The 115,343-nt window shown below is 64.4% G+C and carries 90 protein-coding genes, 3 tRNA genes and 1 riboswitch (2 of these 94 cut by a window edge); of the genes, 44 read left to right on the forward strand and 49 right to left on the reverse strand.

The features are described 5' to 3' along the window. From FB389_RS06290 to FB389_RS06305, 4 genes are all read right to left on the reverse strand, one after another. Positions 1–589 carry the start of a discoidin domain-containing protein gene (locus tag FB389_RS06290; protein ID WP_142112010.1) on the reverse strand. It extends 1,529 nt beyond the left edge of the window, so only the first 589 of its 2,118 coding nucleotides appear in the window; the start codon lies at positions 587–589; its stop codon lies off the left edge, out of view. Between the two features lie 346 nt (positions 590–935). Next, positions 936–2,030 (reverse strand): discoidin domain-containing protein, encoded by a 1,095-nt coding sequence (locus FB389_RS06295; RefSeq protein ID WP_211344964.1) that lies wholly within the window; start codon positions 2,028–2,030, stop codon positions 936–938. Between the two features lie 332 nt (positions 2,031–2,362). After that, positions 2,363–4,675, reverse strand: a complete 2,313-nt coding sequence (gene metE, locus FB389_RS06300; RefSeq protein WP_142112014.1) for a 5-methyltetrahydropteroyltriglutamate--homocysteine S-methyltransferase — start codon at positions 4,673–4,675, stop codon at positions 2,363–2,365. Continuing rightward, positions 4,672–5,664, reverse strand: coding sequence for a methylenetetrahydrofolate reductase (locus tag FB389_RS06305; protein WP_142112016.1), 993 nt, complete (start codon positions 5,662–5,664; stop codon positions 4,672–4,674). Before FB389_RS06305 ends, metE begins: the two co-directional genes overlap by 4 nt. Positions 5,665–5,681: 17 nt before the next feature. Beyond that, positions 5,682–5,782: riboswitch (SAM riboswitch) on the reverse strand. Between the two features lie 523 nt (positions 5,783–6,305). Between FB389_RS06305 and FB389_RS06310 the strand changes: the two genes are divergently transcribed. The 7 genes from FB389_RS06310 (at position 6,306) to FB389_RS06340 (ending at position 13,215) form a co-directional block, all read left to right on the forward strand. Next, positions 6,306–7,334 (forward strand): sulfate ABC transporter substrate-binding protein, encoded by a 1,029-nt coding sequence (locus tag FB389_RS06310; protein ID WP_142112018.1) that lies wholly within the window; start codon positions 6,306–6,308, stop codon positions 7,332–7,334. A gap of 200 nt (positions 7,335–7,534) precedes the next feature. After that, positions 7,535–8,284, forward strand: a complete 750-nt coding sequence (gene cysT, locus FB389_RS06315) for a sulfate ABC transporter permease subunit CysT (protein ID WP_246043556.1) — start codon at positions 7,535–7,537, stop codon at positions 8,282–8,284. Further along, the gene (locus FB389_RS06320; RefSeq protein ID WP_142112023.1) at positions 8,277–9,140 is read left to right on the forward strand and encodes a sulfate ABC transporter permease; all 864 of its coding nucleotides are present in this window, start codon (positions 8,277–8,279) and stop codon (positions 9,138–9,140) included. The genes cysT and FB389_RS06320 overlap by 8 nt, the downstream gene beginning before the upstream one ends. After that, the gene (locus FB389_RS06325) at positions 9,137–10,120 is read left to right on the forward strand and encodes a sulfate/molybdate ABC transporter ATP-binding protein (RefSeq protein ID WP_142112025.1); all 984 of its coding nucleotides are present in this window, start codon (positions 9,137–9,139) and stop codon (positions 10,118–10,120) included. Before FB389_RS06320 ends, FB389_RS06325 begins: the two co-directional genes overlap by 4 nt. Before the next feature lie 31 nt (positions 10,121–10,151). Further along, positions 10,152–10,925 (forward strand): ABC transporter ATP-binding protein, encoded by a 774-nt coding sequence (locus FB389_RS06330; protein ID WP_142112027.1) that lies wholly within the window; start codon positions 10,152–10,154, stop codon positions 10,923–10,925. Next, positions 10,922–11,635, forward strand: a complete 714-nt coding sequence (locus FB389_RS06335; protein ID WP_142112029.1) for an ABC transporter permease — start codon at positions 10,922–10,924, stop codon at positions 11,633–11,635. Before FB389_RS06330 ends, FB389_RS06335 begins: the two co-directional genes overlap by 4 nt. 188 nt (positions 11,636–11,823) lie before the next feature. After that, on the forward strand, positions 11,824–13,215 hold the full coding sequence (locus tag FB389_RS06340; RefSeq protein WP_142112031.1) for an NAD-dependent succinate-semialdehyde dehydrogenase: 1,392 nt from the start codon (positions 11,824–11,826) through the stop codon (positions 13,213–13,215). Between the two features lie 81 nt (positions 13,216–13,296). Here FB389_RS06340 and hrpA read toward each other — a convergent pair whose 3' ends face one another. The 4 genes from hrpA to FB389_RS06360 form a co-directional block, all read right to left on the reverse strand. After that, a complete protein-coding gene (gene hrpA / locus FB389_RS06345; protein ID WP_170207903.1) occupies positions 13,297–17,568 on the reverse strand; it encodes an ATP-dependent RNA helicase HrpA in 4,272 nt (1,423 codons plus the stop codon). 82 nt (positions 17,569–17,650) lie between these two features. Continuing rightward, positions 17,651–19,555 (reverse strand): variant leucine-rich repeat-containing protein, encoded by a 1,905-nt coding sequence (locus tag FB389_RS06350; RefSeq protein WP_142112033.1) that lies wholly within the window; start codon positions 19,553–19,555, stop codon positions 17,651–17,653. Positions 19,556–19,619: 64 nt separating this feature from the next. Beyond that, positions 19,620–20,069: a hypothetical protein gene (locus FB389_RS06355; protein WP_142112035.1), complete on the reverse strand. Its 450-nt coding sequence runs from the start codon at positions 20,067–20,069 to the stop codon at positions 19,620–19,622. 149 nt (positions 20,070–20,218) lie between these two features. Further along, positions 20,219–20,941 (reverse strand): HNH endonuclease family protein, encoded by a 723-nt coding sequence (locus tag FB389_RS06360; RefSeq protein WP_142112037.1) that lies wholly within the window; start codon positions 20,939–20,941, stop codon positions 20,219–20,221. A 115-nt stretch (positions 20,942–21,056) separates the two neighbouring features. On the opposite strand from FB389_RS06360, the gene FB389_RS06365 reads away from it, so the two are divergent. After that, on the forward strand, positions 21,057–22,190 hold the full coding sequence (locus FB389_RS06365; protein ID WP_142112039.1) for a metallophosphoesterase family protein: 1,134 nt from the start codon (positions 21,057–21,059) through the stop codon (positions 22,188–22,190). After that, positions 22,187–24,874, forward strand: a complete 2,688-nt coding sequence (locus FB389_RS06370; RefSeq protein ID WP_142112041.1) for an AAA family ATPase — start codon at positions 22,187–22,189, stop codon at positions 24,872–24,874. Before FB389_RS06365 ends, FB389_RS06370 begins: the two co-directional genes overlap by 4 nt. A gap of 177 nt (positions 24,875–25,051) precedes the next feature. Here the strand turns inward: FB389_RS06370 and FB389_RS06375 are convergent, their stop codons facing one another. After that, positions 25,052–28,381: a S8 family peptidase gene (locus FB389_RS06375; RefSeq protein WP_170207904.1), complete on the reverse strand. Its 3,330-nt coding sequence runs from the start codon at positions 28,379–28,381 to the stop codon at positions 25,052–25,054. 199 nt (positions 28,382–28,580) lie between these two features. On the opposite strand from FB389_RS06375, the gene trxA reads away from it, so the two are divergent. The 4 genes from trxA to FB389_RS10485 all read left to right on the forward strand — a co-directional run bounded on the left by trxA (position 28,581) and on the right by FB389_RS10485 (position 31,248). After that, on the forward strand, positions 28,581–28,964 hold the full coding sequence (gene trxA, locus FB389_RS06380; protein WP_142112045.1) for a thioredoxin: 384 nt from the start codon (positions 28,581–28,583) through the stop codon (positions 28,962–28,964). After that, entirely contained in the window at positions 28,961–30,631 is a 1,671-nt protein-coding gene (locus FB389_RS06385) for an FAD-dependent oxidoreductase (protein WP_142112047.1), read from the forward strand. The genes trxA and FB389_RS06385 overlap by 4 nt, the downstream gene beginning before the upstream one ends. A gap of 4 nt (positions 30,632–30,635) precedes the next feature. Further along, the gene (locus FB389_RS06390) at positions 30,636–30,929 is read left to right on the forward strand and encodes a metal-sensitive transcriptional regulator (RefSeq protein WP_142112049.1); all 294 of its coding nucleotides are present in this window, start codon (positions 30,636–30,638) and stop codon (positions 30,927–30,929) included. A gap of 154 nt (positions 30,930–31,083) precedes the next feature. Then, positions 31,084–31,248 (forward strand): hypothetical protein, encoded by a 165-nt coding sequence (locus tag FB389_RS10485; protein ID WP_170207905.1) that lies wholly within the window; start codon positions 31,084–31,086, stop codon positions 31,246–31,248. Positions 31,249–31,368: 120 nt separating this feature from the next. Here FB389_RS10485 and FB389_RS06395 read toward each other — a convergent pair whose 3' ends face one another. Next, positions 31,369–31,746, reverse strand: a complete 378-nt coding sequence (locus tag FB389_RS06395) for a rhodanese-like domain-containing protein (RefSeq protein WP_246043557.1) — start codon at positions 31,744–31,746, stop codon at positions 31,369–31,371. A 93-nt stretch (positions 31,747–31,839) separates the two neighbouring features. Between FB389_RS06395 and FB389_RS06400 the strand changes: the two genes are divergently transcribed. After that, complete coding sequence (locus tag FB389_RS06400; protein WP_142112052.1) at positions 31,840–33,219, forward strand: MFS transporter; 1,380 nt, start codon at positions 31,840–31,842, stop codon at positions 33,217–33,219. A 128-nt stretch (positions 33,220–33,347) separates the two neighbouring features. Here the strand turns inward: FB389_RS06400 and FB389_RS06405 are convergent, their stop codons facing one another. Next, positions 33,348–36,572 (reverse strand): S8 family serine peptidase, encoded by a 3,225-nt coding sequence (locus FB389_RS06405; protein ID WP_170207906.1) that lies wholly within the window; start codon positions 36,570–36,572, stop codon positions 33,348–33,350. Between the two features lie 190 nt (positions 36,573–36,762). Between FB389_RS06405 and FB389_RS06410 the strand changes: the two genes are divergently transcribed. Next, on the forward strand, positions 36,763–37,137 hold the full coding sequence (locus FB389_RS06410; RefSeq protein WP_142112056.1) for a helix-turn-helix domain-containing protein: 375 nt from the start codon (positions 36,763–36,765) through the stop codon (positions 37,135–37,137). Positions 37,138–37,146: 9 nt separating this feature from the next. Here the strand turns inward: FB389_RS06410 and FB389_RS06415 are convergent, their stop codons facing one another. From FB389_RS06415 to FB389_RS10490, 3 genes are all read right to left on the reverse strand, one after another. Continuing rightward, positions 37,147–37,767, reverse strand: coding sequence for a hypothetical protein (locus FB389_RS06415; RefSeq protein ID WP_142112057.1), 621 nt, complete (start codon positions 37,765–37,767; stop codon positions 37,147–37,149). Between the two features lie 145 nt (positions 37,768–37,912). Next, on the reverse strand, positions 37,913–39,157 hold the full coding sequence (locus FB389_RS06420) for a pyridoxal phosphate-dependent aminotransferase (protein WP_142112059.1): 1,245 nt from the start codon (positions 39,155–39,157) through the stop codon (positions 37,913–37,915). Beyond that, on the reverse strand, positions 39,154–40,113 hold the full coding sequence (locus FB389_RS10490) for a hypothetical protein (RefSeq protein ID WP_170207907.1): 960 nt from the start codon (positions 40,111–40,113) through the stop codon (positions 39,154–39,156). The genes FB389_RS06420 and FB389_RS10490 overlap by 4 nt, the downstream gene beginning before the upstream one ends. A gap of 154 nt (positions 40,114–40,267) precedes the next feature. Here FB389_RS10490 and FB389_RS06430 point away from each other — a divergent pair, with 154 nt between their 5' ends. Both FB389_RS06430 and FB389_RS06435 read left to right on the forward strand, forming a co-directional pair. Then, complete coding sequence (locus FB389_RS06430) at positions 40,268–40,807, forward strand: peptidylprolyl isomerase (RefSeq protein ID WP_142112061.1); 540 nt, start codon at positions 40,268–40,270, stop codon at positions 40,805–40,807. Then, complete coding sequence (locus tag FB389_RS06435) at positions 40,804–41,649, forward strand: rhomboid family intramembrane serine protease (RefSeq protein WP_142112063.1); 846 nt, start codon at positions 40,804–40,806, stop codon at positions 41,647–41,649. The genes FB389_RS06430 and FB389_RS06435 overlap by 4 nt, the downstream gene beginning before the upstream one ends. Before the next feature lie 617 nt (positions 41,650–42,266). Here the strand turns inward: FB389_RS06435 and FB389_RS06440 are convergent. After that, entirely contained in the window at positions 42,267–42,680 is a 414-nt protein-coding gene (locus tag FB389_RS06440) for a cell division protein CrgA (protein ID WP_170207908.1), read from the reverse strand. An 86-nt stretch (positions 42,681–42,766) separates the two neighbouring features. Here FB389_RS06440 and FB389_RS06445 point away from each other — a divergent pair, with 86 nt between their 5' ends. Both FB389_RS06445 and FB389_RS06450 read left to right on the forward strand, forming a co-directional pair. Then, the gene (locus FB389_RS06445) at positions 42,767–43,540 is read left to right on the forward strand and encodes a DUF881 domain-containing protein (protein ID WP_170207909.1); all 774 of its coding nucleotides are present in this window, start codon (positions 42,767–42,769) and stop codon (positions 43,538–43,540) included. A gap of 2 nt (positions 43,541–43,542) precedes the next feature. Next, a complete protein-coding gene (locus tag FB389_RS06450; RefSeq protein ID WP_142112069.1) occupies positions 43,543–44,163 on the forward strand; it encodes an anthranilate synthase component II in 621 nt (206 codons plus the stop codon). Between the two features lie 2 nt (positions 44,164–44,165). Here the strand turns inward: FB389_RS06450 and pknB are convergent, their stop codons facing one another. Genes pknB through FB389_RS06485 form a run of 7 tightly spaced genes read right to left on the reverse strand, consistent with a single transcriptional unit; the run spans position 44,166 to position 53,250 of the window. Further along, on the reverse strand, positions 44,166–46,226 hold the full coding sequence (pknB, locus tag FB389_RS06455) for a Stk1 family PASTA domain-containing Ser/Thr kinase (RefSeq protein ID WP_142112071.1): 2,061 nt from the start codon (positions 46,224–46,226) through the stop codon (positions 44,166–44,168). Beyond that, complete coding sequence (locus tag FB389_RS10700; RefSeq protein ID WP_246043558.1) at positions 46,226–47,839, reverse strand: serine/threonine-protein kinase; 1,614 nt, start codon at positions 47,837–47,839, stop codon at positions 46,226–46,228. The genes pknB and FB389_RS10700 overlap by 1 nt, the downstream gene beginning before the upstream one ends. After that, complete coding sequence (locus tag FB389_RS06465) at positions 47,836–49,284, reverse strand: peptidoglycan D,D-transpeptidase FtsI family protein (RefSeq protein WP_142112073.1); 1,449 nt, start codon at positions 49,282–49,284, stop codon at positions 47,836–47,838. The genes FB389_RS10700 and FB389_RS06465 overlap by 4 nt, the downstream gene beginning before the upstream one ends. Continuing rightward, positions 49,281–50,651, reverse strand: coding sequence for an FtsW/RodA/SpoVE family cell cycle protein (locus FB389_RS06470; protein ID WP_142112075.1), 1,371 nt, complete (start codon positions 50,649–50,651; stop codon positions 49,281–49,283). The genes FB389_RS06465 and FB389_RS06470 overlap by 4 nt, the downstream gene beginning before the upstream one ends. Further along, on the reverse strand, positions 50,651–52,075 hold the full coding sequence (locus tag FB389_RS06475) for a PP2C family protein-serine/threonine phosphatase (RefSeq protein WP_142112077.1): 1,425 nt from the start codon (positions 52,073–52,075) through the stop codon (positions 50,651–50,653). Before FB389_RS06475 ends, FB389_RS06470 begins: the two co-directional genes overlap by 1 nt. A gap of 8 nt (positions 52,076–52,083) precedes the next feature. Then, positions 52,084–52,554, reverse strand: a complete 471-nt coding sequence (locus FB389_RS06480) for an FHA domain-containing protein FhaB/FipA (protein WP_142112079.1) — start codon at positions 52,552–52,554, stop codon at positions 52,084–52,086. 3 nt (positions 52,555–52,557) lie between these two features. Further along, positions 52,558–53,250, reverse strand: coding sequence for an FHA domain-containing protein (locus tag FB389_RS06485; protein ID WP_142112081.1), 693 nt, complete (start codon positions 53,248–53,250; stop codon positions 52,558–52,560). 172 nt (positions 53,251–53,422) lie between these two features. Here FB389_RS06485 and FB389_RS06490 point away from each other — a divergent pair, with 172 nt between their 5' ends. The 8 genes from FB389_RS06490 (at position 53,423) to FB389_RS06530 (ending at position 61,832) form a co-directional block, all read left to right on the forward strand. Beyond that, entirely contained in the window at positions 53,423–54,109 is a 687-nt protein-coding gene (locus FB389_RS06490) for a uracil-DNA glycosylase (RefSeq protein ID WP_246043559.1), read from the forward strand. 676 nt (positions 54,110–54,785) lie between these two features. After that, complete coding sequence (locus FB389_RS10580; protein WP_211344965.1) at positions 54,786–57,782, forward strand: adenosylhomocysteinase; 2,997 nt, start codon at positions 54,786–54,788, stop codon at positions 57,780–57,782. Positions 57,783–57,789: 7 nt separating this feature from the next. Then, complete coding sequence (locus FB389_RS06505) at positions 57,790–58,272, forward strand: cupin domain-containing protein (protein ID WP_246043560.1); 483 nt, start codon at positions 57,790–57,792, stop codon at positions 58,270–58,272. A 230-nt stretch (positions 58,273–58,502) separates the two neighbouring features. Beyond that, the gene (locus FB389_RS06510) at positions 58,503–59,396 is read left to right on the forward strand and encodes an ABC transporter substrate-binding protein (RefSeq protein WP_211344966.1); all 894 of its coding nucleotides are present in this window, start codon (positions 58,503–58,505) and stop codon (positions 59,394–59,396) included. 10 nt (positions 59,397–59,406) lie between these two features. After that, the gene (locus FB389_RS06515) at positions 59,407–60,312 is read left to right on the forward strand and encodes an amino acid ABC transporter permease (RefSeq protein ID WP_142112085.1); all 906 of its coding nucleotides are present in this window, start codon (positions 59,407–59,409) and stop codon (positions 60,310–60,312) included. Then, entirely contained in the window at positions 60,312–61,055 is a 744-nt protein-coding gene (locus tag FB389_RS06520) for an amino acid ABC transporter ATP-binding protein (protein ID WP_142112087.1), read from the forward strand. Before FB389_RS06515 ends, FB389_RS06520 begins: the two co-directional genes overlap by 1 nt. Positions 61,056–61,164: 109 nt before the next feature. Then, positions 61,165–61,247, forward strand: a tRNA-Leu gene (locus tag FB389_RS06525). A 270-nt stretch (positions 61,248–61,517) separates the two neighbouring features. Further along, positions 61,518–61,832, forward strand: a complete 315-nt coding sequence (locus FB389_RS06530) for a Fic family protein (protein WP_246043561.1) — start codon at positions 61,518–61,520, stop codon at positions 61,830–61,832. Here FB389_RS06530 and FB389_RS06535 read toward each other — a convergent pair. From FB389_RS06535 to FB389_RS06550, 4 genes are all read right to left on the reverse strand, one after another. Continuing rightward, complete coding sequence (locus FB389_RS06535) at positions 61,777–62,553, reverse strand: amino acid ABC transporter ATP-binding protein (RefSeq protein WP_281282028.1); 777 nt, start codon at positions 62,551–62,553, stop codon at positions 61,777–61,779. The two genes, FB389_RS06530 and FB389_RS06535, sit on opposite strands and share 56 nt — an antisense overlap. A gap of 9 nt (positions 62,554–62,562) precedes the next feature. Then, positions 62,563–63,558: an amino acid ABC transporter permease gene (locus tag FB389_RS06540; protein ID WP_142112089.1), complete on the reverse strand. Its 996-nt coding sequence runs from the start codon at positions 63,556–63,558 to the stop codon at positions 62,563–62,565. A 6-nt stretch (positions 63,559–63,564) separates the two neighbouring features. Then, entirely contained in the window at positions 63,565–64,446 is an 882-nt protein-coding gene (locus tag FB389_RS06545) for an ABC transporter substrate-binding protein (protein ID WP_142112091.1), read from the reverse strand. Positions 64,447–64,542: 96 nt separating this feature from the next. Continuing rightward, a complete protein-coding gene (locus tag FB389_RS06550; RefSeq protein ID WP_142112093.1) occupies positions 64,543–65,439 on the reverse strand; it encodes an ABC transporter substrate-binding protein in 897 nt (298 codons plus the stop codon). 185 nt (positions 65,440–65,624) lie between these two features. On the opposite strand from FB389_RS06550, the gene FB389_RS06555 reads away from it, so the two are divergent. The 4 genes from FB389_RS06555 (at position 65,625) to FB389_RS06570 (ending at position 71,048) form a co-directional block, all read left to right on the forward strand. Then, the gene (locus FB389_RS06555) at positions 65,625–66,950 is read left to right on the forward strand and encodes an SLC13 family permease (RefSeq protein ID WP_211344967.1); all 1,326 of its coding nucleotides are present in this window, start codon (positions 65,625–65,627) and stop codon (positions 66,948–66,950) included. After that, entirely contained in the window at positions 66,947–67,426 is a 480-nt protein-coding gene (locus FB389_RS06560) for an adenine nucleotide alpha hydrolase family protein (RefSeq protein WP_142112097.1), read from the forward strand. Before FB389_RS06555 ends, FB389_RS06560 begins: the two co-directional genes overlap by 4 nt. Before the next feature lie 386 nt (positions 67,427–67,812). After that, positions 67,813–69,525 carry a DEAD/DEAH box helicase gene (locus tag FB389_RS06565; RefSeq protein WP_142112099.1) on the forward strand — a complete coding sequence of 571 codons (1,713 nt, stop codon included), beginning with the start codon at positions 67,813–67,815 and terminating at the stop codon, positions 69,523–69,525. A 170-nt stretch (positions 69,526–69,695) separates the two neighbouring features. Further along, on the forward strand, positions 69,696–71,048 hold the full coding sequence (locus FB389_RS06570; protein WP_246043562.1) for a polysaccharide deacetylase family protein: 1,353 nt from the start codon (positions 69,696–69,698) through the stop codon (positions 71,046–71,048). A 55-nt stretch (positions 71,049–71,103) separates the two neighbouring features. Here FB389_RS06570 and FB389_RS06575 read toward each other — a convergent pair whose 3' ends face one another. Together FB389_RS06575 and FB389_RS06580 are read right to left on the reverse strand one after the other, a co-directional pair. After that, positions 71,104–72,732 carry an MFS transporter gene (locus FB389_RS06575; protein ID WP_142112101.1) on the reverse strand — a complete coding sequence of 543 codons (1,629 nt, stop codon included), beginning with the start codon at positions 72,730–72,732 and terminating at the stop codon, positions 71,104–71,106. 598 nt (positions 72,733–73,330) lie between these two features. Next, positions 73,331–74,869: an NUDIX hydrolase gene (locus tag FB389_RS06580; protein WP_142112103.1), complete on the reverse strand. Its 1,539-nt coding sequence runs from the start codon at positions 74,867–74,869 to the stop codon at positions 73,331–73,333. A gap of 901 nt (positions 74,870–75,770) precedes the next feature. Here FB389_RS06580 and FB389_RS10705 point away from each other — a divergent pair. Together FB389_RS10705 and FB389_RS06590 are read left to right on the forward strand one after the other, a co-directional pair. Beyond that, a complete protein-coding gene (locus FB389_RS10705) occupies positions 75,771–77,282 on the forward strand; it encodes a ParB/Srx family N-terminal domain-containing protein (protein ID WP_246043563.1) in 1,512 nt (503 codons plus the stop codon). Then, entirely contained in the window at positions 77,279–78,157 is an 879-nt protein-coding gene (locus FB389_RS06590) for a DNA adenine methylase (RefSeq protein WP_246043564.1), read from the forward strand. Before FB389_RS10705 ends, FB389_RS06590 begins: the two co-directional genes overlap by 4 nt. 256 nt (positions 78,158–78,413) lie before the next feature. Here FB389_RS06590 and FB389_RS06595 read toward each other — a convergent pair whose 3' ends face one another. The 3 genes from FB389_RS06595 to FB389_RS06605 all read right to left on the reverse strand — a co-directional run bounded on the left by FB389_RS06595 (position 78,414) and on the right by FB389_RS06605 (position 81,738). Beyond that, the gene (locus tag FB389_RS06595) at positions 78,414–79,163 is read right to left on the reverse strand and encodes a PaeR7I family type II restriction endonuclease (RefSeq protein WP_142112109.1); all 750 of its coding nucleotides are present in this window, start codon (positions 79,161–79,163) and stop codon (positions 78,414–78,416) included. A 9-nt stretch (positions 79,164–79,172) separates the two neighbouring features. Then, positions 79,173–80,801, reverse strand: a complete 1,629-nt coding sequence (locus FB389_RS06600; protein WP_211344968.1) for an Eco57I restriction-modification methylase domain-containing protein — start codon at positions 80,799–80,801, stop codon at positions 79,173–79,175. A gap of 82 nt (positions 80,802–80,883) precedes the next feature. After that, positions 80,884–81,738 carry a hypothetical protein gene (locus tag FB389_RS06605; RefSeq protein WP_142112113.1) on the reverse strand — a complete coding sequence of 285 codons (855 nt, stop codon included), beginning with the start codon at positions 81,736–81,738 and terminating at the stop codon, positions 80,884–80,886. A 553-nt stretch (positions 81,739–82,291) separates the two neighbouring features. Here FB389_RS06605 and FB389_RS06610 point away from each other — a divergent pair. Further along, positions 82,292–83,764 (forward strand): recombinase family protein, encoded by a 1,473-nt coding sequence (locus tag FB389_RS06610; RefSeq protein WP_170207910.1) that lies wholly within the window; start codon positions 82,292–82,294, stop codon positions 83,762–83,764. On the opposite strand, the gene FB389_RS06615 is transcribed toward FB389_RS06610, so the two are convergent. From FB389_RS06615 to dnaA, 10 genes are all read right to left on the reverse strand, one after another. Continuing rightward, positions 83,738–83,810: transfer RNA gene (locus FB389_RS06615), tRNA-Ala, on the reverse strand. The two genes, FB389_RS06610 and FB389_RS06615, sit on opposite strands and share 27 nt — an antisense overlap. A 63-nt stretch (positions 83,811–83,873) precedes the next feature. Continuing rightward, positions 83,874–83,990, reverse strand: a complete 117-nt coding sequence (locus FB389_RS10585) for a DLW-39 family protein (RefSeq protein ID WP_211344969.1) — start codon at positions 83,988–83,990, stop codon at positions 83,874–83,876. 27 nt (positions 83,991–84,017) lie between these two features. Further along, a tRNA-Ile gene (locus tag FB389_RS06620) sits at positions 84,018–84,091 on the reverse strand. 86 nt (positions 84,092–84,177) lie between these two features. Next, positions 84,178–84,879, reverse strand: coding sequence for a DUF3566 domain-containing protein (locus FB389_RS10710; RefSeq protein WP_246043565.1), 702 nt, complete (start codon positions 84,877–84,879; stop codon positions 84,178–84,180). Between the two features lie 117 nt (positions 84,880–84,996). Next, on the reverse strand, positions 84,997–87,642 hold the full coding sequence (gene gyrA, locus FB389_RS06630; RefSeq protein ID WP_142112116.1) for a DNA gyrase subunit A: 2,646 nt from the start codon (positions 87,640–87,642) through the stop codon (positions 84,997–84,999). A gap of 138 nt (positions 87,643–87,780) precedes the next feature. After that, positions 87,781–89,775, reverse strand: coding sequence for a DNA topoisomerase (ATP-hydrolyzing) subunit B (gyrB, locus tag FB389_RS06635; protein WP_211345014.1), 1,995 nt, complete (start codon positions 89,773–89,775; stop codon positions 87,781–87,783). 343 nt (positions 89,776–90,118) lie between these two features. Next, the gene (locus FB389_RS06640; RefSeq protein WP_142112120.1) at positions 90,119–90,631 is read right to left on the reverse strand and encodes a DciA family protein; all 513 of its coding nucleotides are present in this window, start codon (positions 90,629–90,631) and stop codon (positions 90,119–90,121) included. Next, positions 90,621–91,820 carry a DNA replication/repair protein RecF gene (gene recF / locus FB389_RS06645; protein WP_142112122.1) on the reverse strand — a complete coding sequence of 400 codons (1,200 nt, stop codon included), beginning with the start codon at positions 91,818–91,820 and terminating at the stop codon, positions 90,621–90,623. The genes FB389_RS06640 and recF overlap by 11 nt, the downstream gene beginning before the upstream one ends. An 18-nt stretch (positions 91,821–91,838) precedes the next feature. Beyond that, positions 91,839–92,969, reverse strand: a complete 1,131-nt coding sequence (dnaN, locus tag FB389_RS06650) for a DNA polymerase III subunit beta (RefSeq protein ID WP_142113626.1) — start codon at positions 92,967–92,969, stop codon at positions 91,839–91,841. A gap of 395 nt (positions 92,970–93,364) precedes the next feature. After that, positions 93,365–94,825 (reverse strand): chromosomal replication initiator protein DnaA, encoded by a 1,461-nt coding sequence (gene dnaA, locus FB389_RS06655; RefSeq protein WP_142112124.1) that lies wholly within the window; start codon positions 94,823–94,825, stop codon positions 93,365–93,367. Positions 94,826–95,215: 390 nt separating this feature from the next. Here dnaA and rpmH point away from each other — a divergent pair, with 390 nt between their 5' ends. The 8 genes from rpmH (at position 95,216) to FB389_RS06695 (ending at position 101,241) form a co-directional block, all read left to right on the forward strand. Then, a complete protein-coding gene (gene rpmH, locus FB389_RS06660; RefSeq protein WP_142112125.1) occupies positions 95,216–95,353 on the forward strand; it encodes a 50S ribosomal protein L34 in 138 nt (45 codons plus the stop codon). Between the two features lie 6 nt (positions 95,354–95,359). Beyond that, the gene (gene rnpA, locus FB389_RS06665; protein WP_281282029.1) at positions 95,360–95,719 is read left to right on the forward strand and encodes a ribonuclease P protein component; all 360 of its coding nucleotides are present in this window, start codon (positions 95,360–95,362) and stop codon (positions 95,717–95,719) included. Between the two features lie 68 nt (positions 95,720–95,787). Then, complete coding sequence (yidD, locus tag FB389_RS10915; RefSeq protein WP_211344970.1) at positions 95,788–96,075, forward strand: membrane protein insertion efficiency factor YidD; 288 nt, start codon at positions 95,788–95,790, stop codon at positions 96,073–96,075. 11 nt (positions 96,076–96,086) lie between these two features. Further along, the gene (gene yidC / locus FB389_RS06675; RefSeq protein ID WP_246043567.1) at positions 96,087–97,049 is read left to right on the forward strand and encodes a membrane protein insertase YidC; all 963 of its coding nucleotides are present in this window, start codon (positions 96,087–96,089) and stop codon (positions 97,047–97,049) included. Positions 97,050–97,118: 69 nt separating this feature from the next. Beyond that, positions 97,119–97,628, forward strand: coding sequence for a Jag family protein (locus FB389_RS06680; protein WP_246043568.1), 510 nt, complete (start codon positions 97,119–97,121; stop codon positions 97,626–97,628). 599 nt (positions 97,629–98,227) lie between these two features. Further along, the gene (gene rsmG / locus FB389_RS06685) at positions 98,228–98,908 is read left to right on the forward strand and encodes a 16S rRNA (guanine(527)-N(7))-methyltransferase RsmG (protein WP_142112133.1); all 681 of its coding nucleotides are present in this window, start codon (positions 98,228–98,230) and stop codon (positions 98,906–98,908) included. Positions 98,909–99,121: 213 nt separating this feature from the next. Beyond that, positions 99,122–100,042 (forward strand): ParA family protein, encoded by a 921-nt coding sequence (locus tag FB389_RS06690; protein ID WP_281282030.1) that lies wholly within the window; start codon positions 99,122–99,124, stop codon positions 100,040–100,042. Next, entirely contained in the window at positions 100,039–101,241 is a 1,203-nt protein-coding gene (locus FB389_RS06695; RefSeq protein WP_142112135.1) for a ParB/RepB/Spo0J family partition protein, read from the forward strand. The genes FB389_RS06690 and FB389_RS06695 overlap by 4 nt, the downstream gene beginning before the upstream one ends. A gap of 223 nt (positions 101,242–101,464) precedes the next feature. On the opposite strand, the gene trxB is transcribed toward FB389_RS06695, so the two are convergent. From trxB to FB389_RS06720, 5 genes are all read right to left on the reverse strand, one after another. Continuing rightward, positions 101,465–102,436: a thioredoxin-disulfide reductase gene (trxB, locus tag FB389_RS06700; protein ID WP_142112137.1), complete on the reverse strand. Its 972-nt coding sequence runs from the start codon at positions 102,434–102,436 to the stop codon at positions 101,465–101,467. Positions 102,437–102,507: 71 nt separating this feature from the next. Further along, positions 102,508–104,199, reverse strand: coding sequence for a protein kinase family protein (locus FB389_RS06705; RefSeq protein ID WP_142112139.1), 1,692 nt, complete (start codon positions 104,197–104,199; stop codon positions 102,508–102,510). A gap of 107 nt (positions 104,200–104,306) precedes the next feature. Then, the gene (murJ, locus tag FB389_RS06710; protein ID WP_246043569.1) at positions 104,307–105,995 is read right to left on the reverse strand and encodes a murein biosynthesis integral membrane protein MurJ; all 1,689 of its coding nucleotides are present in this window, start codon (positions 105,993–105,995) and stop codon (positions 104,307–104,309) included. Further along, the gene (locus FB389_RS06715; RefSeq protein WP_142112141.1) at positions 105,992–108,046 is read right to left on the reverse strand and encodes a DUF6049 family protein; all 2,055 of its coding nucleotides are present in this window, start codon (positions 108,044–108,046) and stop codon (positions 105,992–105,994) included. The genes murJ and FB389_RS06715 overlap by 4 nt, the downstream gene beginning before the upstream one ends. Positions 108,047–108,048: 2 nt before the next feature. Then, a complete protein-coding gene (locus FB389_RS06720; RefSeq protein WP_142112143.1) occupies positions 108,049–108,654 on the reverse strand; it encodes an NUDIX hydrolase in 606 nt (201 codons plus the stop codon). Positions 108,655–108,705: 51 nt separating this feature from the next. Between FB389_RS06720 and FB389_RS06725 the strand changes: the two genes are divergently transcribed. Then, positions 108,706–110,199, forward strand: coding sequence for a CCA tRNA nucleotidyltransferase (locus FB389_RS06725; protein ID WP_142112144.1), 1,494 nt, complete (start codon positions 108,706–108,708; stop codon positions 110,197–110,199). Between the two features lie 117 nt (positions 110,200–110,316). Here FB389_RS06725 and FB389_RS06730 read toward each other — a convergent pair whose 3' ends face one another. From FB389_RS06730 to FB389_RS06740, 3 genes are all read right to left on the reverse strand, one after another. Then, the gene (locus tag FB389_RS06730) at positions 110,317–111,573 is read right to left on the reverse strand and encodes an MFS transporter (RefSeq protein WP_142112146.1); all 1,257 of its coding nucleotides are present in this window, start codon (positions 111,571–111,573) and stop codon (positions 110,317–110,319) included. A gap of 177 nt (positions 111,574–111,750) precedes the next feature. Beyond that, a complete protein-coding gene (locus FB389_RS06735) occupies positions 111,751–112,842 on the reverse strand; it encodes an inositol-3-phosphate synthase (protein ID WP_142112148.1) in 1,092 nt (363 codons plus the stop codon). Further along, positions 112,839–113,453, reverse strand: coding sequence for a PadR family transcriptional regulator (locus FB389_RS06740; protein WP_142112150.1), 615 nt, complete (start codon positions 113,451–113,453; stop codon positions 112,839–112,841). Before FB389_RS06740 ends, FB389_RS06735 begins: the two co-directional genes overlap by 4 nt. 323 nt (positions 113,454–113,776) lie before the next feature. Between FB389_RS06740 and FB389_RS06745 the strand changes: the two genes are divergently transcribed. Beyond that, a protein-coding gene (locus FB389_RS06745; RefSeq protein ID WP_211344971.1) for a penicillin-binding protein crosses the window boundary here: on the forward strand, positions 113,777–115,343 show its 5' portion. Its footprint extends 1,139 nt past the window's final position; only the first 1,567 of its 2,706 coding nucleotides appear in the window; it begins with the start codon at positions 113,777–113,779; its stop codon lies beyond the right edge, outside the window.

Consider the following 115,343-nt stretch of genomic DNA (forward strand, 5'->3'; position numbering starts at 1 on the left):
GCCCCGAGGCCTCCCCCGCTAGGTCCCCGACCGTTCGATTCGGTCCGACGGCCTGGGCCCCGCCGCCAAGTTCGCCGTCCTCCGCCTCGTAGGTGACGTACGACATATCCGCTCCACGGGCGTCGTTCGAAGTTTCGGGGGCCAGGTCACCAAAGACGCGTAGTTCAGCGACCTGACCGCCCGTAGCATTGACCGACGAGTTCCCCGTAAACACCAAGCGAACCTCATCACCAACAAAACTGGCAACGGGAATAGTCACATAGTTACCCGTCAAAGCCGAAAAACTATAACTCTTCTCAGCGGCAACACTCACCCAATCCCCACCAGACAACCGCGCCTGAACACCAAACGACTGCGTCCGATCCTCCCACGCAGCATCCGGACTCAACGCCACCGTCACCGAATCAATCACCGTCGCACCAGTCAACGGCACCGACAACTGACTCCACTGCTCAGCGGCACCCCAAAAAGTCCCAACATCACCATCAGTAGCATTCGACACCACCGTCCACGAAGCCGTCGAACTAGCCTCACCACCACCAACAACAACCCGATTCACACGACCCTCATTCGGATCAACCGGCACCACAACCCCCGGATCCGTACCCGGATCCGTACCAGGGTCCGTGCCGGGATCAGTCCCAGGGTCCGTACCAGGATCCGTACCCGTGTCAGTACCAGGATCCGTGCCAGGATCCGTACCAGGATCCGTACCGGGATCCGTACCGGGATCCGTACCAGGATCCGTACCGGGATCCGTACCCGTGTCAGTACCAGGGTCCGTACCCGGATCAGTACCCGGATCAGTCCCCGGATCAGTACCCGGATCAGTCCCCGGATCAGTACCCGGATCAGTCCCCGGATCAGTACCAGGATCAGTCCCCGGATCAGTCCCCGGATCAGTCCCCGGATCAGTACCCGGATCAGTCCCCGGATCAGTACCGGGATCCGTACCAGGGTCCGTTCCTGTGGCGGTCCCTCCACCAGCGGAGTCGGGGCGCTCGTCCTTTATCCTTGCCTGCTCCAGAATTGGCTTCCGCCGAGGTGCTTGAGCTGCCCTGCTGAGCCATCTTCGGCACCTCCGGCTGCGCCCCGCGCGCCCACACCTGTAGCTCTGCAACCCGTGCCGGATACTTCCGTGAGATCTTCGGAAACACCAACCGCACGCCCGTGATGCCAGCGTTGATCTTGATGGCGGCCTGATTGCCGCGAGTAAGCCGGAACTCGTAGGTTCTAACCTTGGTCACGCGACGCCAGGTTCCCTTGGGCGAACGGACCTCGACTGCGAATCGCATCTTCGTCTTCTTGGCTCCGGAGCGGGGGTCGAGCTTCACGATTATCCCCCGCACCGATTGACGCGCCTTGAAGGCGGCGGTGAGGGTTGCGCGCTTGGCACCGCTCTTAGCCACCCACGACGTTCCAAGATCGCCGTCCAGGGCAAGTTTCGCCGAGCGGGCGGCAGAGCTCGCACGAGCTTTCACCACCCCGCCCGTGCCCACATTTATCGTCTTCTTGAACTTAATCGCACCGTCCGCGCCCTTGCGCCGAAACACCTTGACGGAAGACAGCTGAGCGACCGACGCGCGCGAATTTGCGGTGACGAGCACCCGCACATATCGCACCTTCAGATCCTTCACATCGATGGCGACCGCGTTCTTCCTTTTTGGCGTGAACGTGTATCGCTTCTTCGCGGCCAGAACGCTGAACTTCTTGCCGTCGCGCGAGCCAAGGATCGTAAGCGTCTGCTTGCGGGCGGGCCACGCCGTCGGCAAGCGGAGTTCGATGTCGCTGATTTTTCGTGCTTTTCCGAGGTCTACCTGCACCCACTGCGGAAGGCGCTGCTTTGAAGACCACGCCAGGGACTGGTCGACATCGGTCACGTTGTCGGCCGCGTTCCCACTACTCGCGGTCGCGGCGGCTCCTCGCGCAAGATCGACGCGGACTGCTTCGGCCGGAGTGATGCTCACCGTGCCGACCAACGCGCACATCGCCACAGCCGCTACCGCGGACCTAGCCCATCGCAATGCCATCGAAGCTTCCCACCATTCACGTGCGATCCCCGTCGACCAACGCCTGCCATCGGTGGCTGCGCGACCAAGCCTTATGACTGTCTCGACCATATATAGGAATGATTAAGACCAACATCCCCTATATAGGTCTCTCTGCTGGAGCGCGAGGAAATGTTGTTGAAGGCAGGCAGGTGATTCGGCGATCGAGTGCGCCGCAGGCGTGTATCGAGATCAAAACCCGCGTGGTCTCGATACACGGGCTCCGCCCGCTACTCGACCAGCGGCGGGGCGGGCCACTCGACCAGCGGCGGGGGCGCTCGCGCGCCCCCGCCGCCTGCGAACCCCTTCGCGAACTACTTGGCGATCTTTTCCCGCACCGCGCGCGTCGCGGCGACAAGGTGCTCGAGCGACGGCACTGTCTCGGCGTAACCGCGAGTCTTCAACCCGCAGTCCGGGTTGATCCACAAGAGGTTCCCCGGAACGCCATCGGCCGCCAGCTCAACGAGCTCGGTGACTTCTTCAACCGACGGGACACGCGGCGAGTGGATGTCATACACGCCCGGCCCGACGCCGCGCGCATAGCCGGCCTCGGAGAGCTCGGGCACAATTTCCATCTTTGACCGCGCCGCCTCGATCGACGTAACGTCCGCGTCCAGTCCGTCGATCGCGCCAATCACCTCACCGAATTCCGAGTAGCACAGGTGCGTGTGGATTTGCGTCTCGGGGCGCACGCCCGCGGTCGACAGGCGGAACGAACCAACCGACCAGTCAAGGTACGCCTGCTGGTCCTCGCGGCGCAGCGGCAACAGCTCGCGCAGCGCGGGCTCATCGACCTGAATGATCCCGATGCCGGCTGCTTCCAGGTCGTTGACCTCATCGCGCAGCGCCAGTCCCAACTGATTTGCGGTGTCACCCAAGGGAATGTCATCGCGCACAAACGACCACGCCATGATCGTCACGGGGCCAGTTAGCATCCCCTTGACGGGCTTTTCGGTCAGCGACTGCGCGTAAGTCGCCCACCGCACCGTCATCGGCTCGGGGCGCGACACATCCCCCCACAAGATTGAAGGACGAGTGCACCGCGACCCATACGACTGCACCCAGCCGTTGGTGGTCACCGCGAAACCGTCCAGCAGCTCCGCGAAGTACTGAACCATATCGTTACGCTCGGCCTCACCGTGGACCAACACGTCAAGGCCGATCGATTCCTGCAGTTCGATAACGCGTTTGATTTCGTCGCGCATCGCCGATTCGTAGTCGGCAGTCGACAGTTCGCCGCGGGCGTGCGCCGCCCGCGCGCGGCGAATATCGATGGTCTGCGGGAACGAACCGATTGTCGTCGTCGGCAAAGGGGGAAGGTTGAGCTTTTCTTCCTGCGCGGCGGCGCGGTCGGCATATGTGCCGCGGTGGAAATCCGACTCGGAGAGGGCGGCCGTGCGCTCGCGAACGCTCGCGACCTGCACCCCGTTGGCCGCGGCACGCGAGGCAAGAGCTTCCTGGGAGGCGGAGATCTCGTCCGCAATTGCCTCCCGACCCTGGACTAGCCCGCGCGCGAGCGTAACGACCTCGACCACCTTCTGGTCCGCGAACGCCAACCAGGCGTGCAGGTTCGCATCAAGTTCCGCATCCTGCCACTTTTCATCAGCGGTGTCGTGCGGAACGTGCTGCAAGGACGTCGCCGTCGCCGCGGTCACCTGCGCCGCTCCAAGCGCGCGCAACGCTTCGAGCTGGTCGAACTTGGCACCCAGGTCTGCGCGCCAGATGTTGTGGCCATCGATGACGCCGCCGACCAAGGTCTTCGTCGCCAAGCCGTCCGCCGCCGCGGGCTGCGCGCCGTGCACCAGATCCACGTGAATCGCTTCGACATTGCTGGCAGCCAGCGCGGCGAAGTTATCGCGCAGCGCCCCGAATGCTGAGGTGACCAGGATTGCCGGTCGCTTGCCGGACGTGAGCACGTCGTAGGCGCGCTTGACGGCGTCGGTTACAGCTGCCGCCGGGATATCGATGTTGTCGGTGACCAGTCCCGGCTCATCGAGCTGGACCCAGGGGGCGCCCGCATCGGCAAGTTCCGCCAGGATCTGCGCGTACACCGCGACGACGTCGTCGAGGCGGTCGACCGGGTTGAAGTCCGCGGGGGCGCCCTCTGCGGCCTTGGACAAGAGCAGGTAGGTGACCGGACCGACAAGGGTCGGCCGGGTGACGAATCCGGCCGCCTTCGCCTCAAGGAACTGGTCGATCACCCGGCGCGACGATAGCGCGAACGCGGTGTCGGGGCCGATTTCTGGCACCAGGTAGTGGTAGTTGGTGTCAAACCACTTCGTCATTTCCAGCGGCGCAATGTCACCAACGCCGCGCGCGAGAGTGAAGTACAGGTCAAGCCCTTCGAAACCGGCGAAGCGCGGCGGTACCGCACCGATCGCGGCGGTGACGTCCAGGACCTGGTCGTAGAAGGAGAAAGTCTCCGGGATCGATGCGTCGGTGCGACCCAGGCCCAACTCGACCAGGCGTTCACGCGTGAAGTTGCGCAGTTCGTGCGCGGTCAGTTCAAGTTCGCTAAGCGAGGTCTTCCCCGCCCAGTATGCCTCGATGGCCTTCTTCAGTTCGCGGCGGCGACCGATACGGGGGTAGCCAACGATGGTGGCGACGGGAAATGCGGGGGTGGTCATGCTGGGGTGCCTTTCACGACCGCCGATGCGGTCAGGGGGTTGGGTTGGTTTGGTTCTACATTGAGGAGTTCCAGGTGCGCCAGGACATCGAGTGCAGGGCGCGCTTTGTTGAAGGTATAAATGTGCAAACCGGGAGCCCCTGCGTCGAGCACGGACTGCGCCAGCGCCGCGGTCGCCTGCGTGCCGATCGCGTGGCGCTCGTCGTCGCTCGACGCCGCGCTGAGGCGGTCCAGTAGTTCCGCGGGGGGCCTAACTCCCGACAACTCGGCCACCCGCAGCAAGCGCGTGGGGTCGGTTGCCGGCAAGATTCCCGCCAGGATGGGGATGTGAACGCCGGCGGCGCGCGCTCGTTCCACAAATTCTGCATAGGTGCGCGCGCGGTAGAACAACTGCGTGATTGCGAAGCTCGCCCCCGCTGCCTGCTTGACCAGCAAACGTTCGATTTCTTGATCGCGGGTCGTGCCCGCCGCCGGGTTTCCATCAGGAAATGTTGCGACCGCGATGGTGAGCGGGTGCGCGGCCCCGCGCAGGGCGTTGCCCGGGTGGGCGGCGCACCGGGTGCGTTCGCGGTCCTTGAGCAGGGCGATCAATTCGACGGACGAGTTCACCCCTCCCGGAGTCGGTTTCCAGTCAGGCTGACCGGCCGGCGGATCCCCGCGCAATGCCAGGAACGAGCGAACCCCCGCGGACAAGAACTCGTCCACAACGTCAACCACATCTGCCCGCGAGTGCCCCACGCAGGTCAGATGCGCGATCGGAAGAACCGGAGCCTGCTGAACCAGCCGCGAAACCACCTGCCTGGCGGTGTCTCGATCGTTTCCGGCCGCACCGTATGTCACCGAGAGGAAGTCCGGGCGCGCGCCGATCAGCGCATCGACCGTTCCCCAGAACTTTGGCGCCAGCCCCGGACGGCGGGGCGGCATGACTTCAAATGAGATGGTGGGACGCAACGGCGGAACAGCCCAACAATCGGTGTCCTGGTCGGTCATGGTTGCCCTCCTGCGGCGCTCCATCGTTCCTGGCGGTAGCACCCTGTCCATGCATTTCTGCACCGGGGGGTTGCTGCGGCGTCGTTGAGCCAGGTCTCTCAGCCGCTCTGGATGGTCGCCTCATACTCTAATGGATAGTTCTCATCATGGACTACGTCGCGTCCACGATTCGGACATGGTGGTGGCGGCTGATCGAGCGCGCCCCTCCCAGCTGATCGCGTGCGCGGTCTCGATACGCGCGCTTCGCGCGCACTCGACCAGCGGGCCGGGGGACTTCGCTGATCGAGTGCGCCGCAGGCGCATATCGAGATCAACCAAAGAGCGGGCGCGGTCTCGATACGCGCGCTTCGCGCGCACTCGACCAGCGGGGACAGCACGCCACTCGACCAGCGGGCCGGGGGACTTCGCTGATCGAGTGCGCCGCAGGCGCTTATCGAGATCAACCAGAGAGCGGGCGCGGTCTCGATACGCGCGCTTCGCGCGCACTCGACCAGCACCCGCCGCCTATCTCGGAATTCAAGACGGACGCCGAACCACATTGCCATACCGATGCGCCCCGCTAGGGTTTAGCGCTATAGTCGTCATTGGTGCGACTATCTATTCACTGATCCGATCAATCGGACCGACAAATTCGAGGAACCATGACGCCCAAACCACTTCGCCGACTCACCGCCTCCATCGCGGCATTAGCCGCCATCGTGAGCCTGGCCGCCTGCGGCGCAGGCAGTGGCGGTGACGCCACGACGCTCTCGCTGGTCGGCTTCGCCGTCCCCAAGGCCGGAAACAACGCGGTCCAGGCCGCATGGGCCAAGACAGACGCCGGCAAGGGCGTGACTTGGTCCGAATCGTACGGCGCCTCTGGTGACCAATCCCGAGCCGTCGAAAAGGGACTGAAGGCAGACGTCGTTCACTTCTCGGTCACCCCCGACGTCACACGCCTGGTCGATGCGGGGCTGGTCGCCGACACCTGGGATGACGGGGCCAACAAGGGCATCCTCACCGATTCCGTGGTTGTTCTTGTCGTCCGCGAAGGCAATCCCAAGGGCATCACCGGCTGGGATGACCTTGCAAAGGACGGCGTACAGATTGTCACGCCGAACCCGGGATCGTCGGGCGCTGCCCGCTGGAACATTCTCGGTGCTTGGCAGCACATCATCGCTGCAGGCGGTTCGGAAGACGACGCCAAGACGTTCCTTGGCAAGGTCCTGGCAAACGTCGCGGCTTTCCCAGGCTCCGGGCGCGACGCCACCCAGGCCTTCGAGTCGGGCACCGGCGACGTCTTGATCTCATATGAGAACGAGGCCGTCCTCGCCCGCCAGGAAGGTCAGAAATTCGACTACATCGTCCCGGACGACACGCTACTCATCGAAAACCCGGCGGCCGTGACCAAGGACGCTAACCCGAAGGCGCAGCAGTACCTGGACTTCGCGCTATCAGCCGAAGGCCAGAAAATCTACGCATCCAAGGGGTTCCGCCCGCTGCCATCCGCTGGCACCGTCGATGTTGGCACCGTCGAAGGCGCAAATGACCCAAGCAACCCGTTCCCCGAGGTCAAGACGCTCTTCACGATCGACGGAGATTTTGGCGGCTGGAGTGAAGTCAAGACGAAGTTCTTCGATGAAAACACCGGCATTATCACCAAGCTTCAGCAAGAAGCGGGGCTGAGCTAGCCATGACCTCCACCGGCGCTGCTATCGCAGCCGATCTCAACACGGAGCACCTAGACGCTGACGCACCAGGCGCCTTACCCCGCGAGCAGTCGCCGGTGGAGCGGTCCTCCGCCCCCACAAGCACCGGGCGCCGCCCGCCAAGGCGGCGCCCGGGCGGGGCGCGTCACAATCTGACGCGCCCCGCGGGGGTCGGACTCGGCGTGAGCATCCTCTGGTTCTCGCTCCTGGTTCTCATTCCGCTGGCGCTCATCATCATTCAGGCGGTCGACGGGGGGTGGACCAATTTCGCCGAGACGATGCGCAACCCGCAGACCGCCGCCGCGATCTGGCTCACGGTCAAGCAGGCCCTCCTGGTGACTGTCGTGAACACGGTCGCCGGGACCCTGATCGCCTGGGTCTTGGTGCGCGATTCGTTCCCCGGCAAACGTGCGCTGGAAGTGATAATCGACATTCCGTTCGCGCTACCAACAATCGTTGCCGGCCTGGTACTGCTCGCAACATACGGCCCGCAAAGCCCCATCGGGATCGACGTGGCCAACACCGAAAAGTCGGTTTTCCTGGCACTCCTGTTCGTCACGTTGCCATTTGTCGTGCGAACCGTGCAGCCCGTCTTGCTAGAACTCGAGCCCGAAGTCGAAGAGGCTGCGCAATCATTGGGCGCGAATCGCTTCCAGACGTGGACCAAGGTGGTGCTGCCCGCCCTAGTGCCGGCAATAAGCGCCGGCGCCACGCTCTCCTTCGCCCGCGGGATTAGCGAGTACGGATCCTTGGTGCTGCTCTCCGGCAACCTGCCGTTCAAGTCCGAGGTCGCCGCGGTTCGCATCTTCAGCTACATCGAAAACGACAACGTCGCAGCGGCCGCCTCAATCGCGCTCGTTCTGCTCCTAGTGGCAGTCGCGGCGATCGTGACCCTCGACATCATTTCCCGGAAGGTGGCCCGCCGTGGCTGAGACACTCGCAGCGGGGGCGGCGGCCTCGTCCTCGCGTAATAAATCTCGGTGGCAAGCAAAGTCCGCGGGCACCTACGTGCGCCGCACCATCGTCATCGCCTATCTGGGCGCGCTGGTCATCTGGCCCGTTTCGCTTGTGGCGGTGCGCACGTTCTCGGACGGCAATTCGCTGACCGATGCGCTCCATGACCCCGCCGTGACCGCGGCGCTATGGCTAACCGTGGTGGTCGCCGCCTGGGCCGTCGCCATCAACACGATATTTGGCGTTGTGGTTTCGATCCTGATCGTGCGCTACCGGTTCCCCGGGCGGCGCCTGTATTCAACACTGCTCGATCTGCCGCTTTCGGTGTCGCCCGTCGTTGTCGGACTTGCCCTCTTGCTCGCCTACGGCCCCACCACCGGCCTGTTCGGCCCCTGGCTGGAGAAGGTCGGCTTCAGCGTCATCTTTTCGACGCCAGGCATGGTGCTGGCCACCGCGTTCGTGTCGCTGCCACTCGTGATCCGCGAAATCGTCCCCGTCCTCCAGGAAATTGGGATGGATCAGGAACTCGCTGCCCGGTCGCTCGGCGCGGGACCGTGGGCAACATTTCGGCGCATCACCCTGCCATCGATCAAATGGGCACTGCTTTACGGAGTTGTGCTGTCGCTTGCCCGCTCCCTCGGGGAGTTCGGCGCCGTCAAGATCGTGTCGGGGAATATCTCGCTGCGCACCCAAACAGCCACCCTCGTGGTGGAGGACAAGTACCTGGAATTTCAACAAGGGACGGCCTATGCGACCGCGTTCCTTCTCACCCTGATCGCCGTCGCGGCCCTGGTGGTCGTCACCTTCCTGCGCCCCAAAGAGGAGCAAAAATGAGCATCGTCGTGCGCAACGTCAACAAGAATTTCGGGGACTTCGCCGCCCTCACGGACGTGTCCGTCGCGATCCCGACCGGCGGGCTGACCGCGCTGTTGGGTCCGTCCGGCGGCGGCAAATCAACGCTGCTGCGCATTATCGCCGGGCTTGAACATCCCGACTCCGGGAGCATCGAGATCGGCGGGACGGATGCAACCAACGTGCCCGCGCAACGGCGTGGCGTCGGCTTCGTGTTTCAGCATTACGCGGCGTTCAAACACATGAGCGTGGCAAAGAACGTGGCCTTTGGGCTCGAGATCCGCAAGAGACCCAAGGACGAGATCGCCGCGCGCGTGCGCGACATGCTCGATCTGGTGCACCTGAGCCAATTCGCGGACCGACTGCCGTCGCAGTTGTCCGGCGGGCAGCGCCAACGCATGGCCTTAGCTCGCGCGCTGGCAATCGAACCCAAGGTGCTACTGCTGGATGAGCCCTTCGGGGCACTGGACGCGAAGGTGCGCAAGGAACTGCGCGACTGGCTGCGCCGGCTCCACGACGAGGTGCACGTGACCACCGTCTTCGTGACGCACGACCAGGAGGAGGCCCTGGAGGTCGCCGACACCATCGTGGTGATCAACAACGGCCGCGTGGAGCAGATCGGCAGCCCCGACGACCTATACGATCGCCCGGCGAACGCCTTCGTGCTCGAATTCTTGGGCCCCATCACGCACCTGAACGGTGTCGCCGTCAGGCCACACGACATCGACGTGGTCTCGGCGCAAAGCGCCGCCGACTTCCCGGCCGAGGTAGTAGCGGGCCGGATAACGCGCCTGCTGCGCATCGGCTTCGAGGTCCGCATCACGGTCGCGCCAGACGCCCCGGCCGGCGCCGAGGTCGACCCGGTGAGCGTGACTCTCACCCGCTCCGAAGCCCGCGAGTTGGCGCTGGAGGTCGGGCAGGTGGTTGGGTTGCGAGCCCGCACAGGAGCGCTGGTCCGCTAGGCGGGCACACCAGTGCTGGTAGGTTCATCGCATGACGAAAAACGCCGTGGCGATCCGCGCGGAAAGACTCACGGTCACCCGCGGATCCCACCGCGTGCTGCACGACATCGACCTGACGGTCACCCGCGGCGCGATCACCGGGCTGCTCGGCCCCTCGGGATCGGGCAAGACGACGCTGATGCGCTCGCTCCTCGGCGTGCAGATCATCGAGTCCGGCACGGTCACCGTGCTCGGCAAGCCGGCGGGCGATCCCGCGTTGCGCCGCCGCGTCGGATACGTCACGCAGGCCCCCTCCATTTACCCCGACCTGACCGTGCGCGAAAACATCGCCTACTTCGCGCGAATCCTGCTCGGGCGCGGCGCCCGGGGTGCCATCGACGAGGCCATCGCCACGGTCGGGCTTGAGGCGCAGGCCGGTCAGCTGGCCGCGACGCTGTCGGGCGGGCAAGCGTCGCGCGTGTCGCTGGCAACCGCGCTGCTCGGAGCGCCCGATGTGCTGGTCCTCGATGAACCGACCGTCGGGCTCGACCCGGTGCTGCGCGCCAGCCTCTGGGACCTCTTCACCCAGATCGCCGCCCGCGGCTGCACCCTCATCGTCTCCAGCCACGTCATGGACGAGGCCGCCCACTGCGACGACCTGGTGCTGTTGCGGCAGGGCAAGATCGTCTTCCGCGACAATCCATCCGCGCTGCTCGCCGCGACCGGGCTCACCAGTTACGACGACGCCTTCTTGGCGCTGGTGACGCGCGAGCCGGGGAGCGGGACTCGTCCCACAAGCTCGCACGACAAGGACACGGACCGATGATCGCCACGGCAGCGCGCGTGCTGCGCCAGCTCCGCCACGACCCGCGCACCATCGCGATGATCTTCGCGCTGCCGTGCCTGCTGCTCGCCCTGCTGTGGTGGGTGTACGACGGCGGGGCGATCTTCGACCGCATCGGCCCCGCGCTACTGGCCCTGTTTCCGCTGGTCGTGATGTTCCTGGTGACATCCATTACCGTGCTGCGCGAACGCCGCGGGGGCACGCTCGAACGCCTGCTCACCCTTCCCCTGTCCAAGGGGGCGTTCATCGGGGGATACGCGCTCGCATTCGGCGCGCTGGCCGTGGTGCAGGCGCTGGCGGCGTCGGCACTGCTGCTCGGGCCGCTCGGCGTCAGCCCCGCCGGGCCCGCGTGGATGCTCGTGCTCATCGCCGTCGCCGACGCGCTGCTGGGAACCGCGCTGGGCCTGTTCGTCAGCGCGTTCGCGCGCACCGAGTTCCAGGCCATCCAGTTCTTCCCGGCGATCGTGCTGCCGCAGTTCCTGCTGTGCGGCCTGCTCGTTGCGCGCGACGACCTGCCCGGGGTGCTCCATGCGCTGTCGAGCCTGCTGCCGCTCAGCTACGCGGTCGACGCGATGAACGAGGTCTCCGCCGCCAGCGACCCGGCCATCTGGGCGCCGCTGGGGGTCGTGGCGGGGTTCACCGTCGGGATGCTGGCGCTGGGGGCGGCAACCCTGCGGCGGCGCACGCCGTAGGGCGACCCAAGTGCGCGGTGGCGGGCCTCGTCCCCCGCATTCCTTTCACCCCGGCGAAATGTGACCTTCGAGGCATTTGTCACGCGACTCCCAGACTTTAGTCCTACGCTGAAAGGCGAGCGGAAGTTATGAAACGGCCGCCGCCTAAGTGACGACGGTGCGCTTCCGCAGGAATCGGAGGGCTCGTCATGACCTACCAGACCATCAATCCATACACGGCCGAAACTGTCGCCACTTTCCCCTTCGCCACGGACGCGGAGGTTGATGCTGCCGTAGACAAGGCGCACACCGCCTTCCTCTCCTGGCGGGCGGTACCCGTCGCCGAGCGCGCGACACTACTGGGCACGGCCGCCGCGCTGCTGCGCGAGCAGAAGGAACAATACGCTCGGCTCCTCACTTTGGAGATGGGCAAAACCATCAACGAGGCCCGCGCCGAAGTGGACCTGTCCGCCGATATTTTGCAGTGGTACGCCGATCGCGGCCCTGAACTCCTACAACCACGCACCCTCGACCACACCAATGAATCCGGCAAGGAAGCGTACCTGGTGCGTGAGCCGCTCGGCGTCCTGTACACGGTGGAGCCCTGGAACTTCCCGTTCTATCAGGTCGTGCGGGTGGGCGCACCGCAGATCGTGGCCGGAAACACGATCATCCTGAAGCACGCCTCGAACGTCCCGCAGTCGGCCGCGGCGATGCAGAAGCTGTTCCTGGACGCCGGAGCCCCCCAGGGCATCCTCACGAACCTCTATGTGAACCGCGACCAATCGGCGCGCATCATCGCTGATGAGCGCGTGCGCGGGGTCGCGCTGACCGGCTCCGAAGACGCCGGCCGCATCGTGTCGACCCAGGCTTCGCAGGCCCTGAAGAAGTCGACCCTGGAGCTTGGCGGGGCGGACGCATACATCGTGTTGCCGGACGCGGACATCGACAAGGCCGCCCGCTGGGGCGCGTTCGGGCGGCACTGGAATGCGGGGCAGGTGTGCTGCTCATCAAAGCGCATGATCGTTGTCGATGACGTATACGACAAGTACATGAGCGCGTACACCGAAGAGATCGGCAACCTGGTCCCCGGCGATCCATTCGACGAGACCACCACGCTCGCGCCGCTGTCGTCCCAAAAGGCCGCCGACGACGTGAAGGCCCTCATCAAGGAGGCCGTTGAACACGGCGCCACCGCAACCGAATACGGTTCGCCCGTTCCCTCGCAGGGCGCCTTTGTGCAACCAACCGTGCTGACGGACGTTGCCGCAGACAACCCGGTGTTCCACAAGGAGATTTTTGGTCCGGTGTCGATGGTGTTCCGCGCCAAGGACGAGGACGACGCCATCCGCATCGCTAACGACTCGCCGTTCGGGCTGGGTGGTTCCGTGTTCACCGAGAACGAGGCGCACGGGAAGGCGGTCGCCGCGCAGATGGAGACCGGCATGGTCTACATCAACCACCCGACGGGCGTGAAGGCGGACCTACCATTCGGTGGCGTCAAGCACTCGGGCTACGGGCGCGAGCTGCTGGATCTGGGCCTGTTCGAGTTCGTCAACGACAAGCTCGTCGTCGTCTCCGACATCGACGGGGTCTTCTAAGGGCTAACCCGCAGCAACCGAACAGTTCGCGAGTGGGGGTCCGGCATCGCGCCGGGCCCCCACTGCCATGCCCGGGATCCCTCACCAGCCCTTCGTGCCCAAGAACTTGTGGATTCGTTTCTCGCTGATCGGTCCGTCCGTGCCGAGCTGCTGCGCGAAGAGCGATACCCGCAGCTCCTCTAGCATCCAGCGCACCTGCGCCAGGTCGTCGGACAGGGGAACGGAGTCGGCCAGCTCATTTTCCGTCCGCCACTGCACGATCCGGTGCTTCCAAGCCGACTCGACGTCGCGCACGCGCGCGGCAAGGTGCTGGTCGCGGATGGGATCGGATTCTGCCTTTTCCAGGCGGTGCAGGTCAGCCCGCAGGTAGCGCGCCAGGTGGCGTAGCTTTGCGGGCGGGGTCGACGCGATGAATCCGGGCCCCAGCAGTTCGCCGTAGTGCGCCCGAATATCGGTGACGGTGCCGAGTTGCGCCAGCCCCGTGGCGCGCCGCAAAGCAACGTCCAGTTCCCGACCCGCAGCCAGTATCGCCACCACGTCCCCAACCGTGCGGTAGACCTCGTCTTCGAACGCGGGCCGGACCCGGGAAATTGCCTGCGCATACGAGCTTTGGTCCGTTAGGTCGGCGTCCTCTCCGATCAACCGCATCGCCGTCGCCCGCTGCAGATCGCGGACCAAAGCGTCCTTTCCGTCGTAGGGTGCAGCACCAAGCGCTAACGCCTGCTTGCTTGACCAACGACTCGTGATTCTGCCGGTTGAAAGACCAATGTCGGCGATAAGTCGATCCACATCGGCCCAAGGATCGACCTGCGCGGGGCGAATCGGCGCCGCTTGCTCCCGCGCGGCGCCGGGTGCGCCCGGGCCCGTTCCCGATTTGCTGGCTGGGTGCGCTGGCGCGCCCGGTTTAAGAAAAGGTTTTCCCGATCTAGCGGCCGGCGCGGGTCGGCCCGCTTCGCGCATGGCCGCGGCCAGTGCTCCCCGCACGGTTCCACGCAAAGCGTGTTCGGCCTGCGCGGCGAACTTGCGCTGCAAAGCGACCAGATCCTTCGATTCGTCGACGACCACGCGGGAGGCGGAGCGCTCGTCGGTAATTCTGAATGTCATTCGCAGGTGGGCCGGCAGTCGGTCGCGATCGATGCTGCCAGCCGGGATGCGCACGTCCTTTACGGCGCGCACCGCCTCCGTGAATGAGTGTTCGAAGGAATCCGCCATGTCGCCCGCGCGCGCCATATCCGCCCACGCGGGGGTGTTTGCTCGCAGCCAGGCGGCAACGCTGGCGCCGACGTCGGGCGCCGGCACCAACTGCACGCGGAGCGCCTTGGGTAGCGCCTTGATCGAAGCCACAACCAGTTCGTCGAGCATCCCCGGGACCATCCAGTCGAATCCGTTCGGAACTACCGCCTCCAAAGCCGCCAACGGAATATGTACAGTAACACCATCCGCATCTGTACCAGGCTGGAACTGGTAGGTCAGCGGGTACGCGCTTTCGCCCTGCGGCCACGCGTCCGGGTAGCGGTTCGGGTCCAGTGCTTCCAGTTCCGGGACCAGGTCACGCACCGAAAGATTCAGCAGCTCCGGGCGGTCACGGCGCGCGCCGCGCCACCACTTGTCGAAGTCCGCGGCCGACACGATGTGGGCCGGGATCCGCGCGTCGTAGAACTTGTACAACTCTTCGTCGTCGAACCACGTCGCCCGCTGCCGCGACCGGGCCTCAACCTCCTCGATCTCGGCGCGCACCTGCTCGTTATGCGCGATGAACTTGTGATGCGCGACCCAATCACCATCGATCAGGGCATGCCGAATGAACATCTCGCGGGCGGCGGCCCCGTCGACCCGCGAATACAGGACACGCCGGTCTACGACGATGGGGACTCCGTACAGCGTCACCTTTTCGCGCACCACCGCCGCGCCGCGCTTGCGCGACCACGCGGGGTCCGAATAGCTCGACTTGGCGAGCGGTCCCGCCAGGTGTTCGGCCCACTCCGGTTCAATGCGCGCGACATCACGGGCCCACAGCCGTGAGGTTTCCACCAATTCGCCAGCCATGATGAACTCGGGCGGCTTCTTTGACAGTGGCGATCCGGGGAAGATCGCGAACCGGGCGCCGCGAGCGCCCATGTATTCGTTCCGAGCCTGGCGCTTGGCGCGCTTGAGGGCCCGCTCCCGGGCGGCTCCGCGCAGGTGGGCGACCGCGGACGCCTTGATCTCGCCCGATTCCTGCATTCCGATCTGCGAAAGCAGCCCCGCCAGCAAGGACCGGTGGATGGCGTCTGCGTTGCCGCCCGTGGGGTATCGCGGAACTTCCGGAACCGGGTCATGGTTCGATTGCGCGGTGTGCGCAGTACCGCGTCCAGCCGTCGCGCGATTCGCCGCTAGGGGCGATTCGCCAGCGGATTGGTGCCCGGCGGTCGGGCCGGCCGTTTGACCGGCGGCCTTCAGAGCTCGCTGCGGCGAGGTCGGCAAGACCCTGCGGGGGTTCACGCGCAGCCCCAGGCCGCGGGCCAACTCGCGCAGCTGCGCCACAACGTCCTGCCACTCGCGCACGCGCAGGTAGTTGATGTATTCGCGCCTGCACATGCGCCGAAACGCGCTACCCGATAACTCGCGCTGCATCGAACGCAGGTATTCCCACAAATTGAGGTACGACAGGAAGTCGGAGGTCGGATCCGCGAAGCGCGCGTGCATCTGATCGGCCTGCGCGCGTTCCTCATTCGGCCGCTCCCGGGGATCCTGCACCGACATCGCCGCGGTGATGATCATCACTTCGTAGACGACCCCGTGACTGGCGGATTCCAGAATCATCCGGCCCAGGCGCGGATCCATGGGCAGGGCCGCCAGGCGACGCCCGGTATCGGTCAGCCCCCTGCCGCCGACCGTCAAGGCGCCCAATTCCGTCAACAGCACGACGCCGTCGCGCACCGCCCGCGTGTCCGGTGGCTGCACAAACGGGAAGTGCACCATGTCGTCGGCGGATCCCACGACGCCGACCGCCATCATCTGCAGCAGGACCGACGCTAACGAGGTACGCAGGATCTCGGGTTCGGTGAACTCGTCCCTGGCATTGAAATCGTCCTCGGAATACAGCCGGATCGCGATGCCGTTGGCAACGCGCCCGCACCGGCCCGCGCGCTGGTTCGCGCTAGCCTGCGAAATGGGCTCGATCGGCAATCGCTGCACCTTAGTAGCCCGCGAATACCTGGAGATTCGCGCGGTGCCCGGATCGACCACATACCTGATACCGGGGACGGTCAGGGACGTTTCGGCGACGTTGGTCGCTAGCACGATGCGCCGGCCAGCATGCGGCTGGAAGACGCGGTGCTGTTCGGCGGCCGACAGGCGCGCGTACAGCGGCACGATTTCAATGTAGTCGGGTCGCTTGTCGTCGTTAGTCCGCGCCCCGAAATGACCGGCGAGGGCGTCCGCGGCGTCGAGGATTTCCCGCTCGCCGGAAAAGAACACCAGTATGTCGCCGGGTCCCGCCTTGCACAGTTCATCCACCGCGTCGAGCACACCCGTGATCGGGTCGCGATCGCCCTTCCCGGACTTGCCCGGGCCTGCTTCCAAGTCCGTCAGCGGCCGGTAGCGGATTTCGACCGGGTACGTGCGCCCGGACACTTCCACGACGGGTGCGGGCGTGTCGCCCGTGCCGAAGTGCTCCGCGAACCGCCCAGAATCAATGGTCGCGGACGTGATTATCAGCTTCAGATCGGGACGGCGCGGCAGCAGTCTCGCCAAATACCCAAGCAAGAAGTCGATGTTGAGACTGCGTTCGTGGGCCTCGTCGATAATGATCGTGTCGTAGGCGAGCAGTTCGGGATCACGCTGGATCTGCGCCAGCAAAATGCCATCCGTCATGACCTTGACTAGCGTGTCGTCGCTGGCCTGATCCGTGAAGCGCACCTGGTATCCCACCGCCGCCCCGAGCGGGACCCCTAATTCCTGCGCGATCCGCTCGGCGACGGTCCGGGCCGCGATTCGGCGCGGCTGCGTATGCCCGATCTGTCCGGCGCGCCCGCGCCCCATCTCCAGGAGCATTTTGGGCAGCTGCGTGGTTTTCCCGGAGCCCGTTTCGCCCGCGACGACCACTACCTGATGTTCGGCGATGGCCTCCATGATGGCGGCCCGGTTGGCGCTGACCGGAAGCTGCTCGGGGTAAGTGATGGGCGGCAGCGAAACCGCGGCTCGCTTGCCAGCAGCGCGCGCAAGTTCCTGTTTGAACTGCGGATTTGGGGGGACGAGGGCTCCGCTGCGACCCTTCTTCGCGCGCGGGCTCCTGGCAGCCCGCGCCGCGCCGCCGCCCCGATGGCCGCTACTGCCCACCTGGCCGCGGGGCGATCGGTCGTTACTGCTCACAACAAACCATTGTCCCAGGTGGCGCCGACCACGTCACGACAATTTGCGTTTTTGCAGGTCGCGCCCCGTCGCCGCGGCGCGATCAACGCAACCCGGAGCAGTTGTTCTCCCAGTCGCAATCGATCAGCCACGAACCGGCTAAGTTGAGGGTTCGCTGGGCCGTGTAGGTCCACACGGTTTCGCCCGACTTCGCATTGACGGCGGAAACGGTCCGCGTGAACTCGTCCGCGATGAATACGCGCTTGCTGTCAACAGCCAAGGGCCGTCCCGTGGCCTGCCAGGCGGTTGCCCCGCTGTCCGCTTCCAGCGCAATGACGTTCGAGGTGGGGTCGGACTGGGACCCGGTGGCCGGTACTGTCGACGCAACGATGACCTTGTCGCCCATGATCAAGGGCTCATTCGCGCCGCCCGCACCGACCGGCATCGGAACCGTCCACACGGGCTTGTCCCAGCCGTTCGTGGCGAATGCCGCCACCTCGTTGCCCCCGCCGATCACCGCGGTCGTACCGGTCGCGGCCAAGTATGGCGTCCCTTCCACGGTGAGCCACGCGATTTCGGAACCGTGCGCATCCGCCACTACCAGCGCGGACTGGACCTGCTGCAAGCCGTTTTCCTCGTAGCCGCTCACATCATCGCCCGCCTCGTCGCGCAGCACCGTGTCCGGGTCCAGGTATGCCATCGGCGGCATACTTCCCTGATACACGACTTCGCCGTTGTCGGGCTTGATTGCAAAGTAGTATCCGCCCGATTCCGCGGGGCACGACGCGGCTACTTCACCCGAACTCGTTAGGACTTGCGACTCGTCCAGGGCGGCGCACGATCCCAATGGGCGCACACTCAACACCACGATCCCCATGCCAAGATCGGGTGCGGATAGCGATACGGCCGGTATCCATTGCGGAAGCGACGAACGGTCCGCGGCCGCGGCCGACTGGTACGCGGCGGGAACGGCCACTATGGACTGCCAGGCGGGAATCAGTCCGCGGCGAGCGGCGATCGTTAGCGCTGCGCCGTCGGCCGTCGCGACCAGGTCGTACACCGTGTCGCCCAGCACCGTGGCCTGCGGGCCCAGGGCCGTGGTGGCTCCGGTGGAGATTTGGTAGAGCGTTGACGTCAACGTGGTCCGTTCGTTGCAATACGCGAGGTCATCGCCTGCGGGCAGGCACGACATTACCGGGCCTTCGACGTCGGGAAAGATCTTTGCGGGGTCGAGCGCCCCCATCACCGTGCCGGACTCCAGGTTGACTGCGACGTCGAACGTTACCGACGGAGTGATTACATCCACGTCGATCCCGTACACAATCGGGTTCTCGTCGGTCTCGGTTGCGCCTGCGGTGTCGTTCGCATCCATGAGGGTCACGCTCGCGATGCCGAGATCCCCCGATGAGCTCCACCCGACCGACCCATCATCGGTGGCTGCGCCCGGGTCAACCGCGGTGATCGCGGCAGCCAGGTCGGAATAGGGGATCGTCCAGGCCGCGCTCGGCTCGTTCGGATAGTCGTTGATCCGCAGGGCCTGGTCCGCAACGTCGGGCTGGCCCGCCCTGTTCCCCATCGAGACCGCTACCCAGGCGCCGCCGCCTCCAACCACGATCGCCGCGGCCACCACCGATGCCACGAATGCCTTGCTTCGCCGTTTCGGGCTCGCCGCCGACCCCGGCTCCTTGGCATCGGTGGCTTCGCCACCAAATTCCGCGGCAAAGAAGTCCGCCGGCGGGGCTGTTTCCGGATCGCGCGGGGGAGTCGTTGCTGCGCCGATATTCAAAGACCTGCCCCAGCCCGCCGCCGGCGGCTTGCGCCACGCGAGGTGCCGGTCAATTTCTGGGCGGTTGAGCGCCGCAAGCCGGAGCAGGACGGTGTCATCCGCACCAGGGTTTTGGGCGATCAATGGGGCGAGCGCCGGACTGTCGTCGAGCAATTGCAACAAGCGGCGAGACGAGGTGCGCGGATCGGCGGCAAGCTCGGTGGGCGATGAGTCGGACGACATTGTCTCTCCATGAATTCGGTGCTGCCGAGCCGCGATCCGCGCCGTGCAGTCAGATTCCGGAAGTCTACGCCGTTTGGGACACCGATTCCAGACGTTGGGTCATGTCCGTCAGCTGTGCGGAGATCTCCGTAAGACGGCTCTGGCTGGCCGCGTTCACTTCACCGAGCGCGAATGTCACGTGCGCCTGCGCGGCGAGCAGGCCCAGGCTCGCCTCCTGCGCCACCGTCTCGGCGTGCCAGGCAGCGGTATCTACGTCGCCCATCATTGCCAGCGCCAGGTCGGCCCGCGCGATGGCGGCGGCCGCATCGTCGATCGCTGCCCGCCTTATCGTGTCCGACTTCGCGTCAGCATCGGCCGCCGGATCCGATTCGATCAGCGCTCCGCCCGTAACCCCAGCCGACGCAATACCGAGTGAGTCGGCACGGGACACCACGGCAGCCTGTGCGGTCGGTGCGAGTGGCAGGGTCAGTGCGAGGACTCCAGCAGCCGCCAACTTCTTTGTTCGCGCGTTCATGCCTCTATGATGGCACGCGTTCCTGAGCGGCCACTGTGCTGCGCTTAGGGGATTCGCCAGTGCGGCTGCCCCGCGCGCCCGCAGCAGGACCGAACGCGCTATCCGAACCGGAAGCGCGAAAGCGGCTGCCCCGCGCGCCCGCAGCAGGGTCACGGGGGCTTAGCGGTGCGACACGATCCGATTGCGCGGCTCAGAGCCCGCCGCTCGGCATCGCTAACGCCCAGTGCGTACTGCGTCTTGACCTGCACCTGTTTGATCGCATAGACGCACCGAAATCCCGCGTTGGGAGGCGTCCACTGATCGGCGGTCGCGGCGCCCTTGTCCTGATTGGCGGTGCCCGCGACGGCCAGCAAATTGTCCGGATCGTTGGCGAAGGCAATCCGCACGGTCCGATCCCACGCCCATGCGCCCGAGTTCCACGCATCCGCGAGCGCCACAACGTGGTCAATCTGCACGCGCGCACTGGTGCTGCCGCGCGCGAATTGAATATCCGAACCCGTGTAGGGGTCGTGCAACACGCCTGCCTGCACCACGCAGGCGCCCGCACCGGGAGCAAGCGTGACCGCCTCCAGGTCCCGCCGCAGGATGTCGTTGCGGGTATCGCAACCGTTGGAATCGATATCCGCCCACGCCTGGCCAAATTCCGCCCGCTCGTATGCGGGAACCCGCGTCGGCCGCGTGCTTCCTAGCCGTTGCACCTGAACGCGCGCGGCGGCCAGGACCTCAACGGTCACCGGATAGCGGGCGAGTGCCTTGTAGTCCTGTGCCCGCGGAAGCATCACCCCGAGCGCTAGCCCCAGCAACGTTACTGCCGCGGCCCACACGAACACGATCACGTCCCAATCCCCTCTCCTCTCTCGCGTACCGTCCATGCCTGTTTTCTACAGTCGCGACGCGCGCCACGACCCACCGGGGCCCCGCCTGTGGATAACTCTTCGGCGTCACCGGGTCGGTTTAGGGTGGTGTCAACGAAGACAAGGAGGCGTCATGAGGTTTATCGCGACCGCGGATTGGCAGTTGGGCATGACGGCGCGCTATCTTTCCGACGAGGCCCGCCCGCGCTATCACCAGGCGCGCTTGGACGCGGTGCGTCGCATCGGGGAACTGGCGCGCGACCGCGACGCCGCGTTCGTGGTGGTTGGCGGCGACGTGTTCGAACACAACCAACTCGACCGAGCGATCGTCTCGCGCGCCTTCGAGGCCCTGCGCGGCTTCACCGTCCCCGTGGTGCTGGTCCCGGGCAATCACGACCCACTCGACGCAGGGTCGATCTACCGATCCCCCGCATTTACGTCCGCCTGCCCCGCAAACGTTATCGTCGCGACCGGGCCTCGTCCCTTCTCGGTGGTTCCCGGAGCGAGCATTGTCGCCGCTCCGTGGTCCTCCAAGCGGCCGACCTCGGACCTGGTCGCCGACGCACTCGCCCCGCTCGAACCGCGCCCTGACGGCCAGGTGCGGGTGCTGGTGGGGCACGGTGCGGTGGCATCCCTGAACCCGGACGCGTCCTCGCTCGCGGCAATAGACGACACCGCCCTTGCGGCTGCCGCCGACTCGGGGGTGATCGACTTTGCGGTACTCGGGGACCGGCACAGCACCACGCAGGTGGCACCCCGCATTTGGTATCCGGGGACGCCCGAGGTGACGGCGCGACGGGAGGTGGAACCCGGCAATGTGCTGGTGGTGGACGTGGATCCGGCCTCTCGCAGCGCGGATGTCGAGGTGGTACGGGTCGGGACGTGGCGATTCGTGACGCTGCAGCGCACTCTTGCAGAAGTGGGCGACGTGGACCAGCTGGGACGCGACCTCGATGCGATGCCCGCGAAGGAACGCACGGGCGTGTGGCTGGCATTGACAGGAGCACTCACCGCGGCGGCCGCCGCGCAGCTCGAATCCGTCATCGATCGTGCGCGGGACGTTTTCGCGCGGCTCGACGTGTGGGATAGCCATAGCGATCTGGCCGTGATACCCGATGACCATGATTTCACCGACATGGGATTGAGTGGCTTCGCTGACGATGCGGTTCGCGAATTGGCGGCGTTGGCGCTTTCGGATAGTGAATTGGCCCGTACCGCGCAGGACGCCCTTTCCGTTTTGTACCGAATCGAGCAGGCACAATCATGAAATTGCGAACCATCGAGCTGCGCAATTTCCGCGGCGTCGGCCATTGCCTCGTCAACTTCGAGGCCGGCGCGACGATTATCGAAGGCGAAAACGAGGTGGGTAAGTCCTCGATCGCCGAAGCGTTGCGGGTACTTCGCGAGGTCAAGGCGTCGTCGAACCGGGCTGATATCAAGGCACTACAACCCGCCGGGCGCGATGTCGGACCCGAAGTTCGCCTCACCATGACCACGGGACCCTACGAACTGACATACTTCAAGCGGTGGTTACGCAGTCCCGCCACCGAGCTGACCGTGACTGCCCCGGCGCCGGAACAGCACACCTCCGATCCGGCGCACGAACGCTTCCTCGCGATACTGCGTGAAACCATCGATGTCGACCTGCTCACCGAGCTGGACGTGGTGCAGGGATCGTCGCTATCGCAACCGGTGCTGGCACGCATCGGGGCACTCCGGGAAGCCCTGGATCGCACGGGGCAGGCGGCGGGGAGCAGTGACGAACTCCTCGGCGCGATTAATGACGAGTACGCAAAGTACTTTACGGCGAGCGGTCGGGAGAATCGGGCGTTCCTCGCGAGCGCAGAGGCCGTGCGCACCGCCGCGGCCGCCGTCGCGGAAATCGAGGGGCAGTTGAGCGACGTCGATGCCTTGGTCGCCGAGCACTCCGAGGTCTCGCGACGGCTCGAGGCCCTGCAACCGCAATTGGCGGCGGCCGCGAGGGGCTGCGATGATCTGCGCAGGCGCGACCTTGAGCTCGGGGAGCTACGAGATCGGGTCGCCCAGGCCAAGAGCTCGCTGAAGTTGGCCCTGGCGCAGCAGGAGACCGCGCGACGCGCCGCCGACGAACGACGGGCGGCGCATGCCAACGTGAAACACCGCGCTGCGGCGGTAGAGGCGGCAGAGCTGGCCGCCAAAGCAACCAGCGAGGTGCTGGCCGAACACGAAGAGCGCCTCGTTTCGTTGCGCGACGCCGAGAAGCGGGCTCGGGCCGCGCGCGATAGCGCCGCGCGGGTCGCGAAGGATGCTGCCGATGCCGCCTCGCTTGTGCGGGCCAAGGGCGAGGCTCAGGCTCTGGATGCGCGCCTCGCCGCCATCGACGCCGAATCCAAGAAACTGCAAGCTGCCGAACTCGCGGTGCGTGACAACCCGGCAAGTGACCGGGCGCTGCAAGAAGTGGTCGATCTCGAAACCACCTGGAGAGTTGCTGAGGCCGCGCTCGCTGCGGCAGCAGCTCGCGTCAGCGTTACGCCGCTGTGCGCGAAGCCAGTTGCCATTGGCGAAGCGACCGTGACCGAACCAGCAAGCTTCGAACTCCTCGATGACACCACAATCGAGGTGCCCGGGGTCGTTCGCGTCGAGCTGACGCCGGGAGCGCAACCAGTGGACCTGCGGCGTGCGCAAGAGGCGGCGCACAAGGACCTTGCCGAAGCACTGCGGGAATTCGGCGTTGAGAGCCTCCAGGCCCTCCGCGCGCGGGTAAGCGCACGGCGGGAGGCAGAACGCGAACGCGACAAGGCGCAGTCGGCCTACGAGGCGCTACTCGCCGGTCAGCACCTTCCGGCGCTGACTGCGCAGGCGGCAGACTTGAAAAGGCGAATCGAAACCCTGGCCAAGCGAGTCGCTGCACAGCACGGGGCCGAAGGCGCAACCGGGGCGGATTCACCGTCGACCCACACGCCGGAAGTCGCGGGTCCGCCAACTCCCGCTTCGCTGAGCGAGGCAGAAGATTGTGCGCACGCGGCCGCGATCAATGCGGAACGCGCCGAACAGGAACTCGCGGAATGCGCGAAACGCGTCAGCGACCTGGTCGCCGAAACAGATAGAGCCCGCGACGCCGACATACGGGCCAACAGCGAGTTGGAGGCGGCAAACCACGAGCTGGAGACGGTAACTGCCAGCCTTACGACGGCCCGAATGGCAAGTTCCGATGCGGATCTCAATGCGGACCTCGCTTCCGCGACCGCGCTAGCCGAGGCCTGCAGCGGGGAGGTGGACGCGGCCAACGCCCGTCTCGCCATGGAGAATCCGGATGCACTGGCGCAGGACCTCGAAAACGCGCTCGCCCTGGTCAAGCGGCGCGAGACCGAGATCGAGCAGGCCCGCAATCGACTCATCGAGATCGACGCGCTGCTGGGAGATCGCGGATCGCGGGGGCTAGCAGACGCCTTGGCCGACGCGCAGCAAAGAGAAGACTCCGCCCGGGCGAGCCACCAACGGTTACACCGCCAAGCAATGGCCGCGAGGCTTCTGAAGGAAACCATGGATCGACACCGACGGCTCGCTCAGGAGCGGTACGTCGCTCCGTTCCGCGAGCGCATCGAGGCCCTGGGAAGGCCGCTCTTCGGGTCGGATTTCCAGGTAGAGATCTCCCCCGAACTCGAAGTCGTCTCGCGAACGGTCAACGCGCAAACGGTTCCCTTCACCTCCCTGTCCGCTGGTGCTCGCGAACAACTCGCGCTGCTGGGCCGAATCGCTTGCGCCGAACTAGTCGATCCCGCACGCGGCGCCCCCCTGATCCTCGACGACACCTTCGGGTTTGCGGACCCGGCCCGGCTCGCAAGGCTCAACGTGATCCTCAACGCTGCCTCTAAGAAGACGCAAATAGTCGTGCTCACGTGCCAGCCCGACCGTTTCGACAAGCTGGGAAGCGCCAGCGTTGTGCGGTTGCCCCGCACGGCGCAGGCGTAGGAACCTGGGCGAAGACACTCCAACGCGACCTCGCCACAGGACCTTCGAACCTGAGTGAAGACACTACAACGCGACCTCGCGAGGACCTCCGAACCTGGGCGCCAGCGTAGGAGCCGGACATAGGGATGCTCCCGGGGTGGTCCCTGACCACCCCGGGAGCATCGGTCGCCGCCCGGCCTACCGCCGCACGACCACCTTGGCCTTCGATACGCGAGCCGGTTTGGAAACGGAGGTTACCGTAAATCGAACCGCGCCCTTGGTCTTCTTCTTGCCCTTCTTCGCCTTTATCACCACGGTCAATCGCACCGACTTGCCCGCTGCAACCCGACCGGTCTTGAACTTGCGGGAACGCACCGCACGGGTCACGTCCTTCCCCTTGGCATTGCGAACCTTCACGGTGAAGCCCTTGGGCGCCTTCGACGCTTTGAACCGCAACGCGTCGGTCGCGTTACCCAGGTTCGCCAGCACAACGGTTACCTTCTTGGCCTTACGCTTCTTGACCTTCACCGCGGCCTTGGCTCCGAGCCGGGCGCCGACCATGATCTTGGGACTGTAGGTCGTCACGGGCAGGTACTTGGTGTGGTTGACCACCTTGACGACCGTGTGCGTCTCGATGATCGTCCCGCCACCGGTGCTGCCCCCCGTGACGGTGTAGGTCGGTTTGTCGTTCAGCGAGACCGTGAGTGCAACGGAACCCTCATCGCCCGCTGGCTCCTCGGAATAGCGGGAGACAACGATGAAGTAGGTCGCCCCCGCCGATACCTTGACATCAGATACGGCGCCCGCGATCGATCCGAACGCGTCATCGGAACAGGCCACCGAGTCGAACGAAGATCCGCTCTGCGTAAACACGGACACCACGGTGTCGTTGAAGGCACCCGTGCTTCCCCCCGTGCCAACGTTGAGGTAACCCGACACAGATGGTGTGATGGTCCACCACAGGCTGCCGCCGCCCTGGCGTGGCCCACCCGTCGCGCAGGCGTGGAACGGGTTCTCGTCGAAGGTTCCCGCGGAGGCCGCATCGGTCACGATTTGCTTGAACGGGGTGGCAGTGATCGGCAGCGCGTTGGCGTACGAATCGTTGAAGGAAAAGTCCGAACTGATGGAAACCTGAAGTATTGAGTCGGAGGCCCTATCCAGTTCCCCGTCGCTTCCCACCATGACGTAGTAGGTCTCGCCGCCGGTGACATCGACGGTGGTGAGGTCGCTTCCGTAAGTGCTCAAGCAGCTCAGCTGATTGTCCTCATTCGGCTCCCCCGCAAAGACGGCCGTAACCACGCCCATGTCCTCGTCGTATTCGTAATCCAGGTCGTAAATCTTGCTGCCGGCCGTGTCGATCCGAATACGGCCCGTTTGCGCCGGTTCAACCTTGTACCACACGGTGTTGGAAACGTTGTCGTACGTGCAATCCGTGAGGGGATCCGTGTCGGAGCGCGTCGCCCACCGGATGCTATCGACGCTGTCGACGTACGACTCCTGTGGACCATCGAAAGACACCTCCGTGGCGTCGGCGATCAGGTCGTTAGCGGGCGCGCACATGCTTCGATAGACAACGCCGCTGGGCGCCGATCGATCGCCGTTACCCGCAACCGCCGTGACGCGGTAGTAGACCAACCCGCACACGTCGGGGACGTCTGAGTATGAGGTCTTGGTGGCGGGCAAATCGGCGCCGAGGCGCGCCCACGAACCCCCGGCCACCCGCGATTCGACCGAGATTGCCGTGATCTGAACGTCCTCGGGGCCGACGACAGGCAGCGCCCAACTGATCTCATTGGTAACGTCGTCCGACGCCTCGAGGCTTACGTCCGTCACGGACTGCGGGCATTGACGCAGGGTGTGCCGCACCTCGTCCGAGGGAACCGACGCAACGCCCGCGGCGGTCACAACGGCGACGGAGATGCTCAGTTCCCCGCACGATTCGTTCGAGAGCGAATACTGCGTAATGTCGCGCACTTCGTGCTGGGTTCGCTCCCCGGACACCGCAGAGACGACGGTCACCACATAGTGGTCTGCATTCGCAGATGGATCCCAACTCGCGACATCGGTTTGCGGGTCGACCGCCAGCCCGGTCGGCGGATCCAGCGTCAGCGCAGCCAAGATCGCGGGCGGGGAAACCCTGGGGAAAGTGACCTTCTTGATGCGCGGATCCTTCACCTGCACGCCTGTGCGCTCCAGGAATTCTTGCAGGCCGGCTGCCGTAAACGCCTTGCGCCCCTTATCGGCGGCAATTTCTTTGGTTAGGGCCGCCACGCCAACCGCGTATGGAGTGGCCATCGAGGTTCCACACATGGGCACGTCGTCGGTGCCTGCCAACCCTAGCGACGTAATCTCGCACCCGGGTGCAACGATGTCGACCAGCTGCCCCGGCCCCTGCACCGCAGTCGCGTTGGAATAGCAGGAAACCTGATCGGCCAGCGTGCCGCTCCCGTAGCAGTAATCGGCGCTTGCGTTATCGGTGACATCGACGGATCCGACACCGATCGCACCGTCCACGCAGGCGGGCGCGCTCACCGAGGAGGTGGACTCGTCATTTCCGGTCGCCACAAAATTGGACACTCCCTGCGCGTTGAGGTTTGCGAAAGCAACCTTGTACGCGGCGTTGTCACTGTTGCAGCTATCGGCGTCGGTGTAGTCGCCGCCGCCCAGGCTCAGGTTGACGAAGTCGACGGTTCCGGCAGCATCATCGTTGAGTTCGGTGACGTAATCGAGTGCCGCAAGGATGCCCGCATCGTCCCCGTAACCATAAGAATCGAGGACCTTGATTGCGTAGAAATCGGCGCCTGGGGCAACGCCGTTTGGCCCGGTGATAATGCCCGCGACGTGCGTGCCGTGGCTCTCGTCGTCGGCAGGAGTATCGGTTGCGTCGTCCTCGTCGCACCCGTCATCGGCAAAGCACGCCTGGCCCACCAGATTGTCCGCCAAACCCGGATGCACCACGCCGTCTGTGATGTCGACGCCGGTATCCAAGATCGCGACTGTCGCCCCGTCGCCGGTGTATCCCGCCAGTTGCACTTCATCGGCGCCGGTGAGCGTGTTCGCCTCGTCCAGCGTCGATTTCTTGACCGTCTTGTTGGTCTGGATCGCCGTCACCGCGGGGTTGGCGCTGAGCGCGGCCAGGCCCTGGCCGTCGACCTCGACGGCTATCGCCGAGACGGTCGTGTATGTTCGCTTGACCGTCGCGTGGCCGGCGGGAAGCGCCTTCACGATCGCTTTGCGGGTCGCTGCGATCTTTGACCGCGCGCTGGCGGTCCGCCTCTTGGACGCACCCGCCTTCACCCCGGCGTCAAAGACCGCGATCACCGATGCCGTCGCGTCCGGGTCCTTCGCCAACTTTTCCGCCTGCTTCTTGGCCTCGGCGGACAGGACGTCGGCGCCTACGTCAGCGGCGGCGGGTGGGGTCGTGTCGCTGGGCAATGGAGCGGCAACGGCCCCGCCAGCGGCGCTCAGGGTTGCGCCCACGAGCGCTGTTGCACACAACGCGGCGGCGATGCGATGGCGATATTTCAAAATCCCCCCTGGGGTATCACGCCGAAGCCAATTGGGACCCGGCGTATTGTTAGTGACTAGGCCACCCTACTTTTCACGGCCGCCCCTGTCGACCCGGCCGCTGCCGATCCGGCGACGGTCCGCCCCCGCGGGCTCGCAAGGACACTACGAAACGGCCCGGCCCTTGCGATTCATATACCCCCGGGGGTATGCTGTGGATATGACAACTCACGAAGTGACCCTTGACAACGTCAAGGACATTATCAACGGCAACGAAATCGTCCTCCTGGACTTTTGGGCATCGTGGTGCGGACCGTGCCGGGCCTTCGCTCCGGTCTTCGACAAGGCATCCGAAACTCACCCCGATGTGACGTTCGGCAAGGTGGACACGGAGGCTAACCGGCAGCTCGCCGCAGAATTCGGCATCTCGGGCATACCGACGCTGATCGCCTTCCGCGACGGCATCGGAGTCTACAACGAGGCGGGCGCGCTGCCCGCTCCGGCCCTTGAGTCGCTGATCACGGCGATCAAGGACTTGGACATGGACGAGGTTCGCGAAAAGCTCCAAGCCGCCAAGGCCGAGCAGGGAGGCACCACCAAATGAAGCTCGTCATAGTGGGCGGGGTCGCCGGCGGCATGAGCGCCGCAGCACGCGCCCGGCGCCTCGACGAATCCGCGCAGATCATCGTGCTAGACAAGGGCAAGCACGTATCCTTCGCGAATTGCGGGCTACCGTATTTTATAGGGGACGAGATCACCGATCCCGGCGCCCTGTTGGTCCAAACGCCGCAGTCGCTCAAGGCGGCGCTGAACCTCGACGTTCGCCCCGAACACGAAGTAGTCGGGCTCGACGCCGCGGCTCACACGGTAACCGTGAAGTCCGCGCAGGGCACGCACCGCGAATCGTACGACGCCTTGATCCTCGCACCTGGAGCAAATGCGGTCATCCCGCCGCTTCCCGGAATAGGCTCAGCGCGCGTGCGCACCCTGCGCACGGTCGACGACGCGGTCGCCCTCAAAGACATGGCGGACGGTGCCAAGGATGCGGTGGTGCTCGGCGCGGGGTTCATCGGGCTGGAAGCCGCCGAGGCCCTGGAGAAGCGCGGCCTGAACGTGACCGTCGTCGAGCTGGCACCGCAGATCCTGCCGCCCCTGGACGCGCCCATGGCCAACCTAGTGCAGGCGGAACTCGAACGACTGGGCATATCCGTGCGCGTCGGCGTCGGCGCAACCGAAGTGATCCCCGGCGACGAGCGCGATGTCGTGGTCCTCGCCGATGGCACCCGCATCCCCGCCGACCTCATCGTGATATCTGTCGGAGTGCGCCCCGCCACTGCGGTCTTCGAAGCAGCCGGCATCGCCTGCGACCGGGGCGCAATCCTCACTGACGACCACGGGCGCACCAATCTGCCCGACGTGTGGGCCGTGGGTGACGCGACAGCGGCAAAGGATCCCGTAACCGGTGCGGTGCGCCCCGTCGCACTTGCCGGGCCCGCGAACCGGGCCGGGCGCCTGGTAGCGGACGATTTATTCGGGTTGGAGGGCGCTCGTCCCATCCCAACTCCACTCGGTACCGCGATCGTTCGCGCCGGGAATCTCACCGCGGCAATGGTGGGCGCCAACAGGCGCAGCCTGGAGCAGGCGGGAATCGACTTCGACACGATCGACCTGCACCCCAATCAGCACGCCGGGTACTTTCCGGGGGCGTCGCAGATTCACCTGACCGTCCACTTCCGGGCTAACGACGGCACAATCCTGGGTGCGCAGGCCGTTGGCGCCGACGGCGTCGACAAGCGCATCGATGTGCTCGCCACCGCGATTCGCGCCAAAATGGCGGTGGGCGACCTGATCGACCTGGATCTGTGCTACTCGCCGCCCTACGGCAACGCCAAGGACCCCGTCAACCTGGCCGGCATGTTCGGTCAAAACGTGCTGGATTCCACCACCGCGCTGTGGCATCCCGCGGACCTGGACCGGGTTACGCAGACCTCGCTCATCTTGGATACGCGAAGCGCGGGAGAATTCGCCGGCGGGCACGTCGCGGGCGCGCTGAACATTCCGCATACCCAATTGCGCGACCGCATCGATGAGGTCACCGCCGCCGCCGCCGGGCGGCCCGTGCGGGTGCTGTGCGCCTCGGGTATGCGTTCTTACATAGCGCACCGCGTCTTGCAGCAGGCCGGGTTCGACTCCGCAACGCTTTCCGGTGGCATGCTGGCCCTGCGCGCCCATCTGGGCGATCGCGGCGATTCCGTAATAGTAAAGGGGTAGGACCATGTCGACGAGCGACGAAGAGACTCAGAAGAAGATCCTGAACCGTCTCAAGCGGGCGCGCGGGCAACTCGACGCGGTGATACGCGCCGTCGAAACCGGCGGATCCTGCCGCGACGTCGTGACGCAGTTGGCGGCGGTGACCAGCGCCCTGGACAGGGCGGGGTTCACGATTGTTTCGTCCGCGATGAGGGACTGTGTTGCGCTGCAGGATCAGCCCGCGGGCACCGACGCGGCCGAGAACCGCGAAGTCCTGACCGTCGCCGAACTGGAAAAACTGTTCATGATGCTTGCCTAAGGCGCGGTCGGGGGTGCCCGGCCCGCCATTGCACGCCATTGCGAGCGGCTGCACGCCGCTGCGCATCCTCGCGGCTGCACGCCGCCAAAACCTCCGGGTGGGATCGTTTCGCACCTGGCACAACCATCGCAAAGAGTGAATCTAGGAGAAAACCATGTGCTACCCAGCCACCTGCCGCAAGTGCGGAAAGACGACCTGGTCCGGATGCGGACAACACGTTGACCAGGTCATGCGACACGTCCCCAAGGCCCAGCAGTGCCAGGGACACGCGGCGGAGCCGTCCACCGGCCTGCTCGGCCGGATTTTCGGCGGCCGCTGAGCCCCCTCGAATAGGTACTCTCCCGCCAATTCCGGGGGAAACGCCCCGTTCCGATTCATGCGAATCCGAACGGGGCGTATTCGTGTGCGCGCAACAGCGCTAGGCAGGCCAGGGGCCCGCCTAACCTTTTACGACGGGCAGTCCCGTGGCGCTTGCGGCTTGCGAGATCCCACCCAGATCCTCGACCTTCGTTAGCCCGGCCTGCTTCATCGCCGCCGCGGCCTGCGCGGATCGGTTCCCGCTGCGGCAATAGACCCGGTACGCCGCACCCGTGTCGAGCGACTCAATGCGCTGCGCGAAGTCGGACCCCTGCACGTCGATGTTGATGGCGCCCTGCAGGTGACCCTCCGCGTATTCGGAGGCGGTGCGCACGTCCACAATCGTGGCGGCCGCATTCTGCGCGGGCGCCTCGGTGCTCTGCGCGCCCGAGCACGCCGCGGTCAATCCGATCACGGCAGCTACCGCCGCGGCGGCAAACAATCGCGTCTTGCTTCGCATTTCGAACCTCCAGGTCAATAGTGAGTTGCAGCACCCCTTGCCGCCCATCCGATCATACCCCGGGGGGTATTGTCGGCGATACGATGGTCGCAAATGACACGCCCCCACGCCCCCTCTCGCGCAGCCAACATCGTGCTGGGCACCGCCATTTTCGCGTACATCGTGGCCGTCGCCCATCGCTCATCGTTCGGCGTCGCGAGCCTGGAAGCCATCGACCGATTCCAGGCGGACGCCACGACCGTCTCGCTTTTCGCCGTGGTGCAGATCGGCGTCTATGCGGCAGCGCAGCTGCCCGTTGGTATTGCCCTGGACAGGTTCGGGCCCCGCCGGGTGATCACAACCGGCGCCGTCCTGATGACTATCGGGCAGATCGGCATGGCCCTCGCATCGCACACCGAAATAGCGATCGCGATGCGCGTCCTGGTCGGCCTGGGCGACGCCACCACCTTCGTCGGGGCCGTGCGCCTCATCCCGGCGTGGTTCCCCGCCCGCCGCGTCCCAATCCTCACCCAGATCACCGGCATCGTCGGCCAGTTGGGCCAGGTCATCACGGCTTTCCCCTTCCTGGCGTTGCTGCATTCGCGCGGCTGGACCGTGGCATTCATGGCGCTGGCTGGGCTGGGCGTCGGCGCGGCGGTCGCGACTTGCGCCTGGGTAAGGGATTCACCGACGAGTTCCCCCCTCCCCGCCACCACCCAACCGCAGGGGCCGCAGGTCCCCTCGCCGGAGTCGCTGCGCGACGTCCTCACGCACCCCGGAACGTGGCTGGGGTTCTGGACGCACCTGGTAACCAGTTTTTCGCTCAGCGCCTTCACCCTCATGTGGGGTTACCCCTTCTTGGTCTCCGGTCAGGGGCTCGCGCCCAGCGCCGCCAGCTGGCTCTTGACGTGGAGCGTCATCGTTGCCATCGGTGCCGGCCCCCTCATCGGAGAGTTCACCGCCCGTCACCCGCTGCGCAGGTCGTGGGGCGTGCTCGCCATCGCGGGCGCGGTCGCAGCCGGGTGGCTCATGGTTTTGCTGCCTTCCGGCCCCCGCCCGATGTGGGTGCTCATCACCTTCATCACTCTGATTTCGTTGGGCGGACCGGGATCCGTCATCGGTTTCGATTTCGCGCGGTCTTTCACGCCGCCCAGCCGATTGGGAAGCGCGACCGGGATCGTGAACGTTGGCGGATTTGTGGGATCCATGGCCACCGTCTTGGCGGTTGGCGTTGTCCTTGACCGCGTCCGTACCGGCGCAACCTACACGCTCGACGATTTCCGTCAGGCCTTTGTCGTGGTTCTGATCGTGTGGGCAATCGGCATGGGTGGAGTGCTGCTTTCGCGGCGCGCCACCCGGTCGATGATGGCGACTCGCGGCGTGCAAATCCCGCCGCTGGCGGAGGTTTGGGCGCGCCGCGGCGCCCGCCGCGACGCCCAGAAGGCCGCGGACACCAACGCCGATCCACCGCAGCGCCGCCAGCCGCGCGGCTAGGTCAGCGCTCCATCTACCCGCGGCCAGGTCACCGCACCATCACCGCGCGGCTAGGCCACCGCACCATCACCGCGCGGCCAGGTCAGCGCCGCCCGTAGGGCCCGCGGCGAGGCGCGGGTTGGGGCTAGTCACCGACGCAACACGATCCGAACTCTATCCGCGGTTCCGCTACCGTTTTGCGGCACCGCAGCGAACGTCACGACGGACTTCTTCTTGACCTTCTTCGGTTTTACCCGTTTGAGTGTGACTAAAATTTTTGCGGATCCGCCCGGCTCCAGCACCTTTGTCGCGAAGGTACCCCTCGTGACCTTCGAAGTGATGTTTCGGCCACTGGCGGTGCGGTAGACGACCTTGTAACCCCTTGGCGTCTTTGTCCCTGTCAGCTTTATCCGGGAAGACGCCGCGCCGCGATTCCATACGGTCAGCGTGATCTTGGTCGTCTTCCCCGCGCGCTGGGTCTTTGTTTGCTTCGCTGCGGAACCGATGTAGTACCTGCCGACCTGCGCGCCCCTGCCCTTAATAGCCAGATCAGCGATGACACGCGTCCCCGCGGGGTTCACGACCGGGCTCGTCCCGCCGCGCGGAGTTGCAGACGAATCGCCGCCGGTGGAGCCCGACGCCCCGTTCCCGCCCGCGCCTTCGCCCCCGGTCGACGCGCCAGGATCAGTCCCGGGAGTCGGAATTGGATCGGTGCCGCCCGCGGATCCACCGTCAACCGGATCCGAACCGCCACCGTCCCCGGCGCCGGGCAGCGAACCACCACCATCACCGTCACCGGGCACCGAACCACCACCATCACCGTCCCCCTCACCGGGCAGCGAAACACCACCATCACCGTCCCCGTCACCGGGCAGCGAAACACCACCGCCACCGCCACCGTCCCCGTCACCGGGCTCCGATGTACCGGGATCGTCGGGGGCACTCACGGCAACGCGCACACCGGCGGTGCCCGCGTCATTCACCCCGGCACCGTCGATCCGATCGATGCGTATCAGATAGGTCGATCCGGATTCAAGCAGGACCGCATCGGTCGCCGCGGGCTTCGCCGCGGAACCGGCGGCGCAGCCGACATTCACCAATTCCGCCCCGGCAACCTTCCACACGGACAGAACGTGATCGCTCCACGACCCCGCCATTGTGTCCGCCGTGACGTCGACGGCCTGCGAAGCGATCGCGCCGAACGACCACCACAGGGAGGTCGTCACCCGCGATTGCTCCGTCGCGGCCAAACATCCGGCGGGGAACGCGATGGCACCGGACCGGGCGGCAAGCTCCGCATGCTCGCTCGTGGCCGAATATGGCAGGTTGCCGATAGCGGTTGCCGTCGCCCGCGTTTCGTTCCACGGCTGGCACATATTCCGCACCTGATCTGCGGAAATGGCGGCGTCGCCCGACGAATTCGTACTGACGATCCGATACGTGATGCTCGCGCATCCGGCCTGCTCGTCACCTAGATCATCGCGATAGCTGGTCGGCAATGCGCGGTCCGTCGCTGCGAAATGAACGATATCGGTGAAGGCGGCCTCGTCCCCCGTCTTTCTTTGAATCGTTAGGCCTGCCGCCGCCGGCAAATCCCAGGTCAAAAGCACGACTCGCTCCCCGCCGGACGCCGCCGAGAAGCCGCTGACCGCCGCCGGGCAGGCCCGAGCGGTGGCGCCGACCTGCTGCGTCCACTCCGAGACGACCCCACCCGCGGACACCGCCGCCACCCTATACGCCAACGCGCCGCACCCCGGGCCTTCATCGATGAACGAGGCCGCCTCGACCTCCCATCGCGTCGTCCCCGCCGCGCCCGTTCGCTCGAGGACGTAATGATCGGCGCCAGTGACCGCGCCCCACTGCAATGAAACGTTCGACGGCGTCGCCGCCGCCACCAGCCCCGTTGGCGCGCCAATCGCAAGACTGCGCACCGCCGCTAGAGCGTCGACTCGCGGGAACTGAATCGTGCCGGACAGGCGCGTATCGGTCACCGGTTTCCCCGATTGCTCGAGGACCTGCTCCAGCTCATCCGCGCTCAAGGTGACGCCCGCATCCGCGGCCGCCTCTAGAACAACCGCGCCGATCGCGGCCGCGTTGGGGGTGGCCATCGAGGTCCCGCACTTGACATCGGTAGTCGCCCCGCCCGCGCCATCGGACGCAATGGCGCATCCGGGCGCGAGCAGGTCGACTAACTCGCCGGTGCCGCGCGTGGCGGTTGTATTCGAAAAGCAGCCGACCATGTCTACGACCGCGTGCGCGTCGCGGCAGTTCGCGAACGAGACGTTCATGGCCGCGTCGTACGTGGCTCCCACGCCGATTGCCCCATCGACGCATCCCGGGGCCGACACGCCATTGGTGTTGGCGTCGTTGCCGGTGGCGGCAAAGATCGCAGCGCCCTGAGCCCGCAGGTCGGCGAAAGCGGTCTTGTAGGCCTGGTTGTCCGCGTTGCACGCGGCCCTATTCGCGTAGGTGTCACCACCCAGCGACATGTTGACGAGGTTCACCGAGCCCGGTGCGGAAGCGTTCTTGTTCACTATCCAATCGACGGCGGCCAGGATGTCGGAGTCGTATCCGCTGCCGTCGCTGAGCACCTTAATGGGGTAGATCTTCGCGTCGGGGGCGGCCCCGTTGCCTCCCGTGATTATGCCCGCGACGTGCGTGCCATGGAAATCCGCGTCATCGGCCGCGACGTTGGGGCCGGTGGGGCAGTCATTGTCCTCGCGGAAACACAGTTGCTCAACGACGTCGTCCGCCAGGTCCGGATGCACGGAACCCGTGTCGGAGGCGATTCCGGTATCGATTATTGCCACGGAGACGCCCTTGCCCGTGTACCCGTACGATCCTTGTACCTGGGTGATTCCGGTCACCGCATTGGATTCGAGCATCGTGGCGCGCACGACCCGATCCATTTGCACGGCCGTCACGTTCGGATCCTCGCGCAGATCGTCGAGCGCCGCCTCATTCACCCGCAAACTCACCGCGGGGATCCTGGCGTAAGTCCGCGCAACGCGGTAGTCCGCCGTGCTGAGCTTTGCGAGCACCGCGGCGCGCCCGCGCGCGACCGCGGCCTTCGAGCTGACCACGCCTGCCGCGCGCTGGGTCGCGGTGCTGCCAGATCCAGCGAAGGTGACAATGACCCGAGCCGACCCGGAAGCGTCGAGCGCCACATCCGAGGCGACGTGGGCCGCAACATCGGCCTGCTGCGAAGAACCCGCCTGTCGCGCCGTCGGATCCGCGCTGGCGGCTGCGTCACGGCCCGCGGCCGCAGCCGGTTGGGTCATCGCAGAGACAGTCAGCAATGCCGCCATCGCTAATGCGCATACGCGCCCAAAGACTCTTTCCACTGCGACGGCTCCCGCCTGAATTCGGCGCATGTTGCGCGGGCCATTGTGTGCGGCAAATAATACGCCTCGGACATCCCGGAAGGAACCTTGCGCCCCGAATCCAACGGGCCAATGATCAGCGCGCCCCGCACACCGTCCCGCTGCGCGAGCCCGGCCGCACCTACCCCAAGGCCCAATCTGTTCTGCGGACTTCACAGGAGCGCCCTCACACGCTTGAAGGATGCCCAATTCATCAAGCGCCCGCGGACCCAAGGCCGAACCGCTATTCGATTGGACGACATACGCGCGCGAATTCGGCGTCCGCGTCCGCGCGCTGCGCGAGGCCCGCGAACTGACCCAGGAACAGTTGGCGGGGCTCGCCGGCATCGAGCGCAGCCAGTTGCAAAACATCGAACGCAACCGCACCTCCGCCAAGGGTCACCCCGCAAACCCGCAGCTCCTCAACGTCTTTCGGCTCGCCTGGGCCCTCCAGGTGCCGCCCGCAGTGCTGCTTCCCGAACTCGATGGCCCGCCTCAGGCGCACTATGGCCCGGTCTTCGACGCCACCTGGCCGACGATAGAAGCCCAATTGCGGGCCGACTGGTCGTCCTCGTAGCGCAACGCTTCAGCCGTCCTCGACCGGGCGGAACACGTCGTCGTAGACGGCGATTCCGGACGCTTCGATAGCCCGGTTGGCCCGCCGCCAACCCGGGTCGCTTGCGTGCACCGCGAGCGCCGCGTACCCGCGCGCATCCACCCAGGGCCAGAATTCGCGGCAATGCTGCTGCAAGATGGCCCCGACGCGGCCGAGGACCAGGGGTGAGCCGAAATACCAGCTTCCGTCCTCAAATCCGAAGTCGATGTTGAATACCACCCCCGCCCGCGTCATCGGCATCGGCCCCGAGCGCCGGTACTGCACGAACGGGCCCTCGCCGTCTCGCCGGTACTGCGGCTCGTAGCCGTAGGCCTCAATGCCGTGGCGCTGCAACGCCCGCACGACGCGACCCGCGTCGCCTTGCGTGAATTCGTCCCCCACCCACACTCTCAAGTCCCGCACCGAGGGATCACCAACTGCAACCAGTTCCCCGTCCCCTTCACCGAGATCGGGTGCCCACCGCAGGCCCTCATCGGTCAAGACCCTGCCGAACGCGGGAAACCGCACGGTTGCCGTCCTGATGTGGATTTGCCCGCACGTCTCCGCGATGACCAATCCATGGGGGCTGCGCTTCCTTGTCGTCTTCATCATCACTCCCTTCGCCGCAGGTACCTATGTGCGAAGAAGGCCGTTGTGGGACCGCCCATCCGGGTGGCCCCACAACGGCCGAATCTGCGGCCCTGTTACAGGACCGTACGGGGAGCGTCCGACATTGCGTGCGGACTAACGCAGCGCGCTACTGCCGATAGGTGGAGAGGAAGTTGCCAAACCGTTCGATCGCCTCGCGCAGATCGCGCGCCCACGGCAAGAACACGACACGCAGGTGGTCTGGGGTCGGCCAGTTGAAGCCGCGCCCGTGCACCAGCAATATCTTCTCTTGCAGCAGCAAGTCCAGGACCAGCTTCTCGTCGTCGTGTATCTCATGGACTTCCGGGTCCAACCGAGGGAAGGCATACAACGCGCCTTCCGGTTTGACGCAGGAAACACCGTCGATCGAATTGAGCATCTGCCAGGCCGTGTCCCGCTGTTCGAGCAGCCGACCTCCGGGCTTGATGAGCTCGTCAATGGATTGATACCCGCCCAAAGCAACCTGAATCGCGTGCTGTGCGGGCACGTTGGGGCACAGCCGCGTGGATGCCAGGAGATTGAGCCCCTCTAAGAATCCCTTTGCGTGGTCCTTGGGCCCCGTGATCACGACCCATCCGGCGCGGTAGCCCGCGACGCGGTAAGTCTTTGACAGCCCATTGAATGTTAGGCACAGCAAATCCGGTGCGAGCGAGGCAATCGAGGTGTGCTGGGCGTCGTCGTACAAGATCCGGTCGTAAATCTCATCGGCCAAAATCAACAGCCCGTACTTGCGCGCCAGTCCGACGATCCCGCGCAGGACCTCCTTGGAGTAGACCGCGCCCGTGGGGTTGTTCGGATTGATGACGACGATCGCCTTGGTCTTCGCCGTAATCTTCGCCTCGATGTCCTCAAGGTTAGGATTCCAACCGTTTTCCTCGTCGCACAGGTAGTGCACCGGGACGCCGCCCGACAAACTCGTCATCGCGGTCCACAGCGGATAGTCGGGAGAGGGAATCAGAACCTCGTCGCCAACTTCCAGCAGCGCCTGGAGCGTGATCGTAATCAGTTCCGAAACGCCGTTGCCCAGGTAGACATCATCGACATCGAACTCGGGAAACCCCTCGACCGTTTCGTATCGCGTGAATATGGCGCGACGAGCGGGCAAAATGCCCCGCGAATCCGAATAGCCCTGCGAGAACGGGAGCGCCGCAATCATGTCGCGCACAATCACGTCCGGGGCATCGAAACCAAAGGTTGCCGGGTTGCCGATGTTCAGCTTGAGGATGCGGTGCCCTTCAGCCTCCAGCCGCGACGCATGCGCAGCCACCGGCCCGCGGATCTCATAGAGAACGTTGCGGAGCCGGGCGGGCTGATCGAATGTTCGGCGTGGCTGGGCTGGGCCTGCGGGCGTCACTTTTCCTCGGCGGTGGTCGATTCTTCCGACGAGTCCACATCTCCCGCCGCTTCACCCTGCTCGTTGGTCTTGCGCGCACGCGCCGACTTGGCCTTCGCGGTTACCTCGTGGACCGCCTCCTCGACGGTCTCCTTTGCGGCCGCAGCGGCGTCCTTCGCCTTGGCAACCGCAGATTCAGCCGCATCCGTCGCCGACTCCGCTACGTCCTTGGCCTTCGCCACGGTGTGGCCCGCGGCCTCGCCCGCGGCCTCGGCCGCATCACCCACGGCCTCGCGGGCCTCGTCAATCGCGTCTTTGAAGGAGTGGTGCTCGGCGTCATCCCAAGGCTCGGCCCACGGGTCCTCGATCGGCTGCGTGCGGCGCCAAAGCATATAGCCGCCCGCGCCCGCGGCGACGGCCGTGAGCACCCAGAACGTGGCCTTCCCCTTCGACCCCTTCTTGCCGGCCTGCTTCGCCGCGGCAGCGGCCTTCTTCGCGGCCTTCTTCGACGACTTCGCGCCGTGGTCGAGCGCCTGCGAGGCGGCCTGCGCACCCACACCGACGGCGGCGGCCGTGCGAGTTGCCGCCTGATCCGCGGCGGCATTGATAGCTTCAACGACCTTCGGCAGGATCGTGTCAACCAGCGCGTCGTGCGCGGTGTCGATCACGGGAACGGCCCGTTCGGCAGCCTTTTCGACGTAGGGAGCCGACGCCTTGATCGACTCGTCTCGCGCCTTAGCCAGGCGAGGCGACAACCAATCCATGGCGCCCACCACCCGCGGTGCAGCCCAATCCTTCGCGTGCCCGGCGGCGTCCTTGGCCTGGTGCGCCAGCTTACCGGTCTGCGTCTCGGCCGCCGCCCGCGCGTCCGCCAGTCCCGCGGCAAGATCTGCTGCCGCCTTCTTGACCTGCTCAGCGTCGGCGCGCTCAATCGCGTGCGCGACTTTCTCAACGGACTTGTGGATCTTCTTGGCCATGATTGCCGCTCCTCGGTTCCGGACCAGACGGTATGGGTAGTACACCCATTCTCTACCTTTGCACAAAAGACGCGAAAAATTGCGGCGAACGTGTACGCCGGGGGCGAATTCCTCGTCCATAAAATGCCGGCGAACTCATGAAACAATGGCTTGCATGTTTGCTATCTTGCACACCTCCGAAGGTGACATCCGCGTAGAACTCTTCGAAAACCACGCGCCCCGAACGGTGGCGAATTTCACCGGCCTGGCGCAGGGCACCACCGAATGGGCCGACCCGCGCACGGGCCAAAAGCGCACCGACCCCCTGTACCAGGACGTGATCTTCCACCGCATCATTCCCGGCTTCATGATTCAGGGCGGCGACCCGCTGGGAACCGGAACCGGTGGACCCGGCTACAAATTCGATGACGAGATCCACCCCGAACTCCAGTTCAGTGAGCCCTACCTGCTTGCCATGGCCAACGCGGGTAAGCAACTCAACCCGATCACCGGCCGCCCCACGGGAACGAACGGTTCGCAGTTCTTCATCACGGTCGCGCCAACAACGTGGCTGAACGGGAAACACACCATCTTCGGGAAGGTCGCTGACCAGGAATCCAAGGATGTTGTAGACGCCATCGCCGCAGTGCCCACGGGCCCCGGCGACCGCCCCCTGACGGACGTCGTCATCAAATCGATTTCAATCGAACAATGAGCACCCCTCCCACCGGCGCACCCGCGCGCTGCGCCAACCACCCCGACCGGAATGCGTACGTGCGCTGCCAGCGCTGCGGCCGCCCCATTTGCGGGGAGTGCGCGCGCAACGCGCCGGTGGGAGTCCACTGTCCTTCGTGCGCCGGAGACGGGCACCGAAATGCGGCGCGCTCGATCCTGCGCTCCGACACGCCGGTCGCAACCTACACGATCATGGCACTATGCGTTCTGGCATACGGATCGCAGTTCATTCTCGGATCCGGCTGGACGAGCCGCTGGATGTTCGCCCCCGTAGTCGGCGACATCGAACCGTGGCGGTTCATCACAGCGGGATTCATGCACGGCGGAATCCTGCACCTGGCAATGAACATGATTGCCCTGTGGTCCGTTGGGATGTTCTTGGAGCGCTCACTGGGGCGGACGCGCTTCGTATCGCTTTACCTCCTATCGATTCTCGGGGGATCGGTCGGCGTGTTGCTCCTGGCGTCGCCGACGTCCGAAAGCTGGTACATCGGCGTACTGGGTGCGTCCGGCGGGGTCTTCGGCCTCTTCGCCGCGGTCGTGTTCGAACTCAAGCGGCTCGGACAAAACGCGCAGTCAATGCTCGCCATCATCGGCATCAACCTGGTCTTTGGTTTCGTGTTCTCCGGCATCTCCTGGCAGGGACACGTCGGCGGCCTGGTGACCGGCGCGCTGCTCGGGTTCATTTACTCGCGCCTCAGCTCGCCGTCGCAAAAGCTGGCATCGTATGCGGCGACGGCCGGGGTGGCCGTCTTGCTGATCGCGCTTGCGGTGATCCGATACAGCACGGCCGGGGCGGTCGCCCTCAGCACCGTAGGCTGAAACTAACCCCACGATGCGGCTTCAACGCCGAGCCCGCCCCGCCCCTTGCTGGGGCCGAGCCAATATCGCTAGCCCCCCAAGGCGCCCACGCGCCCGCCCCGCCCCTTGTTGGGGCCGGGCCAATATCGCTAGCCCCCCAAGGCGCCCACGCGCCCGCCCCGCCCCTTGTTGGGGCCGGGCCAATATCGCTAGCCCCCCAAGGCGCCCACGCGCCCGCCCCGCCCCTTGTTGGGGCCGGGCCAATATCGCTAGCCCCCAAAGGCGCCCACGCGCCCGCGTTCCTAGATGACACATTCGTAATTACAAGCGTGTAGTTATCCACACGAGTTTCCACCGGTGTGGATATGTCCACCGGGAAACACAGGGCTGTGCACAAGTTATCCACACCCTGGGGAAATTTGGGGAAGGCGCGGTCGCGTAGCCCGCACCCTCGCCCCCGCAGCCGGCCGCACAGCCCGCACAGCCCGCACAGCCCGCACAGCGGGCGTATCGAGCCCGCACTGCGCCTCACCCCGAATTTGGTCTCGATACGAGCCTGCGGCCGCACTTAACCAACGAAGGCGGGGTGGGAGCCCAAAGCTCCCACCCCGCCTTCACAACGGTTGTTTGCGGAAAAACTACTTGTACTGGGTAGACAGGACGCCCCCGCCCAGGATCATCCCGAACCCGATCGCCAGGTTCCACTGCCCAATGTGCGGAATGGGCAGGTTGAAAGTCAGCAGGCCCGAGGTCACGTAGAACACGACGATCCAGACCAGGCCGCCGATCAGCAGGGTGAGCATCGTCGGTACCAACCAGACGGGGTTTTCAGAGGTCTTGATGTTGGCGTGCGGCTTCTTCTTCCGCTGGTTCTGCGCGACTGCCTTTTGCCGCGCCTTCGTCAAGCCCGCCGCTGACGACTCAGTGACGGCCCCGTCACTGACCTCGGCCGACTCCTCAACGCTGTCGGCGTCATCGACAACAGCAGCCTCTTCGGGCTCTTCGGATTCGTGGGATAGTTTTGCGCTCGGCACGGATGCGGTCCTGTTCAAAATTGGTCAACGTATTCTGGACAAGGATAGCCGCTCTTTTTGGCTATCATGATCATTCTGCCCTCTTCATGCTAATGAGGTTCCCCGTGAACGCGAAACGCAAACCGCGTATGAGCCGCTCGGCGGCCCTTGTCGCCGCGTTCGTTCTCGCGCTCAGCGGCCTCCTTTTCACGGTGAGCGCGCAACTGGCAAAGACGTCCGGCACCTCCCGCCACCCCGAATCGGTGGTCGCGCTGGTCAGTCAGCGCACCGCGCACGTGGCGACGGTCTCCGCCCAGATTAGCGCGCTTGACCAGCAGATACAGGAACTGTCTGGGACGGACATCGGAACCATCGGCGGCGGCAAGGCGGGGCTGGCGGCGCGCACCGCTGCCGGCACCAAGGAGCTTCGGGGGCCGGGCCTGAAGGTGACGCTGAAAGACTCGCCGCTCACCGAGGTTCCCGCTGGCGCGGTGGCGGATGATCTCGTCATTCACCAGCAAGATTTGCAAGCGGTTGTCAACGCGCTGTGGGCGGGGGGCGCCGAAGCCATGTCGCTGCAGGGCAAGCGAATTACCGCGCAATCGGCGATCCGTTGCGTCGGAAATGTCCTCTATTTGCAAGGCGAGATCTACTCTCCGCCATACACAATCGAGGCCATCGGCGAGGCATCAGCCCTGCACGCCGCCCTCGATTCGGATCGCAGCATCCAGATCTATCAGCAGTATGTGGAGGCGTATTCGCTGGGTTGGAAGGTCTCGGACGAAAAGACGATCACGATTCCGGCCACGACCGACACCCAACGACTGCGCTACGCCGAACCATTGACGCAGCTTGAGGCGACGGCCACCGCATCTTCGAACGGTGCCGGGAAGAACTGACGATGAGGGACGAGGCCCCCGCCCCCGCGATCGCGGTCATCGACAACCACGACTCCTTCGTGTTCACTATCGTGGGTTACCTGCGAGCCCTGGGAGCCACGGTGAGCGTCACCCGCAACGACGACCCGGCCGCCGTGGACCGGGCACGCGCCGCCGACGGCGTGCTCCTTTCCCCCGGACCCGGCCACCCCAGGACGGCGGGAGCCACCCTCGCTGCGGTTGCCGCGTGCGCAAGCGACGCGCGCCCCCTGCTCGGTATCTGCCTGGGCCACCAGGCTATCGCCCACTACTTCGGGGCGCAGGTCGCCCATGCCCCAACCATCATGCACGGCCGCGTCAGCCGGATTGCCCACGACGGTCGCGGCGTGTTTGCCGGTCTTCCCGATCCCATGATTGCCACCAGGTACCACTCGTTGGCGGTTGCGTCCGATTCGATTCCGGATGCGTTGGAAGTCAGCGCGACCGCGCTGCCGCAGGGCTACGACCCGCATCGGGTCGTCATGGGTTTGCGGCACCGCGAACTCCCGCTAGAGGGCGTGCAGTTCCACCCCGAGGCGGTGCTCACCGAAGGCGGCGCCGACCTGCTAGCAAATTGGCTCGCCATGGTGCGCGCCCGCGCTTAGCACTACCCGGCGTTCGTGTCCGATCCGGTGTCGGTGCCCGACCCGTCCCCCGCGTCCGTGTCCCCCGGGTCAGAGGGCTGCTGGTTATTTGCGGGACCCGTCGAGATTGTCAGGGTAACGACCGTCCCCTTCTTCACCTTCTTGCCGATCTTGGGGCTGGTGCTGATGACCTGGCCCGATGGCACGGTGTCGCTGGAGGCCTGGACAGAGGTCGCGTTGTATTCCAGCCCCTGCGCCTTGAGCGCGTCCATCGCGGCGCCCTCGGTCATGCCGGAAACGTCGGGGATCGCGACTTTGCTGACGGCCTTGGCGACCGTGATCGTGATTGCGGATCGTTGCGCGACTGGCTGGTCCGCCGGCAGCGTTTGACTGATGACGGTTCCGGCCTTTTGCGAGTCGTCTTCGACGGTCTCCACGGTCACGACGAGCTTTTGCTCATTGAGCTTTTCCTCGGCTGCCGCCTGCTTCGCGCCCACCACGTTGGGGACCAGCACCTGCCCATTGGAGTAGTAGATAGTGACGTCGCTGCCCTTGGCGACCGATTCCCCGGCCGCGGGGTCGCTTCGCGTCACCTTGTCGCGGTCGACATCCGGGCTGTACTCCGAGCTTCCCGTGACCGGGTTGAGCCCCTGATCGCTCAGCATCTCGCGGGCGCGGTCCTGGTCGAGTCCCGTGACGTCCGGGATCGTGGCGTCCGCGGAACCGGAGGACACGGTCAGGGTGATGGCCGTATCGAGGGCCACCGATGCGTTGGCGACCGGGTCGGACGCCAACACGGTACCCTCCTCAGCGTCCTCGTCAGAAACCTCGGTGATCGTTGGCTCGGCGGTGAATCCCTTGCGGGTCAGTTCGAGTTTGGCGTCGTTGACGTCCATTTCAACGACGTTCGGGAAAGGCTGAGTGACGACCTGCGGGGTGTCGCTCTTCTTGTTGGAAACCATGACCAGGATCGCGATGATAGCGATCAACGCAACGATACCGATACTGATGAGCGTCCACATCAGGCCCTTGGACGACTTGTGTTCGGGGTCCTCGGGTTCCTCCACGGATGCCAGCGACCCCGTTGCGGTCGGCCCGGTGATGGTCGCTGTCGGGGTCGTCTGCCACGCGGGCGCGGCCGCGGCCGCGGGTACCGGTGCCGGAAGCGGCGCCGCGAATACCTGCGTGGCCGCCTCGACGGGCTCATTGGCGCTGACGGGAAGCCCCTTCATGGCGGCCTCCAGGTCGGAACGGAACGCGGCGGCGCTGCTGTACCGTTGCTCGCGGTCCTTTGCCAGCGCCTTCGCCACGATCCTGTCCAGCACGGGCGGGACGTCGGAGGCGATTGAGCTTGGGGTCGGCGCGTTCTCGCGGACGTGCTGGTAGGCAACGGAAACCGGGGAGTCGCCGGTGAACGGCGGGCGGCCCGTCAGGAGCTCGAACAGCAAGCATCCTGTCGAATACAGGTCCGAACGGGCGTCGACCTGTTCACCCCTGGCCTGTTCGGGCGACAGGTACTGCGCCGTCCCGATCACCGCTTGCGTCTGGGTCATGGTCGCGGCCGAATCCGCGAGGGCGCGCGCGATACCGAAGTCCATCACCTTGACGGATCCGGTGGGCGTCAGCATCACGTTGGCGGGCTTGATGTCCCGGTGGACTATTCCCGCGCGGTGGGAATAGTCGAGAGCCGATAGGACGCCGATCGTGATTTCTACCGCTTCCTCGATCGGCACCGCGTTCCCGTCGCGCAGGATATCGCGAACCGTGTGCCCCTCGACGTATTCCATGACGATGAACGGGACGTGCGAAACCGTCCCTGTCGCCGGATCGACCACGTTGTCCTCGCCCGTGTCGTACACGGCGACAATCGCGGGGTGGTTGAGGGCGGCCGCCGCCTGCGCCTCGCGCCTGAAGCGTGCCTGGAACGATGGGTCTCGCGCCAGGTCCGAACGCAAGATCTTGATGGCGACGGTGCGCCCCAGTCGGTTGTCGTGCCCGATGTGGACTTCGGCCATACCGCCGCGGCCGATCAGCGCACCGACTTCGTATCGGTTAGCCAAGATTCGAGGAGCGTGGTCAACCACTAGACATCCTTAGGTCGTGTCGGGTCGGGTGCGGCGCTACGTGCCGCACCGTCATGCGGGGCGATGCCGTAACCGGCCATCACCTTATATTGTTCACTATCAGTTCGCACAAAGGCGCTCTCGGTGGCGCCGATTACGCCAAGCAGTCCCGCGGCCTTGTTGTCAGAGCCCCGAGAACCCAGCCCGATGAGCGACGCAATGACAACGGCGATCACCAGGCCGATCAGCACAAACGCCTGCCATGACCAGTTTCCCCAGCGGCGTCCGGTGGTGGTTGAGGTGGGCCGTTGGGTTTGCGACGGTCGCGGGGTCGGCACCTGCTGCCGCCCGGCGTAGTTACGCGATTCACGGGGGCCCGTTTGGGCCGACGAGGCCCGCCCGCTCGGGCGCCCTGTCCCCCCGAAGGTGCCCGGCGCCCCCGCGGGCGTACGCACGGTCCCGGCGGATCCGCCTGCCGCCCCGGCGCCTCCGCGCCCGGTCCCCCCGAAGGTGCCCAGCGCCCCCGGGGGCGCGACCGCAGGCTGCTCGGCGGTTCGCTTTGCGCGCACGCTGTTGCGTTGGACGGCGGGGGCGGGCCGCCCTCCGACTTGTTCCGCAGGGCTCTGCGCCCCGGCGCCACGGCCGCCGGGGGTGTGGCGCGGGTCGCCGCCGATCGCGCCCGCACGCTGCGCGCGCGGCGGCGTGGGTGCCGCGTGACTCGGGTTGACCGGGTTGCCGTGTTCGGCGGAGATCGGCGGAAGCGGTTGCGTTTGCGCACCGATCGAGCCCAGCCACGGGTGCGCCCGGTACTTGACCATGAGTTCTTCAACCATGGTCGCCAGCTGCGCCCCGGACCGCGGGCGCTCGCTCGGATCCTTGGCGAGCATCCGTTGGATAAGGGTTGCCACATCCGGGGGAACCGACGATGGCAGGGGCGGAATGGGCTCATTGACGTGCGCGACCGCAATATCGACAGCGGTCTTTCCGGTGAAGGGCCGGTGCCCCACCAACGCCTCGAACGCGATGACGCCAAGCGCGTAGATATCGGACGTGGGCGTTGCGGGTTTGCCGACGGCCTGTTCCGGTGACAAGTATTGGGCGGTTCCCATCACCATTCCGGTCGCCGTCATCGGCGCCTGATCGGCAGCGAGCGACACGCCGAAGTCGGTGATCTTCACCGTCCCGTCGCGTTCCAGCAGTATGTTCCCCGGCTTGACGTCGCGGTGGACCACGCCTGATAGGTGGGCGGAATGAAGCGCTCGCGCGGTCTGGGCGATGATGCTTAGGGTCTGATCAAGGGGGAGGACGGGCGACCGCTCCAGCAGATCGCTCATGGGTTCGCCGACGACCAGTTCGAGGACCAGGTATCCGATCCCGTCGCGCTCGCCGTAGTCGAAGAGTTGCGCGATGCCGCGGTGGGACAGGGACGCCGCGTTGCGGGCCTCTGTGCGCAGCCGGCGCAAGAACTCCGTGTTTCCAGCGAATTCGGGCTTCAGCACCTTGATCGCAACCTCGCGGCTCAGCGACTCGTCCTGCGCGACCCACACCTGCCCCATTCCGCCCACGGCCAGCTGCCGCACAAGGCGATAACGGTCGCCGAGAACAAGGCCGGGGGCCGGAATCAGCGCGCTCATTTGCTCACCCCCGCCTTGAGGATGGCGGCGGCGATCGGCGCCGCCACCGCCCCACCGGTTGCCTCGCTGCCCAGGCTGCCGCCATTTTCCACGACAACGGCCACCGCGATCTGCGGGTCGTTTGCCGGCGCAAAGCCCGTAAACCAGGCGTGGGGTGCGCCGTCGTCGCCGGTTTGCGCGGTCCCGGTCTTGCCGGCGACCTTGAGTCCCGAAATCTGCGCCTTGGTCCCCGTACCCGACTCCACGACGGACACCATCATGTCGGTAAGGGTCGCTGCCGTCGCCGAACTGATCGGCTGGCCCAGCTGTTCGGGTTGCGTTTCGGACTGCACTTGCAGGTCTGGGGTTCTTACCTTGGAAACGAGGTACGGTTTCATCCGCTTGCCGCCGTTGGCGATGGTGGCGGAGATTTCGGCGACTTGCAGCGGTGTCACGCGCACCGACCCCTGCCCGATCGCCGCGATCGCGGTCTGCGCCTGATCGCCGGTCTGCGGGAACCGGCTGGAAGTCACCGGCAACGGTATAGCGAGGGACTCGTCGAATCCAAAGCTACGCGCCTGCGCCAAGAGATTGTCCGCCCCCACGCGTATCCCCAGGTCGGCGAACGCGGTGTTGCACGAAATGCGCAGGGCATTCGCCAGGTCGATCTTCCCACCGGAGGCGCACGCGCCCTTGCCGTAGTTGCTGATAACGCTCGTGGACTGCGGCAGCTGAAAGCCCGTGCCGCCATCGAGGTCATCGACGCTTGTGTCGTTTTCCAGGGCGGCGGCGGCCGTGACCAGCTTAAATACGGACCCCGGCGGGTAGGTTTCGCCGGCAATCGCCCGGTTGGTGAGCGGACTCCCGTCCTCCTCAAGCAATTCTTGGTACTTCTTGGCCACCGCGGCGCGATCGTGCGACGCCAACTCGTTCGGGTCGTATGTGGGGCTGCTGACCATCGCCACAATGGCTCCGGTCTTGACGTTGATCGCGACCGCAGCGCCGCGTTGATTGCCCAGAGCCTTGGCCGCGGCCTGCTGCACCTTGGCGTCGATGGTCAATTCGACGGACGAACCCTGCGATATCTTGCCCGTGGTCAGTTGCTTGATGCGGTTCAACCACAGCGAGTCCGATGAGCCGTTGAGCAGCGAGTTGCTGTAGCGCTCGATGCCGGAGCGTCCGACGATGACGGAAAAGAACCCGGTCACGGGCGCGTACAGCGAACCGGGTTTGTAGATGCGCTGGAATCCGTAGTCGTCATCGGATTCGGTGGAGTAGGCGATCTCTTCGCCATCCACGATGATCGGGCCGCGGTGGTTGTCGAATTCGCGGTAGAGCGTGCGCTTGTTGCGCTGGTCGGCGTTGAGGCTGGGTGCCTGGAAGACCTGGATGTTCGTTATGGCGACCAGCACCGCGATGAACAGCAGCAGCGCCGCGGTGGATGTCTTGCGGATCGGGTCGTTCACGCGGGCACCGCCTCGTTTGCGGCGCGGGCGGCGCGCAGCGGCAAGGGGTGGGGACGGCGCGCGTTGTCGGAAATGCGGATGAGGAGGGCGATGATGAGCCAGTTCGCGAGCAGCGACGAGCCGCCATAGGCGAGAAACGGAACGGTCAGGCCGGTCACCGGGATCAGCCGCGTGACGCCGCCAATGACGACGAAACACTGCCACGCAATGGCGAAGGAGAGGCCCCCGGCCAGCAGCTTGCCGAACCCGTCCCGGGTGCCAAGCGCGATCCGGAAGCCGCGCTGAACCAGGATCACGTAGGCGATCACGATCGCGAACAATCCCGTCAGCCCCAAAACCTCGCCGAGCGAGGCGAAGATGAAGTCGGAGTAGGAAAACGGGGTCAAGTGCGGGTAACCATCGCCCCAGCCGGTCCCCAGCAGGCCGCCATTGGCCATACCGAATAGCCCGTTGACCAGTTGCCCCGAACCACCGACGGCGTAGTAAACCGAGTCATCCATCGCGTGCAACCAACCGTCGAAGCGCCGCGCGACGTGCCCAAACAGCTTGATTGCCGTAAGCGTTCCGACACCGAACAGGCCCAGCCCGATGATGATCCACGAGACCCGCTCCGTTGCGATGTAAAGCATCGCCAAGAAAATGCCCAGGAACAATAACGAGGTCCCCAAATCCCGTTGGAACACCAGCACCGCAAGGGATGCGCCAAGCGCGAGCAACAACGGGCCAAAATCGCGCAGCCGCGGCAACTGCAAACCGAGCACCTTGCGCCCCGCGAGCGCCAGGGTGTCGCGGTTGGTGACCAGGTATCCCGCACAGAAGACGGCGAATGCAATTTTCGCGAGCTCGGCTGGTTGAAAGGACAGCGGGCCGACGTGAATCCAGATGCGCGCGCCGTGGATCTCCGTGCCGATTCCGGGGATGAGAGGCAGCATCAACAACCCCGCCGCGGCTAAGAGCGCGACGTATGTGTACCGGCGAAGCGTGCGGTGATCGCGCAGCACGGCCAGCAAGCTCACCGCGGCCGCCATCGAAATCAGTGTCCACAGCGTCTGCTTGAACGCGATGTTCTTAGCCGAGACCATGGGGTCGAGCTGATAGATCATTGCCAAACCGATCCCATTGAGGGCAATGGTGATCGGCAGGATGATCGGGTCGGCGTACGGCGCGAATTTACGCACCGCAAGGTGCATCCCCACGGTCAGGATGACCAGCACGCCGGCATCGCGGTAAAAGGTCGCCGGCAGCCCCCCGCTTGTTGCCAGGCCCACCAGGGCGTATGCGCCCACGCCGAGTATCAAGGCGAACAGGATGAGGAAAAACTCGCTTCCGCGCCGCCGGGGAACGGGGGTTGGCTCAACGGTCGCCACTACGATTCACCCGACGTGGCCGGATCGGTCGCGCTCGAATCGGTGGTCGGCGAGGTCGGTTCAGTGGCGGGCGCGGTCGTCTCACCGGCCGCAGGGGTCGCCCCCGTGGTCGCGGCGGTATCGGCCGAATTCGGCTGCGCCGCAATGTCGGATTGGATCTGCTGCCAGCGCTCTTCGATTCCGGCCTGCGACCCAGCGGTTATGGTCGATGACCGCACGGAAGTGCGGGTCGGTTCGGGGAGCAGATCAGCGTTGACCTGCGTGCTAACGACCACGCTGGACAGCGAAATCGGTCCCAAGGACTGCGGGATGCCACGGTAGAGCGCGACGTTTCCGTCCGCCGTTCCAATGAAGTACTGCGTCTGCGTCCAGCTGTACCCGAACCAGCCGGCCACCGCCAACAGCGCGACGACGATCACCGTCACAGTCCACGGAATCCACCTGCGGCGCGGGCGCGGCGCGGGCGCCGGCTCTGCGCTCTCATCGGTGAACTCGTCCGAGGCGGCCTCGGTCGGCGACGCGTCGGCCGCACCGTCCCCGGCACGCTCGGGATCGCCGCTGCCGGAAACGGCCGCCGCCAACGAAGCGGCACGAGCCGCCGGCCCGTCAACCGCAGCCGAGGGTTCGTCCCGATTGACGGCAGCGGCGCCGACCACAATCACGTCAGGCTGGGGAACCGAACCATCGGGGGCCTCGTCCAAATCAATGATGTCGGCAACGATGCAAGTGATGTTGTCCGGTCCGCCTGCCCGCAGCGCCAGCTGAATCAGCTTTTCGGCGGCCTCATCTGGGGTCGCAGACTCGCTGAGGGTCCGCTGCAACGTCTCGAAGGTGACGTAACCGCTCAAGCCATCGGAGCAGATCAGCCACCGATCGCCGACCTCCGCCTCGCGCATGGACACATCGGGCGTGAGCTCGACCTCGAAATCGCCCAGGACGCGCATGACCACGGATCGTTGGGGATGATGCTCCGCCTCTTCGGGCGTAATCTTGCCGGTGTCGACCAGGTGCTGCACCAGCGTGTGGTCGACGGTGACCTGGGATAGCTCGCCATCGTGCAACAGGTATGCGCGCGAATCACCCATGTGCGCCATGGCGATCTTGTTTCCCGATCGCAGCAACGCCGTCACGGTCGTCCCCATGCCCGCAAGCTTCGGATGGGAACGCGCATATCGGACAAGTTCGACCCGCGCATCCTCGATCGTGTCCCGCAGCTTCTTCACGATTTCCCCGGACCCCAGGGCTTCATCGTCCAGGGGGGCAAGCTTCGCGATTGCGATCGAGCTGGCCGTGTCGCCGCCCGCGTGTCCGCCCATGCCGTCGGCCACCGCCAGCAGGTGCGGGCCCGCGTACGCGGAGTCCTGGTTATTGGCGCGTACCAGCCCCACATCGGAGGCGGCCGCGTAGCGCAGGGCAATCGACATTCGGGGTGCTACTTTCTCAGTTCGATAACGCTCTGCCCGATCTGCAGAGGCGTGTCGAGCGGTAGTTCTTCCGGTCGCTCCAGGGGGTGCCCGCCCACCTTGGTGCCGTTCGTTGATCCCAGGTCCTCCACGAACCACGTGCCATCGTGCGGATAGATGCGGGCGTGTCGGGATGAAGCGTAGTCGTCGTTGACGACAAGTGTGCAATCCGGAGCGCGGCCGATCATCACAGACACGTTCCCCAACGGCAGGGTCGTGCCCTCCAGCGGACCAGCCGTGACAACCAGATGCCGCGAATCCGGGTGGGGCTGGCGGCGAGGCGCCGCATCGACGGGGCCGGGCACCGGATGCCCCTGACGCCGCGGACTGATCCGCGTGCCGTACAGGTCCCTTCGCAGCACGGATATGACGGCGAGCACAAAGAGCCACATTGCCACCAGGTAGGCAATGCGCAGGATGGTCATCGTCAATTCGTTCATGCGTTAGGCATCTGTTTCCGGGTCGGCATCCCAAAACAGGATGCGCGTGCGGCCAATTGTCAACGTATTTCCGTCCACCAGGGTGGCGGCTGGCACCTGGTGGCCCTCAACGAAAAGCCCGTTGGTTGAACCCAGGTCGGTTGCGACCACTCCGTGGGGTGTCAGCTTCAATTCGAGGTGGCGCCTGGATATCCCGGGGTCATCGACGACAATATCCGCCTCCGATCCGCGACCTATGACGGTCGTGGCACCGGTCAGCAGGTAGCGCTGGCCGTCGATGTCGATCATCGGGTGCCGCGTCGAGGCGGTGGTGGGTGCGGCGCCCGCCGCCCGCACGGTTTCGGAGGCGATCTGGAACTGGCCGGCGGGAAGGTCGGCCTCTTCAAAGGCGACCGACACGGGGCCAACCATGGCATAGCCTTGGCGTGTGGCGTGCTGCACCAGCGCCTCCGCCAGTTCGGCGGCCAGCGCGTCCTCGCCCCAGGACTGAATCCGCGCAAGGTCGCTCGCCGATACGTCGAACCGGTACACGTTGGGGACGACGGTGCGTTCCTGATCGATGGCGGCGGCGCGGTAGTCCGCCTCCTTCTTAAGCGCGGCGACCAACTCGACTTCCTTGAGTTCGCCACGGAATTTCTTAAAGACGCGACCCACCGCCCGCTCAGTGCCCTGCTCGATTCGGTCGAGGAATCCCATTCCACCTCCTGGGGGCGTGCCGCGATTGCGCACGCGGTCGCGTCGAAATTAATAGTGCTGCAAACAATGATCGTATCCGCAGCGCGCCACAATATGCGGCAATGATCCGTGTCGGAGTGCCATTCCACCCTAGCGCGCTTAAATGAATGCCCCCACGCGGTACGGTTCGACTGTGAGTCATCCACCACTCGAATCCATCATCGACCCCGGTTGGGCGCGGGCGCTTGCGCCGGTCGAGCCGCAAATTCACCTCATGGGTGGCTTTTTAAGGGACGAGGTCGCCGCAGGTCGCCCGTATCTACCCGCGCCTGGCGACGTGCTGCGCGCCTTCACATACCCGCTCGCGGATGTTCGCGTGCTCATCGTCGGACAGGATCCGTATCCGACCCCCGGCAACCCCGTGGGGTTGTCGTTCGCGGTAGCGCCCGGGGTGGCCGTGCCGGCGTCCCTAGACAACATCTTCAAGGAATTGGTAAGTGATGTGGGGTGCGAGCGCCCCTCCTCGGGCGATCTCACGGCGTGGGCCGAGCGCGGAGTCATGCTGCTGAACAGGGTTCTGACCGTGCAGGCGGGACAGGCCCGCTCGCATCGCCGCCGGGGCTGGGAGCAGGTCACGGATTGCGCCATCGACGCCCTGGTGGCGCGCGGCGGCCCCTTGGTTGCGATCCTGTGGGGCAACGACGCGCAGTCCCTGCGGCCGCGGTTGGGCACCGTGCCGGTCATCGCATCGGCGCACCCGTCACCGCTCTCGGCCTACCGGGGCTTCTTCGGGTCGCGCCCGTTTTCCACGGCCAACCGGCTGCTCGTCGAGCAGGGGGCATCGCCGATCGACTGGACGCTCCCGTCATCCACCCGCTGACCGAGTAGCACACCCACCCGCTGATCGAGTAGCACACCCACCCGCTGATCGAGTGCGCCGAAGGCGCGTATCGAGATCAATGCGGCGTAGTCTCGATACGCCCGCTACGCGGGCTACTCGACCAACGAATCCGCGCGCCACCCGCTGATCGAGTAGCACACCCACCCGCTGACCGAGTAGCACACCCACCCGCTGACCGAGTAGCACACCCACCCGCTGACCGAGTAGCACATCCACCCGCTGATCGAGTGCGCCGAAGGCGCGTATCGAGATCAATGCGGCGTAGTCTCGATACGCCCGCTACGCGGGCTACTCGACCAACGAATCCGCGCGCCACCCGCTGACCGAGTAGCACATCCACCCGCTGATCGAGTAGCACACCCACCCGCTGATCGAGTGCGCCGAAGGCGCGTATCGAGATCAATGCGGCATAGTCTCGATACGCCCGCTACGCGGGCTACTCGACCAACGAATCCGCGCGCCACCCGCTGACCGAGTAGCACACCCACCCGCTGATCGAGTAGCACACCCACCCGCTGACCGAGTAGCACACCCACCCGCTGACCGAGTAGCACACCCACCCGCTGATCGAGTAGCACACCCACCCGCTGATCGAGTAGCACACCCACCCGCTGATCGCGACCGGGCTACCAGTGCAACCTGGTACTTTCGCAGTGTGCCCAATCACATCAGTCCCGAACAATGGGCGCAGGTAGTCCTGCGCCGATACGCGGCGGCAACCAACCTGCTGATCGCCTCCCGCCACTTCGCGATCGCGGACCCCCGCGACGCCAACCTTGAGTCGCTGGCCGCCGCCATGCGGGCAATTGGGGCGAGAGTGACCTGGGTGGACCCCTCGGAGCCGTGCGAGGAACGCTCGTTCCACGCCCTATTCGGCTACGACCTGCCGGCAACGGGATGCCCGGGCGTTGACGTCACCGTCAGCGTCGCCCCCGCCGCGGCCGGCAGCCCGATCCCCGCGGGTGAATCAAAAACCGTCGATGTGACCGTGCGCGACGAGGCCGGCGCCGTCTTGACCAGACCAACGGGGGCGGACGGCACGGCACGCATCGCCTGGGCCCGCAGGCACATGCCCGTGACTGCCGCGATCGAGAACCGCCTAACCGAAAGCCGCGCCCTGCGGGGGTGGCGGATCGGAATGTCGCTGGTGCTTGAACCAAAGACGGCCGTGCTGGCCCTTGCGCTCGCCCGCGCCGGCGCGCTGGTATCGGTGTTTGGCCACCCCGCCGAAACGCGCGACGACGTTGCCGATGCGCTGCGCAAGCAGGGGCTGGCCGTCTTCGCCGACTCCCGGGCAACGCCCGCGCAGGCGGCACAGCTCGCGGACCAATACCTGCGGCGCGGTCACGACCTGCTGATCGATGACGGTTCGCATCTGATCCGCCGCGCACACGAATTGCCGGACGTTTTGGACCAGTTGCGCGGGGCGGCCGAAGAAACGACCAGCGGCCTGCGGCCGCTGCGAGCGTGGGCTGAGCAAGACCGCCTGGGCATCCCGGTCATCGCCGTCAACGACGCTCGCTCAAAGACACTTTTCGACAACGCCTACGGAACCGGCCAGTCGTGCCTGCTGACCATCATGGACCTGGTCGACCCGGACCATCGCGGCATCGACATGAGCCAGACCACCATCACCGTCATCGGCTACGGCGACGTGGGCCGCGGCTTCGCCCACCACGCGCGGGCGCTTGGCGCGACCGTCCATGTTTCCGAAATCGATCCGGTTCGCGCCCTGCAGGCACGGTTCGATGGCTACGAGGTCGGTGACACCGCCGAACTGGCAACCCGCACCGATTGGATCGTGTCGGCCACGGGAGTGCGCGACACGATCAACGTAGCTGTTCTACAGGCCGCAAAGGATGGAGCCGTGCTGGCGGTCGCCGGCGGCGTAGACCAAGAAATCTCGATCGAGGACGCGCGAACCGCGGGCTTTACGAACCGCCAAGTGCGGCCGCGCGTCAAGCAATGGTCGCGGCCGGCAGGGGGGGAACTCGTTCTTCTTGATGACGGCGAATGCATCAACGTCACCGCCGGTGAGGGCAACCCCATCGAAATCATGGACCTGTCCTTTGCGGTGCAATTGCGCGCCATCGAAGCCCTGGTTTCCACGGATGCGCCCACGGCACCCGGCGTGTACCCCCTCAGCGCGCAGGCTGACAACGACGTCGCGGCCGCGGCGCTCATCACCGGCGAGTCCGGATCGTGGACCGGGGCCGCGCGCGCGACGCCCGGCGATGAGACGCAAAGCGCCCCGCCCTCGCCCGCGCCGCTGCACGTCGCCGAACGCAAGTCGGCCATCGCCCGCGAATACGGGGTGGCATTGGGTACTGAGCGGTCCAACCCGTCGCTGGTCAACGTGTATTCGGCGGCGCTAGTGATCCCGGTGACCGCACCCGCCGTGATCGGCGGCGCCGTGGCGGTTCGCGGCGGGCGCATCATGCACGTTGGCGAACGCGACTGGGTCGTCAAGACACTGCGGGAAACCGGGCAGGCGTTCACCGAACGCCACTGGCCGGGTGTCCTGCTGCCCGGGCTGGTCAACGCCCACACGCACTTGCAGTACACCTCGATGGTCGAGGTCGCATCGCGCACCTACGCGGGTTTTGACGATTGGGCGCAGGCCTTCAACGTCGTGTACGACAACGGCGTGCACGATTGGGGCGCGCACGCCGCCGACGGCGCGCGCCAGGCGATTCGGTTCGGCACCACGGCCGCGGCCGACGTCGTGACCGACCCGGAGGCCGCCCCCGCGCTGCACGATGCGGGCCTGCACGGCGTCGCGTACTGGGAGGTCATGGGCTGGACCAACGAGGAGTGGGCCAAGTACGGAGAAACGCAAACCCTCGCCGCTCTTGACAGCATGCCGACCCCGCCGATGGTCGGGCTTTCCCCGCATGCCCCGTACTCCCTTGACACCGCCCCTCTCCTGGAGATACCCGACCTGGTGCGCCGGCGCGGCCTGCGTCTGCACATCCACCTGGCCGAATCCCAACTCGAGGCGCAGTGGGCGCAGCAATCGAGCGGATCGCTTGCCGACCTGTGGCGGTCCGGGCAGTCGCAGAGCTTTAGGGTTCTGCGGGACAACGGTTTTGGAATGAGCGCCACCGAGTTTGTCGACCAGCTCGGGGTGCTTGGCCCGGACTGCCACGTGGCGCACGGCGTGTACATGACGGCCTGGGACCGGTCGCTGCTGCGGGCGCGCGCGACGTCGGTGGCACTGTGCCCGCGGTCGAACCAGATCATCGGGCTCGATGCGCCGCCGGTTGCCGCCTACCTGAACGAGGGGAACCCGATAGCGGTCGGAACCGACTCCCTATCGTCGTCGCCGTCGCTGGATCTGCTCGCGGACGTTGCGCTGTTGTACGAATTGGCGCGCGCGCAGGGGTACGAGCGCGACGACCTCGGCCGGCGCCTGCTGTACGCGGCGACGTTGGGGGGCGCCACGGCCCTGGGACTGAGCGCGGGCCCGGACCGCATCGGGCAGTTGCAGACCGGCGCGGTTGCCGACATGGTTTTCTTGGACATACCCGTTTCGGACATTTTCGGAACGATCGAGGACGTTGTGCGCCACGGTGCCGGATCGCAGGTCGCGACCATGATTTCCGGCGAACTGCGATACATGGACGCCGTATTCAATCAGGCAAGTCGGTAAAAGGATCATGATGGACGAGTTCCCCGCCCCACCCGCTCCCGCATCGACCGATGAGGGGGCGGCCGCCGTGCGGCCCGCCCTGGCGGTCGCCCTGGGGCTTGCGCCCCACCCAGAGGGCGGGTGGTTCCGCCGCACGTGGACGGCGCCGGTCAGCGTGCAGACGGCGCGCGGCGAGCGCGCAACGGCGTCCGCGATCCAGTTCTTCCTGGCGGCGGGGGAATCCGCGGCGTGGCATGTGGTGCGATCGGACGAGCTGTGGCTGTGGCACGGACCGGGCGCCCTGCGCCTCCAGTTCGGCGGGACGGGGGCGGCGCCCGATGAGACCGGCGAAACCGTGACGCTGGACTCGTCCTTGGATATCCCCCGTGTCCAACTGCTGATACCCGCCGGGGTGTGGCAACGCGCCCTGCCCGTCGCAAGCGACGTGCTGGCGACCTGCGTCGTATCGCCCGAATTCTGGTACGAAGATTGGCGCCTGGCCGACGATTAGCGCGCCAAACCCGCGCCCCCGACACCGTTGTCCACATTGTGGACCACCGCCTGACGCCAATTGAGATGGCTTGTAGGTTTAGTCGTGGAGCCACAACGCCGCGGCCGAGCATTCTCGATGCGAGCGCGCGGCCGACTCAAGCAGTCACTGCCACTGCCCGGGGCGCGGGGCCCCACCGACCATCTAGCGGGCCACACCACGGCCCGCAGTCGCACCACCTGGAGGAACATATGCGCATCTCCCGTCCCACACTTCGTCGCGGCGCCGCCGCCCTAGCGGCAGCGGCCACCGTCTTGGCGCTGAGCGCATGCGGTTCGTCCTCCACGTCCTCGCCCACGGCCACCACCCCCAGCGCGGGCGCATCGACCACCACCGCCGCGGCCGACCTGCCCACCGTCGAAAAGGGCAAGCTCACCATCGCGACGGGCGAACCGGCTTACAGCCCGTGGGTCGAAAACGATGACCCCGAATCCGGCGAGGGATTCGAAGCCGCCGTGGCCTACGCGGTCGCCGAACAGCTCGGATTCAGCAAGGACCAGGTCGTGTGGAAGCGGTCCACGTTCGACTCCGCGATCGCGCCGGGCCCCAAGGACTGGGACTTCAACCTGCAGCAGTTCTCGATCACCGATGAGCGTAAACAGGCCGTTGATTTCTCGTCCCCGTACTACGTGACCGCGCAGGCCGTCCTGACCATCAAGGGAAGCGCCGCCGAATCGGCAACGACTATTGCGGACCTGAAGAAGATCAAGTTCGGCGTGCAGGCCGGATCGACCTCGGCGACAGCGCTCGAGAAGTTCGTCGACCCCGATTCCGACCCGTTGCAGTTCAATAGCTCGCAGGACACCGTGCAGGCGCTCAAGGGCGGTCAGGTTGAGGCCATCGTCGTCGACCTGCCGCAGGCACTGTACCTGGCGGGTGTCGAGCTGTCCGACCTGGGAGGCAAAGTCATCGGCCAGTTCGAAGACACCACGGGCGGAGATGAGTACGGCTTGGTCCTGCCCAAGGGTTCCGAGCTGACCACGCCCGTCACCGCGGCCGTTGACGCGCTGCGCGAAGACGGCACGCTCGCGGAATTGCAAGAAAAGTGGCTGTCAAGCAACATTTCCGTCCCGGTCCTGAAGTAGATTTCACGTCATGACTACAAGCGGCGCTTCGCGCACCAGTGACCGCGACGCCGCGGGCGCGCCGGTCGGCCTCGATATCGTCAGCGACATCGAGATCGGTCGGCGCGCCTACCGCCGCCAACAGACCACCAAATCCATCATCATCTCGCTGGTCAGCACCGTCGTCTTCGCCGCGATCATCGTGGTGGTGCTATCCAACTCGCCCGGCTGGCAAGTAACGAGGGAAACGTTCTTCAGCCCGGAGCACTTCGTCAAGGCACTTCCCAAGGTCGCCGTCGGCCTGTGGCTCAACATCAAGGTCCTGTTCTTCGCGGTCATCGGCGTCGCCGTGCTTGGCACGCTCCTGGCGGTGCTGCGCTCTTTGCGCGGCGCGGTGTTCTTCCCGCTGCGATTCCTGGCCGCGGCCTACACCGACCTGTTCCGCGGCGTCCCGTTCCTGATCGTCCTGTACCTGGTCGGATTCGGTATCCCGGCACTGGGCCTGACCGACAAGGTCATCCCGTACGCGATCTTGGGAACGATCGCCCTGGTCTTGACGTATTCGTCCTATGTCGCGGAGGTTCTGCGCGCCGGCCTGGAGGCCGTGCATCCTTCGCAGCGCTACGCCGCCCGCTCACTGGGGCTGAGCCACGCACAGACCCTTCGCCTGATCGTGCTGCCACAGGCGATCCGCAAGGTCACTCCCGCCCTCATGAACGACTTCGTGTCGATGCAAAAGGACGTCGGGCTCATTTCGGTGCTGGGAGCGGTTGACGCGATCCGCGCCGCCCAGATTTACCAGGCGACCACGTACAACTTCACTTCCTACGTCGTCGCTGGCCTGCTCTTCGTGTGCCTCTCGTGGCCATTCATCCGGCTCACGGACTGGTACACCGCCCGCCAACAACGCCGCGAACAGATGGGAGGGGTGGTCTGATGACTGCGACAACACCCGTACTCGACGTCCGCGGGGTCGTCAAGAAGTTCGGCGACAATTACGTGCTTCGCCGCCTGGATTTGGCCGTCCACAAGGATGAGGTCGTGGTGCTGCTCGGGGCGTCCGGTTCCGGCAAATCCACGCTGCTGCGCACCGCGAATCTGCTTGAGCGCGTCGACGACGGCCAGATTTTCCTGTCCGGCGAGGACATCACCGACCCGCGGGTCAAGGTCGACGCCGTCCGCGCCCGCATCGGGGTCGTCTTTCAGCACTTCAACCTCTTCCCACACCTGCGCGTGCTGGACAACGTGACGCTCGCGGCGCGCAAGGTCCACGGCTGGGATGCGGCGCGCGCCGAACAACGCGGCATGGAATTGCTGGCCCGCATTGGCCTGGCCGATAAGGCGCGCGACTACCCCGACAGGCTCTCTGGCGGCCAGCAGCAGCGCGTGGCGATCGTGCGTGCGGTTGCGACGAACCCCGAGTTGCTTTTATTGGACGAGATCACCTCCGCCCTTGACCCCGTCCTTGTGGGCGAGGTGCTTGATCTGGTGGGTGAGCTCAAGGAACTTGGTTCCACGGTGCTGATGGCGACGCACGAGATCGGGTTCGCGCGCCGCGTCGCTGACCGCGTCGTGTTCTTGCAGCACGGCGTGATCGTCGAGCAGGGGCCGCCCGCCCAGGTCATCGACAATCCGCGGGAGAAAGCCACCCAGGACTTCCTGGCGCGCGTTCTTCACTGAGAAAGGTTCCCGGCTGCAGCTCGCGGGCCGGCCCGCGAGCTGCACGGTTGCACAAACAGGCAGGCCAGTTAGTTCGACGCGATGGCAACGTGCTATAGTTTCCAGGCACGCGTGAGTGGCGGAATGGCAGACGCGCTGGCTTCAGGTGCCAGTGCCCGCAAGGGCGTGGGGGTTCAAGTCCCCCCTCACGCACGCGAATGAGATGGCCCCTGACCTGGGATTTGCTTCCCTTGGTCAGGGGCCATTTTCGTCGAGCGGGCTGGAATAGTGCTAGGGATTTGGCCCATAACCCAGAAGTTCCTCGCCTCGTTCGCCGACGGCCCTGCTGCCGACGGGCTAACAGGGGCTCGATGCCTGCTATTTCTCGTCTAGTACATCTAAAGTAGTAATAGCGACAGCGAAGGGGAGGCTGCAATCACCGCGCTGGCCGACCATACGCGCACCATCGAGACCTCCTACATCGTGGAACTCCAGCACGTCATCGAGCCGAGGCTGGAACGCGGGCTGCGACAGGAGCAGAATTGGGTCGGCGGGCCGGGCTGGTCGCCGCTGCGAGCCGCCTTCATCCCCCCGCCGGAGGCCGAGGTGCCCCGTCTAGTGGCGGACCTCGCGCGGTTCGTAACCGACACGAGCGGTAACCCGGTGGTGCGGGCGGCGATCGCGCACGCGCAGTTCGAGTCGATCCACCCGTTCATCGACGGCAACGGCCGCACCGGGACGACTACAGGACCTTCGACAGGAAGTCCTGGGTGCGTTGCTCTTGCGGGTTGTCGATGACCTCGGTAGGCGTCCCGTGCTCAACGATGACGCCGTCGGCCATGAACACGACCTGGTCGGCAACCTCCCGGGCAAAGCCAATTTCGTGCGTCACCACGATCATCGTCATGCCGTCGGCGGCCAAATCCTTCATGACCGCCAACACCTCACCTACCAGTTCCGGGTCAAGCGCGGAGGTGGGCTCGTCAAAAAGCATCAGGTCGGGATCCATCGCCAGCGCGCGTGCGATCGCAACGCGCTGCTGCTGGCCGCCCGACAGCTGCGCGGGATAGTGATCCATGCGGTCGGCAAGGCCAACGCGATCGAGTAGCTGCTTGGCGCGCGCGGTCGCATCCGCCTTGGACCGACCCAGCACCTGCACCTGCCCCTCGATGACGTTCTGCAACGCCGTGAAGTGCGGGAACAGGTTGAAACGTTGAAACACCATCCCGATGTGGGCGCGCTGCTTGGCAACCAACTTCGGGTGCAGCTTTTGCAGGCGGTCGTGGCCGCCCTTCGTGACCTCCTTGTACCCCATCAGCTCGCCCTCGACGTAGATACGCCCGGCGGTTATTTCCTCAAGCTGATTGATGCACCTGAGCGCGGTCGACTTACCAGACCCGGACGGCCCCAGCATGACGCATACGGACCCCGCCTGCACGGTGAGATCGATGCCCTTGAGAACGTGGTTGTGCCCGAATTCCTTGTGGACGTCGCGCATTTCGACCATGGGAGTTGTCATTGTCGTGCCTCACGTTCCTGATTCGTCAAGAGGGCCGGGATCCGGCGTCGTCTTCGCCGCGTTGATCGCGCCCTGGCGGGCTCCTCGCTTGCCGGCCCGCTCCTTCAGCTTTGCCCCGACGCCGGAGGCCGCGGCAATGTTCCGACCATCGAAACCGCGCCCGTAGTACCGCTCCAGGTAGTACTGGCCCACCATCAGGATCGACGTGATTACCAGGTACCAGATTGCGGCCACGAGCAGAAGCGGCACGGGGGCGAATGTGCGCGAACCGATCGCGGAAGACTGATAGGTCAAGTCGAGCGTGAACGGCACCGCCAGGACCAGGGACGTTGTCTTCAGCATCGAGATAGTCTCGTTGCCCGTCGGGGGGACGATCACTCGCATCGCCTGCGGGATCACGATGCGGCGCATGATCGACCAGTTCTTCATTCCCAGCGCGCGAGCCGCCTCGTGCTGGCCCGGGTCAACAGACTGCAACCCCGCCCGGATGATCTCTGCCAGATAGGCGGCCTCGTTGAAGGCCAAACCCAAAATCGCGGGGATCGCGGCCAGCGTGCCAACCGTCAGCGGCTTGGTTTCGAAGGAGAAGAACTCCGGGCCGAAGGGGATTCCCAGCGACAGCATCGGGTACAACACCGACAGCAGGCCCCAAAAGACCAGCTGCGTGTACACCGGGGTGCCGCGGAAGAACCAGATATAGAACCACGCCACCGAGCGCATGACCGGGTTTTCCGACGACCGCATGATGGCGAGCGTCAGGGCCATGACTACGGCCAAAACCATCGACGCGACGGTCAGGATCAGCGTCCACCCGATTGCTCGCAGGATGTTCTCGTGGAAGAGGTACTTAGCAACCAGGTCCCACTGCAACACCTCATTGGTCACCAACCCATGAATGAACATCGCAGCGATGACCGCCACGATGATCGCCGAAACGACGCGCCACGGGTACCGAACCGGAATCGCATGAATCCGGTCGGGGATATCGTCGGGTGCTGCACTCATATGCGTTTAACCTGCCGGGTTGAGTTCTGCGGTCGTAACAGCGCCGGTCTCGACGTGCCACGTGGTCAGGATCTTTGTGTAGGTGCCGTCGTCAATGAGCTTTTGCACAGCCTTTTGAATCGCCTCGGTCAGCGCCGTGTCATCCTTGGCCACGACGATTCCCTGCTGAGCTGAATCGAAAATCCCACCGAGCTGTTCAAGTTTGCCACCGGTTTGCTCGATTGCATAGGCGACGATGGGCGAGTCCGCGTACATCACGTCAGCCTTGCCGCCCAGCAGCGCGGTTGTCGCTTCCGATTGCTGATCGAACTGCAGCGGTGTTGGCGCCGCCTTCCCCGCCTTCTCGCACGCCGGCGCGAGCGTCTCGGTGAGCGACTTGTCCTGCGCGGTTCCAGTTTGTACGGCGACGGTCAGGCCGCACACGTCGTCAGCGCTGGCGCCCTGCGGATTGCCCGCTGCAACCGCGAACGCCGACCCCGCCTGGAAGTACGACACCATATTGACCTGCTCGATCCGTTCGGGCGAGATGGTGAAGGACGAGATTCCCACGTCGTACTTGGACCCGATCGCCGGGATGATCGCGTCAAAGGCAGAGGATTGGACCTCGGCCTGCAGGCCCAGCACCTGGCCGATAGCCTTTGCCAGGTCTACGTCGTAGCCGGTCGGCGTCTTACCGTCCTCCCCCAGGAATTCGGCGGGCGCGTACGTCAGTTCCGCGCCGACCACGAGTTTGCCGGTCTTCGCTATGGACTCCGGGACAAGCTTGGCGATGGCCTCGTCCTTGAGGTTCGTCGGCGCAGATGACGAAGATTCCGTATCCGAACTGGAGCAACCCGCCAAGGTCAGCGCCAGCGCGGCCGTTATCCCCAGGACTGTGATTTTTCGCATGAACTCTCTCCACGGTGCGGTCGATGTGCCGCGTGTGCAAAAACAAATAGTGCGGCGCTCCCATGCTAGTCAGCATTCGGAGCGCCGCACCGGGACTTAGCTAGCGGGGTTGATCTCCGCCGTAGCGACCGCACTCTCGGACATCCCCCACTTGTCGAGGATCTTGCCGTAGGTGCCGTTATCGATGATCTTCTGCAGCGCGGCCTGGACCGCCTCGGTGAGCTTTTCGTCGCTCTTGGAAACCACGACCGCCTGCGGCGCGGTGTCGAAGATGTCGCCCAACTGCTCGAGCTTGTCACCGGTCTGCGCGACTGCGTACGCGATGACCGGTGAATCGGCGGCCATGACGTCGGCCTTACCGCCCAACAGTGCGGTGGTCACATCGGTTTGCAGGTCGTACTGCAGCGGGGTGGGCGCTGTCTTGCCGGCCTTCTCGCAGGCGGGAATGACGGTGTCTTTCACGTAGTCATCCTGCGTGGTTCCCGTCTGCACGCCGATCACCAGGCCGCACAGATCGTCGGTCGTGAGCCCCTTCGGGTTGCCCTTGGCGACCGCGAAAGCGGAGCCGGCCGACAGGTACGACACCATATTCACCTGCTGCATACGTTCGGGATTGACGGTGAAGGACGAGATCCCGATGTCGTATTTGGATCCGACCGCGGGAATGATCGCGTCGAAGGATGAAGACTGCACGTCGGCCTTGAGCCCCATGACCGCGGCGATCGCGTCCGCGATCTCTACGTCGTAGCCGATGGGTGTCTTACCGTCTTCATCCAGGAACTCGGCGGGGGCGTAACTGGTGTCGGATCCGACAACCAGCTTCCCGGTCGCGGAAATTGTCTCGGGGACCAGCGCCGCGATCGTGTCGTCCTTGGCGCTGGCGGTGGCGGAGGCCGTCGATGTGGCGGTCGTCGTCGCCTCACCGCCACCGCCACAAGCCGTCAGGGTGAGCAGGGCGCCCAGCGCCACCGCTGTAAGAATTATCTTGCGCATGATGGTCTCCGTGTGTGAATTTTTTACGAATATCGTCGGGGGATCGGCCCGGCTGACGGAATAGTTCCAACCGTAGACCCGCAATGTTACCGGTATGTATCGAATCGGGACCCACGTTCTCGTGCCGGCGGGCCGTTAGCAGTCCACGTGTCGCCGACGTTGTCCGCCTCCCCTACGATATGACGGTGCCCGGGGCCCTTCTCACCGCGATCAGTTTGGGAGCGCTCTTTGGAACGCTTGCGTTCGCCGTCGTGCGGCCGCGGCAGCTGCCCGAGGCCACCGCTTCGATCCCGGCCGCGCTACTCCTGGTCGCAATCGGCGGCGTATCGCTTTCGGCCGCCTGGGCTCACATCGTCACACTCGGCCCGACGCTCGCCTTTCTGGCTGGCGCATTGCTGCTCGCCGACCTGTGCGAAAACGAGGGCCTTTTCGCCGCGGCCGGCTCGTTCATGGCGCACGCTTCGCGGGGTAACCCCAAGCGACTCTTCGTGCTCGTCTTCGCCGTCGCGTCCGTCACGACCGCCGTTCTGAACCTCGACGCAACGGTGGTGCTGCTGACGCCGGTGATCCTTTCGACCGCGACCAGCATCGGCGCCCGCCCCAAGCCGCACCTGTACGCAACCGCACATCTTGCGAACTCCGCTTCCCTGCTGCTGCCCGTTTCCAACTTGACGAACCTGCTGGCGCTCAGCGCATCGGGACTCACGTTCGGGCGCTTCGCTGGACTGATGTTCGCGCCCTGGCTGCTGGCCATCGCCACGGAGTACGTTCTTTTGCGCCGCTACTTCCGCGCGGATCTGTCGGTGTCGCGCGCCCCGAACAAGCGCGCGACTCGCAAACCAATACCCCGCTTTGCGCTCACGATCCTGGCGGCGACCTTCGCCGGTTTTGTGGTCTCGTCCCCCCTGCACTTCGAGCCGTTTTGGGTCGCCTGGGCCGGCGCGCTGGCGCTATTGGTCCGGCGGCTGGTCGTGGCGGGGATTGACGCAAGGCGAAGCGCGACGGCGTCACGAAAAGAACTCACAGGCGGGGCGACCGCCGGCAGGGTATTCGCCGACGCCGTGCGCGCGATCAATGTGCCGTTCCTCGCCTTCGTGGCCACCCTGTCGATCGTGGTCGCCGCCGTCATTGATCACGGCGCCGGGTCGCTCACGAAGATGGTGGTTCCGCACGACGGTTCGCTCTGGGCATTGCTGGCGATCGCGTTCCTTGCAGCTATCGCAGCGAACCTCGTCAACAACCTTCCGGCGACGCTCATGCTGCTGCCTTTCGTTGCGCCGCTCGGCCCCATCGCGGTGTTGGCGGCGTTGATCGGCGTGAACGCGGGGTCGAACCTCACCTATGTCGGTTCGCTGGCGACGTTGCTGTGGCGCCGAATAGTGGCGCGCGGCGCCGATCCACCACAGCTGGGTGAATACAGGCGCGTCGGCTTGCTCACGACGCCCGCCGTTCTAATTCTCAGTACGCTCGGGTTATGGGCGGCATCAATGCTGATGGGAGACGTGAGTTGAAAACAGTGGCCTTTGTTGCACCGGGAACATGGCAAGCAGTTATAGACGAGGTCCGCGTCCTCCCCGAATCCGCCTCCGTGACGCTTATCGCCGCGGCCGACGAGGAGTCGGTGGGTCCCCTGGGAGGCTCGTTGTTCGGGCGCGGCGGCCGCAGGCGCGGTGTCGAGCGCGAGGCAGCACTCTCGCTGGCGCAAGATCTGGTGGACGAGGCCCGCGATGCGTGCCCGCGCGATGCCGCGGCGCTTGTGGTCACGGGCGCGGTGGGCCACGCCGTCGTGCGCGAGCTCGGCGACGCCGACTTGTTGATCTTGGCGCGCGACGGGGATCTGAGCAACCTGGGGCCACGTAGCCTGGGGCGCCACACGCGGTTCATCGTCGATCACGCGCCGTGCAGGGTTCTACTGGTGTGGCCGGTCCTGGCTCCTGACACCGACACGCTCCCTCCCCCGCCCCCGGCGCCGCCCACCCATCCGTGAAACGCCCCGCCAGGAACGCGACCAGCATCCCCCGCGCCACCCACCCATCCGCGAAACGCCCCGCCAGGAACGCGACCAGCATCCCCGGCGCCACCCACCCATCCGCGAAACGCCCCGCCAGGAACGCAACCAGCATCCCCGGCGCCACCCACCCATCCGCGAAACGCCCCGCCAGGAACGCAACCAGCATCCCCGGCGCCACCTACCCACGCGCATCCGTGAGACACTGGTGTAGTGGCCGACCGCTTCTGGTCCGCCCTGCGTCGTAGAGTTCTGGTCTGACAAGCCCCCACCCATGTGGGTGTTCTCGTGCGGCGAACTCCGACTCCATCTCCCATCCCGCCTCATCACGTCATGCGTGCGCGCGGGACCCGAAAGGTTTCACCGTGGCATCATTTGCCGATTTTGCGCTGCCCAGCGCCATCGTTTCTGAGCTCAATCGCCAGGGCCTGACAAGCCCGTTCCCCATCCAGTCCGCGTCCCTTCCCGACACGCTCGCCGGGCAAGATGTGCTGGGGCGCGGGCGCACCGGATCCGGCAAGACGCTGGCTTTCGCCCTCCCGACCGTCACGCGCCTGGCCGGGCCGGCCGCCAACGGGCCGCAGACCAGCCGCGACACCACCGCGCCGGCGGCACCCCGCGCCCAGCAGTCGCACCCACGCTCGGGCGCGCAAGCCCGCGCGCCGCGCAGTTCCGCCGGGGGTCACCCGCGCGCGCTGGTACTGTGCCCAACCCGCGAACTTGCGAACCAGATCAACGCAACCATCGAGCCACTGGCGAAGTCCGTCGGGCTGCGCACGACGACTATCTTCGGCGGAGTTGCACAGAGCAGGCAGGTCGAAGCGCTGCGCGCCGGCGCCGACATCGTCATCGCTTGCCCGGGCCGCTTAGAGGACCTGCTTTCGCAGCGTGCCCTCACCCTGGACGGCATCGAAATCACGGTCCTCGATGAGGCAGACCACATGGCCGACCTCGGCTTCCTGCCGGGCGTAAAGCGCATCATGGATCGCACCCCGCAGCGCGGTCAACGGCTGCTGTTTTCGGCGACTTTGGATAACGGAGTGGATCAACTCGTCCGCCGCTATTTGCATGATCCAGTCACCCATTCGGTCGATAGCGCCTCCTCCCCGGTGGATGCGATGACCCACCACTTCCTTGTGGTCGATGATGCCGCGGCGAAAAAGGATCTGGTGCGCGAACTCGCATCCGGCACCGCCCGACGCATCCTGTTCACCCGCACTAAGTACGGTGCGAAGAAGCTCGCCAAGCAGCTCACGCAGGCGGGCATACCCGCCGTCGATCTGCACGGGAATCTGAGCCAGGGAGCCCGCGAACGCAACCTCGAAGCCTTTTCCTCCGGCACCGCCAAGGTACTAGTAGCCACCGACATCGCCGCCCGCGGCATCCACGTCGACGACGTCGATCTGGTGATTCACGTTGACCCGCCGGCCGAACACAAGGCGTACCTGCACCGTTCTGGGCGCACCGCACGGGCCGGGCACGACGGCACCGTTGTGACCATCGCCCAGCGCGATCAGGTCGATGACGTCAAGGCGCTCATGCGCAAGGCGAAGATCTCGGCCGCGCCGCGGGCCGTAACTCCGGTGCATCCGCTAGTGACATCGCTTATCGGAGAACGAGCCGCCCTCATCCGCCCGACCGCGGCCGCGAGCAGCGGGTCTGCCGCCAACAGCGCCGGGCGCTCGGGTGCCAAGAATGGCGCGCCGCGGCGCGGGAACGCGGTAAAAGGGCGAGCCCGCGGCGCAGCCGACCGGACCGACAAAGACTCGGTGGGGTCAGACACTAAGGCTTCCGGGGCCAGGTCCGGTGGCGCGCGTTCGCAGGGCGGTGGCGCGCGTTCGCAGGGCGGTGGCGCACGTTCGCAGGGCGGCGGCGCGCGGTCGCAGGGCGGCGGCGCGCGTTCGCAGGGTGGTGGCGCGCGGTCGCAGAGCGGTGGCGCGCGGTCGCAGGGCGGCGGCAATGCCGGGCGTCGCGAGGCCGCAACCCAGGGGGCCTCGCGGCGCTCCACCGCTCGTGCCTCGCGCAGCGGGCACAGCGCGGCGCGGTATTCAGCTGGCGGCGGGCGCGGGGGGCGCTAAAGCGAGACCGCGTTGCGAACTGTCACGCAGCTGACACGCAATTGACCCGCATTCGGGCTGCGGGCGCGATAGATCCGGCCTAGCGTCGAAAGGGACAACGCACAGGTCGATTTGTTCGGAAGTGGTTTTCGGTGCGGTTTGGGATTTCCCGCAGGCCTATAAGCGCCGCATTGGCGGCAACCCTCGTGGTTGCGTCCCTGGCGGGGTGCACCACCAGCCCCGCCGAGGGCGGCAGCGGGACGGATCGCGCCGCGCGATCCTCCGACGCTCCGGCGCGCCAGCCGTCGCCTGGGACCCCTGGCGCGGGCGCATCGGGCGGCGCACCGGAATCGGGCTCGGACCGCCACGAGCAGGGCACCCGCGGTCACGCCACCTCAGAAGGTGATTCGGCAGCTCCGGGCGGAAAGGGCGCGCCGCAGGCGCAAGGGGATGGATCGCCCACGGCTGCGGGGAACTCGTCCGCAAAAGTCGTTCCCACCGACACGTTCCGACCCTCCAAGCCCGCGGGCAAGACCTACGTGTGGGAGGACAACGCCGAGGTTTCCCACCTCTTCTTCCACTCGCTCATCGTCAATCCCCGCGTGGCATTCAACGATCCGCAATCGGGCAACGGCTACCTCGATTACATGATCACCATCGACGAGTTCCGCCGCATCCTCGACCAGGTCTACCAAAAGGGATACGTCCTGGTCAGCCCGCATCAGTTGGCGCGAGTCACCGCAAGCGGGGCCGTCAAGCCCCGCAAACTGCGGGTTCCACGCGGGAAAAAGCCTCTTGTACTTTCCGTGGATGATGTTTCGTACTATCAGTACATGAAGGGCGATGGCTTCGCCTCGAAGCTGATTGTTGGGCCGGACGGGGGCGTGGAGAACGAGTACACGGATCCCATCACCAAGGCCAAATCGACCGGCGCCTACGACGTTATGCCGATAGTCGATGAATTTGTCGCCAAGCACCCCGACTTTGCCCCCTACGGGTACAAGGGAGTGATCGCGCTGACCGGGTACAACGGGGTTCTGGGCTATCGCTCTTCCCCGAGCGTGTACAAGAAGGGGCGGCGACTCAATGCTGCGATCGACAATGCCACCCGCGTCGCCAATGCCCTGAAGTCCGAGGGCTGGCAGTTCGCCTCCCATTCGTGGGGCCACATCAATTTCACGACATCATCGCTGACCAGGATCAAGACGGACACCCAACGATGGAAGGATGACGTCGAGCCGATCATCGGGCCGACCGACCTGCTTATCTACCCGTTCGGAGCCGACATTGCCGGAATCGAGCACTATTCGGGTGCGAAGTACGACTACCTGAAGGCGCAGGGCTTCAACTTCTATTTCAATGTCGACGGCTCAACGACGCACTGGGGACAATTCGGCAAGGGGTACTTGCGCGAGGCTCGCATCAACGTCGACGGCATCTCGCTTCACGCAGCGGTGAACGGCCGCAAGGTCCTAGGCGCGTTTTTCGACGCGGCGAAGGTGATTGACCCGCTCCGGCCGAAGGCCATCGAGGGCAAGAAGTAGCCAAAGAGGCCGGCGGAATCGCGCGGGCGCCTGTAGTTCCCTGGCACGCGGTCCATTACCGCGGGCGGTTGGACGCTGCGCGCACCTTGAGCGCCCCCGCGAATCCCGCGAGCAAGAACACGCCCGCCACCAGCAAGGACCAACGGGTTGCGGTGGCGAAGCCAGCGGCCAATGCGTCCACTGTGGCGGACGGACTAGCGCCAAGAGCAGCCGCACCCGGTCCCTGTTCGCGCAGTGCCGTGATCAAGGTGCCCGCACTTTCGCGGGTGTGTTGGGCGAGGGAGGCGGAGGCCTCGTCGGAAAGATTGAGCGGCGCCAGCGAATCAGGGAGCGTCAGGCGCAAAGCGGTGCTAAGTGCGGCACCCGCGACCGCGGTGCCGAGCGCGGTGCCGATCTGGCGTACGGTGCTCTGCGTCGCGGAGGCTTGGCCGGAAACGTCAACGGGGATGTCCCGCAGGACCGTGCCGGTCAGTTGCGCCGAGGCAAGCCCCAATCCCAGCCCGTAGACAACCAGCGGTAAGGCGACGACGAACCCACTGGTCGCGGGTCCCAGGACTGCGGCAAGCGCCACCACGCCCGCAACCTCGAGTCCCAGTCCTATCAAGACGGTCGTGGGCGCGCCGAAGCGGCCTGCCACGTGGCGAGCCGCGGCCCCCGAACCGAATGCTCCCATGGCCATCGCCGCGAGCACCAGCCCGGCACCCATGACGCTCATCGCCAGGGCGCTGGTCAGATACAGGGGCAGAATGAAAATGATCGCAAACTCGCCGATGGCGACCATCGCCGCGGTCAGGTTGCCCCACGTGAAGGTCCGGAACCTAAACAGGTCCAGATCCAACAGAGCATCGCGGCCCACCCGTTCGCGGTGCCTCTCCCACCTCACGAAGAGGGCTATCGCCACAATTGCGACGGTCATCGCCAAGGGAACGACCGAGAGCGGTGCGTCGGCGGGCCACGCGTGCCCAAAGACCTGGAAGGTACCGGTCGGGCGCCACCATCCCAGATCGGGGCCCTCCACGATCGCGAAGACCAGGGCGCCGAAGCCGATCGCGCTCAGCTGTGCACCGTCGACGTCAATGCCCTTCTTGGGCTTGCGGCCGCGCGTCTCGGGAACCGTCACCGCGGCTGCCGCGGCAATGACAATGACGGCGGGGACATTGACCAGGAAGATCCAGTGCCAGGACGCCCACTGCGTCAGCGCTCCACCAAGGAGTGGGCCGATCGCGGCGGCACCCGATATGACCGCTCCCCACACACCGAAGGCCATCGCCCGGTACTTCCCGCGGAAGACTGCATTCACGGTCGAAAGGGTCGACGGCATGATCAGCGCCGCCCCCACCGCCTGCACCGCGCGCGAACCGATAAGGGCCCCCGCCGAACCCGCCTGCGCGGCCAACACGCTGCCGACGCCAAACACGATAAGTCCCGCGATGAACAGCCGCCTTCGACCCCACCGATCCGCCAGATTTCCGGTCGAGAGGAGCAAGGCCGCGAGAAGCACCGCGTAGAGGCTACTGACCCACTGGGCATCGGTCAGGTCGAGGCTCAGATCCGCGATTATCGTCGGCAGCGCGACGCCAACGATCGTGCCATCGAGCACAATAACGCCGAGCCCGAGGGACAGGACCGCGAGACCCACCCACTGGCGTTTTGTCGGTGCGGCACCCATCGCTTCGTCGGACATTCCTTACCCCGTTCGCCCGGTCGGTCCATTGGTTCCACACTAGGCGGCCTGCGGGATCGACACGTGGGATTGCGGCGTTTTGTGGATAACTTCGCGCGAAAGGATCTGACGATAGTGTCAGAAACCTAGTCAATCAAGAGCCGCGCGGCCTCCCAAAACAATCGCGCGCGGGTCCTAGCGGCGTACAGTTCGCAACGCGGCAGCGCTTCAAGTTCGTTTACCGGTTCGCCGAAAATGCACTGACTTCGTTCCGCCCGGTGATCCATGCAAGTTTCGATCTGAAATGTGCGCGGCGGGCTCGGACCGCCATAGATTTCACGGCCGTTTGCTAGCACGGCAGGAACTCGCGATCCAGCTAACACATACGAATAGAGATCGCGGCCGAGCATGGCCGCTAGCCGGGGTGTGTCAGCGTGAGCGGCCTGGGCGCGCCCTCGAAAGACCCTTACCGAGTGCCCTGCGGCACTCCACTAAGACCTCAAAAGACTTCGCTGTGCTGTTTGTTGTCCATGATTCCGAGATTGCTGAAATAGGACCATCCAGTTTGCTTGCGCAACCAATACCCTTACCGACGGCCGCGATTTCGAGATAGCAACCTTCAAAGACCTTGGGCGGGATTCAAAGGCGACGGAATACTAAATCGATCAACTAGCTCGTCAAACCGCTTGTCGGCTTTGGTCACAGTACTCTTGTCGAGGTAACGAACCAAGTCTGAGAGCCTCATTCCTCGCGTGCTTGCCAACAAGAGAATACCTGTGGATAACTGGGCCACTGCGCCCTCCGTTGCGCTCATCCATCTCACGAGATCCGCGACATCCCTTGGATTGTCAGGTATCGAGATTGCGAGCATCTCTCTACCGACCTCCCATGCACCCTCCACCGGATCGGCATGCGTGAATTCACGTACGACTGTCTCAGCCGTCATATCCGTCGTCGCAACGAAATGTAAGTGGTAAGTTCCGAGATCCAACGCGCCCTTTTCGGAGGACCAGAGTCGTCCTAATCCTATTGCGTGGATACGCTCAGGTCCCAGATCAATCCCAGTCTCCTCTCGTATTTCTCGTCTAGCAGCTTCGACAGGAGATGGAAGGCCCAACGCGTCGACATCCAGATTGAGATGACGCCTTGTCTTGAGGTCCAGGTTGCCGGTCGCAAAACTACTCAGCCGGCCTGCGGCATACATGAGTCCGGGGCCGCGGCGAACAGCCAACAGCCTTCCCGAATTGTCTAGTGCAATCACTGACAACGACAGGAGACCGTCAACGGGCCACTCAGCTTCCGGGTCCATACCAAGGCGAATCGAATTGTATTCCTTATACCTGCTGTAGGTAGCGGTCTCAAAGGAAAAATGAAGTCGCGGACGCCCATTGCTCTGGTCGGTTTCAGCGCGGAATGACGTGAGCCAAGGGAGGTGGCCGTCATACTCACGAATCTGATGGCTCTGGACCCTGGGTGTTTTCGTGTCGCGGACAGGCATCGGCCGGTACGTAACAGCAATGTCGCGTGGAACGTTGCCGGAAATCGTGATGCCCGACTCTGTGCTATCGAGATCGAAGACTTTCGCCAAACACTTCGGCGAAAACCGATATGTAAGTTCCGTCGTTCGTTGCCCTACACTGCCGTCAATGTAGCTGTTGAGTATCTCCACAACAGCCCGCATTGACACAACTGCATTGCTAATAGCAGGTGTCGCTGCAGTCGCGAACAACACCCGCGATTCTAGTCTGGAGACACTCTTCTTGTATGCCGCAACGAGTTCCCTTGCCGTCGCTGCGTCTAACGCCCCTTGGCCATCGATCTTTAACAGAAACGGCTCGACAGTCGCCGTGCTATCGCGACGCGGGAGGACGTCTAGAAGAATGCTGATCTCATCGATAGGGCTGGAAACCGAACTTGCCTCAGCTATCCAGCGACTTCGCTCCTTTCGAGAAACGCCAGCACTCGCGAGAGTCCTTCCAACCGTGATCCTTCGAGCCCGCTTCAACTGGAATTCGGTATACCAGCGGGCGACGTTGGAGATACTCAACAATGCAACCCAGATCGCCAAAAGTGTGGTTATGATCGCGGAGATCGGCTCGACATTCCGCCCCAACCAAACACCTAGTGTCGCCAATTGCTCCATAACAGCCTGTTTCACCCCGCCCCTGTCGCTCGCCCCGTGCTACACAGACAACCTTAGCTGCCCATTCCCCTGAGGATTCTCGGCCGTGCCATCTTCTTCAGTATGTATTCAATCTAGAAGCCCCCATCCGCGTGTGGACTTCTATCTCCAACCCGCGTGACTGGACTTATATGTGTTGTGATCCTCTGCGAGACGCGCAATGTGGCTCGCATTGTAGAAACCGCATCCTGCAGCAAGGGAATGAACTGCAACACACAGAACCTGCGCTTGCAGGTGATGCCTGCGCTCATACTCTTCGCCTGGACATACCGAGGGTACAGGCACCGCATCATTGCGGCGCCAACACATCCACAAAACACAAAAGCAGGCGAACCGTCGGTGCTTCGACGATTCACCCGCCACTGTGGACTCCATCGACCGCTACGGGAACAGGCGACAGCGGGTTGAGCGGCTGGTTTCCGCGTGGAGTCAAGGGTACGACGGCGTGGCCGAACCTGATGCGAGCCTGGTGACCCACTGATCGAGGCCGCTGCAGAGCCAAGGAGACGCGCTCGAACACAGCTGACCGACGAGGAAGTGGACGCTATGAGAACAACCCGCGGGCAGGGCGTGAGCGTGAACGCGCTGACGCATCGGTTCGGAGTTCACCGGGGCACGGTCTGGGCAAAGACCCGATGACAGCACGAGCGTACAACTGACCGCGACTTCCTTACTCTGGAAATCAGCAAAGCATGTTTGGACTTGGAGATCCGGAGGGCCCCTCGGTTCGGAGCGGAAAGATGATGTGCGAATTCGGAACGCTGGAGGGTCGCACTCCACCCCTCCTCAGACCGTCGCACCATGCTGGGCCCCCGGTCACGAGAGGCCCTCAATGATAACCTCTGAGGGTTAGGTGAGTACCGAGTAGGGGGCGCAAGTGGTCATAAATGAGGCTGTGTCTGGGCTGCTCTTAGACGAACGAAACCCTCGGTTCCGAGAGCAAGTTAACGGACAAGATGAAGCCGTCACCGCGCTCCTGCTGGACGCTGCTGACAAACTCGTGAGCCTAGCGCAGGACATCGCGACGGAGGGCTCGCTCAACCCAACAGAACTCCCAGTCGTCGTTGACGAAGATGGCGATTTGGTCATTATCGAGGGGAACCGGCGGCTCGCCGCGCTGAAACTGCTTCGTAATCCCGACCTTGCAGCGACGGCGGCAGCGGAATTGGGTACGCCCCTTGTCAAGAGGTTCAAGACACTTCAGCAGATTGGCATCGGTCCGGACTCGATTGACGTTTTCCAGGCTGAGAATCGTGAGGCTGCCCGACACTGGATCGAACTGCGCCACACCGGCGAGAACGACGGTGTGGGTGTCATTGGGTGGAAGGCGTGGCAGACCAACAACTATCGTCGCAGAAGAGGGAGCCAAGCCGACCGTGCCACGCTGTTCTGTGAAGCTGTGGAGGCCGATTTCTCGGGCGAGACCGACCTTCTGTCTGATGTGGCGGCCGTGCGCCGCACGCGCTTGACGACCCTGGGGCGTTTGGTCGCAGACCCGGATGTGCGTCGTGACTTCGGGTTCCAGTTCGGCGAGGACGAGGTGCTCTTTGACTATGAGACCGACGACCTTCGCGCTGGTGTCAGCCGAATCTTCAGCGACCTTGCGGCGAGAATCGGTGGCGTAAGCGTCACTGACATCAAGTCGAAAGACCAACGTCTGAAGTACGTCGTTGATCGCTCTGATGCGCTCCCCAACCGGGCAAATCGGTTGTCCGTTCCTAGACGCCCTGGCGAGCATCCAAGACCAGATACCTCAGGTGGGGATAATGGCGACGGCGCCGCTGGCGGCACGTCCAGGGCTGGAACAGGTACCAGCAACGGCTCCAATGGTGGAAATGGCGCAGAAACGGGCGGAAATGGAAACGGAACATCGGGGGGTGGGGAGCCGAACAACGGGGGCGGAACCTCGGGAAATGGTGGAGGCGGCAAGTCCGCTCCACCCGAGAACGTAATCTTCAAATCTCTGAGGTTGCCTCACCTAAGCCCACGTATTCGAGAGCTTCTTAGCATGTCCCAGAAGATCAACATTGTTGATGCCGCGCCGGTTAGCGGGATACTGGTACGTGTCCTCCTGGAACTCACGGTCACGGAAGCTATTGCTCGCGGAGTCGTGACGGGCGCAACGGAGGATGACTCGCTCAAGAAGAAGGTTCGCCACGCGCTGTTGGCGCTTGACCCTGAATGTCACAACTCGTTCAAACGAGACAAATCGCTGGAGATGGCCTGGACGAGAACCCAGGATGGAGACGCACTGGCCGTCCAATCCTTGAACGCGTTCGTTCACAACATCCACGGCAACGCGGCCCCTTCGGAAGTACGAGTTCTGAGCCTGACATTCCGACCGGTGTTGGAGCGTTTGAACCTACTCATTGGCAGCAGCGCGAAGTGAGTCATCCATTCCTCAGCCCACTTCGGTACCCGGGCGGCAAAGCCCGCGTCGCGCCCTACCTTGCATCGCTGATGCGCGCACAGGCCACTCGACCCACGATCTACGCAGAACCCTTCGCTGGTGGAGCAGGTGCGGCCCTTCGTCTACTCGTTGATGAGCAGGTGCGTGCGGTACGCATCAACGATCTCTCGCCGGGAATTGCCGCGTTCTGGCGTTGTGTCTTCTATGACACTGAGCGGTTCTCCCGGCAGATAGAAACGGCTGTGGTTGACCTTGAGCACTGGGAGCAGGCCCGACAGATATTTCAAAGCCCTTCTGAGCAAGAGGATCTCGAACTCGGGTTTGCGACGTTCTTCCTAAACAGATGCAATCGCTCCGGCATCCTCACGGCACGTCCAATTGGGGGACTGAACCAGACCGGCAGGTGGAAGATTGACGCACGGTTCAACCGTGTGGATCTTGCGGAACGAGTGCGTCGCTTGGGGCAATACCGCAGGCGGGTGGAAGTCTCGCAACTAGACGGGCGAGAGTTCATGAAGACGCTCGAACCACTAGGTCAAGACGTGTTCGCCTACGTTGATCCGCCCTACATCGTGCAGGGCGAAGATCTGTACCTCGATTCGCTTTCATACGACGATCACCGACTCCTCGCAGAGCAACTACGCGACTCCTCCACTCCCTGGATGCTGACCTACGATGTCAGCGAGCGCGTGACTGAAGAACTCTATTCCGGGCTGCGTATGGCTCGATTTGACATTGCTCACACCGCGCAACGCCAACACATCGGCTCGGAAATTGTCGTGTTCAGTGAGCACATCAATGTCGATAGCATCCAACTTCTCAGAGGTGCCAATGCCTCGTGGGTCTCGGCGTAGCGCCCCCGACTCGTTTGCGACGCGCACAGTTGCGGTGCCAACCTCATCCGGAGAACAGTGTATTTTTGTGAGCCGGAACCGGGCGAAGGGCTTTGGCGATAGTGACGCGAGTGACTGCGCGCCGCGTCGGCGAACCCGACCTCCGAGCCCTCACAGCCCGCCGCCAACACGAAGGATCACACGATCACCGCCATACCATGTCCCAGGACTTTCCCATCGACTCCGCGATTTCATTTGGTGTCTGGGCTTGTCCGTCCTACCGAACGATCCGATCGAAGACCTCGTCAGGTAGCGCCTTCACGTAGGTGATTCGCGCGCGGATCGCCGCTTCCAGATTCGCCAGCGACAAGGCCGGGGACGGCTCCGAATAGTCTCCGGCGCCGGCCTGAGAGGTAACGAGTCCCACGGCGTCGTAGTTGCCCTCGGCCACCATGCGCTCGAAGAAGATTCGATACCGCTCTATGTATGAAGCGCCATGAAACACGGAATCGGCAGGAAACGGCATCCCCAGCGGCACCTTCACGGGCCGCGTTGATCCCACCGCACTTTCAACGAGCATCACGAAGCCGAACCATGGCTTGAAATGCCCGAAGAGACCACGCTCTATCGCCATCTGCGAGTCTGCGGCAAGTCCAAGTGCTTCTTCAGTTCGATTGTTGAAGTTATTACCGAAGGATGGGCCGCGCTGAGACTTGAACTCCATAGCCGCCACGAGAGCATCCCGATAGAGCACGAGAAGGTCCCAGTTCTTTGAGGCTCGGAAGTATGCGGGAAGATTCGTTTGGCCGGAAGACCGCACTTCGAACTTCACGTCGGGATCGCTTTGCCAGATGCTGGCAACTACCGCTTGCAGCGCATTCATCTGCTTGCCACCGGTCACTGCGGCGCGATTCCCCGTGTCCTTGACACCTGAGGCCTCACCTTGTTTGAGGGCCTGGGTGTCGAGGGATAGCCAGTACGACTGGACGGCGGATGCCCAAGTTTCTATCGATGTCAGTAGCGTCACTGTTGCCTTTCAAATTGTTCCGCAGGGCAGCCCGTAGGCCTCCTCTGCCGCCGTAGTCGCTGCGTCGCGATCCTTCTCGCGGAAGGCAGTCTTGAACCTCTCAGCGAGTTCGACAGTAAGTGATTCTGGCGACGGCACAGCTATCTTTCTGAGGTACTGCGCCTGGAATCGAAGTGTCCCGCCTCGCATTTTTACGCCGTACGAACTGATGAACGCTTCAGCCACTCGGGAGAGCAGAAGCCCTCCCAGAACCTCTAGATCCCATCGATCAGAAACGATGTAGTAGAGATTGTGGTGGGGGTAGTACCCTCCGGGTTCCAAGACAGGCGTGATCTGAGCTTTCATGTCCTGAAGAAGCAACTTTGGTCGTTCAGCGAGACCAGGCAGAACCTTGTCTATTGTCCTGTGCCAAGTTGCAGGGTTCTTCCTAGCGACGAAGCGACTCATCACGGCTTCATGGGAACTCAGTGTCGCGGTGAACCTAGGGTAATCCTCGGCATCAACAAGACGACCATGCTCATCCCACGGGTTCAGCATCACCTTCGCCGGAGGCCTCAAGTATCCTTGGCGAATGTCGTCAGCCATGACGATGGGGAGTAGTCGGGCAGGCTCGACATCCACATCCGTTGTTGAGTGGATGTAGGCCTTGTCGGCACCCGTGGCGACGCCGATTCCGATGCGAGTGTTGCCATCGGCTTCGAGCGTCGGGAAACGCTCGGCCAGATCTTCCAAAATCTTGATTGTGTGCGGTGACCCGGCAGGCCAGAAGTCAGCGGTCTCAAACCAGCTACTGAGCCGTGCTCCCGTCCATCCGTTACCTGAGGCCTCGGCCTCTGTACCCAACGCGAAGCGGACAGCGCGATCAGCTTCCTCAGCGCCAAAGTCCGCTGTTGTATCGACTATCGTGGCCGCGCCTTGCCGGGAATTGCGTAGAACAGTGATTGCGGGGTATGCCGATACCTCAGATTCGAAAGCGTCCACGTCGTGGAGTTGCCAAACGGTCTCGACTGCGTAGCCTGACACGACTAGGCCGCGGAGACGTTTCCCGTAAGCATTCCTCATCCAGCGGTCTGCGCATATGAAGGCGAGACGTCCGTCTTGTTTCAGTAGTCCCAACGAACGTTCGTAGAACCCAACGTAAATGTCGGCCCGGCCGCGCATGGTCTTCCATCGCGACCTGTACTCAGCTTCGACTTCATTGTCTAGGTCATCGCTCCGAATATACGGCGGGTTCCCGATCACGACATCGGCTTGCCCTCGGATGTCAGCAAGTAAGAAATCGCCGGATTGCACCCAGAGAGCCGCAAGTTCAACTGCCTCGACGGATGTTGCGCCCGCACTACTCAGCATGTCAGCAATTGCAATCCTGCAGTGCTCTGCGTGCTGTGGTTGCAAATCGATGCCCAGAATGCAGTTCGAGAGCTCACGGAATGGGACCCCACGCGTCTTCGCGCTTCGAAGAAGTCGCTCAACTGCAGGAAGCAGAAAAGCTCCCGATCCGATTGAGGGCTCGATCAAGCGCATGGTCGTTAGATTCCGTTCAGCGGAGTAGCCAACGAGGTCGAGCATCGTCTCGACCACCCACCGCCGAGTAAAGACCTCGCCATACTCGACGGCCTCAAGAACTGCCGAACTCATCCTGCAACCCTCCTCTGCGTCCATCGTGTTCAGGTGACTCAACCTTTCACGCTGAAGCGTACGGCTAGCCACTGACATTCTCTCAGGGCAGGAGAGGAAACCGCTGATCGTGTCCACCTTCGTTGTTCTCGCCGGGCGGCGGCTTGCGGGTGAAGCGTTGCATGTTGCGGTGGACGTTGGTCGCCACACCGGGCTTCTCGTCAGCTGGCTCTGCAGGTTCTGGTGGCTCGTAGCTTGCGGCGAGTTTGACCAGGGCCTCGTAGAGCACTTCGGTGTTGTTGTAGAGATCCCAGAACCGCGACTGGTCGGGGCTGAAGGCGGGATCTTCGCCTCCTCGGACGGCTTCGATAAGTGCCCAGATCACGTTTACGAGCGCATCGTCGTTGGCGAACACCTCGCGGATGCACTCGGTTCGCGGGTGCGGCACATCGATACGACGTTCCCTGATCTCGGTGACGATGCGCTCCACGACTTGCACCTGGACGGCTCCGTCGCGGTGGGCTCGGCAGTCTTCGTACGCAGCCTTCCGGCACGTCGGAAAGCAGTATATCCGGGGCCTGCCTGTCGGTTTCACATCTTTGAGCTTGCTCCCGCAGCGAGCACACTTCGTCGGCAGTTCAACTGCGCGCGAAACGCGGGTGGTGCGGTCGTGGCGCCGTTGCCTGGCTTTGTGCAGTTCACTGAGCCGGGCCGCCTCGTGGGGGCGAAGCTCACTGAGAAGGACGATCAAGCGTTGCTCCATCGCCCTCTGTCCGGGCCTGCCAAGCTCATCGCTGGGCGTGGCGAAGAACCTATCGAGCACCTGACTGTTCAGGGTGGGGATCGCCGCCGTGGCTTCGAGGAGTTCGTCTTCGTCTCCTGCTTCGAGCGCGGCGAGCCATCGCTGGTAGCGGGCGTCGAACTCCGCCTCGTCGGGGTCGTAGCGTCTGAGTGCCATCTTCTACGTTACGTCGGTTTCATCGCCGACGTAAGTGGCGAATCCTCGATCTGCAATACGCGTGTCCTCTCGGTGAGGACCGATCTTGGAGCAGAGTTTCGTTCATCGTGTGGGCGGGTGCGCACCTGTCCTTCATGGCTGGCGAGGCGGAGAATCTGAGGCTGCGAGTGACGCGGCGGGATGATCCTGACCTGGGCAAGCTCATCGAGTGGGTGCTCGGCATCGCCGACGCACGGCACCGCGCCTGAATCGCTGGTGAGCCCGACCCCTACGGCCTCCCGCCGCCTGATGGTTTCGCCAAGTCGTCTCCAGCACTTCGTTCAGTCAGGGGTGTGCGAGAGGATCGAGGCGAAGCACTACCCCCGACAAGGGGGCCACCATGAGCACCACAGTCACCATCGACGAGGCGGACGCCCCGGTGCTGCTCGCGGTTGTCCTAGCTCCGTGTCTCCACCCGCGAACAGGCCGAGCGCGGCGGCACAGACGAAGGCTTCTCGATCCCCGCCCAACGCGAGGCCAACGCGCGGAAAGCTGCCGGCTGGACGCACGGGTCGTGTGTGAGTTCGTCGATGCTGGGGAGTCGGCCAGGTCGGCGGATCGCGACGGGCGGCAGGAGATGCTCGCGTTCATCGCCGCGACCAGGGTGACCTTCTGCATCGTGCACAAGCTGGACCGGCTCACACGCAACCGCGCCGACGACGTGAAAATCCACGGAGTCCTCACCGCTGGGGTGACGCTCGTGTCGGCGACCGAGTCGATCGACCAAACTCCCTCGGGGATGCTGGTACACGGGATCATGTCGTCCATCGCGGAGTTCTACAGCCGCAACTTCGCCACCGAAGCTACCAAGGGCCTGACGCAAAAGCTCGCGCAGGGCGGCACCCCCATGCGAGCGCCCATCGGGTATCTCAACGTCCGTAAGCGTGATGAGCAAGGGCGTGAGTATCGGACTGTGGAGGTGGACTCGGAGCGTGCTCCGTTCATCCAGTGGGTGTTCGAGCAATACGCCACCGGCGAGCACACCGTCATCGACCTCTTCACCGACGCAACCGCCAGGGGCCTCGTCACCGTCGCGACACCGCAACGCCCGTCAGGGCCGGTCGGGCGTTCGACGTTCTTCAAGATTCTGCGCAACCCGTACTACATCGGGCTCGTGCCCTACAAAGGCGCAACCCACCCCGGCACTCACGAGCCACTGGTCGACATGGAGACCTGGCAGCGCGTCCAAACACTGCTCGATACCGCGAAGGCGGCCCGCGCTCGGAAGCGTACCTACGATCACTATCTGAAAGGGTCCCTGTTCTGCGGGGCCTGTGGGTCGAGGATGCAGCTCGATCTGCCGAAAAACAAGCAGGGCATCCGCTACGCCTACTTCGCCTGCACCGGCAGACGCAAACGCACCACCGGCTGCACCCGCAGAGCCGTACCCGTCGCGGTCGCGGAACGCCTCGTCGCCAACTGCTACTCGCATATCTCAATCAGTGAGACCCAATACTCCGACCTCGCCCGAGAGGTTGAGGCCGCATTCGATGAGCGGTTCGCCGCCCGCTCCGATGAACTCGCGGAATTGACCGCCAACCGGCACAGGCTCGAAGTCGAGTCCGACAAGATCCTCGCCGCGCACTTCGCCGACGCCATCGACCTCACGACCTTGAAGCGGCATCAAGACCGCATCCGCACCGGCCTCGCCGACGTGAACCGCCGCCTCGCCGAGCACAGCGAACACCACACCGGCGGCCGCGCATTCCTCCACGACTCACTCCGACTGCTGACTGACGCGCACCGCACCTACGTACACTCCGATGACGCGAACCGCAGGCTCGCGAACCAAGCGTTCTACCCGAGGTTGGAGATCACCGACGACGAGCAACTACGCCCCGCCTCGCAGAGCCGTTCGCCACCATCGTCACCCAAGCGAGCACGCTCACCGGAGGCAAGGAAGCCAAACGGGAACACTCAACATCTACTGATGTCGCGTGTTCCCGTAAGACACTTTGGGTGGAGCCAAGGGGACTCGAACCCCTAACCCCCTGCTTGCAAAGCAGGTGCGCTACCAATTGCGCCATGGCCCCGTATATGCGGCCCACCCCGCAAAAGGTGCATGCCGTCATTCCGCCTTTGAGGCGCCCGGATCGTCAGACCTTGTCGGTCACTTCGGCCCAGAGGTCGCGGGCCTCGTCCTCCTGTGCGACCAAACGCCAGATGACGATTCCTACACCGACGAGCGTCGCTGCGAATAGCAACTTCTTCATTCTCGTCCTCCTCAAAAAGTCGGATCGTGGGCCTTGGAGGACTTGAACCTCCGACCTCTTCGTTATCAGCGAAGCGCTCTAACCGCCTGAGCTAAAGGCCCGTTCGTGACACCCGTGGGATCGCCACCGTATCGGTGTCACGGCGATTGACATTACCGTACTTTCCGGTCAGTAACCAAATCGGCGATCACTCGTCTGTCAGTGTGACCGTGATACCGCCGACCAACATGGCCGTGAGGTTGTACAGGAACGCGAAGATCGTTGACAGCGCGGTCAAGACAACGACATCAATTAGCGCAATGATCGTTGCCAACGACAGTGTCCGTTCGAGCGTCACCCACTGCAAAATGTTGAACTTCTCCGGCTCGCCCGCAATTTCGGCGATCGTGTCGTTGACGGTCGTGAAGACGTGCATACCGTCCAAGACGTACCAAAAGACACCGGACGCGACGATGATCATGATCCCCACCGCGAACGAAATTAAGAACGAGAACTTCACGACCGACCACGGGTCGACCCGCGACACGGCAAGTCGCACCTTGCGCGGTCCGGGCAGGCCTCCAGCGGCCACGGTGGCTGCCTTCTTTAGGTTGTGGGGCCGGTTGTCACCGCCTGGACGCGCGCCACCGCTCGCCCCGGCGGGAGTTGCGCCGCCGGTCCCCGCGGATGCGCCCGCGGCAGCGTAGCCGGCGGGGGGAACGGACGCGGGTGCCTCTGCTGGGGTGGCGGCCCCAGAACCTGCACCATCGGCGCCGCCCGCGGCGGCGGTGGGCCCGCTGCCGGCCTCGGTCCCCGCTGTCACGACCGGCTTGACCGACTTGCGGGTGGGGCTGGTCGCGTTGCCGTTACCGACGCCCGCGCCGTTGCTCTTCTTCTTCTGTGCCGCCACAGTCCCTACTTTCCGTCAGGTTCCCACCGTCGCCACCGCGGCGGCGGTGACGCATCTACCCATTGTTGCCGGTGGCGGGGTCCGCACCCCGCCACCACACCGTTTCCGGCGTTTCTTTTACGATTCGTCTACATTTTCTTCGCCGGACGGCTCCGCGGCGACCGCGGCGGTGTCGTCACCACGATGTGTCGCTTCGGCGCCCTCGGCGGCGTCCGCCTCACCGTCGCCATCTTCCAGCTCCGACTCGGCGTTGCGCGCAACCGCAATGATGCGGTCGTTCTTGTCCGGCTTGGCGAAGATGACTCCCTGCGATGTGCGCCCGGTCGGATTGACCTCACGCACCGCTGACCGGACGATCTTGCCCCGCTCCATGATGACAAGCACCTCATCGTCCTCGTGGACGACCAGAGCACCGACCAGGTCCCCCCGCGATTCGGGCAGGTTCGCAACCTTGACACCAAGGCCGCCGCGGCCCTGCACCCGATACTGCTCCACGCTCAGCGCGGTGCGCTTGGCCAGACCGCCCTCGGTGACCGTGAATAGGAACGTGTCATCGGTGATGACATCGCAGGTCAGCAGGTCATCGTCCCCGCGGAACTTCATGCCCGTCACGCCCGATGTGGCACGCCCCATGGGGCGCAGCGCCTCGTCGGTTGCCGTGAATCGCAGTGACTGCCCCTTGCGCGATACCAGAATCAGATCCTCGCCCGCGTTGACGAGCCGCGCCGCGACCAGTTCGTCGGGGTTGCCTTCGTCATCCTCACGCAGGTTGATGGCTATCAACCCACCGGAACGCGGCGAATCGTATTCTGCCAGCTTCGACTTCTTGACCAAACCGCGCTTGGTGCCGAGTACCAGGTAGTCGGCGGCCTCGTAATCCCTCACCGCCAGCACCTGCGCGATGCGCTCATCGGGTTGGAAGGCCAGCAGGTTCGCGACGTGCTGCCCCTTGGCGTCGCGCCCGGCCTCCGGAAGCTCGTATCCCTTGGCGCGGTAGACCCGCCCCAGGTTGGTGAAGAACAGCAACCAGTGGTGGGTGGAGGTAACGAAGAAGTGCTCGACTATGTCGTCCTCGCGCAGCTGCGCCCCGCGCACTCCCTTGCCACCGCGCCGCTGCGCACGGTACTGGTCGATGCGGGTTCGCTTGACGTACCCGCCGCGCGTGATCGTGACGACCATTTCCTCCTCGGCGATGAGGTCTTCGATCGAAACCTCCCCGTCGAAGGGCATGATCGACGTGCGCCGATCGTCCCCATATTTATTGACGAGTTCCGCCAGTTCGTCACCCACGATGGACCTTTGGCGCTCGGGCCGGGCCAAAATGTCCGTCAGATCCTTGATCTGGCGCTCCAACTCATCGTGGTCATCGATGATCTTCTGGCGCTCCAGCGCTGCCAAGCGGCGCAGCTGCATCGCCAAAATGGCATTCGCCTGCACCTCATCGATGTCCAGCAACTGGATAAGTCCGCTGCGTGCATCGTCGACGGTAGCCGACGCGCGGATCAGCGCAATGACCTCGTCGAGCGCATCGAGTGCCTTGAGATAACCGCGCAGGATGTGGATCTTCTCTTCGGCCTCGTTCAGAAGGAACCGGGTGCGACGGACAATGACCTCGAGCTGGTGGATCGTCCAGTGCCGCACAAACGCATCGATCGACAGTACCCGCGGCACGCCGTCAACCAGGGCCAGCATGTTGGCGGAGAAGTTGTTCTGCAGCTGCGTGTGCTTGTAAAGGTTGTTGAGCACAACCTTGGCGACGGCATCGCGTTTGAGCACGACCACCAGCCGCTGGCCCGTGCGCCCGGAGGTCTCGTCGCGGATGTCCGCGATTCCCTGGATGCGACCGTCCTTGACCAGTTGCGCGATCTTTTCCGCCAGATTATCCGGGTTGACCTGGTAGGGGAGTTCGGTAACGACCAGGCAAATGCGGCCGTGGATTTCCTCGACGCTGACGACGGCTCGCTGGGTGATTGATCCGCGTCCCGTCCGGTACGCCTCGTCGATGCCGCGGCGGCCCAGGATCGTTGCCCCGGTGGGGAAGTCGGGGCCCTTGATGCGCTCGATCAGGGCCTCAAGCAGTTCGGCGTTGGTCGCGTCGGGGTGGTCCAGGTACCACTGAACCCCGGATGCGACCTCCCGCAGGTTGTGCGGCGGGATGTTGGTTGCCATGCCGACCGCGATACCGGCCGAACCGTTAACCAGCAGGTTCGGGAAGCGCGCGGGCAGCACAACGGGCTCCTGGGTGCGCCCGTCGTAGTTGTCTTGGAAATCGACGGTGTCGCGCTCAATATCGCGCACCATCTCCATGGCGATCGGCGCCATGCGGCATTCGGTGTATCGGGGAGCGGCCGCGGGGTCGTTACCGGGGGACCCAAAGTTGCCCTGCCCGGCCACCAGCGGGTAGCGAAGCGACCAGTCCTGCACCAGGCGGACCAGCGCATCGTAGATGGCGCTGTCGCCGTGCGGGTGGAACTTACCCATGACGTCGCCGACAACGCGCGAACACTTCGAAAATGCGCGGTCGGGCCTGTATCCGCCATCGAACATCGCATACAGCACGCGGCGGTGCACTGGTTTGAGGCCGTCGCGCACGTCCGGCAGCGCCCGCCCGACTATGACACTCATCGCGTAGTCCAGGTATGACCGCTGCATTTCGAGCTGTAGGTCAACCTGTTCGATGCGGTCGTGGTGCAGGGCAACGGGCGCGTCGTCGTCGGGTTGCAGTGGGTTGGTTGGCGGTACGGGCGGGGTCTGATCGCTCATGACTGTGGTTCCTTCTTAGGCGTGGTGGCCGGTACTCGCCGCCTCCGCAACGGAGGGCGAGCGCCCGGCACTGGGGCTGTGTGCGTTATTCCTGAGGGCGGGGTGGGCCCAGGGGCCCGACCCCAACCAGCGGGCCGACTAGATGTCCAGGAACCGCACATCCTTTGCCTTGCGTTGAATGAAGTCGCGCCGCGAATCGACGTCCTCACCCATCAAGATCGAGAAGGTTTCATCTGCCGCGGCCGCGTCGGACAGCGTCACCTGCAGCAGGGTGCGTTCAGCCGGATCCATGGTCGTTTCCCACAACTCCGAATAATCCATCTCGCCTAGACCCTTGTAGCGCTGAATGCCGTTTTCCTTCGGAATTCGCTTTCCTGCGGCGATTCCCGCCTCCAAGAACGCGTCGCGCTCCTTGTCGGAATACACGAACTCATGCTCCGAGTTGGTCCACTTGAGCCGGTACAGCGGGGGCTGCGCCAGGTACACGTGCCCGTGCTCGATCAGGGGGCGCATGTACCTAAACAGCAACGTCAGCAGCAGCGTGCAGATGTGTTGGCCATCAACATCCGCGTCCGCCATCAGCACGATCTTGTGATAACGCAGCTTGGCGAGATCGAAATCCTCGCCAATTCCGGTACCGAACGCCGTAATTAGCCCCTGGACTTCCTGGTTGGACAGGGCGCGGTCCAAGCGCGCCCTCTCGACGTTCAGGATCTTTCCGCGAATCGGCATGATGGCCTGGTTGTGGGGGTTGCGACCGCGCACCGCCGAACCGCCCGCGGAATCCCCTTCGACGATGAAGATCTCGCATTCGACGGGCTTATTCGATTGGCAGTCTTTGAGCTTGCCGGGCATCGAATTCGACTCAAGCAGGCCCTTGCGCCTAGTCGCCTCGCGCGCCTTGCGTGCGGCCAACCGCGCCTGGGAAGCCTGGATGGCCTTGCGGATGACATCCTTCGCCTCGTTGGGGTGGGAATCCAACCAATCCCCCAGCTTTTCGTTGACCACGGTTTGCACGAAGGCCTTCGCCTCGGTGTTGCCCAGTTTGGTCTTGGTCTGCCCCTCAAACTGCGGCTCACCGAGCTTGATCGAGATCACCGCAGTCAGTCCCTCACGAACGTCATCGCCCGTTAGATTCTCGTCGCGTTCCTTCAGGATCCCCTTGGCGCGCGCGTAGCGGTTGATCAACGAGGTCAGCGCCGCGCGGAACCCCTCCTCATGCGTTCCGCCTTCGGTCGTGGAGATCGTATTTGCGAACGAGTGCACCGACTCCGAATAGGCGGTCGTCCATTGCATCGCGAGTTCGAGCGAGATGCGCTTGGTGGTGTCCTCGGCCTCCACGTCGATGATGTCGGGGTGCACAATGTCGAACCGCTTGGTGGCATTCAAGTGGCGCACGTAATCGATGAGGCCACGGTCGTACATGTAGCTAACAACGTTGGGATCGGTGGTCTGATCCGCGCCCGTAATCTCATCGTCAACGTCGGCATGGGGGCGCTCGTCGGTCAGTGTGATGCGCAACCCCTTATTGAGGAAGGCCATCTGCTGGAACCTAGCCCGCAGCGTTTCGAAATCGTATTCGGTGGTTTCGAAGATCTCGGGATCGGCCCAGAACGTCTGCTGGGTTCCGGTTTCCGTCGTGGCCTCACCGCGCACCAATTCGCCCACGGGGTGACCACCGTTGGCAAACTTCTGCGTCCACACGTACCCGTCGCGCTTGACCACGGTTTCAACGCGAGTTGACAGTGCATTGACCACGGAAATACCGACACCGTGCAATCCACCCGACACGGCGTAGCCGCCGCCACCAAATTTTCCGCCCGCGTGCAGGATCGTCATAACGACCTCCACCGTTGGGCGCCCCTCGGTGGGGTGAATCGCCACGGGGATTCCGCGCCCGTTGTCCACCACGCGCACGCCGCCGTCCGCCAGCAGTGTCACCTCGATGTGATCACAGTATCCGGCCAGCGCCTCATCCACAGAGTTATCCACAACCTCGTAGACCAGGTGGTGCAGGCCGCGTTCACCCGTGGAACCGATGTACATTCCGGGGCGCTTGCGCACCGCCTCAAGGCCCTCAAGGACGGTGATCGCCGATGCATCGTAGGCAGCTTCAACCCGATCGTGGTGAATGGGTGACGTCTCAAAATGTTCTGCAGCTTCGTTCTGTTCAGGCTCAGTCACTACGGGTGTCGCTCCTTATGTCATAGGTCGGGCAGGACAACAATTCCAACGAATTCCCGACTCTCACTGCCCGCGGTACATTCAACGGCTTGCAGCGGCATCCCCGCGACATCTGGTGTCCCGGCGGGCCACCGCGCTAGGTTGAACAACTTCCCTAAGTCTACCCGACGGGACCGACATTCAACCGTATTTGGGCGTATTCGGTACGCTTGGCCGATTCTGTACCCGTTTGGCGGGGACCCCTCATAACGAGGGTGCGCTCGCCTCTGGGGCGATTTTCGGGGCCGTGAAGTTATCCCCAGGTGTCGCGGGGCCCTCGCCCGCGGACCGCTTTGGGTCCACGCCCGAACGATCGCGTGCTGGGTCCGAGAATCTTCACGGCCGTGACGACACCTTCGCCGACCTCGGAATCGAACTTCGCCAGCAACTGATTCGTAAGCAGTCGCAGCTGCGTCGCCCAGGTGGTCGAACTGCACCGCACGGTCAAGACCCCGTTAGTGAATTCGGTTGGTTCGGTGTGCTGCGCGACCACATCCCCCACAATTTCGGGCCACCTACCCAAAACCGCCCCCACGGACAGCTGGTTTGCCCAACCCCGCTGCTTGACCAACGAGGCCAGCGACTCCCCCAACAACCGCGGATCCCGGGAACCCGTGTCCTCGCGGATAGGCGCCACCGCGGATACCGGTGAACGGCGCGGCTTGGCGCCGCGCTTCTTAGCTTCCCCTTTTATGCGGTCCAGCAGCTCGCGTCCGAACTGGTCGTCGTTGCCGGCCTCGAGCGGCGGCCGCTGATCAGATGACACGGTTCACTTCCGCGGCCATAACATCGAACCGGGCCCCCTCTAGTTCCCCCGGAATGTCCTGGGCAACGGCAGCCGTGATCAGCACCTGCTTCGCCCGGGCAACGCGCTCGACCAGGCGCGCGCGCCTGCGCGCATCGAGCTCCGCGAACACGTCATCCAAGATCATGACCGGCTCAGCGTCCTGACCCCACGGGGACCAGGAATGATCGCCGCCGATCGACCCCTGGGTCAAGAGGTCGTACGACGCAAGCCTCAGCGCCAGTGCCATGGACCACGATTCGCCGTGACTCGCGTGCGTCTTCACGGCCAAATCGTCGATCGTCAACGCCACCTCATCGCGGTGCGGACCGACCAGGGTGACGCCGCGCTCAAGTTCCTTGGGACGCACGCGCGTCAGCGCATCAAGCATCCTGGCTTCGACCATCGACGCCGAAACTTCGTTAGCCCTAAACAACTCATCGCCCGCATCCCCGTGCGCGTCCAACCCGGAACGGTATTGCGCGTGAGCGGTTCCCTGGCTCGAACTGACCTGGTCATACGCGGCGACGAGGTAGGGATGTAGGTGCCTGACGATCGCGTGGCGCAATTCCGTTATCTGGCCGCCCAACTGGGCCAGTTTGGCATCCCACACATCGAGCGTGCGCAGGTCATCCGCACCCTTATCGGGCGACCTCCGGCGCGGTCCGGCACTTTTAAGCAGGGTGTTGCGCTGGCGCAGCACCCTCTCATAGTCACCCAACACGCCGACAAAGCGAGGCACGAGCTGCACCGAAAGCCTATCCAGGAAGACACGGCGCTCGTTCGGATCGCCCTTCACCAAGGCCAAATCCTCCGGCGCAAATGTGACGGCGTGCACCAGACCCAAAATGTCCTTCGCGCGCACGACCGAACCACGGTTGATGCGCGCCCGGTTCGACTTCCCGGGCAGTATTTCGACCTCCGCCGTGCTTGCCCTGTCGCCCCTGACGATGCGAGACCTGATCACCGCGCGCTCCGCGCCCGCCCTAAGCAGCGGCGCATCGCCGGCCACCCTGTGGCTCGCGAGCGTCGCAAGGTAGCCAACCGCTTCGACGATGTTCGTTTTGCCCTGTCCGTTGGGCCCTACCAGGGCGTTGACTCCCGGATCAAATTCCAGATCGACGTGGTGGTAGTTTCGAAAATCGCTTAAGGAAAGGTGCGAGACGTACACGATCCCTACCGCCGCTTTCTACGCGGTGAAGCGAATGGGGACCAACAGGTAGCGATAGTTATCCACAATCTCACCGGCGGGGTCGTTGAGGCCGATGAATTCGACGGGCTTGTTCGGATGAGTGAAGCCCATCCGCACATAATCCGTCCCCAACGCGCCCAGACCGTCGAGCAGGTAGTGGGGGTTGAACGCGACCGAAATATCGTCGCCTTCGAGCGTGGCTTCCAGAATCTCCGAGGCCTGGGCATCGTCACCCTGGCCCGCGTCGAGAACTACCTGGCCCTGCGAGAAAGTCAGGCGGATGGGCGTGTTGCGCTCTGCCACCAAAGCAACGCGCTTAGTCGCTTCGATCAGGGTTTGCGTCTTGGTGATTGCTTGAATAGGTGTCGACTCGGGGAAGAGGCGGCGCACGTGCGGGTAGTCACCGTCTTCGAGCTGGGAGGTCGTTATCCTCCCGCCGGCCAAGAAGCCGATGCGATCCATGCCGCTTCCGGTTTGCAGGCCGATGTCAACGCGTCCAGCAGAACTGAACGACTTTGCCGCCTCGCTCAGAGTCTTGGCGCGCACCAGCGCCGCCGTTTCAAAGCTGGGGTTCGCGGGTTGCCAACTCACCTCGCGCAGCGCAAGACGGTAGCGGTCGGTCGCTAGCAACGTGATCTTTTCGCCCTCGATCTCGACCCGCACCGTCGTCAGCAGCGGCAGCGTGTCATCCTTCGATGCAGCCACGGTGACCTGCGCAACGGCGTGAGTGAACTCGTCCGAATCAATCGAACCAACCAACTCGGGTAGATCAGGCAGTGCCGGATACTCTTCGACGGGCATCGTCAGGAGCGTGAAGCGGCTCGAGCCGCACACAACGTTCGCCTTCGTACCCTCCGTCGTGATTTCGACGGGCTTATTCGGCAAGGCGCGCGAGATCTCGGCGAGCAAACGCCCGGACACGAGAATCGTTCCCTGCTCCGATACCTCCGCCGCGACGGTCGAGCGGGCCGAAACCTCGTAATCGAAGGTCGACAAAGAGATCGATGACGAGTCCTGCGAATGAATCAGGACGCCGGAAAGCACGGGAGCCGGCGGACGCTGCGGCAATGTGCGCGCCGTCCAGGTCACAGCCTCCGCGAGTACGTCGCGGTCCAAGCGAAACTTCATCATTCACCTCAGCGAATCAACATTTTTGGCAAGGGTCCACAGTAACAGTACGACAAAAAGGTCCCGGGTGGTTACTAGTGGATGCCCGACTCGCGCGGTGGGCGCCGACCGCCTCATGGCGGTGTGCACAATGACCCCTTTAGTTAAGTTTCGTAGTAGCCATAGGTGCTGTGGATTGTGTGGAAAATGGCGATTGCTGTTGAAATCACGCCAATGGCGAATGTGATCCGGCGTGGGGACGGACGGTGCGAAAACTACAAGGTCCTGTGAATTGTTGCCGTCTCGACATTGGCAGTCCACCGAAACTTGTCATTTTGTCCACCGGTTTTCGCCGCTTGCTCCACCGTCGTCCACACCCGTATCCACAGCTGGGGATGAAATTGCACGGGCGTAAGTTAGTGCCGGTGCTGCTTGATCCGGGCCGTCAGTTCTTGTACCTGGTTGTAGGTCGAGCGACGTTCCGCCATCAGTGCGGCTATCTTCCGATTCGCGTGCATAACCGTCGTGTGGTCGCGGCCGCCGAAGTGTTGCCCGATCTTTGGCAGCGACAGATCTGTGAGCTCGCGGCAAAGGTACATGGCGATCTGGCGCGCGGTGACCAGGGTCCGTGAGCGTGACGTGCCGCAGACATCGTCTACCGTCAGGCTGAAGTACGAGGCCGTTTGGGCGATGACGGTGGCGGCGGTGATTTGCTGGACGCCGTCGTCGGTGATCAGATCCTTGAGGACGATCTCGGCGATAGACAGGTCGACGCTCTGGTTGTTGAGGTTCGCGAATGCGGTGACGCGAATCAGCGCGCCTTCGAGTTCGCGGATGTTCGACGAGATCCGCGAGGCAATGTAGTCGTGCACTTCGTCCGGAACATCGAGGGCCTCGGCCGCCGCCTTCTTGCGCAGGATCGCGATGCGGGTTTCCAGGTCCGGCGGCTGAACGTCGGTGAGCAGGCCGGATTGGAATCGCGACCGCAACCGGTCCTCGAATCCGTCGAGTTGCTTGGGCGGCAGATCGGATGTCAACACTATGTGTTTGTTGGAGTCGTGCAGCGTGTTGAAAGTGTGGAAAAACTCTTCCATCGTCTGTTCCTTGCCCTGCAGGAACTGGATGTCATCAATGAGGAGTAGATCGACGTCGCGGTAGCGGCGCTGAAAGGCACCGGCCTTTCCTTCGGAGATGGAGTTGATGAAGTCGTTCGTGAATTCTTCGGAGTTCACGTAGCGGACCTTCATGTGCGGGAACATGCTGAGGGTCGAGTGACCGATCGCGTGGAGCAGGTGGGTCTTGCCAAGGCCCGAGTCCCCGTAGATGAAAAGCGGGTTGTATGCCTTGCCCGGTTGTTCGGCGACCGCATAGGCGGCGGCGTAGGCAAAGCGGTTGGACGAGCCGATGACGAACGTCTCGAAGGTGTACTTGGGGTTCAGACGCGCCTCTTCGAGCGGTAGCGGCGCTCCGGGCTTGAGAGGTCGCGAGGGGATGAAATCCGGCTCGTCGTCATCGATGTCGGCATCGGGTGCGGCGTTGTTCCCGCCCTGGTCGGCGCCTGGCGAACCAGCGGCATGGAGCGAAGCGGTATCTTGATCCCCAGAGTGCAGGTCTTCCAGCTCAGGATCGACAGTAAGGACGAGCTTCGTGTCGGCGCCCACAACCTCACTGAGCGCTTGATCGATCGCCTTGCGGACTCGCTGCTCGATGTAATCGCGAGTTGCGTCGTTCGCCACGGCTCCCACAAGGGTGTTGTTGAAGTACCCCATGGGTTTGATGAACCAGGCGTATCCGATCTGTCGTTGGTTGATCGTCGGATCTGCGGCTAGCAGGTTCAGCGTTGAGCGCCACAGCTCGTGGGGGTCGATTTCTGGCATGTCATCCTCATGGTGGGCACAGCGGGCCCGGAAACTTATTCACAAAAAACACCTGTAGTTATTCACACGTGGGGATATCATCGTGTCCCTTGAGCGAGAACTACTTAGTGGCCATCGTTGTCGGTTACTGTAATCCAATATATCCACAGAGTTTTCCACAGATGTGGGTGACGGGCAAGGTGGATGGCGGTGAATTACCGGATCATTGTTTGACGTATCGCCTTTCAAACCGTATTATTTTGTAGTTCATGTGGTGTTGCCGTGCCCTTTTGCGGGTGCGACGGGTTCCTTGCCTTTGTCGAGCAACAGTTGGATTTCCCAAAGGTTGCGCGGAGCGCCACGACCCGAGGCACGTGGTGTGCCTACCCCTTGAATACGTTGGAGTTTCTCGTGAGCAAGCGCACTTTTCAGCCAAATAACAGGCGTCGCGCCAAGGTCCACGGCTTCCGCCTGCGGATGCAGACCCGCGCCGGCCGAGCCATCCTTTCCGCACGCCGCCGCAAGGGCCGTTCGGAGCTAGCGGCCTGAGTTTTGTTGCCCGCTGCACAACGTCTGCATCGTTCAGAAGACTTTAAGTTGGCCTTCCGGTCAGGCATTCGTGCTGGCCGCGACGATATAGTCGTGCACATGGCCCGCGCCGTCGGTGATAATCCGACCCGCGCGGGTCTTGTGGTATCTAAAGCAGTTGGGAACGCCGTCACGCGCAATAAGGTCAAGCGTCGTTTGCGTGCGTCCTTGCGCACGGAGTTGGAGCAGGCGCCGCATGGATCGATCGTCGTAGTCAGGGCACTGCCTGGTGCGGCCAGTGTCGATTTCTCGTCGCTTACCTCGCAGCTCAGCAGCGGAATCAGTGCGTGCGTGCGTAAGGTGCAGCGGATGGACACTGTGCGATAGGCATGGTTAGCAGTGATTCGCCACGGGGGATGCGTACCGGCGTTCCTGCTCGTGGCATAGTTGGCGTGATGGACCGGGCGCTCGACTGGTATCAACGGCGCATCTCGCCTCTTTTCGGTGCTAGATGTTGCTACTACCCGACGTGTTCTTCTTATGCACGCGAGTCACTCGGTCGCTATGGGTTTTTCAAGGGCGTGGTACTAACGATGTGGCGGCTCATGAAGTGTAATCAGTTTTCCCGGGGTGGCATCGATGATGTTCCTCCTCGTTTCAGACTTGCCTTGCGACCGTACGACAAGCGTGCCGAGCAGGATACGACACCGGGGTGCACCAGCGATCTCGGCGCTAGGGAGTAGGTACCAATAACGTGTGGCTCGATAAAATTCTCTTCCCGTTCGAATGGTTCGTGGCATGGGTAATGTTCCTATGTCACTGGGTGTTCGACGCGCTGTTACCCAATTCAGCGAGCCTGGCCTGGGTGCTTTCGATCGTCGGTTTGGTCGTCTTGCTCCGCGTCGCCATGATTCCGCTCTTCGTCAAGCAGATCAGGGCATCGCGGATGCAGATGATGCTGCAACCGCAGATTCAGGCGATTCAAAAGAAGTACAAGGGACGAACGGATGCTGCATCGCGGGAGGCCATGAGCCGCGAGACGATGGATCTGTACAAGCAAAACGGAACCAGCCCATTTGCTTCGTGCATGCCTATCTTGATTCAGAGTCCGTTCTTCTTCTCGCTGTATCGCGTGCTGAACTCGTTGAGCGCCATTGCGGATCCGTCGAATCCGAAAACTGGCATCGGACCTATTAATGCGGCGGTTGCGGCCTCGGCAGAGTCCTCCACGTTTTTTGGCGCGCCGCTGTCGTCGTGGTTCCTTCAAGAGGGGGCCACGACTTCTACCAAGGTTGTCTCGATCATTCTCATCGTCGCTATGGCAGCGACACAGTTCATTACGCAGCGGCAGCTGACCTTGAAGAATATGCCGCCTTCGGCGCTTGAGGGGCCGATGGCTCAGACCCAGAAGATCATGATGTACACAATGCCGCTGGTTATGGCGGTGTCGGGTGTGAACTTCCCGCTCGGCGTGCTGATCTACTGGACCACGACAAACCTGTGGAGCACCGGTCAGCAGTTCTACACCATCCGTAACATGCCAGCGCCGGGCTCCGAGGCGGAGAAGCGGCTCAACGAACGTCGGGCGCGCAGGGCGGCCGCGAAGGGGATCACCCTCGCTACCGATACCCCGACCGTGATAGAAGCTCGCGGGCAGCGTGAGCAGCCCGTGAGTAAGAACCGCCAGAAGAAGAAGTCTAAGAAGCGGAAGAACTGATCGGGGCGCGCAAACCCCAAATGACAGTGTTGTAATTTCCCATACGTAGGCCTGCAAAGGAGTTCGATAGTGAGTTCTCAAGACGAAGCAAACGTCGCAGAGGTTGAGGTGTCGAAGACGAAGGTTCTAGAGGAAGAGGGCGAGGTCGCCGCCGACTATTTAGAAGAGTTCTTAGACATCGTCGATCTTGACGGTGACATCGACATTGACGTCGAACACGACCGGGCTTCCCTGGCAATTGTTGCAGATGACCCCAAGGAATTGCAGGGGCTTGTGGGGCGTGAGGGTGAAGTCTTGGAGGCGTTGCAGGAACTCACCCGGTTGGCTGTTCAGACCAGGACGGGCGATCGTTCTCGCCTCATGCTCGACGTGGCGGGATTCCGCGCGCATCGCCGCAACGAGTTGCGTGCGTTGGCCGAGGCCACGGTCAATGACGTCAAGGTGAAGGGGCAGGCTATTGCTCTACCCGCGATGAATGCCTTCGAACGTAAGGTTGTGCACGACGTGATCACCGAAGCCGGGTTGTCTAGCGAGTCTTTCGGTACCGATCCGAATCGCTACATCAAGGTGTCGTTGTAGGTCCGCTTTGCATGTCGCGGTGGCCCGTTTCACGTGAAACGGGCCACCGTTTTTTCGTTCCCGTACCTCAGTCGCCAGCGATTTCGGTGGTCAATTGGCCCGACATTTCGTTGGAGGAGCAGCTGTCCGCGCGGGTGTGTTTCGTTGGTCTCGGTGCTTGCGTAGCCCAGGTCTTTCGTCGTTCGACCGCGAACTTGGCTCGTGCATCGAGATCACGAGCGCCCCGCTGTTGATCTCGATGCAGGCCTGCGGCGTGCTTGTCGAGCGGGGCGATGCGCTGCGAACCCGCGGGAGCGGCGCGCTCTCGGTGAGTGGGGAGCGGTGGCGTCGGTGAGTGGGGAGCAGCGCGCTCTCGGTGAGTGGGGAGCGGTGGCGTCGGTGAATAGGGGTGGGGTGGGGTTCGTCATCGGGGTAGGGCCCACAAGTGCAGCGCGGGCCTCGTTCCTGGTTCTTGGCACATCTCATCGGCACGCAGGAGCAACGCCGAGTGTTTCACGTGAAACACGGCTGATAAAATCGGGTGGTTTGTTGCGCATCAGCCGGATCTATCCGTGGGGTCGGTGCGTGTGCCTGTGCGGTTAGGGAAGGAAGTGGAACCCGTGTCGACACCCGATGGGTCACGCGACTCCGCGGCATCGCCGGATCAGGAAGGATCCGAGCCGGCGGGCGCTGACGCGCTCAAGGCATTCCTGGGGGATGCGTACGAACCGATGCAACAGTTTGCTCAATTGCTGATCGCTCACGGGGAAGAGAGGGGCCTGATCGGTCCGCGGGAGATACCGCGACTGTGGGATAGACACCTCGTCAACTGCTCCCTGCTGGCATCGGTGCTGCCCCAGAGCGGTCGGATCGCGGATGTGGGTTCCGGCGCCGGGCTTCCGGGAATTGTCATCGCGATCATGCGTCCGAATGCGCGCGTGTTGCTGGTCGAATCCATGGTGAAGCGTTGCGAGTGGCTAGGCGAGGTGAGTGATCGTCTCGGACTGTCCAATGTCGAGGTACTCAACGGTCGCGCCGAGGAGTATGCCGGGGCGCTCGAAGCGGACGCCGTGACCGCGCGCGCGGTCGCCGCGCTCGACAAGCTCACCCGCTGGGCCATGCCGCTGGTGCACGTGGGTGGCGAGATGGTTGTTCTCAAGGGGGCATCCGCGGAACAAGAGATCGAATCCGCGCAGAAGGCGCTTCGGAAGTTCGCTGCGCGCGACGCCGCCGTGCAGGAACTAACCGGGCCGCCGGGCTATTCGGATGCACGGATCGTACGCGCCACCCGCGGTAGGTAGCCAGGGTGGATGCCGAAGGCAGCGGAGTTTCCTACACCCCTCGTTTTCGTTGCCACGGACGGTCGCGCTATAGGCGGCGGTCCGCACCTTTGTCAGGCGTGCCGGGTAGTCTGGTAATTAGTCACCGAGCTGGCCCAACGGGCCAGAACTAAAGAAGTTCGAGCCCCATGCTCCGCGGGGGCGGATCAGTTTGCACAGTATGGAAGTGAGTGTGTGGTGCAGGACCATATCGATGCCGATCAGTCCACGCCGTTGGCTGCCGAGCTTGCGCAGAACGCCCGACGGCGTAGGCGACTGGACAAGTCGGCCCTACCATCGCCACCGCGGACGCGCATAATCACCGTAGCGAATCAGAAGGGTGGTGTCGGAAAGACCACCTCCACGGTGAACCTGGCCGCAGCGCTCGCCAAGGCGGGGCTGCACGTCCTGGTGATCGATGCTGACCCGCAGGGTAACGCATCCACGGCCCTGGGGGCGGATCACCGCAGCGGTACGCCATCGATGTACGACGTTCTGATCGAGGGCGACACCCTTGCGAGCGTGCTGCAAACGTGCCCGCAATTCCCGTCCCTCGTCGTTGCTCCCGCGACGCTGGATCTTTCCGGCGCGGAAATCGAACTAGTCAACATGGTTTCACGTGAAACGCGGTTGCGAAGAGCCATCGAGGACTACATCATCCACCGCAACGAAGCGGGTCTTACGCGGTTGGACTACATTCTCATCGACTGCCCGCCCTCCCTGGGGCTGCTCACGGTCAACGCGTTCACGGCCGGCGACGAGGTGCTGATCCCTATTCAGTGCGAGTATTACGCTCTCGAAGGCCTGAGTCAGCTCATCAAGACAGTGGAACTCATCAGGGAACATCTCAATCCCCATCTGCAGCTGTCGACCATCCTGCTAACGATGTATGACCAGCGAACCAACCTCGCCCGTCAGGTGGCGGATGAGGTGCGGGAGCACTTCCCGCGGCAAACGCTCGCCACGGCTATTCCCCGATCGGTCCGGGTGTCGGAGGCTCCGAGTCACGCCCAAACCGTGATCAGCTACGAGCCATCGTCGAGCGGGGCCCTCGCATACCGCGAAGCGGCCCAAGAGATCAATCAACGAGCACAGCCGGCGGGAGCAACACGATGAGTCAGAAGCGTAGGGGACTGGGGAAGGGGCTCGGGGCACTCATCCCCACTACCAGCGAAACCAGCCGGCCGGCCGATCTGTTCTTCGAGAAGACTGGCGCGCGCGACGAGCCGCGGCCAGGCGGCGCGCAAGACGCCACGGGCGAGGCGGGTGAATCTGCACGACAGGCGCCGCTTTCGCCGGCCGAGGCCATGCAGCAGAGCCATCGACGCGGAACCCGCGCTCGCGCAAAGCAGCCCGCGGCCGCTCCGGCCGCGCAGACCGCAGGTTCCGCCGCTGAAAAGGCAGGTCCGACCGCACAGCAGCCCGCAGTCGAGACCAATGGCGCCACGGCGACCCAGGCGGAGGAACCCGACCTCATTCCGGTGCCGGGCGCTACATTTGCCGAAATACCGGTGGATCGGATCCGTCCGAACGCCAAGCAACCCCGCACCGTGTTCGATGAGGACGATTTGGCGGAGCTGACGCAGTCAATTGCCGAGGTCGGCGTCCTGCAACCGATCGTGGTCCGTCCGGACCCGAGCGATGACGGTTCTTTCGAACTAATCATGGGCGAGAGGCGCTGGCGCGCGACGCAGGCCGCCGGGCTGGGGACCGTGCCGGCCATCGTGCGGATGACCGAGGAACAGGACCTGCTACGCGATGCGCTCCTAGAAAACCTGCACAGGTCTGCGCTCAATCCGCTGGAAGAGGCGGCCGCGTATCAGCAACTACTCGATGACTTCGGGTGCACCCAGGAGCAACTGTCTACGCGAATCGCTCGCAGTCGCCCCCAGATCTCAAACACGCTCCGGCTACTGAAATTGCCGCCCCTGGTGCAGCGTCGCGTGGCGGCCGGGGTGCTGAGCGCCGGTCACGCTCGCGCGCTATTGCGGCTGGAGGATCCTGCGGCAATGGAGCGCCTGGCGCAACGCATCGTCGCCGAGGGCCTGTCCGTTCGTGCAACCGAGGAGATCGCAGCCCTGGGCGGCGTGCCGGAGCCGTCGCCGAGGCGCGAACCCAGGCCCGGGAAGAGGGTGGAGGCGATCGACGAGCTGGCGACACGGCTGGCGGACAGACTCGATACGCGAGTGCGAATCGCGCTGGGGAAGAGAAGGGGCCGATTGACGGTCGAATTCGCTTCCGTTGACGACCTGAACCGCATTCTGGGCGTGATTGCGCCCGGTGAGCAGGGCCTGTTCGATACCGGCGCAAAGTAACCCGGCGTGCTTCGGGGGACCGCCACGGGGCGGCGCGTGGTGCGGGGTTGCCCGGGCCCGGGCGCCCCGCGGCGGGTTCACCCGACCGGGCAGGTATGCCAGGACTGGCGGGTGGGCCAGCTTGGCAGGTATGCCACGACCGGCGGGTCAGCGCCGCCTGGCGGCTGGGCCACGACCGGCGGGTAGGTTCTACCTATCGGCGGGTGGTCCAGCGAACGCCGGGCTACGCGGTGGCCTCGGGGGACGCCTCGCCGACTGCATCCATGTAGGCGTCCAGGTACTGCTGAGCGTCCAGGGCGGAGGCACATCCGGAGCCCGCGGCCGTGATCGCCTGCCGATAGGTGTGATCCACGACGTCGCCTGCCGCGAATACACCGGGGATGTTGGTACGGGTGGATGGGCTATCGACGACGATGTAGCCGGACTCATCCAGCTCGACCTGTCCGCGAACCAGTTCCGTACGCGGTTCGTGACCGATCGCGACAAACAGACCGGCCACCTCGAGCGACCGCTCTTCACCCGTGACCGTATCGCGAAGAGTCACCGATTCGACCCCCGATTCGCCGTTGATTGCCACAACCTCGCTGTTCCAGGCGAACGACAATTTCGGGTCGTTGTGCGCCCGCTGGGCCATGATCTTTGACGCTCGAAGCGTGTCGCGGCGGTGGATCATCGTCACGGACGAACCGAAGCGAGTGAGGAACGTAGCTTCCTCGACGGCGGAGTCCCCGCCGCCAACCACCGCGATGGGCTTGTCCTTGAAGAAGAACCCGTCGCAGGTGGCACACCACGACACGCCCCGTCCGGACAGGCGCTTCTCGTCGCTGAGACCGAGTTCCCGGTACGCAGAACCCAGCGCAAGGATAACGGCTGGTGCGGTGAATGTGTCCCCGCCCTCGGTGGTCACCGACTTAGTATCCCCGCCCAGGTCAACCGCGACAGCGTCATCCCAGACGATGGAGGCGCCGAATTTCTCTGCCTGCGTTTGCATCTGTGTCATCAATTCGGGACCCATGATCCCGTCACTGAATCCGGGGAAGTTCTCTACTTCGGTCGTATTCATGAGCGCGCCGCCGGCCGTGAGCGCTCCGGCGATAACCAGCGGTTCGAATCCCGCGCGTGCCGCGTAAATCGCCGCGGTGTAGCCCGCGGGACCAGAACCGACGATGATCAAACGATGGGTCGTAGACGTCATGAAAGTCCCCTAAATTAGCAAAGTCGAAACCAAGTGTATTTCAATGATGCGGAAATCGTAGTGCGATGTTGCTACAGCACCTGCACCTCGGCGATCTTGAGCCCATACGATCCGGAACTGAGTTCGGGCAGTTCCGTCACCCACAAAACCAGTTCGTCGGTCTTGATGGGCTTATTCAGGACAATATCCATATCCTGATCGAAGCTGCCCTTCGCGACCAAATCACCGCCCCACGGCTTCGCGTCGCTGGTGGCGCGAAGTTCAAACTTGCCGCCGGTGTTCTCCGTGATCACATACAGCTGCGAGACCGTCGTTGCCTTCTCGAGTTTGATCGCGAAACCGATTCCGCGGCGCGAATACCCGCCGAAGTTGGCGGTCTTGTAGGTACGCGAGATCCAGTACGTCGCCTGATCCTCGTCGATCGCGCGGTCGGCCAACTCCGGGTGCTCGTTGTTGTCACCGTCGGGGTCTAGGGATGCGACCGAATCGATCACCGGCGGAACGGCGGTCGCCGACTTGGTGGCCTTCGGGGTTGCGTTAGACGACTTTCCACCGGTGGTCGTGCCGCCAGAACCCTGCGAATCACGCAACGACTGCACGACATGAGTGGGTTGCAGGTTGTCGGTCAGCGCCGCAACCGCCCAAAAGCCGCCGGTAACCAAGATGCCACCGACGAGCAAAAGCACCGCAAGCGTTGAACCGACTTGGAAGCGTCCCTTGGCGGCGGCGGGAGCGGGCGCTGCCGGGGCGGTGGCCGCGGCGGCAGCGGAAACGGGTTGGAAAACGGGGGCCTCCGCGCTCGCCGCGGCCGGATCGGTGGCGGGGAGCACGGGGGACAGCAGCGACGACGCGGCAGCCGCGACCGGGACGCCGGTGGACACGCGCGTGGGGTTGCTGCCGGTGCCGTGCGTGCCCGCCCCGGGGGCGGGAGGCGCAGGCGGCGGGGTGCCGGGGGGATTGAGATCGTCTGAAATGTTAGCCAACTGGGAAAGCGCGGAGCGACGCACCAGGTCGGCGGTTTGGTCGGCAGCGCTCGGCGCGGATGCGCCGGGGCCCGCGGGATCGGCAAGCTCGGTCAGGGAGGCAAGGTCCCACGGGTCCAACTCGGTGGCGATCCTCGCCGGGCGCACGTACACGTGCTCGACGTCGAGGACATCTACCAGCGCGGCATCATCGAACTCATCGGCATGCCCGGCCACCAACCGTCGCCCCACGCTTCGCAACTGATCGCAGTCGACCAGCGACGCGTCGTCGCCGCTCAACGCCTCCGTGCCGAGGAGCAGGGGCAGGAAACCCAGCCCGTACAGTTGGGGACCGCGCCGCGAAAGATATACGGAATCCTCGGAAATGTGCTGGTGATGGACGCCGTTGCGGGACGCAGCGTCGAGGCCGGATGCCAATTCACCGAGCAGGGCGCGCACGCGCCGCGCATCCCACGTCGTGGCGCGCGGCAGCGACGAAACACTGGGCCCGGTGATGTCCTCCGAAACAATGAAGGCGTCCGTGCCCTCGTGGTTGATATCGAGCAGCTTCACAAAACGACGATCAGAGACGAGGGCCGCCCTGCGGGCGGCATCCAGCACCGCCCCAACCCCCGCCGATGAGCCCGTCGCCTCCAGGGTCGCCGCAACGTCGACGATCAGAACGCGCCGATCGAGCACGGTGTCGGTGCCGTGCCACGTCACGATCAACTCATTGGCGAGCGCATGCGCTCCCTCTTTCCGGTAACGCCCACCGATCAAAGTGGGAGTAGATTCATCCACCGGTTGCCCTATCTGTGTACTCTTACCGGTGCGCGTCACCGGTCCCCTTGTATCGTACGGAATCTAGCCAGCATATCGGTGCTCGACCCCCGGACGGCATGTGACTATCATCGCCGGATTTTGCGCAGAATTGGTGCAAAGAGCTGGTTGACCTCATCCACGCGCATCGCCCGCAGCAAACCGAAATAGATCGCGACAAGGACAACGGCACCGCCACCGGCGGACGCAATCGCGTGGAACCAGCCGCCGCCGGGCGCGTAGCCGATCAGGTGCGCGGTGAGCCAGGCGGGCCCCATTGCAACCCCGGCGGCAATCGCCGCGCGAACGTACAGACGGATGACGCGGGCCTCGTCCAAACCATGCAACTTGCGCCGCAGACCGCCGTAGCGCGCGACAACCACGATCGCATTGGACGCCGCCATGGCGAGCCCAATGCCCATGACCCACCATTGGCCGGGCAGAACCACGGTGCCGAGCCACGCGAACAGGACCAGCGCGCCCGTGCCGGGAAGCTGCATGAGGAACACGGTGCGGCCGTCCTCGAACGCAAAGAACGCCCACTTCATCAAGACCATGGCCCCGAGCGCGACCAGCCCCAAAGACATGGCGATCAGCACCGGCGCGGTGACCGCCACCTCGACGGCACGCATCGAGGGAACCAGCGCCTTGACCAGCGGCTGCGCAAGGGAAACCATGGCCGCCGACGCCATGATCGTGAACACGCCGACCATCCGCATGCCCTGCGACAGATCCGCGCGGACGCGGTCCAGCTGACCGGCCGCCGCCGCCTTGCTCATGGACGTGAAAAGGGCGGTCGTGATGGACACCGTCACCAGTGAGTGGGGCAGGAGATAGATCATGAGCGCCTGCGTGTAGGTGCCGTTCGATGCAATGTCATCGATGCTGGTGTGGCCGGCCAGGTACGCGTGGTGCGGGGCGGCGGTGGCAAGGCGGGTGGTCCACCACACGCCGACCTGATCGACGATCGTGGCGAGTATGACCCACATGCTTACGGTTCCCGCCGCGCGCAGGCCGATCCCGCGCATCCCGAATCGCAGGCGCCACCGGAAACCGCCGCGGTGCAGTGGCACCAGCAAGATGAGGGCCTGCGCGACAATGCCGCCCGTCGCGATTCCACCCAACCAGGCCGTCTGGGTGGACGTCCATGAGGCCAACGGACCGGCCCCGCCGTCGACGACGGCGCGCCCGAAAATCCAGATCAGAATCGCGAAACCGGCAATTGAGATGACGTTGTTGAGGGCCGGGGCCCACATGTACGGCCCAAACTGCTTGCGGGCGTTGAGCACCTGCCCCAAAATCGCGTAGAGGCCGTAGAAAAACACCTGCGGCGTGCACCAGTAAGCAAGGGCCGTGGCGAGCGCGAGCTGCCCGTTAGTCCAACTGGAATCGGTGTACATGCGCACCAGGAGCGGCGCCCCGACGGTGAAGAGCAGCGCCGCTGCGGCCATCAGTACGCCCGCGATGGTGAGCAGCTTGTCGGTGTATTCGCGCCAGTTGCTGCGCCTGAAGGCCTTGACCAGTTGAGGCACCAGGACCGCGTTGATCAGCCCGGTTGCCAACAGCGCATACAGGACGTTGGGTAGCTTATTGGCGATATCGAAGGCGTTGGCGATGGGGCCGGTGGCGCCGACGACCGCGACCAGCAGCACGTTGCGGATCATGCCTAGAGCGCGCGAAACGAAGGTGCCAGCGGCCATGATGACCGAACCGCGTCCGGTCGACGTTCCGACGCCGTCGTCCTCGGGTTCGACCTGCCCGGCGGGATCAGCTGTCACAGCGCGTCTTGCTCCTTGTCGGGTCCGGTCGTGGTACGTGAGCTGGCGCGCCCGCGCTTGATTGTGCGCAAAACCCCGGCCACCAGGGTCAGCGCCAAGAGGATCCCGACTACCACCGTTCCGCGCGTTTCCCAATCCGCGCGCACGCGCACGGTGAAGTCCGCAGGGGTGGCGATCACGGTGGAATCCGCCGCGGTGAGGCGCACCTGGACGTCGACGTCGCCGCTGCCGACGGCGCGCACCGGCACCTGCACCGACAATTCGGAGTTGGCGGGGACGACCACGTCCTTGACGGCCTGCGCGATCAGGCGCGGGTGATCGGGGGCCAGCTGGACGTTGATGGTGACGTCCTGGTCGAGCGAGTTAGATACCGTGATTGGCAGCAACCCAGAGGCCGATACCAGATTGACATCCGAACCAATGACAACATCCAGGGACGAGCGCACCGCCTCCGCCGTAGCATCCACCCCGGCGATGATGCTTGCCGCGGAATCGCTTGAGCCCGCCCACTGGTAGCCGAGCGCCTGCAACAAGGAGTCACCCAGGGGGCCGGTGATCTTCTCCGGGTTCGAGGTCACCTGTGCGAACTGCTTCGCCTTCCGCACGTTCGATACCGTATCCGCCCATTGCTCGGTGGAGACCTGGACGGGGGCGTCGTCACTGGATCGCTTGGGAAGGTTGCGTTCGACGCTTTCGGCGGCGAAGGAATCGATGTCGCTGAGCGAGGTGGCCGTCACAAACGCGGCTTCGTCCACCGCTTGAATGATCGCCCGGACGTGTTCGATGGCGGGGTCCCAGTCGCGCGGCGTGGTGACCAGGAACGCGCGATCATGTCCGGGGTTTTGCCGGGCCAGGACCACCAATTGGGCTAGGAACTGTTGAGCGGATTGCGCGGGTGATTGCTCCGGGTCGGTGGCCGCGAACAGGTCCGTCAGGGACGAATCGGAGACCAGCACCCGCGAGGTGCCGCGTTCGTGACTAACTTGGGTGACGCTGCCCGGCGTGTATGTGGGGTTCCCTGCGAGGTCGAAACCGTCTCGGGCGATGACGGTATCGAGGCCGGCGGCCGCGGCGTCGGATATGACCGAGCTGGTCGGTGCCGCCTGCCACGGAAGGGCGATACCCGTGTTCCAGGAGCCGGAAACGTCGGCGACGGCGTCCGTCAGGGACGTGGAGGCGCGGGGGGTAGAGCTAGTCGTGCGCAGCGTCGAAAGGTCCGCGTCGAAGAGCGGCAGCGCGTAGGTGTCGTGGTCGCTTGCGGCCTCCTCGATGCGGCTGGCCCAGATCTTCGATTGGGCGTCCGCGGGAGCGCTGGCGGCGAGCACCGCATCGGTGCTCAACTCGCCCGCCGCCGTGACGACCGTTCCCGGATCCACCAGCCAGGATACGAGCGGGTCGCTACCCGACGCGGCGACGATGCGGTCCAACCGGCCCTGCGGGTGGGTTGCCGCGATGAGGTCGGCGCGGGAAGAGACGATCGGCACTGCCACGGAAAGGTTGACGGAAGGCGTTTCGTCATCCGCGAGGGGCTGCCAGATAAAGAACGAGCGCGCCACCCCCAGCCGACCCGTGACCTTCTTGGTGGCGCCGGACACGGAAACCGCGATACCGCGCGGTCCCAGGCCGTCGCCGCTTTGCAGGAGCCACAAATCCGTTGCGGGCAAAGAAAACGTGGCAACCACGCTTCCGCGGGCGGGGATAGTTACCGCCTGGGTTCGCAGCGATGACCCGATTGCGTCCAGGGGCTTGGCCTGCTGCCATTCGGTGACCTGCGCCGCGGTTTGCAGGATGATTCGCGACAGGCTGAGCATGGCGGTGCCGGTGAACTTCTTGCCGGTCGGATTGTCGATGCGCGCCGACACAGTGATGTCGGATCCGGGGGTCGCCACCGCTGGGGTGACGGAATTGATGGTGACGGGGAACTCGTCCCCGCTCGATGCGTCGGCATGGGCGGGTGGTGCACACAGCAAGGCCGCCGCTGCGACAAGAATCCCGACGATCGTTGCAAGATACGTGAGCGGTCGGTGGGACCGCTGAGCCGACAAGACCATCCCTAAGCGTGATCCGCTTCAGTGCGTTGGTTGATCTTGTGATCGCCGACCCGGGTGGCGGCGATTGCGGCGATGCGGCGCTCATTCGGGTAGCTCAACCGGCGGTCGAGGTCCGCGACGGGAATCCAAGCGACGTCCTCGGCCTCTGCATCGGGGTCGTTTTCGACGGTGAGGCGACCGGAGACGGCCGACAGCATGAAATGGTGAACGACCTTGTGCACGCGGCGATCCGTGCCGGTGAACCAGTAGTCGATGACTCCCAGCAGGGCCAGGATTTGCCCGCGAATCCCCGTTTCCTCGCAAATTTCGCGGATTGCGGCTTGCGGTGGTGTTTCGTCACCCTCGAGGTGGCCCTTGGGCAGGCACCATTCCAGGCGTCCTGCGCGGTTGCGGCGGGCGATCACTGCCGCGTGCGGCACCCCGTCGAAGAGCGCGAGCACGATTCCCCCGGCAGACGTTTCCTCGACGACGGGCAATTCCAGGAGTTCAGTTACGTGCGCCGGCCGCAGGGGCGAGTGCGCGCGCGGAGCGCGCAGGCGCAAAGCGTGGCCGCCCGGTGGAATCGGCACACGAGCGCGCCCCTCATCCCGTGCGGCTGGCTCTGACATGTAGTCCACTCTACCGACTGTTACGGCCACATTGGATTAGGCTTGGTGTTTATGCCTGATTCCGTTCCGTCGCCGGCCGCCCCCGATCAGCCGCATCCAGCGTTGCTGCTGCACGCCGCGCTGGAGTCGCTGCCGGCCCAGCACCCCGAGATCATCGAACTGGGCGAACTGTTCCAGGATGCGGGGCACGAACTGGCCCTGGTTGGCGGCCCCGTGCGCGACGCGCTGCTGAAGCGACCCGTTCACGACCTTGATTTCGCGACCTCCGCCCGACCCGAACAGACCATCGACCTGCTAGCGCAGTGGGGCGACGCACACTGGGACATAGGTAGGGAGTTCGGCACCATCGGCGCCCAACGGCACGCTCGCGGCGGACGGCAGGCAATCACGGTCGAGGTCACGACCTACCGCAGCGACCAATACGACCCGACTTCACGCAAGCCGCAGGTGCAGTTCGGTGACCAACTCGATGGGGATCTGTCGCGCCGCGATTTCACCGTCAACTCGATGGCGCTGCGCGTTCCCGACCTGACGTTCGTGGACCCTTTCGGGGGGCTCAAGGATCTGGCCGCGCAGGTCCTGCGCACGCCGGTGGCCCCCGAACAGTCATTCGCTGACGACCCCCTGCGAATGATGCGCGCCGCGCGCTTCGTCTCCCAGCTGGGATTCGCCATTGAGGGATCCACGCGGGCGGCGATGACCGACATGGCGGGGCGCATATCCATCGTTTCCGCCGAACGCGTGCACGACGAATTCGTCAAGCTGCTGCTGGGCACCCACGTGCGTGAGGGTCTGCGAGCGTTGGTGGATTCGACGCTGGCCGACCACATTCTTCCTGAGCTTCCCGCGCTGCGGCTCGAAATCGACGAACACCACCACCACAAGGACGTCTACGAACACACCCTGACGGTGGTGGACCAAGCGATCGCCCTGGAAACGGACCTAGCGGGCGCCGTTCCGCGGCCCGACCTGGTGCTGCGATTGGCTGCCCTATTGCACGACATAGGCAAGCCGCCAACCCGCAAGTTCGAGGCCGGCGGCGGCGTGAGCTTCCACCACCACGAACTCGTTGGCGCGCGGATGACCCGCAAGCGGCTGCAGGCAATGCGGTTCGATAAGGACACGATCAAGCAGGTTTCCCGACTGGTCGAGCTGCACCTGCGGTTCCACGGTTACGGGTCGGGAGAGTGGACCGATTCGGCCGTGCGACGTTACGTCACGGACGCCGGTCCGCTGCTTGAACGCCTCCACCGGCTTACGCGCGCCGACTGCACGACCCGCAACCGGCGGCGAGCGGCCGCGCTCTCCGCGTCCTACGATCACCTTGAGCGACGCATCGCCCAGATCGCGGCGAAGGAGGAACTGGCCGCAATCCGCCCGGATTTGGACGGCGAGCAGATCATGGAGATCCTGGGGATTGCGCCGGGTCCCGAGGTCGGAGCGGCGTACAAGTTCCTGCTCAATGTGCGCATGGACGAGGGCCCGCTGGGCGTCGACGAGGCCACCGCGCGGCTGCGGGCCTGGTGGGACACGCGCGGGGCGTAGCCGGTTGCGCCGCCCCCGCCGGTCGCGCCGGGGGCGGCCGCCGGTCCCGAAGACCCGGCGCCGGGCCCGCCACACAGCAGTGGTGCGCTGGGTCGAGTGGCGGCCTGCGAGCCCTCGCTAGGGGGCGTCCGCGACCGGGGCCGAAACGCGATCGCCGAGTTGCACCGCTCGGCGCAAGCCCCACGCCGCGGCAACCAGGGTTGCGGCCCCGCCGATGCACATGAGCGCCTCGACGCTGATGCGGTCCGCGATCGGCCCGATGATGGCCATACCAATGGGCAGCGCCAGCGTCATGATGATCATGATCAGCCCGAAGACCCGGCCCTGCATGTCGTGCGGGACTTGCTCCTGGAAGATCGTGAACATCGGCGTGTTGATGAGCGGCACGGTTGCTCCGCACAGTGCCATCGCAATCAGGTACAGCGGGAAGTTGCCGACAAGACCCAGGGCGACCGTCGTGACCGCAAGACCCACGCCGCCCCACGCGGCGAGCATGAGCCGATTGTTGAACCTCTTTGCGGCCACCGCGACCAGCACCCCCGCGGCGGTCATTCCTAAGCCGAAGGCGACCTCGTTCGCCATCAGGTACCACGACGTATCGCCGAATTTTCGCGCAACCAGCAACAGCGTTAGGAAGCTGGGGGGAACCGCCAGGAACATGATGAGCGCAAAGTACCCGACCAAGAAGCGCAGCAGTGGTGTCCTTGCCACGTAGCGCAATCCGGCCCGCAGGTCGGTGAGGTATCCGGTATCGCTCGGTTGCGAGGCGCGGTCCACAGCCCGCAGCGGGATGGCCGCCAAGAACGCGACCCCGATCACCGCGGTGACCACGTCGAGGTAGAAAGCGGATTGCAGGCCTCCGGCTGCCAGGACACCGGCCGCGATGACCGGCGCACCGACTTGCGCTATCGATTGGATGGACGAGTTCAGCCCGTTGACGCGTAGCAACTGGTCCGCCGGGGTGATCTGGGGAATGAGAGCGCTCACGGCCGGTGCCTGGATGCCCGCACCCACCGAGCGGATTGCCAACGCCCCGTAGAACAGCCACAGGTCGGTTCGGCCCAGCATGAACGCCACGGCTAGCGCAATGGTGGTCGCGGCGATCGAAAGGTCGGCGCCGATGATCAGCCACTTGCGATTGTGGCGATCCGCCCAAACCCCGCCGAAGATCGAGACGATGGCCTGCGGCAAGAATCCGAAGAAGGTCGAAAACGCGATCACCCAGCCGGACTTCGTTTCGAGGGTGAGGTGCCAGAAGATCGCGAACTGCACGACCGACGAACCTATGAGTGAAACCGATTGACCCGCGAGGAAGAGGGCGACGTCGCGGCGCCACCGCGGGCGTGGCGCTGGGGCGGGGTGGGTTTCCTGCATTTGCCCGAGTCTAGGGTGACGTGCCGTCTTGTGCGAGGTATTTTCCGGTGTGCGGTGTGCGGTGTGCGGTGAGAACGCGGTAGGGGGCTGGCGCACGCGGCGCCAGCCCCCTACCGGACTGATTCACTCGGAATGCCCGCCGGGCCCGCTAGACGCGGGCGGCCGGGGCGGACCCGATCAGTGGGCGATTTCGCCCTTAATGAAGGCCTCGACGCGGGCGCGGCCCTCGGTGTCCTCGATCTGCACGGGCGGGGACTTCATGAGGTAGGAAGATGCACCGATCACGGGGCCGCCGATGCCGCGGTCCTTGGCGATCTTCGCGGCGCGGATCGCGTCGATGATGATTCCGGCGGAGTTCGGCGAATCCCACACTTCGAGCTTGTACTCGAGGTTCAGGGGAACCTCACCGAACGCGCGACCCTCGAGGCGCACGTACGCCCACTTGCGGTCGTCGAGCCAGGCGACATAGTCCGAGGGGCCGATGTGGACGTTGCGGTCTTCCTTCTTGCCCGCGAGCGGACCGGTGAGGTTCGAGGTGACTGCCTGCGTCTTGGAAACCTTCTTGGACTCCAGGCGGTCGCGTTGCAGCATGTTCTTGAAGTCCATGTTGCCGCCAACGTTGAGCTGGTATGTGCGGTCCAGGATGACGCCGCGGTCCTCGAAGAGCTTTGCGAGCACGCGGTGGGTAATGGTCGCACCGACCTGGCTCTTGATGTCGTCGCCGATGATCGGGACGCCGGCGTCCTCGAACTTCTTTGCCCAAACGGGGTCCGAGGCGATGAAGACGGGCAGCGCGTTGACGAATGCGACGCCCGCGTCGATGGCGGCCTGGGCGTAGAACTTGTCTGCCTGCTCCGAACCAACGGGGAGGTAAGAAACCAGGACGTCGACCTTTGCATCGCGCAACGCCTGCACAATGTCGACGGGGGCCGCGTCGGATTCCTCGATGGTTGCCTGGTAGTAGTCACCCAGGCCATCGAGGGTCACGCCGCGCTGGACGGTGATCCCCAGGGGCGGCACGTCGGCGAACTTGATCGTGTTGTTCTCGGATGCGCCGATGGCCTCCGAGAGGTCGAATCCGACCTTCTTTGCGTCAACGTCGAATGCGGCGACGAATTCGACATCGCTGACGTGGTACGGGCCAAACTGGACGTGCATCAGTCCGGGGACCGTGGTGTTCGGGTCGGCGTCCTTGTAGAACTGAACACCCTGGATCAGCGACGATGCGCAGTTTCCGACGCCAACAATGGCGACGCGGATGGAACTCATCCTTGCTCCTTGACATGATCGCCGGGATCTGTGGTCCCGGCATTGATGGGACGAACGCGACGTCTCTCGCGTTCGGTATTGATTAGGCTGTCGAGCCAACGAACCTCACGTTCGACACGCTCGAAACTGTGTCGCTGTAATTCCGAGGTGAACTCATCGAGCCGGTTGGTGTGCTCGGCGCCGTTTTCTTTGGCGGATTCGAGCCTTTCGGTGAGCCGCGATCTGCGGCCCTCCAAGATCTTGATGCGTGTTTCGACGTCGGTCAGGCTGAACAGCGCAAACCGCACGTCGAAGGAGTCGTCTTCCCAACTGGAGGGTCCGGCCGAGGCCAAAACCGCGCCCAGGGCTTCTTGGCCCGCTGCGGTGATGGTGTAGACGATGCGCGCCCGCTTCGCGGACAGGGCGTGCGGCTTTGCGTCAGAGGCTTCCGAGCCGACGATCAGGCCCCGTCCCGCCATCGTTTTCAGGCACGGATACAAGGATCCGTAGCTGAAGGCGCGGAAGGAGCCAAGAACCAAATTGAGCCGTTTACGCAGTTCGTAGCCGTGCAGCGGTGAATCCGCGAGGAGGCCGAGAATCGCAGTCTCGAGTGTCGCTGAGCGACTGCGCACGGTTGCCTCCTTCGGTGAGGTCGGGGAATGGAAACGTTTGGACTCGTCCGACAATACACCACTTGATGTATCGGTTCGATACATCGATTGATTCGGTGTGTTCGATAGGTTGATTTGTTCGTTCAGCGGGTTGATCGCGGACGAGGCCCCCTGGTGACGCGGGTCACCTCGCACGCACCAGAGCGCGTCAGACCGTGAAGATTTTGCGAAGCCCCCGCGTGAACCCCGCAAAACCTTTGCCGCCGAGCTGTGGATAACCTGTCGATCATTGGCGCAACCGCGTAGTGTCAGCATGGTCTTACTTAAGGCTTGCAGTACGACCTGTGCGCGTCCTGTGGCAGGGGACGGTCAAAGACATGGAAGAAGGCATACCAGTGGCAGATGCACCCGGAAACGGGCCGCGCCGCGTGTCGGCGCGGTCAAAGACGGGCGGCCAACCGTGGCGACCCACGGGGGGTGCGCAGCAGCCCGCCGCCTCCGGTGCTACCGCGCCACGCACGACTACGCGCACTGCCCCGGCGGCGTTCGCCGCGCAGACCCCCAAGCTCAAGGGTCGCGCCAAGCGGAAATATCTGCGCCAGCAATACGGGCGCTTCAACTATCCGCGCAAGCAATACTCCGGCATCCACCGGTGGCTGCCGAGCTGGCGGTTCATCGTGGGCGTGTGCGTGTTCTTTGGGGTCCTGGGCGTCGCAGGGATCGTGGTCGCCTATCAGATGGTGAAGATACCCAACGCGGAGCAGTTCGCGACCGCGCAAAAGACCACGGTGTATTACGCCGGCGGCAAGAGCGTCATGGGCGAATTTGCGACGCAGGACCGCGTTTTGGTCGACGGGTCCACGCTGCCCGAATACGTCGGACACGCATTTGTCGCCGCCGAAGACCGCAGCTTTTACCAGAACAATGGCATCTCGCTGCCGGGCATGACGCGGGCGTTTGTCAACAATATCCGCGGCGGCGCGCGGCAGGGCGGTTCAACTATCACCCAGCAGTATGCGGAACGGTACTACCTGGGGGAAACAAAGACGTACACCGGCAAGGTCAAAGAGGCCTTCTTGGCCGTCAAGCTCGCCCAGCACCAGGACAAGGCGGAAATCCTGTCCAACTACATGAACACGATCTACTTGGGCAGGGGAACCTACGGGATTCAAAGCGCAGCGCGGAAGTACTTCGGGGTCGACGCCAAAGATCTATCGATCGCGCAGGCCGCGCTCATCGCGGGGATCGTGCCGAGCCCCTCGAATTGGGACCCGCGGGTGAACCCCGACAAGGCCGAACAGCGGTGGAATTACGTGCTGGACGGGATGGAACAGCTGGGCTTCTTGACGGCCGCGCAGCGGGCGGATCTGACCATGCCCGAGACCATCGAGTACAAGCGATCCGACACCTACGGCGGGACCAAGGGGTACCTGCTGGAGATGGTACGGTCCGAATTGGTTGCCACAGGTCAATTTACGGAGGATGACCTGGACACCGGCGGATACGTGATCACAACGACCATCGACAAGTCGATGCAGGCCGACATGGTGGCCACCGTCAAGGCGATGCCGGACGACAAACCGAAGCGTTTGCGGGCAGCCATGGTGACCATCGATCCCGAGACCGGTGGGATCAAGGCTCTTTACGGCGGGCCGAACTACCTCAAGCAGCAGTTCAACAACTCCACGCAGGGAATGGCGCAGGCGGGCTCCACCTTCAAGCCGTTCGCGTTGCTCGCGGCGGTCAGCGATGGCGTATCGGTGACGAATAAGTACTTCAACGGCCGCAATTCGGTGACGATTGACGGCTTCGATCGGCCCGTCGTTAACTTTGGCGGGGCTAGCTACGGGTACGTCAACCTCATGCGGGCGACGGCCCTGTCGATCAACACCGCATACGCCGCCCTCAACG

It is taken from the genome of Rarobacter incanus, from assembly GCF_006715765.1.
Classification (GTDB): Bacteria; Actinomycetota; Actinomycetes; order Actinomycetales; family Cellulomonadaceae; genus Rarobacter; species Rarobacter incanus.

Excerpts from the sequence above, each read along its gene's own strand:
- FB389_RS06600 (WP_211344968.1), bottom strand. The coding sequence starts at position 80,801 with ATGAGTTCGGCAGTTCTTGAGGCCGTCGAGTATGGCGAGGTCTTTACT.
- FB389_RS06350 (WP_142112033.1), bottom strand. The coding sequence starts at position 19,555 with ATGTCGTCCGACTCATCGCCCACCGAGCTTGCCGCCGATCCGCGCACC.
- FB389_RS10490 (WP_170207907.1), bottom strand. The coding sequence starts at position 40,113 with ATGGCCAAGAAGATCCACAAGTCCGTTGAGAAAGTCGCGCACGCGATT.
- FB389_RS06475 (WP_142112077.1), bottom strand. The coding sequence starts at position 52,075 with ATGTCGATTGCCCTGCGCTACGCGGCCGCCTCCGATGTGGGGCTGGTA.
- FB389_RS06725 (WP_142112144.1), top strand. The coding sequence starts at position 108,706 with ATGCCTGATTCCGTTCCGTCGCCGGCCGCCCCCGATCAGCCGCATCCA.
- FB389_RS06535 (WP_281282028.1), bottom strand. The coding sequence starts at position 62,553 with ATGACAACTCCCATGGTCGAAATGCGCGACGTCCACAAGGAATTCGGG.
- FB389_RS06330 (WP_142112027.1), top strand. The coding sequence starts at position 10,152 with ATGACGAAAAACGCCGTGGCGATCCGCGCGGAAAGACTCACGGTCACC.
- FB389_RS06395 (WP_246043557.1), bottom strand. The coding sequence starts at position 31,746 with ATGCGAAGCAAGACGCGATTGTTTGCCGCCGCGGCGGTAGCTGCCGTG.
- trxA (WP_142112045.1), top strand. The coding sequence starts at position 28,581 with ATGACAACTCACGAAGTGACCCTTGACAACGTCAAGGACATTATCAAC.
- FB389_RS06340 (WP_142112031.1), top strand. The coding sequence starts at position 11,824 with ATGACCTACCAGACCATCAATCCATACACGGCCGAAACTGTCGCCACT.
- FB389_RS06385 (WP_142112047.1), top strand. The coding sequence starts at position 28,961 with ATGAAGCTCGTCATAGTGGGCGGGGTCGCCGGCGGCATGAGCGCCGCA.
- FB389_RS10700 (WP_246043558.1), bottom strand. The coding sequence starts at position 47,839 with ATGAGCGCGCTGATTCCGGCCCCCGGCCTTGTTCTCGGCGACCGTTAT.
- FB389_RS06390 (WP_142112049.1), top strand. The coding sequence starts at position 30,636 with ATGTCGACGAGCGACGAAGAGACTCAGAAGAAGATCCTGAACCGTCTC.
- FB389_RS06720 (WP_142112143.1), bottom strand. The coding sequence starts at position 108,654 with ATGTCAGAGCCAGCCGCACGGGATGAGGGGCGCGCTCGTGTGCCGATT.
- FB389_RS06575 (WP_142112101.1), bottom strand. The coding sequence starts at position 72,732 with ATGTCCGACGAAGCGATGGGTGCCGCACCGACAAAACGCCAGTGGGTG.
- FB389_RS06365 (WP_142112039.1), top strand. The coding sequence starts at position 21,057 with ATGAGGTTTATCGCGACCGCGGATTGGCAGTTGGGCATGACGGCGCGC.
- FB389_RS06295 (WP_211344964.1), bottom strand. The coding sequence starts at position 2,030 with ATGGCATTGCGATGGGCTAGGTCCGCGGTAGCGGCTGTGGCGATGTGC.
- FB389_RS06505 (WP_246043560.1), top strand. The coding sequence starts at position 57,790 with ATGATGGACGAGTTCCCCGCCCCACCCGCTCCCGCATCGACCGATGAG.
- dnaA (WP_142112124.1), bottom strand. The coding sequence starts at position 94,825 with ATGCCAGAAATCGACCCCCACGAGCTGTGGCGCTCAACGCTGAACCTG.
- gyrA (WP_142112116.1), bottom strand. The coding sequence starts at position 87,642 with ATGAGCGATCAGACCCCGCCCGTACCGCCAACCAACCCACTGCAACCC.
- FB389_RS06410 (WP_142112056.1), top strand. The coding sequence starts at position 36,763 with ATGCCCAATTCATCAAGCGCCCGCGGACCCAAGGCCGAACCGCTATTC.
- FB389_RS06695 (WP_142112135.1), top strand. The coding sequence starts at position 100,039 with ATGAGTCAGAAGCGTAGGGGACTGGGGAAGGGGCTCGGGGCACTCATC.
- FB389_RS06310 (WP_142112018.1), top strand. The coding sequence starts at position 6,306 with ATGACGCCCAAACCACTTCGCCGACTCACCGCCTCCATCGCGGCATTA.
- FB389_RS06520 (WP_142112087.1), top strand. The coding sequence starts at position 60,312 with ATGACTGCGACAACACCCGTACTCGACGTCCGCGGGGTCGTCAAGAAG.
- FB389_RS06405 (WP_170207906.1), bottom strand. The coding sequence starts at position 36,572 with ATGCGCCGAATTCAGGCGGGAGCCGTCGCAGTGGAAAGAGTCTTTGGG.
- FB389_RS06450 (WP_142112069.1), top strand. The coding sequence starts at position 43,543 with ATGAGGGACGAGGCCCCCGCCCCCGCGATCGCGGTCATCGACAACCAC.
- FB389_RS06545 (WP_142112091.1), bottom strand. The coding sequence starts at position 64,446 with ATGCGAAAAATCACAGTCCTGGGGATAACGGCCGCGCTGGCGCTGACC.
- FB389_RS06430 (WP_142112061.1), top strand. The coding sequence starts at position 40,268 with ATGTTTGCTATCTTGCACACCTCCGAAGGTGACATCCGCGTAGAACTC.
- FB389_RS06515 (WP_142112085.1), top strand. The coding sequence starts at position 59,407 with ATGACTACAAGCGGCGCTTCGCGCACCAGTGACCGCGACGCCGCGGGC.
- FB389_RS06510 (WP_211344966.1), top strand. The coding sequence starts at position 58,503 with ATGCGCATCTCCCGTCCCACACTTCGTCGCGGCGCCGCCGCCCTAGCG.
- FB389_RS06400 (WP_142112052.1), top strand. The coding sequence starts at position 31,840 with ATGACACGCCCCCACGCCCCCTCTCGCGCAGCCAACATCGTGCTGGGC.
- FB389_RS06480 (WP_142112079.1), bottom strand. The coding sequence starts at position 52,554 with ATGAACGAATTGACGATGACCATCCTGCGCATTGCCTACCTGGTGGCA.
- FB389_RS10485 (WP_170207905.1), top strand. The coding sequence starts at position 31,084 with ATGTGCTACCCAGCCACCTGCCGCAAGTGCGGAAAGACGACCTGGTCC.
- trxB (WP_142112137.1), bottom strand. The coding sequence starts at position 102,436 with ATGACGTCTACGACCCATCGTTTGATCATCGTCGGTTCTGGTCCCGCG.
- FB389_RS06550 (WP_142112093.1), bottom strand. The coding sequence starts at position 65,439 with ATGCGCAAGATAATTCTTACAGCGGTGGCGCTGGGCGCCCTGCTCACC.
- FB389_RS06540 (WP_142112089.1), bottom strand. The coding sequence starts at position 63,558 with ATGAGTGCAGCACCCGACGATATCCCCGACCGGATTCATGCGATTCCG.
- FB389_RS06435 (WP_142112063.1), top strand. The coding sequence starts at position 40,804 with ATGAGCACCCCTCCCACCGGCGCACCCGCGCGCTGCGCCAACCACCCC.
- FB389_RS06605 (WP_142112113.1), bottom strand. The coding sequence starts at position 81,738 with ATGGCACTCAGACGCTACGACCCCGACGAGGCGGAGTTCGACGCCCGC.
- FB389_RS06485 (WP_142112081.1), bottom strand. The coding sequence starts at position 53,250 with ATGGGATTCCTCGACCGAATCGAGCAGGGCACTGAGCGGGCGGTGGGT.
- yidD (WP_211344970.1), top strand. The coding sequence starts at position 95,788 with ATGGACCGGGCGCTCGACTGGTATCAACGGCGCATCTCGCCTCTTTTC.
- metE (WP_142112014.1), bottom strand. The coding sequence starts at position 4,675 with ATGACCACCCCCGCATTTCCCGTCGCCACCATCGTTGGCTACCCCCGT.
- dnaN (WP_142113626.1), bottom strand. The coding sequence starts at position 92,969 with ATGAAGTTTCGCTTGGACCGCGACGTACTCGCGGAGGCTGTGACCTGG.
- FB389_RS06325 (WP_142112025.1), top strand. The coding sequence starts at position 9,137 with ATGAGCATCGTCGTGCGCAACGTCAACAAGAATTTCGGGGACTTCGCC.
- FB389_RS06335 (WP_142112029.1), top strand. The coding sequence starts at position 10,922 with ATGATCGCCACGGCAGCGCGCGTGCTGCGCCAGCTCCGCCACGACCCG.
- FB389_RS06415 (WP_142112057.1), bottom strand. The coding sequence starts at position 37,767 with ATGATGAAGACGACAAGGAAGCGCAGCCCCCATGGATTGGTCATCGCG.
- FB389_RS06730 (WP_142112146.1), bottom strand. The coding sequence starts at position 111,573 with ATGCAGGAAACCCACCCCGCCCCAGCGCCACGCCCGCGGTGGCGCCGC.
- FB389_RS06715 (WP_142112141.1), bottom strand. The coding sequence starts at position 108,046 with ATGGTCTTGTCGGCTCAGCGGTCCCACCGACCGCTCACGTATCTTGCA.
- FB389_RS06360 (WP_142112037.1), bottom strand. The coding sequence starts at position 20,941 with ATGGACGGTACGCGAGAGAGGAGAGGGGATTGGGACGTGATCGTGTTC.
- FB389_RS06355 (WP_142112035.1), bottom strand. The coding sequence starts at position 20,069 with ATGAACGCGCGAACAAAGAAGTTGGCGGCTGCTGGAGTCCTCGCACTG.
- FB389_RS06370 (WP_142112041.1), top strand. The coding sequence starts at position 22,187 with ATGAAATTGCGAACCATCGAGCTGCGCAATTTCCGCGGCGTCGGCCAT.
- FB389_RS10585 (WP_211344969.1), bottom strand. The coding sequence starts at position 83,990 with ATGAAGAAGTTGCTATTCGCAGCGACGCTCGTCGGTGTAGGAATCGTC.
- FB389_RS06735 (WP_142112148.1), bottom strand. The coding sequence starts at position 112,842 with ATGAGTTCCATCCGCGTCGCCATTGTTGGCGTCGGAAACTGCGCATCG.
- FB389_RS06305 (WP_142112016.1), bottom strand. The coding sequence starts at position 5,664 with ATGACCGACCAGGACACCGATTGTTGGGCTGTTCCGCCGTTGCGTCCC.